The organism is Psychrobium sp. 1_MG-2023, assembly GCF_030689115.1.
Classification (GTDB): domain Bacteria; phylum Pseudomonadota; class Gammaproteobacteria; order Enterobacterales; family Psychrobiaceae; genus Psychrobium.
In genome coordinates this window covers 57,672-140,288 of sequence record NZ_JAUYVJ010000008.1, presented here as the reverse complement: position 1 = coordinate 140,288, position 82,617 = coordinate 57,672, and the positions used below count along the sequence as shown (strand labels likewise).

Sequence of the window (82,617 nt, the reverse complement as noted above, 5' to 3'; positions counted from 1 at the left end):
AAGTCTACCAAACCTGTAAGCCTTATAAAAGCTTTACTTTTCTTACTTTCGTAAGTTTTACCCCTATAAAGATGCTCTAACCAACTGAGCTAAGGGGCCATTTAGGTGTTTAGACAGAGCTGTCTAAGCGGCGATAAGTATAAGCATTTTTTTTCGGCTCGTCATCCTTATTAATCAAGTAATTTAGCTAAATGGTGATTAATTGTTCATTTTAGCCCAGTCGATGGGGGTTTTGTGTTGACCTTGAAGGGGAGAAACTAAGGTTTATTAAGGCGGTGGCGTTATATCTCTTGTATTGTAGAGGCACTGAAGTGCACGTTGCTTCTCTCCATTCCCGTAGAATGCATGTTTAAGTGTTGGCCTATTAAAAAATTAACCTCAAAGAGATACCAAAGCGCTATCATGTTACGTAAAATACCGTAAATAATTGACAGTGTTAGAGAAACATAAGGGATGGATGTTACGGCCATGAATACGATTGAAAGGCGTCAGCATATTGTTAAGAGTGTCGCCAGAAGTGGAAAGGTAGCGGTCAGTGATTTAGTGACGGAATATAATGTGTCTGCCGTTACTATCCGTTCAGATCTTAATTTTTTGCATCAACGGGGGTTGCTGATACGTACACGTGGCGGTGCCATTGCATGTAATCGTATTAGCCCTGAGTTATCCATTGATGATAAATATAATGAGCATGCTGAAATCAAAAAGAAAATAGCATTAGCTGCGAGCCAGTTAATTGAGGAAGATGATGCAATCATTTTAGACTCGGGAACAACAACGGCTGAGCTTGCATTATGTTTGGGCGAGTTTAAAAACCTCGTTGTGATGACCAATGGACTGAATGTTGCGCAGAACTTAACTAAATCTCTTGGTGTTCAGGTATTAATGACAGGTGGCACCTTACGTAAAAAGTCACTGTCTTTTTATGGTAGTCAAGCTGAAGAGAGCTTATCACGTTATCATTTTAACAAAGTAATTTTAGGTGTTGATGGCATTGATTTAGATGTCGGTATTACAACCCATTTCGAGGCGGAATGTGTGCTTAACCGCAAAATGTGTAGTGCAGCACGTGAGGTCATTGTTGTGACTGACTCATCGAAGTTCAATGCTGTGGGGGTACATAAAATATTAGACTTGCAGGATGTAAGCACCCTAGTAACCGATGATGGTATTCCTGATGATATTGTTCAAACCTTATTAAGCTATGGTATACGCATTATTATTGCAGAGTAATACCAGGGAGTGAGCAAGAGAAATTGCCACTGATTGAATATCAGTGGCCGGGTGTTTCTAAGCACGCCATTGCCGCATTTTATGGCCTTTTAACGCATAGAATAAAATGAACAAATAGCAGGGTAGGGCAACCCAATAAGCACTTTGCTCAGTTGTTATTTCAGCGAGTGCACCATATACCATCGGTAGCAAAGCTCCTCCTGAAATTCCCATGATCAGCAATGCTGAACCTTGAGCGGTGAAGCGGCCCAGCCCATCGAGTGCCAACGGCCAAATTGATGGCCAAACTAGTGCGTGGGCAAGCCCCATCAATGCGACAAAAAAGACCGGATTAGGAATGGTTGGGATGCTAGTGAATCCCCACAACAACTGGCTGATTGATGAAGAATCAACAGCACTAATCGCCGCGGAAATAGCACACAACGCCCCCGCAATCGCCGAGCTAATTAACGCATGCGTTTGGGATAAGTATCGAGGAATACACGTTGCACCTATGATATAACCCAATACCATAAATGCCATGGTATAAGAGGTAAGAATCGCAAAGTTATCCACGCCTAAGCTTGAACCAAACAGACCGATGGTGTCTCCAGCAATTACTTCAACGCCGACATAAGCAAATAAAGCAATCGCGCCTAAAATGACTTGAGGAAATTGTAAAATCCCTGATTTATTGTCGCTTTCTTGTTGCGGTTCGGGTGTAATTTCAGGCAACGGCGAAAACTTCACTAAGCCTATCAAAAACGTTAAGACTGCCGCCATATAGAGGTAAGGAATAATTAATCGTTCTGATAATGCTTGAAGTTCTTGTTCGTTTAATGCCAAAAGTGCTTGCTCTGAGGCATCACCAATGTCTGATAAGATCACTGCGCTAAAGACTAATGGAACAATAACACCAGCGCCTTTGTTGACAATTCCCATGATACTAATGCGCATCGCTGCACTTTCTTTGGGTCCTAAAATGACTAAATACGGATTTGCGGCCGTCTGCAATATGGTTAATCCAGTGCCTAAAATGAACAAGCCCGTTAGAAAAAATAGATAGTTGGCTTGATAAGCTGCGGGTAAAAATAACAGTGTGGCAACTACCATGATGGCTAAACCGACAGCCATGCCATTTTTATAACCGATTTTGGATAATAGCCAAGACGCAGGTAGTGCCATGACGGTATAGGCGATGTAAAAAACCAGTGTGACATATAGAGCTTGGAAGGTAGATAAGTCACAGATAATTTTTAAAAACGGGATTAGTGACCCGTTTAACCAAGTGACGAAGCCAAAAATAAAAAACAATATGCCAATGATTGTCATCGGCCAAACTGTTGATGTTTTTGAGTATTCAGGTGTTAACGTTGTTTCCATTGATAACCTCCTTGAGCTTTGGCAATAGCTTGCTGTTTGAGTGAATTTCTCATGTTGTCCTCTTATCGTTATTATGTTGAAGGAATATAGCTAAGCGATGTTGTTAAGGTGATCGGAAAGTGACTCCTGTGCTGCATTGTAGATACAGCGTCCCTGAATAATGGTGGCTTGGACCTTGCCGTGGGGATCGAGTATTGCAAGATCCGCTTGCTTGCCAAGCGCGATGCTACCGACAGTTTTATCAATCCCTAAGAATTGTGCTGGGGATAAACTGGCCATATGGATTGCATCACGTAGTTCAATTTCTGCCATGTTGGAGAGGTTAAATACAGCCTTTTCTAAGGTTAATGTGCTGCCTGCAAGAGAGCCTGATTGGGTACGGGCGACCCCGTCTTTAACTTCGATGGCCGTTTTTCCAAGTTGATAGTGGCCATCGCCTAAACCGCCAGCGTTACTACAATCACTGATTAGTGTAATTTGTTGCTGTTTTTTTAGCTGACAGATCATTTTTAAGATAGCTGGGTGTAAATGAATACCATCGGCGATGACTTCAACATTGGTGTTATGAACTAATACTGCACCAGTACAACCGGGTTCACGGTGGTGGATCCCTCGCATACCATTAAAAACATGTACCCCACCACATGCTCCAGCATTGATTGCATCAAGTGTTTCATCATAAGTAGCATCGGTATGCCCCAGCATTACTTTGATTTTTTTTTCATTTAAATATTCAATCATTTCACACGCGTTAGCTATCTCTGGCGCTAAAGCGAGCACCTTCAAGTGGTGATTTGAAGCGTTAATTAAATCGTCTATTCGCTGGTGGGTTAGCTCAAGAAAGTATTGCTCGTTATGGGCTCCTTTATGCTCATTAGTAAAAAATAACCCTTCGCTATAACCACCAAGAACCTGTGCTCCAGACATCGTTTGCTGGGAAGCTTGGCCAATATTTTTCATAGCATCCAGGGTTTCTTGCCACGAACTCGTCACGGTGGTTGCTAAAAAGCCAGTTACTCCATGGCTGGCTAGTGAGTTCGAAATGGTTGTCATCGACGTCATTGTCGCATCCATAACGTCACACCCTTGCCGCCCGTGAATATGTAAATCAATTAAGCCAGGAACAAGGGTTGTCTCACCTAGATCGATACAAGGGATCGCGGGATCGAGTGATGCTGTGATAGCGTTAATTACACCTGCTTTGATGACAAGATAATGGTCAGTGTAATTGTTATCTTCACCGACGATTGTGGCTGCTTTTAGCGCGTAGTGATTAGACTGCATGAAGTTGCCTCGCTAGTATCGCTGCGCCGCGGCCACCACTAGCATCGCCAAACTGTGCTTGAATGACCTGTGGGCTATTAAAGTTAGTGAACAAATGGGCTTCTATATGAGTGGGTAGGCGCTCAATGACTCGCTCTATCAACGAAATGCCTCCTCCCATCACAATGACGTCAGGGTCGTAGGCCATAACAATGGTTGAAAAGCTTGCACCCAAAATATCGAGAAAACATTCAAAGGTGATAGTAGCTAATGCATCGCCTTCATGCCAACGTTTCACTAATGTTGGTACATCGACAGCATCTCCCCCGAAATGTTGGTGCAAAAAGAGAATGCCCGGGCCTGAGATATAACCTTCAAAGCAATTAGGCAGACCACAGCCACAGGCTTTGATTGGCAGTTGATATTTCTGCTGTAACGAGGCTGGAAGTTGCATATGTCCATACTCACCAGCAATACCTTGGCGGCTGGTATACAGTTGTTGATTAATTGTAAAGCCGCCCGCAGCACCAGTGCCGATAATGGCGCCATAGACGTTGCTATAGTTTTTACCCGCACCATCCACGGCTTCAGATAATGCAAAGCAGCGGCAGTCATTTTCAATCGCTACTTTTCGGTCTAAGCGTTTACCCAAATCATGCGCAACATTCTTGTTGTTAACACAAGGAATATTTGCCGATAACGATAGCCCATTAGCATCAATAATACCGGGCATCCCAATGCCAATAATTCCCTTTACGCAGTATTTTTCATCAGCTTGAGTCACTAAGGTCACAAGTGCGTCGATAAATGCGCTATAGCTGATCTTTGGCGTAGGAATTCGGCGTCGCTCTTGAAGATCTAGCTGCTGATTAAAGATGGCGATTTCAATTTTTGTACCGCCAATGTCTAAACCATATATCATTGATTAATCCTTCAATGGGTGTATTACCACACCTTGTACTACTCGATTAACTTCACCGCTCGGACACGGGTTATCGGGCGTAATAGTTAACACTAATGACTTATAAAACGCCAATATTTGGCAATAAACGATGAATGGAAATGCCAACCACACATCTTCTAGCTGTTGATCACCTAGTAATTGTTGAGCAGTTAGGTAATAAAGGTGTTCTGTTTTCTTATCATTGTTTAATTCAATGGCCAGATCACTGTCATATCGTTGGCAGTATGGGTCATTGCTGCCTAATAAAATGACCATGGTGTGTGAATCGACTAATGACTTAGGGCCATGACGGAACCCCAGTGGTGATTCAGCATAACAATTAACTTGACCTGCGGTTAGCTCAAGCATTTTTAAGGCTGCTTCTGTTGCTATGCCTTTAAGGGCGCCACTGCCTAGAAAGGCGATTCGTTCAAATGGAATATGGGCTTGTTGCTTAATATTGTCTAGTTGATGCTCTAATAAGTAACGAGTCGCTGCGATAGTGTTGGCCAGTTGCTCTTTATTAGGAGCGAAGATGTAAAGTGTACTTAACATCATCGAGGTAAAACTACTGGTCATCGCAAAGCTTTTATCGAGTGTTTCTTCGGGCATTAATAGACAAAGCTGATTCTGTTTAATAGCCGATTGCTTAGCTAACGCCCCGTCTTCATTACACGTGATAATTAAGTGAAAGCAGTTGTCTACTAGTTGATCGGCAATACTCACGGCAGCAACGCTTTCAGGACTATTACCTGAACGTGCAAATGAAACGAGCAATGTTGGCGTATCTTTTAACAGATATTGGTGCGGGCTACCAACAAGATCTGTTGTGCTAATGGCTTCAACTTGTCTAGTCATTGACTGGGTTAATGCAGGGGCAATTGTTTCTCCAACATACGCTGATGTGCCAGCGCCTGTGAGGATAATACGTAACTTACTTTGAGCCAATAAAGGCTTAAGCCATGCATCAATGGTTGCTTGTTGCGTGTTAATAATATCGACGGCCTTTAGCCATGAGTCTGGCTGTTGTTGGATCTCTTTTGCTGTCCAAACGGCATTATTTTTGTCTAATTCGTTGATCGAATGGTTTAAATAAGTATTCATGTTTTATCCTAAGCGCTAAGCGCTTTGTTTCCAGCAGGCTTGAGCATAGCTTTGCGTGACCTGCTTAATTTTGGCCTTCACTAATGCTCGAGGTGAATTTGTAATAACGCCTGAACGTATTGCTTGATATTGCTCAGGCATGAATTGGCTGATTAAAGGTAGGGGAATTGTTACGTTTTCTAAATTAGTAAATAAGCGCTCAGTTGCCTGATTGATTTGTTTATTTGGCCAGTAATAACGAATTCGGTCACTATAACTAAATTGTCGATAGAGGGGTTGTAATGTACTATCTACTTGGTAAAAAGGTTGCCAATGTCCCGGCTGTTCGAGCATTTGCTTTTCACAAACTGCTTTGAGGTTAGACTGGAATGGTGCTTCGATAAGGTATGTTTCAATATTGCTTAATGCAAATAAGGCCTCGCGCAAGGCGAAGGTTAATTGAGGACCGACCTTCAGGATCGCAAAGTGATCTTGGATCAATTGCTGATAGCTTTCTGGTGTTTGATAGTCAGTAGAGTGAGCTTCAAATACGATGTTGTCTACTTGTGGGATAATCGCTTTAAGTGCTTGTGCTTTATGTGGTTGATAATCAATTATCGACGTATGATCAAACTCTACCCCTGGTTGAACAACTAACCCTATCACGCGTGACCAAGCGGAATATAACCTTCGTGCATGAAACGCATGTTGGTGCTCCAGCAGTGTTTGCTTTGCATCATCTGGACTGGTGACTTCAATGCTCTCTATTTGATGATCGGCACCACCGGGCGGCGGGACTTCAGTGCCAATAATGTACACAATATCACTCTGCCCGAAGACTTCTTGAGCCGTATGCTCTGCTACTGCACATAACTCGGCGGCGCGTTGTGCAATGGTTTCATTCGCGAGAGGGACGGTATCATCTGCACAAGGCATACTGCAGTCTAAATGAATTTTTTTAAAGCCAGCAGCAATATAGTGTTTAATGAGTTCTGCTGATTTTTCCATCGCGCTGCGAGCACTTTCATTTTTCCAACATACCGGGCCTAAATGGTCGCCACCTAAAAAGATATCCTGAGTGGGAAATTCGACAGACTTTGCAATATTAACAACATATTGATAGAAGTCCTGTGGGGTCATGCCCGTATAACCGCCAAATTGGTTGACTTGGTTAGCGGTTGCTTCAATGAGTATAGGTGTACTATCAGCTTTAGCTTGTTCTAAAGCTGCCTCTATAACTAAAGGGTGTGCTGAACAAATGGCATAGATTCCTGTTGGTTTACCTTGCCTATTGTGTTGCATCAGTTGTTGAAAGTGATTCATTAAAATACCTTATATAGTCGGGTTTATTACGCAATAATGAGCTTAACGCCTGACTTCTCGAGCGTTTGTGCGAATGCATCTGGAATCTTTGAGTCGGTAACGAATGTATCAATTTGATCAAAACCACAAATTTTGTGAATACCAGCACGATTAAATTTAGAGGAGTCAGTCACGACAATAACTTCTTTGGCTACGTCACACATGGTGCGATTTAATATAGCCTCATACTCGAAATGCGTTGTTATCCCTGAGTTAAAATCGATACCGTCAACGCCCAGAATCACTTTATCGAAGTAATAGCGTTCGATGCTATCTTCTGCTTGACGTCCATAAAATGACATTGATGTTTTTCTTAATGTACCTCCTGTCATCATGACCTCAAAGTCATCAGAATGGAGTAGATTTTGTGCGATATTTAATCCGTTGGTCATAACGACTAGTCGCCTAAAGCTAGCTAAACACTTTGCAACTTCTTCGGTTGTCGTTCCTGAATCCAGAATAATGGCATCGCCTTCATCAATCAGTTCACAAACGCTTTGTGCTAGCCTTCTCTTGATATGTACATTTTTGTGAAGCTTTTCATCAACAGACAACTCTTGGCTTATACGGTTAGACGCTATAGCTCCACCTCGCGCTCTAATCAATAACCCTTTTTTATGTAGATAGTTTAAGTCTGAGCGAATAGTGACTGCGGAATAGCCAAAGCGTGAGACAAGATCGTTGACGAATACCTTACCTTCACTAAGGGCTAACTGAACAATATCGTGTCGCCTTTTTATTGTATTCATGAAAAATCGCTCCCGTTAACCAAGTAAATAACATTATACGAAGCTTTCGTTTGCTTTCAATAGTGGCTTGTTGTTTATTTGTTAAACGTCTTTCGTTTTCAAGTTGTTGATTTTGTTTGTTTATTTTTGTTGTTGATGTTTTCGGTGTTTTCATTCGAAAGTTTGTGAAGGTTTCTTTGTTGATTTTGTCGTTTTCACTGGTTAATAATTAGCATCACTACTCAACTTGTTAACAACCTTTACTTACAACTAACAAGTGCTGACATGATTCATATCTTTTGGAGCGTATAGATGAAGCCACTAAACCGACGACAATTTATTCAATCTGCTATGGGCGTTGCCGCCGCTGGAATGGCCACAGCCTGTGTCACTGGCACCCCCATACTACAGGGGGGCGGTACTAAATCAGTGATGGGTTTAGAGGTAGATAAACTAGATGTTGTACGAGTGGGATTCATTGGGGTTGGAGAGCGCGGTGTTGGTGCTGTTAAGCATTTTTGTCATATTGATGGTGTAGAGATCAAAGCCATTTGTGATACCCATCAGAAGGTCTTGGATAGGGCTGTCAATATTGTTACAGAAAAAGGGCTTCCTAAGCCTGCGGCTTATGGTAAAGGCGATTATGCGTATCGCGATTTATTAGCACGCGATGATATTGACTTAGTTATCATCTCGACGCCGTGGATTTGGCACACGCCAATGGCCGTTGATGCGATGGTAAGCGGTAAACATGTGGGGGTTGAAGTTCCTGCTGCAACAACCGTCGAAGAGGCATGGCTGTTAGTTGATACCGCTGAGCGGACACAAAAGAACTGCATGATGCTGGAAAATGTGTGTTATGGCCGTGATGAGCTGATGGTATTAAACATGGTTCGACAAGGTATCTTTGGTGAGCTATTGCACGGTGAAGCGGCTTATATTCATGAGCTACGCTGGCAAATGAAAGAAATTGAGCACAAGACAGGGTCATGGCGTACAGGTTGGCATGCTAAACAAAATGGCAATCTTTACCCAACCCACGGCTTAGGTCCTGTATCGCAATATATGAACATTAACCGAGGTGATCGTTTTGATTATCTAACCTCAGTTAGCAGTCCTGCGCTAGGCCGCGCCGCGTATGCACGAAAAGAATTTCCCGCAGGGCATCAACGTAATCAACTCGATTACATCGCTGGTGATATGAATACCAGTATTATAAAAACAGTTCAAGGCCGCTCTATCATGGTACAGCATGATACGACTACGCCACGTCCTTACTCTCGTCATAACTTAATTCAAGGAACAAATGGCGTATTTGCAGGTTTCCCTAATCGTATTGCACTCGAAGAAGGAGGTAGTGGTAACTACCACCAATGGGATCACGATATGAGCAGTTGGTATGACAAATATGATCACCCATTATGGCGAAAAATGGGGGATGAAGCAGAGCGCAATGGTGGCCATGGCGGCATGGACTTTTTAATGTTTTGGCGCATGGTCTATTGTCTTCGCAATGGCGAAGCGCTTGATCAGGATGTGTATGACGCTGCTTCTTGGTCTGCTGTATTCCCACTTTCTGTTGATTCGGTTAACGATCGCAGTAATAGCAAAAACTTCCCTGATTTTACCCGAGGTGTGTGGAAAACCGCAAAGCCACTCGCCATTGTTAGCTAATTAGTACGTGTTATTAACTTGCATCAGCACAGTAATAATAGCCACGCTGTCGATGCTCTCTTTACAAGGATTATGTCGTGAAAATAAAAACAAATATCTCGCTGTTATGTCTTGCAGTTAGTGCCGCTTTAACGGGAACCGCTTATGCGGCTGACGTTGAAAAAGCTAAAGAAAAAGTATCATCACAGCAGCAAGAGAAAAGTGCTGAACAAGATAAAGATGCTGATAGTGTCGAGCGCATCAGTGTGACAGGGGTTCGCAGTAGTATTAAAGAGTCTCTATTTGTAAAACAAAATGCAATTAATGTGGTTGATGCAATTATTGCTGAAGATATCGGTAAATTCCCTGATCAAAATATCGCCGAAGCCTTGCAACGTATGACCGGTATTACCATTTCTCGAAATGGTGGTGAAGGGCAAAATGTTACGGTACGCGGCTTGGGTGGTGATTATAACGTGACCACTATCAATGGTCGCCGTATGGCATCGGAGCATAGTAGTCGAAACTTTAATTATGACTTAATTGCCTCTGAGTTATTGGGTTCAGTTGAAGTGTATAAGTCCCCTGTAAGTAAGAATGTTGAAGGGGGAATTGGCTCTGTTATTAATATTAAAACACGTCGCCCACTAGACTTAGACGGTTTTACATTATCTGGTTCTGCTAAAGCCATTTATGGTGATTTAACGGAAGACTATAACCCGTCTGCGTCGTTTTTAGTTAGTGATACTTTTAATGATGACACCTTTGGTGCTTTATTCACGGCGGTTTATTCAGAGCGTACTATCCGTTCTGATTCATATGAGGGGCAAGGGTTTTATGATGAAGATGAGGGGATTAACTTTGTAACTGTCCCTGTTGATAGCGATGGTAACGGAAAAATTGAGGGCGACGAGAAAAGCTACGAGTCAATGATACCGGGGTATGTTCGTTACTCTAACTGGCAGGATATTCGTACGCGCACAGGCGCTAGTCTAGCGTTGCAGTGGCGACCATCTGATGACTTAGAAGTTAACTTTGACAGTATTTATTCATCGTATGATACCGATGGTAGTCAGTATCAAATTTCATTTGTGACTTACGATGAATATTGGACGCCGGGTATACCGAGTATTGGTGATTTAAGTTTTGATGATGCTGGTCGTGTTAATTCGCTAGAGTTAATTGATGGGGCTATGGCTGAGCTATTAAATGTATCATCACCACGAAACACTGAAACGTTTCAAGTTGCACTCAATACTAGTTGGCAAGCGACTGATAATTTAAATCTAGCGTTGGATATTTCGCACTCGGAATCTGAGAATAAGAACGCGGGAGATAATCGCTATGTTGTAGCACGTGGCTTTGTCGACACCATTAAAATTGATCAGTCGGGCGATAACTTATTACCTGATGTAACAATGTCACCGGCTTTAAGCAGCGAGCAACCGTTTGGTGCACATTATAGTTATAACCATGGCCGAGCGGTTAAAGATGAGGTCAGTGAGGTAAGACTCGATGGCCTTTATGTTCTGGATGATTCAATCTTTTCACAGGTAGAGTTTGGTCTTAACTACGGTAAACAAACTAAAGGCCGTCAGCAGTATCGATCTGATGATCCATCAATGTTTAGTAATGGTGGTGCTTATTTTCAATATTTCCCGCAGTATGGTGACTATGACGACTCTTCTGTAGAAGAGCTGGGTGGTCTTAACTTATTTAGGTTACCGGGTGATGTACTAGTCCCTGCGAACTTCGATAATTTCATGGCGGGTGAACCCGGTGCTCACCCTGCACCTTGGGCAAGCTTTGATTACGATAAGTTGTATGCCTTCTACGAGAGTATTAATGCTGAAGCCGCAGCTGCAAAGATCAAACCAACGCTGCAAGAAAAAGATTCGTATGAACTGACTGAATCAACATTAGCTGCGTATATACAGACAAACCTAGAAGGGGAGTTTGGCGAGTTGCCTTACACATTAAATTTAGGTGTTAGGGCTGTGCAAACGACTGTTAAAACCTCTGGTTATGCCTTGGATATGGCGTCGATTGAGTTTGAGCCACACCCTACACTTGAGGGGGTTCAGCGAGTAAAAGGTGGGATTCAACAGCATTATGGTCAGCAGTCTTTTGAAGATGACTATACGAATATTTTACCGAGTATGAACTTCAAGCTTAACTTAACCGATCAAGTGGTTTATCGTTTGAGTGCGGCAAAAGTGTTAACCCGTCCTAACTTGGGTTACTTATCGCCATATAGCTCGTTAGACTTAACCAAGTTTGAGTACCATTCTTCAAACCCTGGATTAAAGCCACTTGAGGCCGATCAGGTGGATATGACGATGGAGTGGTATTTCTCTGAGTATGGTGCATTAACGGCTGCTATTTATTACAAAGGCATTGAGTCATTTATTGAGAATGGACCGCGTGGAAAAGTAGATATTTTAGGTCAGGAATTTGAGCATCACGGCCCTCGAAACGATAAATACGGTGCGACAATTAAAGGGGCTGAAATAGCGTATCAGCAATCGTTTGATGAGTTATTGCCTGAGCCTTTTGATGGTTTTGGTGTTCAGTTTAATTACACCTATGTTGATAGTAGCTATGACGATCCTGAGCGTGTTGAAGAAAAACTTCCATTCGCTGGTATGTCGAAAAACTCATATAATGCGGTTGTTTATTATGAGAAAAATGATGTTCAGGCTCGTATCGCTTATAACTGGCGTAGTAAGTATTTATTATACCCAGATGCTTGGGGCGGTCCGCAATGGCAGTCGGATTATGGCCAATATGACTTTAGCAGCTCTTATAACATCTCTGAGAAGGTCTCACTTAACTTTACCGTGAGTAATTTAACAAATGAACGTAGCTGGGGCTATATCAAGCGCCCAGAGCAAGTGAGTCATTTAGGCCGCTATGGTCGAACTGCGACCTTGGGTTTAACAGCGTCATTCTAGCTCGGTCTGCTATTTAGTTAACCTCTAAAGTGTATCCGTTTATCGGATACACTTTTTTTAGGATTAAAAAATGTTAAAAAAACAATTAAGTATTTTATTGGCCATTGGCCTTATGGGTTGTAGCGGTGCGGAAAACAATAAGCAGGCAAAGTCTAGCCAGCCGGCAGTTTCTGAGCAAACCACAACGGTTGTAGTACCCAATGAACTATCAGTTAACGTCGCTATCGCTGGTAATAGTTGGATAGTTAACTCTCCAGAAAAAACAGCTAATCTTATCGGGGATAAAGGGCTCACTAATTGGAGTGATAGTAACGATGAGATTGTAACCTATGTTTACTTTACCCAAGTTGGTGAGCTAGCTATTGGGTTGCAAGGTTTTGTTGAGTCAGGCCTCTCAGAGGTTGAAGTGACACTGGGTAGTGAGTCTAAGATTGTTGAGTTCAACAATACCACTAGCGAACAGATTTATGCGGGGAATTTTAATGTAGGCTCTGTCGGTTACCATGCTATTACGATTAAGGGGTTAAGCTCTGAAGCACAATCTTTTGCTAATATTAGCGATGTCCTTCTTGGCGGTAGTGCGGCAAAGGGTCAACTGTTTTATGTTAAAGAGGATTTTTATTGGGGACGTCGAGGTCCGTCAGTGCACCTTGGCTATCAGGTGGAGGATCCATCAAAAGATTACCAGTGGTTCTATAGTGAGTTAGAAGTGGCAAGTGGCCAAGATATTATCGGATCGTATTTTATGGCCAACGGCTTTGCTGAAGGGTATTTTGGTATTCAGGTTAACTCTGAGACCGAAAGGCGGGTGCTATTTTCTGTTTGGAGTCCACATGTAACGGACGACCCTAGTACTATTCCTGAAGACAAACGGATTAAGCTGTTGGATAAAGGAGAAGAAGTGTATAGCGGCAAGTTTGGTAATGAAGGGTCCGGCGGTCAGAGCTATTTAGTCTACGACTGGCTTGCGGACACTCGGTATCAATTTCTGTTGAAAGTGAGCCCGGTGAGCGGGACTAACACAGACTATACCGCATTCTTTAAAGCGGAAAGTGACCAAGCATGGCAATTGATCGCGAAGTTTAGACGACCTCAAACATCGACGTATATTAAACGCCCGCACTCTTTTTTAGAAAATTTCTTAACGGAGATGGGAAATCAAGAGCGTGCTGCTCAGTATACAAATCAGTGGTTAAGGGATACAGAGGGTCAGTGGCATGAATTGACAAAGGCTACTTTCACTTATGACGCGACAGCAAGAAAACGCTCTCGCTTAGATTATCAAGGTGGGGTTGTTGGTAACGAGTTCTTTTTACGCAATGGCGGATTTTTTACTGGCAATACTGAGCTAGGAACTCAACTCGAACGCCCTAGTAATAACGCGTTATCAATTACATTGCCACAAAGCCCCTGAGCGATTGCTTTAATAAATAAAAAGCCGTTATCTCAATGAGGTAACGGCTTTTTAACGTTATTAAGTAATAACAGCTTACTCGTCTAAGAAGCTCTTTAGTTGCTCAGAACGAGAAGGGTGACGTAGTTTACGTAATGCTTTCGCTTCGATTTGACGAATACGTTCACGGGTTACATCAAACTGCTTGCCTACCTCTTCTAGCGTGTGGTCAGTATTCATATCAATACCAAAACGCATACGCAGTACTTTAGCTTCACGAGCGGTTAAGCCTGCTAATACATCATTAGTCGCTAGTTTTAAGCCTTCAGAAGTTGCAGACTGTAATGGAAGCTCTAGTGTGGTATCTTCAATGAAATCACCTAGGTGTGAATCGTCATCATCACCGATTGGCGTTTCCATTGAGATTGGCTCTTTGGCAATCTTTAGTACTTTACGGATTTTGTCTTCTGGCATTTGCATGCGTTCAGCTAACTCTTCCGGCTGTGGCTCGCGCCCCATTTCTTGTAGCATTTGACGAGAAATACGGTTCAACTTATTGATTGTTTCAATCATGTGAACTGGGATACGAATTGTACGTGCTTGGTCAGCGATAGAACGAGTGATTGCCTGACGGATCCACCACGTTGCATAAGTTGAGAATTTGTAACCACGACGGTATTCAAATTTATCAACCGCTTTCATCAAACCAATGTTACCTTCTTGAATTAAATCAAGGAACTGTAAACCACGGTTGGTGTATTTTTTCGCAATCGAGATTACTAGACGTAAGTTTGCTTCAACCATTTCTTTCTTAGCACGACGTGCTTTGGCTTCACCAATCGACATACGACGGTTGATGTCTTTGATAGAAGCAATGGTTAGGTCTGTTTCTTTCTCGATATCTTTTAATTTGTTGACTGCACGTAAGATATCGTTTTCGTTATCTTCTAATACAGGAACATAAGGTTCGCCAGATTTTAGTGCGTCCATTAGCCAAGTTGTGTCTGTTTCATTACCAGGGAAAACCTTAGTAAATTCACGTTTTGGCATTTTAGAGCGTGTTACAGCAAACTTTAAAATAAGACGTTCTTGAACACGAATACGATCCATCACATCACGCATGTCTTTAACCATGCGATCAAACTGCTTAGGCACTAAGCGGAATTGACGGAATACTTCACCTAAATCTGATGTTGCTTGAATAGTTTCAGCGTGATCACGACCTTTGGAGTCAGCTAAGTTTTTAACTTTTTCGAAAGCAATACGAAGCTCGGTAAATTTCTCACGTGCTTCTTCAGGATCTGGACCTGTATCAACTTCTTCTTCGTCTTCATCGTCATCATCAGAGCTGTCATCATCATTATCGTCTTTTTGTTGCTCTTCTGTTAGAGCTGACCCTATATGAGAAGCAGTATTAGCCACAAACTCTTCTTCATTAGGATCGATGAAGTTAGTGATGATATCACTTAGACGCATTTCTTCAGCTTCATAACGATCGTATTGATCAAGTAATGAGCTAATCGCTGCTGGGTAATCAGATACCGCAACTTGTACTTGTTTGATACCTTCTTCGATACGCTTAGCGATAACGATTTCGCCTTCGCGGGTAAGAAGTTCTACCGTACCCATTTCACGCATATACATACGGACAGGGTCGGTGGTGCGACCGATTTCACCTTCAACGGTTGCAAGCACTTGAGCCGCAGCTTCTGCCGCGTCTTCATCAGTACTGTTTTCAGACATCATTAGGGTATCTTGATCCGGTGCTGATTCGAACACCTGAATACCCATATCATTGATCATCTGGATAATATCTTCAATCTGATCGGAATCGACCATGTCCGCTGGCAAGTGGTCATTTACTTCAGCATAGGTTAAATAACCTTGCTCTTTACCTTTCGCGACAAGAAGTTTGAGACGAGACTGTGAGGTTTGCTCCATAGATTTTATCCACTTAAATGCTGACAAAAAAATAATAGCAACAAAAAGTTGCAAGGGATTAATTATAACCGCTTTGTAGCAAAGCGGCTAGTCAAGTTATTGCTCATTTGCGATTAATTGTGCATATTCTTGACGCTCTTCACTGGTTAAGCCTTCGACACGAGACTTATGTGCTAACTGCTCGAGACGTAATTCAAGGTGCTTATTAATTATTTGCACAATAGTATCGACAAAATGTGATTGTAAGTTCTCATCGACGACATCGTGTTGCCAACTTGCAAGCTTAAGCAGTGCGTTATATTCATCTTTCCCACGCCAACGTTCTAGTAATTGAGCGGCGTTGATCGTTGGCTGTTGATGAACTTCATCAATGAGTTGTTGTAATAGTTCAGTGCCTTTGAGTTTTATCTGATCAAGACGTGGCATACCATCTAAGGTCATCGCCAAATTTGGGTGTTGCACTAAAATGCCGATAGCTTGTCGTACGATCGAGCCACGACTAGCTTTTTTTCGTTTTGTTTTAACTGGTGATTCGGGTTCCGCTTGAATAAAGCGCTCTAGTGAGCTCGCTTCCATACCTAAATACTTGGCTAATTTTTCTTTCATCATCTGCTGAAAAACGCCATCACTGATGCTGTTGACCATCGGCAGCGCAAGGTTAGCAAGCTTTGAGCGACCATCTTCTGAGTCCATTTCCACTTGACTGATAAGGTTATCAAATAAAAATTGTGACAGAGGCATCGCTTGATCGACTAAGGCGACAAACTCTTGCTCGCCAAGTTGGCGGATCATCGAATCTGGATCTTCACCATCAGGTAGAAACATAAACTTAATTTGGCGGCCATCCTTTAATTGTGGCAGGGAGTTTTGCAAGGTTCGCCATGCTGCATCTCGGCCCGCGCGGTCACCGTCATAACAACAAATGATTTCGCTTGTGTTACGAAACATCAGTTGAATTTGCTCACTGGTTGTTGACGTGCCAAGGGAGGCCACTGCCCAGCTGACACCATGTTGTGCTAGTGCCACTACATCCATATAACCTTCAACGACTAATAAGCGTTTAAGGTCGCGATTGGCTTGTTTGGCCTCAAAGAAACCATAAAGCTCAAAACCTTTATGGAAAATAGGGGTCTCAGGTGAGTTTAAATACTTAGGCGTTGAGTCGTCTATGACTCGGCCACCAAAACCAATCACACGACCACGGCGGTCGCGAATAGGAAATATCACTCGATGACGAAAACGATCGTAAATACGACCTTTTTCATTTTTTATTAAGACACCCGTATCGAGAAGTTGTGCTTGGCGTTGGGTATTTAAAATGCCATTTACTTTACAGAACTTATCTAATACAACTTGCCAATCATCTGGTGAATAACCAATACCAAAACGTTTAGCAATTTCGCCACTTAAACCACGGTTTTTTAAATATTCAACAACAGCTTCACTGTTCTTATTTGTTTTTAATTGTTGAATAAAAAACTGTGAGACTTGAGACATTAGCTCATAATAATCGAGTTTCTGTTGTTTCTCGATACTGTATTGCTGGGCTGTTTTCTGGTTATCGTTACTTTCTTCGCGTGGTACATCAAGGTTATATAATGAGGCGAGTTCTTCTATGGTGTCGACAAAATCGAGGCGATCATACTCCATTAAGAAGGAAATAACGTTGCCGCTAGCGCCACAACCGAAGCAATGATAAAACTGTTTGTCTTGGCTGACATGAAAAGAAGGGCTCTTTTCACCATGAAATGGACAGCAGGCGACATAGCTTTTTCCTGCTTTTTTTAACTTCACTCGTGAATCAATTAGATCAACGATATCGGTACGAGCGATTAAGTCATCAATAAATTGTCGAGGGATGAGTCCAGCCATGAACGGGTACCAAGTTAAATAATTTTATCCTAGAAACAAATAAGCCGTGCGGAGCACGGCTTATTCAGCATTAGCATGATACCGGAGCATCAAAGGTAAGTCGGGTTTAGCCAGCAAAAGCTGCTTTAATTAAACCACTGATTTTACCTAGGTCAGCGCGACCTTGAACCTGAGGTTTGAGGATAGCCATAACTTTCCCCATCTCTTGCATTGAAGTCGCACCAGTTTGTGCAATTGCATCTTTAATCAGAGCGTCGATTTCATCGCTCGTTAGTGGTTTTGGAAGAAACTCCTCAATCACTGTGATTTCTTGCAATTCAACATCGGCTAAATCTTGACGATTTGCTTCTTCATATTGTGCTGCTGCATCGCGGCGTTGTTTTACCATTTTAACAAGGATTGCTAATACTGCATCGTTGTCTAAAGTAATTTGCTCGTCGATTTCTCGTTGTTTAACGGCAGCAAGAGCCATACGGATAGTAGAAAGGCGTTGCTTTTCTTTAGCACGCATTGCTACTTTCATTTGCTCTTTTAGTTGCTCTAATAGGCTCATTGTCTAACTAATCCTAATTACTAGTGCTTAGTATAGACGTGTGCGACGAGCATTTTCACGGCTAAGTTTCTTAGCTAGACGCTTAGAAGCAGCTGCTTTAGCGCGTTTACGCTCAGTCGTTGGCTTTTCATAGTGCTCACGACGACGTACTTCAGATAAGATACCTGCTTTTTCACATGAGCGTTTGAAACGACGTAGTGCTACGTCAAATGGTTCGTTTTCTCTAACTTTAACTATTGGCATTTGCCTTTCACCTTCAAGGTTGTTTCATTAAGCCAATTGCAAATAATTTGCAGGGCTGTCAAATTTTGGTGCGCTATTTTAATCTGAACATGGCGCGCTTGTAAAGAAAGATCATAACAAGCTGCAAAATTATTTTGCTAAAGGTACAATTGACCTCACGTAAAATAGATCAAGCTCAGTAAATATGCGAATTTTAGGAATCGAAACCTCTTGTGATGAAACGGGAGTAGCCATTTATGATGATCAAGAAGGATTGCTGGCTCATCAACTATACAGTCAAGTTAAACTACATGCCGATTACGGCGGAGTTGTGCCAGAACTTGCTTCAAGAGATCACTCACGCAAGATAATTCCGTTAATTCGCGAAACGCTCAAACAAGCTAATTGTAGCAAAGATGACCTTGATGGCATAGCTTATACTGCTGGACCGGGACTGGTCGGGGCATTATTAGTCGGTGCATCAGTGGCACGTTCTTTGGCATACGCTTGGGATAAGCCAGCGGTGGCGGTTCATCACATGGAAGGCCACTTACTCGCGCCGATGCTCGAAGATGAAGTGCCAGAATTTCCATTTATCGCGTTATTAGTCTCTGGTGGCCACACGCAATTAGTGCGTGTCGATGGCATTGGTCAATATGAAGTGATGGGCGAGTCAATCGATGACGCCGCCGGTGAAGCGTTTGATAAAACGGCTAAATTGCTAGGTTTAGATTATCCGGGAGGTCCTCGTTTATCAAAACTTGCCGAACAAGGTGATAGCTCTCGCTTTACATTCCCACGCCCAATGACTAATAAACCAGGACTTGATTTTAGCTTTAGTGGGCTTAAAACCTTTGCGGCAAATACGATTGCTGCAGAAGGGGATGATGAGCAGACACATGCTGATATCGCTCGTGCCTTTGAAGATGCAGTGGTTGATACGTTAGCGATTAAGTGTAAGCGTGCTTTAAAAGAAACAGGGCTTAAACGTTTGGTGATTGCAGGCGGTGTTAGCGCTAATCGTCACTTGCGGGAGCAACTTGAAGTGTTAATGAAATCACGTGGCGGTGAAGTGTTCTATCCACGTCATGAGTTTTGTGCTGATAACGGAGCGATGATTGCCTATGCAGGATTACAACGCTTAAAAGCAAATCAAACTGTTGGTTTAGAAATCAGTGCAACACCACGCTGGCCGATGGACACCTTACCGAGCGTTTAATTATAAGCGAGTTCGTTTAACAAAATAAGCCACTATTAAGTGGCTTATTTTTTGTCTTCATCTTTGTCTTTGTTAAACTTTTTCCAAACCGTGGGCTCTTCACCTTTAAGTAGGCGCATGATGTTAGGGTGGTGCCTGATAATAATTAGCACGCACAGCATAGTTACCGGAAGGGTATAGTCAGGCTTTATTGCATAAGTAAAGAGAGGTGCGAGTATGGCGGCACAAATGGCAGCAAATGAGGAATAGCCTGTCACTATAAGTGCAACTAGCCACGATCCTAATAGCAATCCTGTTAAATCTAATCCGATGGGAAGAATAGAACCAAGCGCGGTAGCAACACCTTTACCCCCTTTAAACTCAAAGAATATTGGGAAAATATGCCCCAAGCAAGCGGCAATTGCGACTATTCCAAGGCTAACTGGCGGTAAATCGAGAAAATAAGAGCACCAAACTGGGATCGTGCCTTTTAACAAGTCACCCACTAATACTAAGACCGCGGGTATTGGACCGCCGATGCGTAATACATTGGTTGTGCCTGGATTACCAGAACCATGCAGGCGCGGATCAGGTAGCTTATAGACACGCGAGACGATGACCGCACTAGACAGTGAGCCGGACAAGTAGGCTAAGATCAGCATTAAAATGGTTAAAGGGATAATCATGCTAATAACTCTTGTTTAACATGCTAAAGGTTCTTACTCATTTGGTGGCTGTTTTCCTAATCAAAATACGCTATATTAGCGCCGCATTATCGTACGCGTTTATTATCATGCTGTAAAATTACTGCATTTATAAACTAATCATACGCTTTGGTGCTTTAAAAAGGTATCCGACCTTTATTAAGTATCTCGTTATTATTAAATCAATTAATACGTATTTCGTATGAACCTCGTATTAATAACAACAGAGAATTTTTATGGATTTAGTCTTTATCAAGCAATTAACCGTTGAAACCACCATTGGTGCTTACGATTGGGAAAAAACCATTAAGCAAACGTTGTTACTAGATATCGAGATGGCTTGGGATAATACAGCGCCTGCGGAACATGATGATTTAACCAAAGCGTTAGATTATGCCACGGTCTCTCAGCGTTTAACGACGTGGCTCAGTGAGCAGAAAATTGAACTTATTGAAACTGTTGCCGAACGTGTAGCGGCAATTTTACTTGATGAGTTTGCCATTACGTGGCTGCGTTTAACCGTACATAAACCCGATGCTGTATCCAATGCTGCTGGCGTTGGAGTGACCATTGAACGCGGAGTTAAGGTTTAATGTCGCAAATTTATATTAGTATCGGCAGTAACATTGAGCGGACACATCATGTCCGTCAGGGAATCGCCGCGATTAAAGCTATTTGTGATGAGTTTACCGTGTCAGCGGTTTATGAAAGTGAGTCTGTCGGTTTTGATGGCAGTAACTTTTATAACTTAGTTTGTGGCGGCATTACAGCGTTAAGTGTTGAGCAAGTCACCAGCTTATTGCGCCAGATTGAAGTTGATAATGGGCGCGATCGCACAGCCAAGAAGTTTAGTTCAAGAACACTCGACCTTGACCTGCTGATATACGATGACTTGATTATTGATGTGCCAGCGCAACTACCGCGTGATGAAATTGATAAAAATGCTTTTGTATTATGGCCATTAGCAGAAATTGCCCCAAACGCGGTTCACCCTGTGTTAAAACAAAGTTATGCACAATTATGGGCTAACTACGAAAAAGAACAACAATCGTTATGGACGATTGATTTTGATTGGAAAGGAATTATTTAATGTCGACTTTAGAAATCTGGGTATTATCGCTAATTCAGGGTTTTACTGAGTTTTTACCTATCTCGAGCTCTGCTCACCTTATTTTGCCATCTCAAATTTTAGGTTGGAATGATCAAGGATTAGCCTTTGATGTTGCTGTGCATTTAGGTACGCTGTTAGCGGTTATTATCTACTTCCGTAAAGAAGTGGGCACGTTACTAGTGGCTTGGTTTGGTTCGCTTGGCGGTACGCACAACGGTGAAAGCCGCTTAGCGTGGTGGATTATCGTTGGTACGATTCCAGCAGGTTTATTTGGCTTATTTGCTAAAGATTTAATTGAGCTGTATTTACGTAGCGCGTGGGTTATCGCTGGTACAACCATTGTTTTTGGTTTATTACTGTGGTGGGTTGATGTTAAAGCGAAACAAGTGAAAGACGAGTACCAGCTGACATTATCAAATGCTATTTTTATTGGTATGGCGCAAGCGTTGGCACTGATTCCAGGGACGTCGCGTTCAGGTATTACGATGACCGCGGGCTTAATGCTTGGTTTAACCCGTGAAAGTGCAGCACGTTTTTCATTCTTACTATCCATTCCTGTGATTATCATGAGTGGTGGTTATACCGCGTTAGGCTTCTTAGATGAAGGTGTAACGGTTAACTGGAGTGAACTGGGCTATGGGGCTGTATTATCATTCGTCGCGGCTTATATCTGTATTACCTTCTTCCTCAAAGTGATTAGTAAAATGGGCATGTTACCATTTGTTATCTATCGCTTATTATTAGGCGCTGGTTTGATTGCATTCTTGATGTGGTAATGCACTGCTGTTGTCAGTGAGCTATAGATTGAGCCCTCATTTATGAGGGCTTTTTTGTGTGATGTCGTTAATCATCGCTGCCTTGAGAGTGTTTTTATTCAGGACCTCGCTGTTGATGCTGAATGGACTGAGGTCCCGGTTAAAAGCGTGCCGAAGCGACGAGAAGAAAGTGTCGCCACTACTGATAGGCGTTTAGCTTATTGCTTCAACCCGTGCCTTAAACAATGCCTCTTTAATCGCTGGCCCTTTAATGCCAGAGGCTAGAATATCTTTAATCTCCACCTGACTGGCACGTTGATAATACTGCTGCATGGTATGACGCTGTGGATAGGGGCTGTCTTCAAAGTTTAAGCGACCTCTGGCATCGGCTTCACATGCAAGTAAAAACTGCTCAAAACGTTGTGGTTTACGCCATGCATCTAGCTTATCAAACAACTTAATGATGGTGTCTTTACGCATTTCATCACAGCGGTGAATTTTACAATGATGATCGCTCACTAACAGGCTTAAATCGCGATGTAGGTTGGGCACTCGCATGCGTTGACAAAACTGCTTGATTAGCGGCAAACCTTTCTGACCGTGACCATGGTGAGAGGGCCACAAGCTTGGGTTCGTCAGCCCCTTACCTAAGTCGTGAATTAACGCGGCAAAACGAATTTCGACATCGTCGGTTAATTTAGCCGCTTGCTCAACCACCATTAACGTGTGAATACCACTATCGATTTCAGGGTGCCATTTAGCCGGGTTTGGTACACCAAACAGCTTATCAAGTTCTGGAAATAATACGGCGAGTGCACCACAGTCACGTAACACGCTAAAGTAAACTTGTGGGGATGACGTTGCCAAAGCTAGTGCTGTTTCTTGCCACACACGCTCAGGGGTTAGGTGGTCTAACTCGCCTTGTTGGCTTAGTTCAGTCATTAAGGCCATGGTTTCTGGCGCTATGGAGAAGCCTAAATGAGCAAAGCGAGCGGCAAATCGTGCTACTCGCAATACCCGCAAGGGGTCTTCACTAAAAGCAGGGGATATATGGCGCAGGATTCGATCGTTTAGGTCTTGTTGACCATTGAATGGATCAAATAGCTCACCGTCATGGTTTTGTGCGATAGCATTGATGGTTAAATCACGACGAATGAGATCTTGTTCTAAGGTGACATCTGGTGCGCTGTAAACGTCAAAGCCCGTATAGCCATGCCCAGACTTTCGTTCTGTACGAGCTAGTGCGTGCTCTTCTTTGCTCTTAGGATGTAAAAATACCGGAAAGTCTTTGCCTACTTGTTGGTAGCCTAAGTCGAGCATTTGCGTGGGCGTTGCGCCAACCACAACCCAATCTCGGTCTTTAACATTAAGTTGTAATAATTGATCGCGAACGGCGCCACCGACAAGATAGATATCCACTATAAGCCCTATAAAGTTATTGTATAGCTAGTATATCAGTTGATGGTTGAGATTTGGATCTTTGACTTTTCAGTGCTGACTGATTATTTTAGTAGCGTTTTTAGCTCATGCTGTCATTTTTAAGGATATCTGCTCATGTATCAGGCTTTTTATGGCCTCAATGAGGCGCCATTTTCTATTGCGCCCAATCCAAAATATTTATTTTTAAGTCAGCAGCACCAACAAGCGATTAGTCATTTGCAGTATTGCCTTAATGAAGGCGGTGGCTTTGTGTTACTGACAGGGGAAGTGGGCACAGGTAAAACCACGTTAGCGCGTTCGTTGTTAGCATCATTACCTGAACAGACGGATATTGCGTCTATTTTAAACCCGACGTTAAGTGAACTGGAGCTTTTAGCAACCTTATGTGATGAGCTTAATATTGCTTATGACAATGAACCTACACTTAAGCAGCTAACTGATTTATTAAGTACGTTTTTATCTAAAAATCATCAAGCGGGTCGTAATACCTTGTTGGTGATTGATGAAGCGCAGCATTTAAAAAGTGAAGTGCTTGAGCAATTACGTTTATTAACTAACTTAGAAACCGATCATAAAAAGCTATTGCAAGTGGTGTTGATTGGCCAGCCTGAGTTGCAACAACAATTAAAACAGGCACACTTGCGTCAGTTAGCGCAGCGGATTACCGCAAGGTATCACTTAACGCCATTAACCAGTGATGATGTGAGTGCGTATATTGCACATCGTTTACGCATTGCTGGACGTGATAGCGCGTTATTTAATAAAAAAGCCTGTAACTATATTCATCAGCTTAGCAAAGGCATACCAAGAATTATAAATGTGATGTGCGATAAAGCACTATTGCAAGCTTACGGTGAACAACTAACGGACATTGGTAAAAAAACAATTGCTGACATTGCGAAAGATGTTATAGCGATTGATGAGGTTTCGCCACCAGTGTCTTCATGGCGTGTACCTGTCGCATTAAGCGGTGTCACATTTGCCGTAGGTTTTGCGCTTACCGCTTGGCTCTATGCTAGTTCGGTGACAGGGGATACAACGACATCATCATTGACCCATGGTGCCCCTACTGTGCAACATGAGAATGTGCCATCAGTTGAACAGAAGATAGCATTAGAGCAGCAGCTTTTACCGCTATTAACTGGAGCAACACTAAAACAAAATGCCTTTTCTGCACTCATGGGGGTATGGGGAACAGCTGAAGGGGCAGGTACTTCGCCTTGTCAGTCAGCACTAAACTATGGTTTACGTTGTCATTCAGGTTCTGGTTGGCGTGAACTTTTAGAATATAACCACCCAGCAAAGATTACGATTAACGTTAAAGGGAATGTATATCATGGTGTGGTGCTGTCGCTAGACGAGTCATCAGCACGGGTTCAGTTTAATCAAAACCAGTTCTCGATTCCTAAACAATGGCTTGTTGAGCATTTAGCTGGTGACTTTACTCTGTTATGGCAACCTGAAACGGCTTTTAATCAAAGTTTACGTCTCAACAGTCGCGGTGATGAAGTAGCGACGTTGTCACGACAGCTCAATCAGTACTATCAAGTGAATAACGCTGCATCAGCAGTATTTGATTATGCGCTAGAGTCTTTAGTAAAGCGTTTTCAACAAGAGCACCAATTGACCGTTGATGGCATTGCTGGTGCAAAGACCTTATTAAAATTACAGGTGGCGATGAAACAACAAAGCCACATGCTACAGGTGGTGCGATAATGAGCTCTCAAATAAACCCATGGTGGTCACTTCCGGTGATTACGCTTGTTGTTGGTTGTGTTAGTGGTTATGCATTTGTCGATTTGATGTTAATTGATGAAGCTAGGCAGCAAACGGCAGTGAGTGCTCCCCCGCAAGTCAAAGTCAGTTCATATAGCACTGTAGAATCCAATCAGGTGGAAAACTATGAGCTCGCTGTTGAGCAAGTGGCCTTGCCACCCCCACCTGTTTATCAGCCTCGTTTAACGGCGAAGGTGGTTAATCAACAAGTTGTTGTTAGCAATGATTCATCAAAATTAATGCCTGCGACAACGACAAAAAATTCTAAAGCTCCTGAGCAAGTAATCGATCCTTCGTCACAACTTGCGCAACGGTTCAGTAAAGTATTAGCTGAAATGGAGCAGGACTCACAACAGCCAAAAGCAAAGCTACATGCACAGCCATTGGCGCAATATCCACAGTGGTATCAAAACTTAGTCCCAGAGCTTGAGTTTAGCTCACACATTTATGCCAGTGATATCAATGAGCGTTGGGTTAGGGTGAATAACCAAGTGGTTAAACAGGGGGAGTTAATTAACGCCTCTATGCGCTTAATTGCTATTGAGCCACAACAGGTGGTGATTGAAATGCAACAGCGTCAATTTACCTTGCCTGCATTAAGCAGCTGGTAGTGCTTTATTAAGAATCATTCTTAGTAACCTTTTAATATTATAAATCGCTGCTATACTAACGTCGCATTTTTAATCAATTGATATAACAGGAATAACTATTATGGAAAATAGTGATGTTTCAACAGCATCGACCACAACAACCCCGGTCGTTTTTACAGGCAAGGCAGGTGAGTTTTTTGGTATTTGGCTAGTAAATATTTTACTCAGCATAGTAACGTTAGGTATTTATTCTGCGTGGGCTAAGGTTCGTACACTGCAATATTTTTATGGTAATACGTCGATTGATAACCATAATTTCTCTTACTTAGCGACACCAATGCAGATATTAAAAGGGCGCATTCTTGCTGTGATTTTATTTGCAGTCTATACGCTAACAACTCAATTTCTACCAATGGTCGGTTTAGCGGTGATTGTGGCGGTATTGTTTTTAATGCCGTGGTTAATTAACCAAAGCTTGCGCTTTAATAGTCGGATGACGAGTTATCGTAATGTTCGTTTTGCCTTTAAGGGGAGTTATGGGTATGCGCTGTTATACTTCATTATCTTACCTATCTTATCTGTATTCACCTTATATTTACTTTTGCCTTGGGCGCTTAAGAAAATGGATGAATATATTTACTCAAACTTAAGCTATGGTGACAAGCCGCTTAAAACGAATATTTCAGCGGTTGAGTATTATTCGACTTCATTGATTGTTCTTGGTGTGAGCATAATGTTTGGTGTTGCTGTTTCTATCGCCGTTGGTGCAGGCGCTGTTGCTGGTGGCATGAGTGATGGTTTGAACCTTGATTCATTGATGAGCTTCGCAGGCGTGATTATGCTGGTTGTTTACTTAATTTTAATTAGTGTGATCAGCGCTATTTACCGTGCTCGTATCCGTAATCACATTTTTAATAACACAGAAATCGAAGGATTAACGACTTTTACTTCTAAAGTAAGTGTTAGTGAATATGCAATGCTTTTATTTGTTAATACGTTAGCTATTGTCTTTACCTTAGGGCTTGCCTACCCATGGACCGCAATTCGTCAGTCTGCTTATTTAGCCTCTGTCACCGAGCTAGAGATTGTTGATGGCGCGCAAGCGGTATTAGATACAATGGAAGAGCAGCAGTCATCATTTGCTGAAGAAGCCGCTGAAGTCTTTGATGTTGATATCGCATTAACCTAATGACGATGATACAAGGGACTTATTATTACCCAGCAAGCAGTAAGGCTGAGCAAGCCGAACTGCTTGTCAAGGAAGGGGTTGCACAACTTTTTTTAGTTGAGAAGCAACTTGATTATTCTGCGTCTAGCTTAAAAATTTCGTCAAGCATTCCCGGTGTAGCACAAGAAGTTGTCTTTGAGGATGGCGGTAAATTTGTTGCCGCAGATTCCAAGGCGCGCATTTATGCTAAACCTTCGATGCTTGAACGTTTAGAGTCGCATAAACCGCTGATTGCTTTTTCGATTGTCGGTGTGCCTTTGCTGTTATGGTTTTGTTTCGCCGTTGTAATGCCTCGAATGGCGGCAGCGAGTGTGGTGTTAGTGCCAGACGCTGTGAGCGAGACCATGGGGGAGCAAGCCTTTGATATCATCGAAGAGTTAATGCTCAAGCCTAGTGAGTTAGCTCAAGAACGTCAGCAGCAAGTGAAGCAGCAATGGCAAAGTGCATTAACGAGCTTAAATTTATCACCTGAAAAGTTTGTACTGCATGTGTATCGCAGTGATTATTTTGGGGCGAATGCATTTGCTTTGCCTAATGGTACTGTGGTGATCACTGATGACTTATTAAATCGTTTAGAAGATAACCCCGATGCGGTATTGGCAATCTTACTTCATGAGATTGGTCATGTTCAGCAGCAACATAGCTTACGTTTGATTGCTCAATCGGTGAGTAATGCCATTGTACTAGCGATGATCTTTGGCGATATTGATGGTATTGGTGAAATAATCATTGGTTCAGGATCAACCCTTGTGCAAAACGCCTTCTCTAGAGATATGGAGCGAGAAGCAGATAACTATGCACTTGAGCAATTAGTGGCTCTGGGTAAACCGACGACTGCATTTGCTGATGCAATGAGCAGTTTTAGTGAGCTTAAAAAGCAATCAAATGCTGATGTATTGCAATACTTGTCTACTCACCCCGAGATACAAGAGCGTATTGATAATGCTCTTAAGTTTAATAAAGAGTAACCTAACCTGAGGTAAGGTTAATTTTATTGGCTTATTGAACTTTTCAATTATTTAGCCCCCTAACTTACCAAATATACTGTTTGTTAAGTTAGGGACTAAGATGAATAAACTAAAAAAAACCATTAAAGAGAATCGAGGTTTTCTTCTATTTATATTATTAATGAGTGTATTTAGAAGTGCTGTAGCGGATTATAACAGTGTCCCGACAGGTTCGATGTTGCCAACGATTATTCCAGGTGATCAAATTGTCATTGATAAACTCGCCTATGATGTCAAAGTCCCTTTCATAAATCATTCATTAGTGCGCCTAAATGAGCCCAAGCGTGGCGAGATTGTTGTATTTGAATCAGCGGCAGCTGAAAGCCGCATGGTGAAGCGAGTCATTGGTGAGCCCGGTGATAAGGTGGCGTTAATTAATAATCGGTTAATAATCAACGGTCAAGCTGTCAGCTACGGGGTTGTTGGTGAGGATGCTGATATATTGCAGTTAACAGAACAGCTACCTAACTTAGATCATGAGATACAGGTTTATAGCCAAGGTGTGACAGAGTTAGACTCTTTTGGTGAGGTCGTTGTACCACAGGATAAATATCTAGTGTTAGGTGATAATCGACAGGATAGTGCAGATTCACGTGTTTATGGCTTTGTACCTCGCGATGAGATTATCGGACGTGCAACCAAGGTTTTAATATCTTTTAATTATCAACAATATTACGCGCCTCGCAATGAGCGTTCATTAATGCCACTAATCTAATTGTCCGTGTGGGGTTACATCAATAAATTGTTAACTATTTGTGATTAGCTCTTGCTAGTCACTGATAGTTCACTATAATGGCTGAAATGATAATAGTTATTATTTAGAGAGAAGTATGAAATCAATCATCGCAATCATTGCTGGTGCAATGTCTTTAGCTACCTCGGTCGCCGCTAGTGCGGAGCAGGTTAATATTTATTCTTACCGTCAATCATTTCTAATCGACCCTGTCGTTGAGCAATTCACTAAAGATACAGGTATTAAAGTTAATGTCGTTTTTGCTAAAAAAGGCTTAGCTGAGCGTTTAGAGCGTGAAGGTAAGTATACCAAAGCCGATTTAGTGTTAACCACTGACATCAGCCGCCTCATGGAACTCGAAGATAAAGGTTTGGTACAACCGGTCAATAGCAGCGTTATCAATAAAAATATTCCTCAGCACCTTCGTGATGATGGCAATGAGTGGTTTGCTTTAACGACTCGAGTTCGTAACATTTTTGCCTCTAAAGCGCGTGTTGGAAATATTGCGATTAGTTACGAAGACTTAGCGGACAAAAAATTTAGTGGTAAAATCTGTACTCGCAGTGGCAAGCACCCGTATACTGTGGCATTAATTGCTTCGATGATTGAGCATCATGGTTATGAAGGTGCTAAAACATGGCTAACAGGTTTTAAAGGCAACTTAGCACGTAAACCACAAGCTAATGACCGTGGCCAAATTAAAGCGATTGACCAAGGTCAGTGTGACATTGCCTTAGGTAATAGTTACTATTTTGGTAAGATGGTTAGCGATCCAAAGCAAAAGCCTGCGGCCGATTCGGTACATATTTTATTTCCGAACCAACAAGATCGCGGTGCCCATATTAACGTGAGTGGCATGGCACTAACTAAATATAGCCGTAATAAAGACGCGACAATCCAGTTAATGGAATATTTAACAGGTGAGCAAGCTCAACACATTTACGCTGAAGTGAATATGGAATACCCGGTTAATACTGCGGTTAAACCATCGACATTAGTAGCGTCTTGGGGTGATTTTAGCGCCGATAAATTAGCGATGAATAAAATTGCTGAAAATCGTAAGCTAGCACTTAAGCTATTAGATCAAGTGAAATTTGATCTATAATATTTTTTATTTCACCATCATCTATGGTGGATGTTTGGTGAAAGTATTTCTATAAACAATGTTTATTCAGTTAAATAAAAAATGGCCAGCTTTTAGCTGGCTTTTGTCATTATTAATCTTCATGCCGTTAATGGCAATTGTCTGGCAATCGTTTGGTGATGACCAAGCGGTGTTTAGTCATTTGTGGCAAACGGTTTTGCCACAATATCTCATTAATACCTTTCTGGTTGTATTTGGTGTTGCTTTTCTTTCCATGCTGATTGGTGTGCCCTTGGCATGGTTAGTCGCGATGTGCCAATTCCCAATGCGCGGTGTGTTTGTGTGGGCGCTATTGTTACCGTTAGCGATGCCCTCGTATGTGGTTGCTTTTATTTATACCGATCTGTTGGAATACGCCGGGCCTATTCAAAGCAGTTTGCGTGAACTCTTTGGCTGGAAAAACGCTCAGGATTATTGGTTCTTTGATGTTCGCACCGTCAATGGTGCAATCGTTATGTTAACCCTCGTATTATTTCCGTATGTTTTTTTATTGGCTCGTACCTCGTTTTTAGAGCAATCTCAGTCCTTGTTACAGTCTGCCCGAATGCTCGGTTGTTCTGCATGGCAAAGCTTTTATCGAGTGTCGTTACCACTCGCTCGTCCTGCCATTGCTGTATCCGTAGCGTTGGTTGCTATGGAAACATTAGCCGATTTTGCGGTTGTGCATTATTTTGCTGTGCCGACGTTAACCACTGCCGTTTATGACACGTGGGTAGGCTATGGCAGTTTGGCTGCTGCCGCAAGATTATCAGCCCTGATGTTAGCCTGTTTGTTTGTCTTAATCTCGCTTGAGCGTTTTGGCCGAAGTCAACAGAAAAACTATCAACGAACAACCGGTCAGGAGCAGATTAATCGTTATCAGCTAACTGGCGTTAAAGCGTATGCTGCAACGGGCCTTTGTATCTCAATATTTATGTTAGCGTTTGGTTTGCCGTTTATATTGTTGATTGACATGGCTATTGATTATTTTGAGCAGTCGTGGAACGATGAGTTTATTCAATACAGCATCAATAGCTTTTCATTAGCGGTTATTGTTTCTTTTATCTGTGTTGCAATAGGCATTTTATTAAGCTTCTTTAAACGATTATCTCAACATAAGTCGAGCTCTGTGCCTTCTAAAATTGCCAGTTCTGGTTATGCATTACCGGGCACTGTCCTAGCAATTGGGGTGTTGATCCCACTAAGTCTTTTTGACCATGCTATTAATGATCTATGGGAATACTTTGGTAAAGAAGGTCCAGGCTTAATATTATCCGGTACTTTATTCGCCATTGTTGCAGGTTATGTGGTGCGCTTCTCAGCCATAGCCATAGGCTCAGTTGAATCGAGTTTAAATAAAGTCACGCCATCCATTGATATGGTGAGTGTTACCTTAGGTATGTCACCATTAAAGATGTTATTTAAAGTTCATTTACCTCTTGTGCGAAAAGGGTGCTTTGCAGCGGCATTATTGGTGTTTATTGAATCGATGAAAGAGTTGCCAGCGGCATTATTACTACGCCCATTTGATTATGAAACCCTCGCGACATACGTTTATCAATTTGTATCTGATGAGCAATTAGAGCATGGTGCCCTAGCCGCCATTGTTATCGTCTTAGTCGGCTTAATTCCGTTAATTTTCTTAAACCGCTCTTTGGAGAAAGCGCAATAATGACTCAGTTAACTATTAATAACTTGGCTTGTGATTATAACGATCAATCGGTGATCAGCGAGTTATCATTGGCATTAGACAAGAATGAAATATTAGCTTTGTTAGGACCAAGCGGTTGTGGAAAGACAACATTGTTACGTAGTATTGCTGGTCTGCAGGCGGTGAGTGCGGGAGAGATCTATTTAGGTGATAAGTTGGTTAGTTCATCTAAAGTGATGCTTCCTAGTGAACACCGTAATGTGGGAATGATTTTTCAAGATTATGCACTGTTTCCTCACTTAACTGTAGAAAAAAACATTGCCTTTGGTTTAGGAAAACTGTCTAAGCAGGAACAGCAACAGCGTATTTCATCGATGCTCAGTCTTGTGAAACTTACGGACTTTGCACAGCGCTATCCGCACCAATTATCCGGTGGGCAGCAGCAACGTGTGGCCATTGCTAGGGCGTTAGCTTATCAACCTGATTTAATGTTATTGGATGAGCCATTTTCTAATATCGATAGTCAGTCTCGTGGCGAGATAATGATTGAGATCCGTCAAATTTTAAAGCAGCAGCAAGTCCCAGCAGTGTTTGTTACTCATAGTAAAGACGAAGCTTTTGCTTTCGCTGATAAACTCGCTATTTTTAATCAAGGGAAAATTGAGCAGATTGGAACAGCACAAACGCTATATCAAAATCCTGCGTCTCCTTATGTAGCAAACTTTATGGGTAAGGCTAATTACATTAAAATTAATGGCGTCAATGGTGAGCGAGTGATGACACGCCTTGGTGATATTGTCATTGATGATAAAACTATGCGTGAGCACCATTGCACAGTGATGCTACGTCCTGAACAGCTAAAATTATCTCACCAACAAGGTGGCGATTTCAAAGTAGAACATTGTTTTTTTAGTGGAAGCCATTGGGTGTATCGAGTACGTGATGAAAAAGATACTGCGTTAGCATTAGAAGTACACAGCAATGAGGAATTTGTTGTGGGGCAATCACTTGATGTTGGTGTCGAAGAGCATGCATTAGTTACTTTTAATATGGCTGGGTAGATAAAATATTTAGCAGGACTTTTCCTATTCTTGCTTGATAAGATAGAATATTCGATTATTCAAACATAAGACGGGGCGTCACCATGGCAAGAGAGCAAGCGGGTATTTGTGCGGAAGGGAATTTACACGGACAATATTTGCTGTTTGATTGTGTAGAAGGTCAAGAGCATGCAATTCGTGCTCAGTTAAGTGAGGTTAGTCATTACCTTGATGAAATGACCGAACTTTATAGTGATGTTGCCTTTTCCGCTTTTATTGCTGTCGGTGCAAATTACTGGGATGCATTATACCCCGACTCTCGCCCTGCTTTACTCAGACCTTTTCCTTCGTTAACCCATGGCGATCGTCATGCACCTGCATGTCCGTTCGATCTGTTCATTCAAATTCGTTGTGACCGCCAAGATATTAACTATATGGTAAGTCATGAGATTTGCTTAATGTTTGAAGATTTGGCAAATTTGGTTGAAGAGCTTAAAAGCTTTCGCTATTTAGACAATCGTGATTTAACTGGTTTTGTTGATGGCACTGAAAACCCGAAAGGGCTACATCGGCAAGAAGTGGCGCTAGTGAGCGATGACGATAAAGAGTTCCGTGGCGGCAGTTATATCCATATTCAGCGTTATCAGCATGACCTAAAGAAGTGGAATAATCTAAAGGTGAAAAAGCAGGAGGATATTATTGGTCGAACCAAACAGGAGAACCATGAGTATTCATCGTTTAATAAACCTAAAACGTCACATATTAGACGCACCAGTCTCAAAGATAATCAGGGTAAATCGTTAGAGATATTACGTCAGTCGATGCCTTACGGAGATATGAAAGAGCAAGGGTTGTTTTTTATTTCTTGTTGCCATACGCCGCTTAATTTTGAGTTGATGCTTCGCAGTATGATCGTAGGTGACAATAATGGGCATTATGATCATTTGTTGAAATATACACAGGCTGTCACAGGGGCGGCTTTCTTTGCCCCTTCAATGAGTTTTTTAAATAAAAAAGCCCATCAATGACGGGCTGCTATCGTTGGGGAGTTACGTTAAAGACTGACGTTAAATAATTCTTTAATCGTGTTTAACGTTTTATCTATCTCACTGACTTGGGCTGGCGCGATAAAAATAGTATCATCACCGGCAATGGTGCCGAGGATACCTTCGGTCTTACCGATAGAGTCGAGTAAGCGAGCAATTAATTGCGCGGCACCTGGGCTAGTACGAATCACGATCAATGAGTTATTATGGTCAAGATCGATAACAAGGTTCTTAAGGGGACTACTTGTCGTAGGGACACCTAGCTCGGCAGGTAAACAATAAACCATTTCTTGTTTAGCGTTGCGAGTGCGAACTGCGCCGAATTTGCTTAGCATACGGGATACTTTTGATTGATTAATACTTTCGAAACCAATCTCTTGTAATGCAAGAACAATATCGCCTTGTGATCCAAAACGTTCTTCTTTTAATAGCGCTTTAAAGGCTTTGATTAATTGGTCTTGTTTTTGCGAACTTCTCATGCTGTTCCAGTTATTTTTATTATTAAAGATACTATTCACTATTTTGCATAAAAATCTAAAATTATTCAATATTTATTTATTTGTTTGCATAAAACATTTTAGCCTTTATACTCCTGCATAGTTAGTACCATAATACGGTTGAAAATCATTCTCATCTTGTGATTGTAAACCTCAAATAAGTCTGTCACTAAAACGTTTGTTTTATTGAGGTATGGCTTAGCGTCAAAATTAGGGTATACTTTGGCGGAATTTTTATGGGCTAGTTCACATTATGATGTGATGATTTCTACCTATTAATCTCGTCTTTAGTCTGATAGTCATCTGGCGTTTTTAAGATTAAAGTAAGAGGAATGGGAGCTATCCTAAATTTATTATTAATCTCTGAGGGAGAAAGTTATGAAAGTTGCAGTATTAGGCGCAGCTGGCGGTATCGGCCAAGCACTAGGTTTATTATTAAAAACTCAATTACCAGCGGGTTCTGAATTATCTTTATATGATATTGCTCCTGTAACTCCAGGTGTTGCTGCTGACCTTAGCCACATCCCAACAGATGTAAAAGTAACTGGTTTTGGCGGTGAAGATTCAGCACCAGCACTTGAAGGTGCTGACGTTGTTCTTATCTCTGCTGGTGTTGCTCGTAAGCCTGGTATGGACCGTTCAGATCTTTTCAACATCAATGCTGGTATCGTTAAGAACCTAGTTGCTGTATGTGCTGACACTTGTCCTAAAGCCCTAATCGGTATTATCACTAACCCAGTTAACACGACAGTTGCTATCGCTGCTGAAGTATTAAAAGAGAAAGGTGTTTACGATCCTGCGCGTCTATTCGGTGTTACTACACTAGACGTTATCCGTGCTAATACGTTCGTTGCTGAAGCTAAAGGTTTAAACCCAGCTGATGTTGAAGTGCCAGTAATCGGTGGTCACTCTGGTGTGACAATTCTTCCTCTATTATCTCAGTCTGGTTCTGAGTTCACAGCTGAAGAAACTGCAGCATTAACAACTCGTATCCAAAACGCTGGTACTGAAGTTGTTGAAGCTAAAGCGGGTGGCGGTTCTGCTACACTTTCTATGGGTCAAGCGGCTGCTCGCTTTGGTCTATCTCTTGTTCGTGCCCTTAACGGCGAAGAAGGTGTTGTTGAGTGTACTTACGTTGAAGGTCCTGGTGAGAAAGCTCGTTTCTTCGCACAGCCTGTACGTTTAGGTAAAAACGGCGTAGAAGAAGTATTAAGCTACGGTGACCTAACTGACTTTGAAGCTGACGCATTAAATGGTGCGCTTGATACACTTAAAGGTGATATCGAGCTAGGCGAAAAATTCGTTAACGCTTAATCGTTAATTGTTAATTTGAGAAAGTGTCACCTAGTTATCTAGGTGGCACTTTTTTTTGTCTGAATAAAGAGGTTTATTTGCAGGCTAACTCCTTGCTATGATGGTAATAATACTTGGCGAGACTGACTTTGTGTTGGTCTGATAATTCATCAGGGTGGAATCGTTAGCAATGAAACGACAATCGGCATTCTCTATCGTCGAGCTGATCTTAGTTATTCTAATCGTTGGAGTACTGTCAGTGAGTATTGTGCCGCGTTTTTTTACCCAATCTGAAGTCGCTCATTATGCGATACGTGACCAATTTTTAGCACAGCTTCGTTTATTACAACTTCAAGCGATGAACCAACGTGGTGTCTGTAAGCGTTTAGTCGTGACGACAGAATATTTTGGTATCGAGCCAAATACCGATGCCACTTGTGGCTCGTTACCAAGTAGTGAACGGCGAATTGCCTTAGGTGATGTGGTAATCAAACCCACCGTTGGTAGTGTGACTTACCCGTTTTATCTTCATTTTAGTTCCCAAGGGTTAGCAACGACCGATAATACAGGTCTGTGTAGTGGCTGTAGTGTTGATATAGTTGGAGATGAAACCTTAACCGTGACAATCGAGTCACAGGGGTTTGTTCATGCGCTATAACCAACAAATACTAAAAATTAACCGTGGTTTTACCTTAGTTGAACTAATTATTGGCATTGTTGCTTTTGCAATTGCGATGACGCTATTAACTGGGCTTATTTTTCCACAGGTGCAACGTAGTGTTGATCCTATCTTTGAAATTCGTGCTACTAAATTAGCGAATACCTTGCTTAATGAAATTAGGGGTAAAGCATTTGATGAAAATTCCAATCCGGGCTTAGGATTGACGCGTTGTGGTGAATCAGGTGTCTTGTGTACTGCATCTGGTGACTTAGGTAGTGATGGTGAGTCTCGTGATGCCTATAATGATGTTGATGATTATCATGATTTTAAAATTACAGGCACGATGCTTTCTTCTAGCCTTAAATATGATGATCTTTATGTTAACTACTCACTTAAAGTCGAAGTGTTCTACGATAATGATTATGACGGTGTTAAAGATGCTGCATCAGTCACGGCAACTAATGTAAAATTGATTATGATTGATGTCACCTTACCTAATGATGATGTACTTTCCTTTGCCAGTTATCGAGGTAATTTTTGATGACACAGTGTAAACAGCGGGGGTTTTCGTTAATTGAGCTTATCATCGTCATTATCGTGTTAGCGATTGTTGGTGTCGGTACTACTTCTTTTGTCCGTTTTGGTTTTGAGGTTTATCAAGATACCGCAGGGCGAGATCGTCAAATTAGTGATAGCCGTTTTTTGATTGAGCGGTTAACGCGAGAGTTACGTAGTGCATTACCTAATAGCGTCAGAGTATCAAATGATGGAAAATGTGTTGAGTTTATGCCGATTGTTGCCAGCTCGAGTTATGTCGATATTCCAGTTGCGCCAGAAGCTGCGTCTGATCAAGTGACAGTGGTGAATAGTCAAATAACCGCAACTTGGCCCAGCCCAAAAATAATCGTTTATCCACTTAGAGCGGCAGATATCTACAGTAGCTCTAGTGGTACCAGCGGTAAAATTTTTGATATTAAATCTATCCCAACAAGTACGGATAATGTCATCACGTTAACGTTGGAAAATTCAGTGCGTTTTTTAAAGGAGTCACCGACAGAGCGGTATTTCATTGTTGAGGAGCCTGTTTCTTATTGTCAGGTAAACAATGAAAGAGTGATGCGATATCAGGGGTACTCTCCGGCGGTGGCGCAACCTGTACCGCCATCAGTGACGGGAGTGTTAATGGCCAAAGGGCAATCGAATGTAACGCCATTTACCTTACTTGATGCCACACTGGTTCGTAATGCCGTGGTGCAATTAAACTTTGAATTTAGCTACGAAGATGAAGTGCTAGAGTTATATAATGAGGTGCATGTTGTTAATGTTCCCTAAAAGAAGTATTCAACATCACCCTCGCTTGCTTAAGCAGCAAGGGAGTATGCTAGTGATTGCACTATTTGTGATTATTGTTTTAGCGTTTTTAGGCTTAGCGATCGTTCAAATATCAAGTGATAGTAGCCGAAGTATGGTGTATGAAGTGTATGGTGCAAGAGCATTTAATGCCGCGAACAGTGGCGTTGAACGTGCACTCAATGAAGTGTTAGGCCCCGGTGTTACACCGAGTTGCAGTTTAGCAACCCCAAGTTACAACATGCCTGATATTACAGGGTTTAGTGGTTGCTCAATTAACTTAACCTGTAATGAGTTTTCTGTGGTCGAGACGGGGTATACCCATTTTCGAATTACCAGTGAAGCGAGCTGTAGTGCGGGAGAGTTTGTGGTGCAGCGAAGTGTGGCTGTTGATGCACGTCATAAGTAACTATAATTCATGAGTTATTCCTTCTTGCTAAGTAACAATATTCAAGGCTTTTTATGATAAAACTTAGTACCTATTTATTTTTAATTTTGATGTCCTTACTTCTATCGTTACCGGCTAAAGCTGTAACAAACGGATTAAAAGCAGAATATTGGAAGCGAAACAACGGGAACTATTCTCTATTTCCAAATAGAGCAGCAGATCTTGAACGAGTAGATGCAAAGGTAGACTTTAACTGGGCTGAGGGCGGACCTGCTAATTTATTAAGGAATAATGGTCAGGTAGTAACAAATAACTTTATTGTACGTTGGAGTGGTTTTGTTACGCCTAGTGTGTCGGGTGGTTATACGTTTAGAACAACAAGTGATGACGGCGTTAGGTTATGGGTAAATAATAATAGAGTTATCAATAACTGGACAAACCATGCAGCAAGAGATGATTTTAGTATCAATTCACCAATAACACTTGAGGCGGGTGTTAGCTATCCTATTGTTATGGAATACTATGAACGCACAGGTAACGCTGTTTCTCAACTAGCTTGGAAGCGTGGCTCAGGCAATTATAGCATTGTTGCCACTGAATACTTATCCCTCACCCCCCAAATTATTAATGAGTCAATAACCTTAAAATCAAAATGGCATTTTGATGAGGCTGCTTGGGGGGGGGGGGATTCGGTGATTGATACTATCGGTAGTAATCATGGTCAGTCATATAATGGTGTATCGCCTGCCTTTGCTAATCCTGTTAACAATGGGAATCCGGGGACCTGTGGTTATGGTTCATTTGATGGTGCAAATGACTTTATTGAAGTGGATAACACTATTGGTGACAGCTTTACTCTGGCTGCTTGGATCCGCCCAACGTCTGATTTTAATAGCACTGCTCTTCCTTATCTTGGTTCTCCAATTTTTTGGGCAGACTCTGCTTTAAGTTACAATGATTTTACCTTTTCAGGTGTTTTTATTAATGGTGGGAATCGGTTAGCGTTTATGACTGGGTCTGACACTGGGGATAAAATTATTACTAGCTTGCAAACTATTCCCTTAAACGTTTGGAGCCATGTGGCTATATCTAGGAGTAAGTTAACTGGACAAGTGTCTTTGTTCATTAATGGAGTCAAAGACAGCAGCTTAGTCATTGATAATAAAAACTCGTTAAATGCTAATAATAAAGTTTTGATTGGTGGTAATAAAATCAACAATAATTACTTTAAAGGAGAAATTGACGAAGTTAGGTTTTTTACTGGGGTGGCTACTGAGGCTGAAGTTGGTAGTGTGATGACCGAAATTCAACCTTGTTTATTACCTGAGGTATTACCACAGCCGTTGCTCGATATGCGCTTTGATGAAGAGTCGTGGAGTGGTCCTAATTCAGTGATTGATAGCAGTGGTAACAATTATCACGGTACACCTTTTGACACGCTTCCTGTTGCCAGCCCTTTTTGTCGTGCTGCTAATTTAACTGCAGGTGATATTGATGACTATATTTCAATTAACCATAACGCGGTTAATGGCTTAAAGGATTTCACTTTCATGGTGTGGGGGAAAACGACAATAAGGCATGACTTAACAATCTTATCTGTTGCCAAACAAGCAACAGGCTCAGAAAGTACTGGGTTAGCAGCAAATCAAGCGGTGTTTTTTCTTGATTATGATAGTGATGGCGAACATCAATTTTGGCCGACAATAAAAAATGCGAGTTTTCAATCATCGACACGACTTGATGAGGAGCTTGATGTTGCAGATGAACAATGGCACCAATTAGTGTGGACCAGGGATGAATCTGAAAAGAAAAGTTGCTTTTACCTCGATGGGCAATTGCAGGGTTGTGTCGATGATATTAATGGCGGAGAAATTAAAGCGTCACTTGGTGGTTTATTATTAGGGCAAGAAGCAGATACTCTAGGTGGTAGTTTTGATAAAAATCAAAGTTGGGTTGGCTTACTTGATGAGTTATTAATTTTTGATTATGTTTTGGAACAACCTACTATTGACCTTATCCGTATTAACACCCTTGAAGGAAAAACATGGGACGGTGAACCACGAAGTTGTGTGATATCACCGGTAGTCGATTTACGTTTTGATGAGCAACTTGAGGGCGGGAATGGCATCGTTGAGGATGCGACTGTGAATGGTTTTGATGCCAATGTGGTTAATGCGCCATCGGTTGAAGGCGTTTCTGGTCAGTGTTATGCAAGTGATTTAACAGCTAACGGCACTTCCGATTATATTGAATTGAATCATCAGGCACTTGATCGTACATCCGACTTTACTATTTCATGGTGGGGGAAAACGCAGAGTGATGTGGACGTTGCTCAAACATTTATTTCAGGCAGTGACTCAGGCAGTCAGCACAATGAAGTCCTTGCTTTTTTTAGTCAGCCCAACTATTTCGATCCGCATATAAAGAACATTTATAAACGACTTTGGGTTCCTAGCAACCCTCGTGATGGTCAATGGCATCACTATACATGGCGTAGGCGAGAGGGAGAGCATTGTTTATTTATTGATGGTGTTCTTGTGAGGTGTGACACTTTAACTAATTCTCCACTGTTATCGGTTGCAGACGGCGGGTTATTTATCGGTCAAGAAATAGATGATTATAAAGATGGTGATTCTAACCCTTTTGATTTTGTGGCAAGCCAAGACTGGGAAGGGTATGTTGATGAGCTAGTTATTTTTCGCGGCGCTTTGTCAGCTTCTCAAATAGAAAAAATTTATCGTCATAACAAAGAAGGTAACAACTGGGATGGCACGGAGAAGTCTTGTGCAAGTAAAGTATTAGAGCCAGTATTAGATATGCGTTTTGATCAAGCCGCATGGTTTGATCAGAGCTCAGTGATTGATAGTAGTGCCTATGGAAATCACGGTACAGCCCATGATGTATTTTCGGCGGTGGGCTATAAAGATAAATGTTATGCTGCTGATCTTAATGGTAACAATCACATTGAAATAGCCAATTCACCAGAGTTAGAGCTAGGGAAAAACAATGCTGATTACACTGTAAATTTTTGGGTGAAGCCAAGTTCTATAAACGGAACTGGAAAGTTCACCATCTTTTCGAAAGAGCGAAATAGTAGCTACTACCTTACGCCATCCATAATGTTAGAGAGACATAATAATGATAGCTTGAGGGTCTATAACCAAGTCTCTACTGCGGCAAACCATTTAGAACACTTTTATAGTACGCTCGACAGCTTAGTGCTTAATGATCAATGGTATCACTTGAGTATTGTAAAACAAGGCCACAATTTAGTCGTTTATGTGAATGGGGTTAAAGATAGTCCTTCACCTGAACATGTTTTGGAAGGTGATACTGAACATAGTGATATGGCAATATACCTAGGAGAAAATAGTTCGCACACTGGATTAAAGGGATTAGCAGGTTTATTAGATGAGCTTGTAGTATTTGATTTTGCCCTGTCGCAAGAGCAGATTCAAAAGATATATACTAACACGTTTGCGGGTAACAACTGGGATGGTAGTGCTAAAAGTTGTAGTGCGGCACTGGATCACTATCGCTTTGAGTTTGCTGCTCAAGGTTTAACTTGCCAAGCGAGTGATGTAACTCTCAAAGCCTGTGTTGACGCGAGCTGTAGCACGTTATTACCTTCTCAGGCATTAGACGTTACACTCGAACCTATCACTGGCTGGCGTGATGGTAAAGATATAAATTTCACCTCTTCAAAGCATCTTAAGCTGGCTAGAAATGCTCCCGGTATTGCCACTCTAGGACTGAGCGCTAAGTCCTTAGATGCCCCTGTGAAGTGCTACGCTGACAGCGCATTAAACCCAACCAGTTGTCAGATAAACTTTGTTGATACTGGTTTCGTGTTTGATCATATAAATACACAGATATCGGCAAAACCGTCGAATGAAGAATTTAATGCGCAGAACTTATCTGTCCAAGCGTTAACAAAAGGAGCTACGCCTGAAGCAGCTTGTGTCGGTGTGTTCGCTGAAAATCAGCAGGTGGAACTCGACTTTAAATACAATTGCGTGATTGAAGGGGGCGGTAACCCATCTTGTCCAGCAGCAAGTTCTGTCACCTTATCTGGTAATGATGGTTTAACCGTTGCGACGCAACATTTATCGACCTCGTATAATCAATTAAAATTAGAGTTTGATGCTGACTCGCGAGCCTACTTTAATATGCAATATCCCGACGCAGCAAAATTATCGCTTGCAGTGAAGAAAGTGCTCCCACTAGCTGACGGTTTGACCAAAACTTTAGAGACAACTTCAAATAGTTATGTGGTAAAACCATTTGGTTTGGAGGTCGTATTAAATGACCTTACTGATAGTTTTGCCAATGATCATAATGGCACGAAATACAAAAACGCAGGAGAGAGTTTCGGTGTAACAGTTACGCCGATTGGCTGGGTTGCAGGACAAGACACGAATGTTGATGGGCAGGCGGATATTGGTGTTAATGTAGCGAGTAACCCTAGTGTAGGTAACTTCAACATTGATCAGTTGGCATTGAGTCATCGGTTGCTTAAGCCTTCGGGTGCCAATGCTAACCTTGGCCGTTTAATAGCCACGCCTGCTGTGCCTGCGTTTTCTAGCTCTACGGCGACATCAAATCTAATTTTTGATGAAGTTGGAATTATTGGTCTGGATGTTCAGTTACAAGATCGTGATTATTTAGGGCAAGGAAATATCACTGGCCACCTTGAGAATATCGGACGATTCGTTCCGAGTCATTTTGAGATTACTGCAACAGACGGGCGCTTTACTTCACAGTGTTTTAGCTATAGTTATACTGGTGCACAGACCACAACGGGGGATGGCATTCTAACTTATGATAGCAGTGAGTCTCCTCATGTTATTGTTGCCGCTAAAAATACAGCAGGAAATCTAACGCAAAATTACAGAGGCGATTTCAATAAACTGACTACAGCTTCCTTTGACGTTGCTGTGCCGAGTCAAGACCGTACACAGCTTGGTGCAGATGGTGCCAATGAAGTGACTATTTCAGGTAATATTGCCACAGGAACGTTGAGTGAGTTAACGCTTAGTGGTGTGCCACAGTTTGGACAACACAAATATCAACTCTCAACGAATGACCATTTCACTTATGATAAAAACGCAAACGCAAAGGTCGCGCCATTTTCCGGCACTCTTGATTTAACGTTTACTCAGCTTATTGATAGTGATGGGGTAACAATTAATGGCACATTACCGACGTTATCGCCTGTCGTGCCAGAAATTCGCTTCGGGCGAGTCATGTTACGTAATGCCTTTGGGCCTGAAGATGCTGATATCTCGGTGCCTGTTGAGTATCAATACTGGGATGGCGATAAATTTGTAATCAATACCGATCATGATTGCGGGAGTTATCGTGAATCGGACTTTGATTTAACACCCAACAGTTTGGGTGACTTAGATGAGAGTTCATTTAGTAATACCTTGATTGGTATCATGGATGGGAAAACTAGTCTGACACTGCCTGCGAGTAATCAAGAAGGAGAAGTCAGTATTGAGTTTAATGTGCCAAGCTGGCTCCGATATAACTGGCAGGGCGGTAGCGCCTATGATAGAAACCCTCAGGCATTAATTACATTTGGTCGTTATCGAGGTAATGATAGGGTCATTTACTGGCGAGAAGTTCAATAAGTTAAGGCTGATATTAGTGTAAAAACTTCATTTTTTATGTCTTACATATTGTTTTTTACTAAAACTCGAATTTTTGTAACATTAATTGTAAAAACAGTGAGTAGATTGCTTGTTTAAACTTTGTGTGATTGGTACAGTTGTCGGGTTTTCTCATTCTCAAATTAAATCAGGCATGATCGATGTTTAAAAAGCTACGTGGGCTATTCTCAAATGATCTTTCAATAGATCTTGGTACTGCAAATACCCTTATTTACGTACGTGACCAAGGTATCGTATTAGATGAACCTTCGGTTGTGGCAATTCAAGAAGATCGTGGTAACGGAACACGCCGTGTTGCTGCGGTAGGTACAGACGCTAAACGTATGTTAGGTCGTACGCCAGGAAATATTAAAGCGATTCGCCCAATGAAAGATGGCGTTATTGCAGACTTCCATGTTACCGAAAAAATGCTGCAATATTTTATCAAGCAAGTACACAACAATAATGTATTGCGTCCAAGCCCTCGCGTATTAGTATGTGTGCCTTGTGGTTCTACCCAAGTCGAGCGTCGTGCAATTAAAGAGTCTGCTGAAGGCGCAGGTGCGCGCGATGTGTATTTAATTGACGAGCCTATGGCCGCAGCAATTGGTGCTGGTATGCCAGTATCAGAAGCTACAGGTTCAATGGTGATCGATATTGGTGGTGGTACAACCGAAGTTGCGATCATTTCATTAAATGGTGTTGTTTACTCAAGCTCAGTTCGTATCGGTGGTGATAAGTTTGACGATGCAATCATTAACTATGTACGCCGAAATTTTGGTAGCTTAATTGGTGAGGCGACTGCTGAACGTATTAAGCACGAGATTGGTTCTGCTTACCCTGGTGATGAGCTACGTGAAATTGAGGTTCGTGGTCGTAATTTAGCTGAGGGTGTACCTCGTAGCTTTAGTCTTAACAGCAATGAAATCCTTGAAGCGTTACAAGAGCCATTAACTGGGATTGTCAGTGCGGTCATGACAGCGCTTGAGCAATCACCTCCAGAACTAGCCTCTGATATTTCAGAGCGCGGGATGGTGTTAACCGGTGGTGGCGCATTATTACGCGATCTCGATCGTTTAATTATGGAAGAAACAGGTATTCCAGTCGTTGTTGCTGATGATCCATTAACCTGTGTTGCTCGTGGTGGCGGTAAGGCACTCGAAATGATTGATATGCATGGCGGTGACCTTTTTACTTATGAGTAAAAGCGTTACCCCAAGTGAATCTTGGCTTGGGGAGTTATCATGAAGACGATCTTTTCACGGCGCTTCCCAACCAGTATTAGATTACTTATCTTTATTATCATTTCTTCAGTACTTATCTTGAGTACTGAGCGAATGACCCCTTATCGTGTCTACTTAACGACATTGCTTAGCCCTCTTCAGTACCTTGCGAATGCTCCTATTGAAGCCCTTGATGTTGTTTCTTCTAATGTTAAATCACGCAGCACGCTAATTGCGGAAAATGAACAATTACGACGTCATGAATTACTAGTGGCGGATCGACTACTTAAATTAAAGCATTTAGAGCAAGAAAATAAGCGCTTACGAGCATTGTTAGGTTCGCCAGTACAACCTACACAACGCAAACTCATCGCTCGGGTGCAAGCAGTTGATACCGATCCATTTCGCCTTCATGTCATGATTAATAAAGGGTCTGTGGATGGTGTTTTTATTGGCCAGCCAGTGGTTGATGAAGATGGTGTGGTTGGTCAGGTGGTAGAAGTTAGCCAGTTTAATAGCCGTATCTTACTGATTGCGGATAATAGCCATGCTATCCCATTACGAAACCAGCGCAATGATGTACGCTTAATTGGCGAAGGGACGGGTGATTTACACCAGTTAGAGTTGCAGTTTGTTACTAAAAGTACTGATATAAAAATTGGTGACTTGCTAGTAACGTCGGGCCTTGGAGGGGTATTTCCTGAAGGTTATCCGGTTGCTCGAGTGTCCGGTATTGCTAATCGTGGTAGTGAGATTTACTCAACAATTCAAGTTGAGCCTATTGCACAGTTAGATCGTGTCCGTTATTTATTATTACTATGGCCAAACCAACCAACCGTTGAAGTTAGCAATGCAAGTGATGATGCTTCCGCTAGTCATACGATAAAGGAGCAGTAATGCGCTCTGGTTCAATGGGGTCATTGGTAGTTATTTGGTCTAGTGTCTTTTGTGCTGCTTTTTTACAAGTCATGCCTTTGCCACCATTTCTAGATGACTTCAGACCTAACTGGTTGCTATTAATTAGCTTTTATTGGTGCGTGGCACTGCCTCACCGATTTAATATTGGTAGTGCATGGCTAGCTGGACTAGTCTTAGATTTACTGTGGGGCGCTAACCTAGGGGTCAATGCTTTATCATTTGTTTTGGTCTGCGCAACGTTGACTCATAATTTTCAACGCGTTAGAAGCTTCTCTGTATGGCAACAGGCAATAATTATGGCGTTATTGTCATTGGTGTATCAATTCGTCAACTATCTCCTAACTTCTTGGTTTGTTGGGGCCGTTTCTCATGGTGGTTATTATTTATCGGTAATAACTTCATTGATTGTGTGGCCATGGATCTTTTTTATGTTGCGTAAAACGCGACGCCATTGGTCTGTAACTTAAGTGGAAAAAAAATTGAATAATGTACCGCACCTTTACCTAGCATCTAAATCTCCGAGACGGCGAGAATTACTTGGGCAGCTTGGCATTGAATTTGAGTTAATTGATAGTGAAGTTGATGAGACGCCCCAGCAAAATGAACAGGCCTTAGATTATGTTCGTCGTTTAGCGATTGAAAAAGCCCAAGCGGGTTTTCAACAGCTAGTTCAGCATAATGAACCATGTCCAGACAGTGCTGGAGTTTTAGGTGCCGATACCATTGTTGTTATCGATCAAGAAATCTTAGGTAAGCCTAAAAATCAGGCAGATGCAGTGAGAATGCTGTTATTATTATCTAATAGAACCCATCAAGTGATGACTGCAATTGCTATTGCCAAGGATGAACGATTGATCAGTGAGGTTGTCATAACTGACGTCTCTTTCAGGGAAATCAGTATTCAAGAAGCAAATGATTATTGGCTAACGGGTGAACCCGCTGATAAAGCTGGTGGCTATGGCATTCAGGGCATCGCAGGTCAGTTCATCGAGAATATTAATGGCAGCTATTTCGCCGTGGTTGGACTGCCTTTGATGGAAACACAGCGATTGGTTAATCGTGCTTTGGTTGCGAATCAAAGATAACAGTATAAGAGAGTAAACATGACTAATGTTACAAAGAATATTGCTGCTGAGTTATTGATCAATGTGACCCCGAGTGAAACACGGGTTGCGCTGGTGGAAGACGGAACGTTACAAGAAGTACACATTGAACGTTTAGATAAAAAAGGCATTGTTGGTAATATTTATAAAGGAAAAATTAGTCGGGTTTTACCTGGAATGCAGGCCGCATTTGTTGATATTGGCTTAGATAAAGCCGCGTTTTTACACGCATCTGATATTGTCGTTCGCCGTGAGGGCGAAGAAGAGACTAATCAAAAGGTGCCAGATATTACGACTTTAGCTAAACAAGGGCAGTTTCTGACTGTTCAAGTGATTAAAGATCCTATCAGCACAAAAGGGGCACGTTTAACCACCGATATTACTTTACCTTCTCGATACCTAGTCTTTATGCCAGGAGCAAAACACGTTGGAGTATCACAGCGAATTGAGAATGCAAAAGACCGTAATCGATTAAAAAATGTTGTCTCTAAATACACGCATGATCAAGGTAGCTATATTATTCGCACCGCTGCTGAAGGGATTGGTGAGCATGAACTTGAACAAGATGCTGCATTTTTAAAACGTCTGTGGGCAAAAATCATTGAACGACGTCAGCGTTCTAAAACAAGTGCATTATTGTATGAAGACTTGAGTCTATCATTACGCTTGTTACGTGATTTTGTTGGAACAAACCTTGAACGTATTCGTGTTGACTCTAAATTAACCTTTGAGCTACTCAATGAATTTACTCAAGAGTTTGTTCCTGAACTTTATGATAAGTTGGAATATTACCCTGGCGAGCGCCCAATTTTTGATTGCTATCAAGTCGAGAATGAAATACGTCGTGCATTAGAGCGTAAGGTTGAATTAAAGTCTGGCGGTTATTTAATCATCGATCAAACTGAAGCGATGACGACGATCGACATTAATACTGGGGCCTTTGTTGGTCATCGTAACCTAGAAGATACGATTTTTAGTACAAATTTAGAAGCGACTAAAGCTATCGCAAGACAGTTACGCCTACGTAATTTAGGCGGAATTATCATTATTGATTTTATTGATATGGAACAAGAAGAACATCGACGTCGTGTTCTAAGTAGCTTGGAAGCAGCGTTAGAAAAAGATCGTGTTCGCACTAACGTTAGCAAGTTTTCCAGCCTTGGCCTAGTTGAAATGACTCGCAAGCGAACTCGCGAAAGCTTGGAACATGTTTTATGTAAAGAGTGTCCAAGTTGTAAGGGGCGAGGTTCGCTGAAAACGACTGAAAGTATTTGTTATGAAATCTTCAGAGAGATTATCAGGGTTGATCGCGCTCATGCCGCCGATCGTTTTGTAGTTTATGCGTCAGAGCAAGTGTGCGACTCGTTACTTAATGAGGAAACACATCATCTGGCTGACTTAGAATTATTTATTGATAAAGAAGTGAAGATTCAGCCTGAACCTCAATATGGTCATGAGAAATATGACGTGGTGATGATGTAGTGAGTAAACTTTCTCGAATAGCGCAACACTGTATGGCTAAGCTGTGGATGCTTGGCCTTGCAGTTCTTGTACTTACGGCATTAGCAGTAAGTGCTATTCGTGGCTCATTACCTTATTTAAATCAATATCAACCTCAGATTTCAGCTTACCTTGAGCAGCACCATCAAATACACCTCGATATTGGTCAAGTCTCAGGACACTGGAAAGGTGGTGGCCCCAAACTTGTTTTAGAAGATGTTGGGTTCAATAATAAAGAACAATTAGGTTTTAACTTACAAGTAAAACAATTGACGCTTCACTTTGATTTAGTCGCCTCAATACGAGCTTTTTCACCACGATTTAGTGTCATTGAATTAGATAAACCACATTTATTATTAGGTACATTCCCACCCACAAATGAGCCTGAAGAGGGCGAAGAGGTTTTCGATCCCTTCCCTTTATTGATAGATCTTGTTCAAGAGTTAGCCATTTCTGAGGCGACGATCGCATTTGATTCAAGCTATGGTGTTTTACCGCCAATAGAGTTTGCTAAATTAACTTGGTTGAGTGTTGATGAGCAGCGTCAGTTACAGTTGTCGATGACGAGTGCATCAGGGCATAATGAAGTTGTAAATGCTATTGTTGACCTTCGAGGTAAAACACAAGAGCAACTCTACGGTAGGGTGTACATTAAAGCTAATCAATGGCAATGGTTAGATGATTTAAAAGTATTATTGCCCCAGTTAGATCATCAAGCACAAGCGCAAGCTAGCTTTGAGTTATGGGCAGACTTTTCTGCGAGCCAACTCGATTCTATGATATTACGACTAGGTGATAACGAGCTAGCTTGGTCTAGTAATGAGCTACCACAACGATTGAGTTTAGGCCAAGATCAAGTTCAATGGTTATCATACCGAGATGGTTGGATACTTGAGGCTGAAGCTCTCGAACTTACCTTAAACGGGCAAGCATTAAATCCTGTTGATTTATATTTAAATCAGCAACGAGGGTTAGTCAGTGGTCAACTGAGCCAAATTGATATTAGCCTGTTTGATAACCTCGTCGGATTACTCTCTGCAAGTGAGCTAGCACAGCAGCAACTAGCGATGGAGCTATCACCACAAGGAAAGATTACCGAGTTCAAATTCCAGCAGCAGAACAGTCAATGGTATTATCAAGGTCAAATAGCCAATTATTCGCAACAACTAGCCAAAGGTATTCCGCAAGTTAATGGGTTATATGGTCAATTTTCTGGTGTTGGATTAGAAGGGAAAGCGGACTTATCAATTAACGATAGTGCACTAAACTTCGGTGACGTTTTTAGTCAACCAATGTCTGTGAAAGATTTTAACACGACGCTATTTTGGGGCGGGGATACTGAACGTTTCTGGTTTGGTTCGGATCGACTAACATTCAATAATAATCATCTTACTTTAGAATCAGCATGGCAAGTGACCTTAGCCCCACAGAGTGGGCCAGTGTTATCCCTTTATGGGGAAGCGAGTGTACATAACTTAACATCGGTTCAGTATTATTTACCTCAACAGTTACTTGGAGAAGGGCTAACGTCTTATCTTGAAGAAGGCATTCAACGCGGTAAGGCAAAAGAAGTTAGCTTATTGTGGCAAGGTGAGCTGGGGCATTTCCCCTACCAGCATCATCGTGGAACCTTTGAAGTATTAGCCAAAGTTGAACAAGCCCAATTTCAATTCGCACCTGATTGGTCACCGGTCAGTCGGGCTAAACTTGATCTTCATTTTAAGAATGAAGCGATGCTGATTACAGGTCATAGCGGGCGTGTTAATAACCTTGCGTTTGACAAAGTAACGGTGGCCATCGATGACTTATTAAATGCTGCCTCAGTTAACGTCGGCGTTAATGTTAATCAGGGGCAATCTCGAATCAAAAAATTTGTCGCCCAATCTCCAATTGATGAAGTATTAAGTCCCGTGCTGTCGCACCTTGATGTGAGTGGTCGCATTCACACTAGGGTTGACATAGATGTTCCATTTGACGGCGGAGATCCTAGTGTTACGGGGCATGTGAAGCTTCGAAATAACAATCTAAATATCAAAGCTATGGACCTTGATGTACATAGACTTCGCGGTACTGTTGAGTTTAACGGTGGCGAAGTCGTTGCCAATACCATTACGGGGCAATTATTTGAGCAGCCTGTAAAACTTGACATAAAAACTAAGCCGCTTGGTAATGATTACGGTATTGCAATTGATTTGGCGGCTAAGTGGCACAGCGAAAAAGTCCCAGAACAATGGCGTCAGTATCTAGATAAATATATCGCAGGTGAACTTGATTGGCTTGGGCGCGTGACACTTAAGGTGACTGAGGGGGATGTACATTATCAGGCTAACTTTAAATCTCCAATGACAGGGTTAGAACTCAAGTTACCGAAACCCTTAGATAAGTATGTCTCGCAACAAGAGGACTTGTTAGTATCAACGACAGGTACCTTAAGCGGTGGCCAATTTAACATGGCTTTAGGTTCTCGTGCCGAGGTATTAGCGCAGTTTGAAATTGGTGAAAATGGCTTTGTATTACCTGATGTTAGTTTGCTCGTTGGCCGTGGTTTTCAAGTGAAAGATACCTTAAGGGAACAGGGGTTATCGATCAAAGTTGATCTAGATACCTTAGCTCTTGATGAATGGCTAACCTTCATTAGCAATATTGAGCAGGGCCAAAGCGATGGGGGGATTATTCCGCCCCTGCATCACATTTCAGCTCAAGTAAAAGAGCTTCAAGTGTTTGGGCAAACATTAGAGTCGGTTACTTTGTCTGGGGTGAAGGAGCTCGAACACTGGGCAATTGATGTAGTTAGTGAGCAAGCACAAGGTCAAATTAAACTATACGATGACTTTAAGCAGCGAGGTATTGAAGTTGATTTTGAGCGCCTAGCGCTTGCGGATTCGCAAGATAAGGAATCTAAGCAAGCTACGGTTGCATCTTTGCAAGCGCTACCGCCTCTGTTATTTAAATGTAAACAATGTAGTTTCACTGATTCAAATTTAGGGCAAGTGAGTTTTCGCACTCAACCTCACCCACAAGGGGTAGAAGTAAAAGACTTTCTGGTTAATGCCCAGCGAACGACACTCAAAGCAGATGCGATCTGGGGCTTTGATGAACAAGGTGAGTTTACTCGCGTCACAGGCTCGCTGGCTAGTGATAACCTTGAAGCCACATTAGGTATTTTTAATTATTCTTCGAGTATTAAAGACAGTGATGCCGTGGCCGATATTGATGTGACTTGGCGAGGGAATTTATATAGCCCGGATATCGCTTCACTTAATGGGGATTTCAAATGGCGCTTTGGCGAAGGCCATATTGCTGAGGTGAGTGATAAAGGGGCACGAATCTTCTCGTTGTTTAGTTTAGATTCGCTACGCCGTAAGTTGTTACTAGATTTTAGAGACGTTTTTGTCGAGGGAATTTTCTTTAATTATTTCGAAGGTAGCTTTCAGATTGAAGATGGCGTGGCTGTGACTAGAAACGCCTATATGGATGCCATTGCTGGTGATGTTGATGTTATTGGTTCGATAAATTTAGTGACGACTGATCTTGATTATTATATTACGTTTTCACCACGCCTTATTTCTAACATACCTGTTATTGCAGGGGTTGTAACCAGTACACCTCAAGTCTTTATTTTAGCTTTTGCACTCACTAAAGTATTGGAACCTATTGTCGACGTTGTATCTCAAGTTAATTTTAAGCTATCGGGTACGGTTGCTACACCAGAATTTATTGAAGTTAATCGTCAGCAAAAGAAATACCGTGTTCCTGAGCATATATTACCTAAACCCGCTGCCGCTGAAGAAGCGGAGCCGCCGCAAGGAGCACATAATCAACTTGCTCCTAGTCTAAAGGAAAAGTTAGATGTCAAACTCACAGGCGAGCTTGTTGGAAATACCCGACAATGATCAAGCGCTACTAGTTGCCATTCAGTTGACCTCTGGTGTCAAGGTTGATGAAAACCTTGCAATTATTGAGCAACAGTTTGAGGCGCTACGTAAGCAATACCCTGAAAAGGACATAGTTGTTGTTCTTCCCGAGTGCTGTTTAATGTTTGCTAAGCGTGATTCGGATGTGAAAGCAATCGCCGAAGAAGCAGGCATTGGACCAATGCAGCAAGCTCTTTGTCAATTGGCAGAAAAATTTAAGGTCTATTTGGTTGCTGGAACCATCGCGATTAAAGCGCCTGATGGTCGTCATTTTGCAGCGAGTTTATTGATTTCTCCTCAAGGGAAGATATTAGCTCAATATAATAAAATTCATTTGTTTGATGTTGATGTTGCCGATGGCTTTGGTAGCTATCGTGAGTCTGACAATACACATCCTGGTCGAGATATCTGTGTTGTTGAAACGCCAATTGGACGAATTGGCCTAGCAGTATGCTATGATCTACGCTTTAGTGCCTTATTCAAGGCAATGGCCGAGCAGCAGGCTGATATTATTGTATTACCCAGTGCATTTACCAAGCCGACAGGCCAAGCGCATTGGGAGTTACTAGTACGAGCTAGGGCCGTTGAAAATCAGTGTTTTATGATTGCTGCTAACCAAAGTGGTCTGCACCAAAATGGCCGTGAAACATGGGGACACTCGATGATTGTGAGCCCTTGGGGGGAGGTTTGTGATGAACTCGCCTCTGGCGTTGGCTTCATAGCGGCTCCTTTGAATCCCCAATTAATTCAAGAATGTCGTGCAAAGATGCCGATGGCACAGCAACAGCGATTTTCTAAAAGTGTATTAAGCGCTAAATAAGACTAATATTTTTATTAGCGATAACTATTTAACTATTGAGAAACCTATGAGCTTTGAAAAAGTCAGTGAGTCATTATTAGCCCCAACAGGGTTATCTACAGACCATTTACATCAATATCTAACTACTATTCATCAACATAAGATTGATTTCGCTGATTTATATTTCCAAGCATCTCATCATGAATCTTGGGTGCTAGAAGATGGCATCATCAAAGAGGGTAGCTTTAACATTGAGCGAGGTGTTGGTGTACGTGCAATCTCAGGTGAAAAGACTGGATTCGCTTATGCAGATGAAATTAATGATAAATCAATTTCGCAAAGTGTGCTCGCTGCCCGAGGTATTGCTCAAGCGGGTTATGATGGTAAAGTGAATGCTTGGCAACGTACAGAAAATATCGCCACCTATCAGGAGATTAACCCTCTATCATTGATGAGTGAGGTAGAAAAACTCGATATTTTACGTTCGATAGATCAACATGCTCGTGCTCAAGATCCTAAGGTTAGTCAAGTTGTAGCTAGTATTTCAGGTGTTTATGAAGAGATATTAGTTGCAGCAACAGACGGTACATTAGCAACGGATATTAGGCCGCTGGTTCGTTTAAACTGTAGTGTCATCGTTGAAGATAATGGTAAACGTGAAAGAGGATCGGCCGGGGGCGGTGGTCGTAGTGACTATAGCTTCTTTTTACAATCAGTTAATGGCAAAAAACGTCTAGAAACTTACGCTGAAGAAGCTGTTCGTCAGGCATTGGTTAATCTTTCTGCAATCGATGCTCCTGCGGGGATGATGCCCGTTGTTCTAGGTAATGGTTGGCCTGCAGTTTTATTACATGAAGCTGTCGGACATGGTTTAGAGGGCGACTTTAACCGTAAAGGTTCATCTGCGTTTAGCGGTAAAATTGGCCAGCAAGTGGCTTCACCTCTTTGTACCGTCATTGATGATGGAACAATGAGTGATCGCCGTGGCTCATTAAGCATTGATGATGAAGGTGTACCTGGTCAGCGAAATGTTCTGATTGAAGAAGGTATTCTAAAGGGCTACATGTTCGATAAGCATAATGCACGACTTATGGACACTGTTAGTACAGGTAACGGACGCCGTGAGTCTTATGCCTCTTTACCATTGCCACGAATGACCAATACTTTTATGTTAGCAGGGCAGAGTGATCCAAAAGATATTATCGCGAGTGTTGAAGACGGTATTTATGCCCCTAACTTTGGTGGCGGCCAGGTTGATATCACTTCTGGTAAATTTGTATTCTCAGCATCTGAGGCTTACATCATCAAAAATGGTGAAATTGGTGCAGCAATTAAGGGCGCTACACTTATTGGTAGTGGCTCTGAAGCGATGCAGCAAATCTCAATGTTAGGTAACGATCTTGAGTTAGATCCTGGCGTTGGAGTGTGTGGTAAAGATGGTCAAAGTGTTCCTGTAGGTGTTGGTCAACCAACATTAAAGCTGGATAAAATTACTGTGGGTGGCACTGAGTAACCAAGAACTTCGTATGGCCTTAAGCTTATTAAGTTTAGGGCTATATTATGCACCTTTCCCTTCAAGCTTAAGTTTAAGCGCAGTAAGCTCCATTAACTGGGAATGCATGGTTGCAAGTTGGTCCTGTAACAGCTTTAGTTGTTCTAATGAGGCTTCATCATCTTGACCTATCAATTGTTTTATTTTTTCTTCGACCTCTTCTATTTGCTGTTTGAGTTCCTCAATTAATTTATCAACGACACTTGCTTGTGGATCCACCTCTTCGGTTTTTTCTTGCTGTTCAGTTCTCTTGTCATATAGCGCTTTACCGTAATCAGAGCTTTTCTCTTGTTGCAGCTTCTCTTGTCCCTCTGCTGATATGGAAATCTTCTCAGCCGAATTGGAGGCAGTCTGATTATTCGCAGGTTGCGGGATTGACCACTTGCTTTGTTTATCGGTTGTTGAGTATGAGGAGTGTTGATTGGCGAAGCTTATATTGGCCCCGATTGAATTATTAACGCTCATGCCTTTTTATCCTTAATAAGGGAGTTATATAACTTATCGGCAGTTTGAACTTTAACTGAAGCTTAAAATAAAAAGCGCAGCTTCGAGGAAGCTGCGCTTTGATTGCAATGAGACTAAAAAAATAAAAGCTTAAACTTTAGTGACTTTAGTGATCATTTGGCTAATGTACGCATGATGTGCCTTCGTTGTTGCACCTTTAGTGAAACCCATCCCTGACACTTCATCTAAGATGTTGTTTAACTGGCCTAGAGCAGCTGCTTTAGCTAAGTTGTCGTAAGATGAAGAACGAGCTAAGCCACTGATAGCAATTAGTCGCTTAACATATTCAACTTGTAAATTTTGGCTCTGAGAGCTTTCTTTACTGTCGTCAAAAATTGCATCGGTTAGGTCACTCAACACGTTTGTAAGCGTGTAAGTGTTACCGTAAAGTGATGTATCAGAAACACGTTTTAATACACGAGGGTGTAATAATTGTGTTAATACTGACTTCTGCATGTTCAGTACCATGTCGTGAGCTCGTGGATCTTCGTTACGACCCATGTGGTTAAAACCACGACGTTGGTGTTGCATGTAGTTAAATAATGGATGCATCGCACTTAATGCGTCAGCAGCAAATACATTTTCAGCTAATGCTTGCATTGCTTCTTGTTGGATCGAAGCTGGCACTGGTGTGTATGGCTTAGTATCGCTATCTTTTGATACGAAATCACGCTCGATATAGACACCACCAATTTGGCGAGAAATAACTTCTGCTTGCTTCTTGTATTGACCGTAAAGCGAATTAGCAGTAATTAATAGCGGTTGGTGTGACCCACCTTCTTTTAATGTTTTTTGCTTTAATTCACCAAAGATATGATTGATTAGCCCCATACGATCTGTTGCGTAAGCGACAGGGTTTGATGACATATCACCAATCATAATACGAGGGTCAATGTGTCGGCCAGGGGCACGCATATCATCAGCATCATTACCAAAGGCATGACCTTTTTCATTTGAGCGGCTTAAGATAGCATCAAGGCGTTGCTTCTCATCATCTGCATTATCTAGGGCTGTTGAATAGCCATATTCAATGGCCCAGATGTCGTATGGCCCCGGTGCTGTTTGGAAGTAATCACCTTGCGCTACACCAATAGGCGCAACGTTCACTGGCGTGTAATCCATTACTGAACCGGTTAAAGCACCTTTTGTTAGCGCCTTATTATGAATGTCTTTCTCGTCCCATAAGATAGATGCTTTCATGTTATGGTTTAAACCTAGCGTATGACCAACTTCATGTAAAATCAGCATACGTAGACCTTCATCTAGTAACGCTTTCTTTTCAATCTCATTGCTATTAGCCATTGCGTGACCAAGCATTAAACCCTGCTGTAGTTCATGACCTGCACTACAGTTTAACGTTGTATTGCTTAGCGCTTCATTTTGATGGCTTAAGCTGCTTGCACCTTGAGAGTATAGGTTGTCAAAGATCCAGCGATTTTTCATGAAGACGAACTCTAACATGATGTCTGAACCAATCATTTCACCCGTTAGCGGATTAGCGAGTGATGGGCCATAGCCACCAAAGCGAGGGCGTGGTGATGCAGTCCAGCGTAATACGTTGTAGTTAATATCACCGGCGTCCCACGTTGCATCGTCTGGCTGAGTTTTAACTTGGATAGCGTTTTTAAAGCCTGCTTTTTCAAAGGCAATGTTCCAGCTTAGTGTCGCTTCTTCGATAGTTTTACGCCACTCATGTGGAGTGGTGTTTTCAATCCACCAAACGATAGGTTCAACTGGTTCTGACAGCTCTGCAGTAGGGTCTTTTTTAACTAAGTTCCAACGTTTGATAACATCTTGATACGGTGCCCATTTACTTGATGTCATTTCATCGTATTGATGAGTGAAGTACCCAATGCGAGCATCATCATAGCGTGGTTTGAAGCCTGTATTAGGTAGTTCAACAAATGAATGTTGTACTTTTACAGAAGTACTACGAGGGTCTGAAACAGCGCCTGAACCTCGAACAGAAGGGTTCGGGTTGTTAAATACATAATCAACAACAACATCAACGTTATTGTCATAAGCACGTTTATTTAGGATACGTGACTTTTTGCTGTTTAATTTGCCCACTTTAAAGCGCTTTTTAGCAAACTTATCGTTTGGGTTATTCCACGGAGAAACTTTGTGTAACGCTTCACTTAAGAATAATTTATCAACGTTAACGGCAATTTGGCCGTTTTCTTCTTTCTTAATTTTTAATGAAGCAAGCACTGCTTCACTGATATTAGCTTCGCTAGCACGGCTAATTGGGTTGCTCTCATCAAATTTATAACGTGGAGTTTTTGTGATGATGTCGATGCGGTTAAAGTAACGGCGTAATTCAATGATTTTATTTTCACGATAACCACCACGGAAGTGGCCTGCATCTGATAAACCGTCAACAGTGTGAGCAAAGTATAGGAATGGTGTGTCTAGCTGTTTTTCTTCAATAAGCATTAGTGTTTCACCAGTTTTTTTATCTTGATAAAAATCAAATAAACCAGTGGTTGCAGTTTTATCTTTGATCAGAGATGCGATCGTTTCTTCTTTTTTTTCTTTTTTCGACTTTTTGTCTTCTGTGGCAAATGCTGTATTACTTGCAGAGAATGCAAGCAATAGCGCCAATGAAACACTCGTGAATTTCATGAATAATTCCTTTAAGGCTAAATAATTAACCATCTATTTTATAATTGATTTGTATGGTGTGTAGCAATCTCGCTTAGTTAGACTAAAGGAGAGATTGGCTCAGTTTACGCAAAGTTGAAGTAAGACTAAACAACAAAACGTAACAATATGTAACAGTGAGTGACAATAGTTTACTCACTCACCGTTTAAGGTTAATACCAGTGTACGATTAGTAGCATAATTGCGATGCTCGCAGAGATATAGCCCTTGCCACAGGCCAAGTTGAAGTTGACCATTGGCGATTGGGATGCTTTGGCTAGCACCTAAGGTGCTTGCTTTAATATGCGCTGGCATATCGTCACTACCTTCATCCATATGTTGGTAGTAAGGGGCGTTTTCAGGAACACTACGGTTGAAGTGTTGCTCTAAATCATGTCGAACACTAGGATCTGCATTTTCATTAATGGTTAATGAAGCTGAAGTGTGTTGAATAAAAACATGAAGCACGCCAACCTTAAGCTGACGTATTTCAGGAAGGGCGTTGCTCACCTCATCAGTAATGAGGTGAAACCCTCGCGGCTTTGCTGCAATTGATAGTTGACGCGATAGCCACATGATTTAATCTTGTTCGTTAAATGACTTAATATATTTAAATAGCTCCTTGAAGCTTTTAGCAGGTTTTTCTGCTTTCACTTCTTTGGCGGCTTGGCGTGTCAGTTGACGTAACTTCTGACGATCGGCGCTTGGGTGCTGCTCTAAAAACTCATTTACAGCGCTGTCACCTTGCTTGATGATTCTATCACGTAGCTTTTCAAGCTTAACCGATTCTAAATCCGCACGTTTATCGCGATGCTTAAACTGTTCGATAGCCGTTCTGATCCCATCAACATCGCTATTGCGTAATACCTTGGCGACCAATTGCATTTGACGGCGAAAGCCTTCTTTGGTGTGGCGAATACGGTTGGCTAGCGTTACAGCAGCCTGTAGTTCATCACTCATAGGCAGGCTGGCTCGCTGACTATCTGATAATGCCATAATCGTCCGACCTAGACTGTGATAATCTTCTGCTTGACGTTTTAATTCACTACGGCTCACCCAATCGTCTAAATCTGAACCGACTTCAATGGTTGCTTTTTTCGCTTTGCTCATTGATTTTCTCAACTATAGTAATTACTGACGACATTGTAGCATTTTTTTTCTTAGAACAGATCGCTTGATGCTCAAGCATGCTAAGATATTGACATATATTATAGATAGGAATTGCCTTGTGGCTGTAGATAACGATATTTTTGATGAATTGGCTCGGGTGAAAGAGTCCGTAGCAAAAGCATTAGACTCGGCGAAACGTCATGGCGCTTCGAGTGCTGAAGTATCAATGAGCAAGCAAACAGGGTTATGTGTTTCTACACGTTTGCGTGAAGTTGAGACGGTTGAGTTTAACCATGATGGTGCACTGGGGATCAGTGTATATTGTGGCAATCGTAAGGGCAGTAGCTCGACATCGGATTTAAGTGAATCGGCAATCGAAAGTGCTGTGAAAGCTGCTATTAGTATTGCTAAACACACTTCAGAAGATCCTTATAATGGTTTGGCTGATGCCGATTTGATGGTCACTAACCCTCCAGATCTTGATTTATATCACCCTGGTAGCTTAGACCCGCAGTTTGCGATTGAGCAAGCCCTCGCTGCTGAGGATGCCGCGTTAAGCTACAGTGAAGAAATTACCAACTCTGATGGTGCGTCATATAACTCTCATCAAGGCCTTCGTGTTTACGGAAATAGTCACGGCTTATTAGAAGGCTACCCGAGCACGCGTCACAGCTTATCTTGTGTCACCATTGGCGAGCGTAATGGCGAGATGGAGCGAGACTATGATTATGCGGTTTCGCGTTATCCTAATAAATTAGGCTCTCCTAAATTAATTGGTGAGAAAGCGGCTCAACATACTATCGATCGCTTAGGGGCGAGAAAATTAGAGACAATGACTGTTCCTGTTGTCATTGATGCTTCATTATCAGCGGGTTTTATTGGTCACCTTGTTTCTGCTATTGGCGGTGGTAGCTTATACCGTAAAGCGAGCTTCTTGCTTGATCGTAAAGGCGAACAAATTTTCCCTTCATGGTTAAGTATTGAAGAAAAACCTCATTTAAAAGGTTACTTAGCTTCAACGCCTTTTGATCATGAAGGTTTAGCGACAAAGGATTTAACCGTCATTGATAACGGTGTGTTAGCGAGCTACTTAATTACCAGCTATGCTGGCCGTAAGTTGAATATGCAACCTACAGGGCACGCTGGTGGTACACACACATGGTTAGTAAATAACACTGTTGCTGAGCAAAGTGAATTATTAAAGCAGATGGGAACAGGCTTGTTGGTAACGGACTTAATGGGCTCATCGGTGAATATTATTACAGGTGATTATTCACGTGGTGCTGCTGGCTTTTGGGTGGAAAATGGCGTTATTCAATACCCTGTCCATGAAATCACCATTGCAGGCAACCTCAATGATATGTATAAAAATATCGTTGCAATATCTGGCGATGTTGATGAACGAAAGAGTACCTTATGTGGCTCAATCCTACTGGAAGAAATGAAGGTGGCTGGTAACTAAACCACCTTGAACCAGTGCGTTATATAGCCCGAGTTATCAATTGATAACTCGGGCTTTTTTGTTAACTACGGCGTATAAACTAAAGTCGCTGTACCGAGGAAGGCAAAAATACCCACGACGTCAGTAATCGTGGTTAACACGACCCCTCCAGCCAGCGCTGGGTCGATTTTAAGGCGCCTCATAACAAGTGGTATTAATACACCGGAAAGGCCAGCAGCAGTCATATTAGCTAACATTGCAAAGGCAATGACGAGGCCAAGTTTGATGTCTCCTTGCCATAATGCAACGACAACGGAGAGTATGAGTGCCCAAATAAGCCCATTGAGAGCACCGATCGCGAGCTCTTTGCCAATGAGCCATCGTTTATTACGATCACCAATGTGACCAAGTGCCATACCGCGAATAATTAAGGTCAATGTTTGATTTCCAGCGATACCACCCATACTTGGTACCAAGGTGTTCAATATAGCCAGAATTGCCATTTGCGCAAGAATAGGCTCAAACATATTACTAACAGCAACAGCAGCGAGTGCTGTTAGTAAGTTAATACCAAGCCACACTGAACGTTTTTGAGTACTTTTAATAACAGGAGCGAAGGTATCTTCTTCATCATCTAAACCCGCCATACTCATCATGGAATGCTCTGCGTCTTCACGAATGATGTCAACAACATCATCAATGGTGATCCGGCCCAGAAGTTTTCCTTCACCATCAATAACTGGTGCCGAAACCCAGTCATGTCGCTCAAATTGCTGTGCGACTTCAGTATCTTCCATTGTTGCAGGGATGGCTTCTAGGGTGCGATCCATGATTTGGGACACTGTCATTATCGGGTTAGATGTAATTAAGGTTGATAGCGTAACACCACCTAACAATGTATCTTCTTTATCAACAACGTAGAGCATGTCGGTCGCTTCAGGCAACTCACCTTTAAGACGAAGGTAACGTAAAACTACATCAAGATTTACATCAGGGCGCAAGGTGACTGTATCTGTGTTCATGATACTGCCGGCAGTATCTTCTTCGTAGGCCATTGCCGCCTCAACTCGGTGGCGGTCTTGCGCATCCATCGCTTCAAGTACTTGCTGGTAGATGCTATCAGGTAAAGTACGTAAAACTTCGGTTAAGTCATCGGTGTCCATAGTCTCGGCAGCTGCCGCAAGCTGGTGAGCTTGCATCTGCCGAACAATGCTTTTTTGTACATCCTCTGAAAGCTCTTCTAGGATGTCACCCTGATCATCATGGTCAACAAGTTGCCATAACACCTGACGAGTTTTATAAGGACTAGATTCAAGTAAAAGCGCAACGTCACAAGCGGGTAGATCCATCAATATTTGTCGCACATGAACAAACATACCACTGCTGAGGGCTTTTTCTACCTCATCGAAGCGTTGGTTTGAGAATTCTTGTTTAACAACTGTCTCTGGCATTGGCTTTCGCTTTTATTTCATATTGATTAAGGATAAATTGATTTTTATAAAATTAACGTTAACTCAGTTTTAATCGATTTTTGTTATGTCTTGGCTTTACGAAACATCTCACGGTGGTGAATCTGGATATTGTGCTTTTTGTGAGAAAAGTTTTTAGCTAATTGTTGCGCAATATAAACACTGCGATGTTGCCCGCCAGTACAGCCAATCGCTATTGTGAGGTAACTGCGATTATTTTTTTCTAAGTGAGGCAGCCAAGTATCAATAAAAGTAGTGAGTTGTTCTTCAAGTTGATTCACTAGAGGCTCCGCAGCTAAATACTGTTGTACTGGCGCATCAAGCCCTGTGAGTGGACGCAACTCTGGTTCCCAATGGGGGTTAGGTAAAAAGCGAACATCGAATACAAAATCGACATCTCGTGGCAGACCATATTTAAAACCAAATGATTCAAATACTAATACCAGCTCGCTATCGGTATTGCCAAGAATACGCTCTTTAATCAAGTCACTTAATTGATATATTGTTAACTCACCAGTATCAATCTTTAAGTCGGCTACTTCTGCAAGTTGACGTAATAATGATTTTTCTTCTTTAACCGCTTCAGATAGCGTCATGCACTGTTTGGTTAGCGGGTGCAGGCGTCTGGTCTCACTGTATCGTTTGATTAACGTGGTGCTGGGTGCATCAAGGAAAACTATCTCTAAATCACAGCTTGCTGATAATTGCTCGATTAATTGGCTCAGCTCTGATTGCGTACTAGGAATGTTTCGTACATCAAGACTCACCGCAACAGGTTGCTCCATCTCCTTCATGCTATCGATAAACGAATGCAGCAAGTTCATTGGTAAGTTATCAACGCAGTAATAGCCTAAATCTTCTAATACACGTAAAGCGACACTCTTTCCCGAGCCTGACGTTCCGCTAATGATAGTTAATTTCAATCGAGCATCCATGATGGTTATCTTGTTAATGTTCTTATTTTAGGGGGTTTGTATTTATTTGCAATGAGATAGCAAAGACTTAGCAACAAAAAAGCCTAGCAATGCTAGGCTTTAGAGTGACACTTTAGACTAAAGAATCTAGTGTCGTTGTAATTTTTCTTTGTGTTTGATCACTTGTCGATCAAGTTTATTGATCATTGAGTCGATCGCGGCATACATGTCTTCGTGAGTGGAGGTAGCAAATACTTCCCCGCCGTTTAGGTGAAGTGTTGCTTCTGCAATTTGTTGGAGTTTTTCTACGTTTAAAACAACATGTACGTTATTAATATGTTCGAAGTGGCGCTCTAATTTACTAAATTTTGTGTGCACATAGTCGTGAAGTGATTCTGTAATAGCTACGTGGTGTCCAGTTAAATTAATTTGCATAAAATGCATCCTCCATTTGGTGAGCTTAAATTAAGCTCTTTCTTTGATTGGAAGGTGGGATTGATAACGCATCACGATATTTTGCAATGGTTCTTCTTGCTACTTTAATCCCTTGTTCCGCTAACAAATCTACAATTTTACTATCGCTTAATGGTTTCTTTGGGCTCTCAGCCGCCACTAGTTTTTTGATAATGGCACGAATCGCAGTTGATGAACATTCACCGCCATTCTCAGTGCTAACGTGGCTTGAAAAAAAGTATTTTAATTCAAAAATACCACGTGGCGTATGCATATACTTTTGTGTGGTTACACGAGAGATAGTTGATTCGTGCATTTCCACTGCTTCAGCGACATCATTTAAAACCAATGGTTTCATCGCTTCTTCGCCGTATTCAAAAAAACCTCTCTGTTGCATTACAATACAATTTGCTACCTTTAGCAAGGTGTCATTTCGGCTTTCTAAACTTTTAATAAACCACTTGGCCTCTTGTAAGTGACCTCGAATAAACTGGGTATCTCCACTGCTCTTACTGGTTTTACTCAGCGCCGCATACTCAGCATTGACCTGAATTTTTGGCATGCAATCTGGGTTTAACTCAACAATCCAGCGTCCTTTTACCTTTTTAACCGATACATCTGGAATAACATATTCATCTTTTTCTTTGATGATAGTACTACCAGGGTGCGGGTTTAGAGTTTGAATCAATCGGATAGCTTCAGCGAGTTGTGCTTCTTTTAATTTGGTTTTTTTAGCAAGCGTGCGGTAATCCCGAGTTGCTAATAACTCCATATAACCTTCAACTAAAAGAATGGCTTCATCTCGCCATGGCGTATCTTCTGCAAGGCGCTTTAATTGAATGGCTAAGCATTCACTTGGGCTGCGTGCTGCTACGCCAATTGGATCAAAGTGTTGGATACGTTTTAATACTGCTTCAACTTCATCTAATTCAATTTCAGGATCGGCCATAGCTGTCAGAATATCTTCACAGTCTTGTGATAGGTATCCAGACTCTTCAACAGCATCAATAATGGCCGTTGCAATTGCTCGATCATTATCGCTAAAAGGCGTTAAATTAGCTTGCCACAACAGGTGATCTTGTAAATTCTCAGTGGTTTCCCCTTGATAAACGAAATCACTTTCAGGTCCTGCTGTCGATGACGCTACCGGTGCCGCTGGGCCAGCAGAGATGTAGTCATCCCAAGTTGTGTCTGTTGGCAGATCGTCGCTGATACTTTGCTTGTCCAGAGCTTCAGAAGTATCAATGGTACTAGAGTCATTGCTGTCAAAGTCATTACTGTCGTTATTGGCTTCTAGCGTACTTGATGAGTCATATTCATGCCCTGCGCCATTATCGTCAGCTTTTGTGTTGGCTTCATTTCCCTCGAAGTTCTCTTCGACCTCGAGTAAAGGATTGCTATCCAACGCTTCTTGGATCTCATTTTGAAGATCGAGAGTTGAAAGTTGCAGCAGCCTAATCGCTTGTTGCAACTGTGGGGTCATTGTAAGCGATTGGCCTAATTTTAACTGTAATGAAGCTTTCATTTAAATCCGTTATCTTGAATGTGCTAAAAGGAAGAGAGCACAAAATTATTTTTATCGTATAGTCTAACTATAGTCTGAATTGCTCTCCGAGATAAACATCTCTGACCGTTTGATTTGATAATATGTCATCTGGTTGGCCTTGTGCAATCATTTCACCATGACTAACAATATAAGCAAATTCACAAACATCTAACGTTTCTCGTACGTTATGGTCAGTGATCAGCACTCCTAAGCCACGTTGCTTTAATTGTTCAATGATTTGTTTTATATCAATCACTGAGATAGGGTCAACGCCAGCAAAGGGTTCATCTAATAAAATGAATTCAGGGTCAGCAGCAAGCGCTCGAGCGATCTCTACACGACGTCTTTCTCCACCAGAGAGGGCCATTCCTAAACTGTTTCTAATGTGCTGGATATGGAATTCTTCTAACAAACTCTCTAGCTTCTCAACTCGTTGAGCTTTATTAAGATCTTTACGAGTTTGTAGGATCGCCATGATGTTATCGTAAACGGATAGCTTTCTGAAAATTGATGACTCTTGTGGCAAATAGCCAATGCCTTGTCGTGCACGCTGGTGCATTGGCATTAATGTAATGTCGTTACCGCCAATAGTCACCTGGCCACTATCGCTTGGCACTAGACCAACTACCATATAGAAAGTTGTTGTTTTACCGGCACCGTTTGGGCCTAATAATCCGACGATTTGCCCTTTAGCGACTTCTAATGACACGTCCTTAACGACTTGGCGTCCAGAGTAGTTCTTTGCTAAATGCTGTGCTCTCAATGTACTCATGGTTTAATTTTTACTTTCATTTGGCTGGAGGATTGTGGTTACTTGGTCTTTTTTGTTTGCATTGCGATCAGCGTTTAAAAGCTGTCTGACCATATCGTAACTAATCGTATCGCCTTTAACGACATTTTTGCCCCAAGTTAATTGAGCGCTACGGTTGAGTTTAATGATATTAGTACCGCGCTCAAATCGGATCTCTTTGGCTTGGGCAGAAATATTATTCCCATCGCCGACTCGTTGTGAGAAGCGTGCTGGCCTACCAATTAATACCATAAGCTCAACACCATGCTCTCCATGATTGTATACTTCTAAGCGATCGGCAGTAATTTCAATTGACCCTTGCTTAATGGTGACATTACCTTTGTACACCGCAATATTTTTTGCTAAATCAATATACTGGTTATCGGCGTTGATTGATGCTTGTTGTTTAAAGTCATCAGATAATGCCGTGGCGGTGTTACTAGTCAGTAGTGCTAATAGAAAAAAAGCACTAGCTTTGAGTGTTTTCATAGATTGCCTGTATATTTTTAATAATTTCAAATTGTTGTTCATTAAAGCTGGCACGTAAGCCTAAGCCTTCAATTTTGTATTTATGACCGATTATCTCTATCGCACTGTCACTCTCAATTAACATATTGTTCAAGTTGAGATTCAGCCGTGCTGCTTTGATTTGCTGAACTTTTTCTTCGGGATTAATCGCGCTAATAATAACATCTTTTTCTAACACAACGCGGTCCTGCTGGTTAAATGTGCCTCGAGAGGCATTTATTTTCCAACGCGCGCCACCGTTTTTGGGGTAAATTATGTAGCTGGGGTTAATTAAGACGGTTACATCCTGCTCATAATGCTTCATTTCATCAGCATGTACTAACGATGATAAGTAACCTTGCCCATTAAATTGACGTAATGTCATATCTGTTGCTGTAAAGTCAGGTAAGTATTGACTAGCGACTTCAGCTTGCTTGGGCTTGGTGACCGACCAGAATGGATTCCAAAAGAATAAAATACATGAAATAAAGAATAGGCCAATTAATATCGTGGCTCGATTCATACACTCATCCCTTTAGCTTGAGCTAAGATCCCTTGACTGGCTAAAATTAAATCACTCACTTCACGCACAGCGCCAAAGCCCCCTTTAGTGAAAGTGACATAGTCACAATTTTGCAATAACGCTGGGTGAGCATCGTTTACCGCAACGCCCAATCCACAATCGTCCATCACAGGCTTATCAACCATATCATCACCTATATAAGCCACTTGATTTGGAGCGAGCGAAAATTGCTTTAACAACGCTTGGTAAGCAACATATTTATCTGCTTGTCCTTGATAAATATGCTTAACACCTAAGCTCGTCATTCTATTCTCAACGATGGTTGATTTACGTCCGGTGATAATAGCGACATCAATACCAGCGTTTATCAGAGACTTGACTCCAAAACCATCTTTGGTGTGAAAAGCTTTAAGCTCTTCACCGTCATTACCAAGGTAAATTCTACCATCAGAGAAGACGCCATCTACATCACAAATCAATAGTTTAATTTCGGCAGCCTGAATCCAAGCTGACTCAGCTATTTCACCATAGAGAGTAGGTACTGTTTTCATTTAAACGACTCCAGCTTTTAGCATGTCTAACATATTTAGCGCACCGATAGGCTTACCATCTTCAAGGATAAATAGGCCATTAATATTACGCTCTTCCATCAATTTTAGTGCACTTGCTGCAAGCAAGTTACCATCTAGTGTGACGGGGTCATTGGTCATCACTTGGCTTATCGGCGTATGGTGGAAATCTAATTTATGATCTAGCGTACGGCGCAAGTCACCATCGGTAAATAGTCCGATCAATTCCCCATCATCATTTACAACGCCAGTCATGCCCAAGCCTTTATTAGATACTTCTAGCAGCGCATGACTTATTGTTGTGTCTGGTGTGACCAACGGTAGCTGCTTGCCTGTATGGGCAACATCTAAAACGCGTAAGAGTAATTTCCGTCCTAATGCGCCACCTGGGTGAGATAATGCGAAGTCGTCAGCAGTAAAGCCTTTTGCTTGTAAGAGCGCAACCGCTAATGCATCGCCCATTGCTAAGGTGGCTGTCGTACTCGATGTTGGCGCTAACCCTAAAGGGCAGGCTTCTTTTGACACTGCAATACACAAGTGCACTTGAGATAGCTTTGCCATTGAAGAGGTTGGATTTCCAGTCATTGAAATCACAGGAACGCCAATACGTTCCATAACAGGGTAGAGAGTTAAAATTTCACTGGACGCCCCTGAGTTTGAGATCGACAAGACAACATCGTCGGCGGTGATCATACCTAGATCGCCATGACTCGCTTCACCTGGGTGGACAAAAAAGGCCGGTGTACCAGTACTGGCTAATGTTGCCGCAATTTTTCGCGCAATATGCCCTGACTTACCCATGCCCATAACAACAACCTTGCCAGTGCAGTTAATAATTAATTGGCATGCATTCGCAAAATCATCATTAATATATTGCGTTAATTCTTGTAATGCTTCGATTTCAGTTTTAACAACTTGCTGGCCCCAAAGGCAAAAATCTTGATTTACAGGCATAACTGATGTCCTTTATGACAATTAGCTAAATAATAAAAATTGGTAGCCGACGAAGATGGCACATAGAAGAGCCCCTTCGATACGAGTAATATTGCGTTTGCCCAAAATCTGCCAACACATTGCGAATAAAAGAACAGTTAAGCCAAGCATAATATACATATCGCGACCGGCCGCGTCAGCATCAAAGGTACCAGGAGCGATTAATGCTGGTACAGCTAGTACTGCTAAAATGTTGAAAATGTTTGAACCTACGATATTACCTAATGCTAAATCGTGTTCATTGTTTTTGATACTAGCAATACAAGCGGCAAGTTCTGGCAAACTGGTGCCAATAGCAATAATCGTTAAGCCAATCACTAGATCTGATAGCCCAAAGTAACGAGCAATATCACTAGCACCATCAACTACGAAGTGTGAAGAAATTGGCAAAAGCACCATACCGAATACTATCCAGAATACAGCTAGTTTTGATGGGACTCCTTCAGGTACTTCGTCCTGAGCCTCTTCAATTAATGGGTCGTCAGACTTTTTATCGCGTAAAGTTAACCAGCATAAGCCACCAATAGTAATAAAAAATAGTGAAATAAGGACTAACCCTTCAGTGAAGGTTAAGACTTGGTCATACAAGATGTATCCCGCAATACCTGAGACAAGTAATAAAATGGGTAGTTCACGGTTCAGTAACTGAGAGTGTACTAATAATGGTTTCAGTAGGACAGTGACACCGAGTACAAGGGCGATATTGGTAATATTGGAACCTAACGCGTTACCAATTGCGGTATTACCTGTGCCATCAAGTGACGCCGTTATTGCAACCATTATCTCTGGGGCCGATGAACCCATAGCAACAATTGTCAGACCAATAATTAATGGGGGTAAGCCGAAGTTACGGGCAATAGCTGCGGAGCCAAAAACGAATTTATCTGCGCTCCAGATTAATCCTACAAGGCCTGCGATTAGAGTGGCAATACTTAATATCATCAGTAAAAAACTATGGTTTGTTGTAATGAGTAGATTGTCGCTATTTCATTGGCAAAAATAAAGCATAAATGTTGCTATTGTTGTGTTAACGACAATATAAATTACTTTAGTTGCAACTTTTGTCGAGAATGTCGGGTCAATTAGTGCAGCTGTATTAAAAATCATAAGTGTTTTATTGAAACGCAGGAACGACGATGATTAAGAGAGTCATTACAAAAAGTTACATTAATAGTGCTTACTTGAGTATTAAATAAGCTTGAAACAATAAAATAAAGGTGAATAATCATTAATTTGATTGTGTCGCGCAATCTAGATCGATTAGAATTTAGCACAATAACTATCATGCCGATTGTGAAAAGCAAGGGAATAGGTTAACCATTGAACTCTTCTGATAATATTATTGAAATATCGAACTTGAACTTTAGCCGTGAAGAGCGAGTGATTTACGATAATATCAATTTAAAAGTCCCACGAGGCAAAGTAACTGCCATTATGGGGCCAAGTGGCATCGGTAAAACAACATTGCTACGTTTAATCGGTGGTCAGCTAAAACCGTCTCAAGGTCAAATTAAGTTTGACGGTGAAGATCTCGTCCAATCCTCTCGTAAAGAGTTATATCAAATTCGCCGAAAAATGGGGATGTTATTTCAATCAGGTGCGTTATTCACCGAAATGAATGTATTTGATAATGTCGCATTTCCGATTAGAGAGCATACTCAGCTACCTGAATCGTTAATTAGAAAAGTCGTATTAATGAAACTAGAAGCTGTTGGCTTACGCGGTGCTGCCCAATTATTTCCTTCTGAGCTTTCCGGCGGTATGGCTCGGCGAGCTGCCTTAGCACGTTCAATTGCATTGGACCCTGAGCTGATCATGTATGACGAACCATTTGCGGGGCAAGATCCCATTTCAATGGGCGTTATTGTTCGTTTAATTCGAGAGTTAAATGATGCCTTAGGGCTTTCTTCTATTGTTGTTTCTCACGATGTTGAAGAGGTGCTCAGCATCGCTGATTATGTTTATATCGTTGCAAATAAGACAGTGATAGCCCACGGTACACCAGAGCAATTACGACAAGAAAAATCAGAGCAAATCGTCCAGTTTATGCAAGGGCGTCCTGATGGTCCGGTACCATTTCATTTCCCAAGTGAAGATTATCAAAAGGAACTATTTAATCATGCTGATTAAGTCGGTGGCCAATTTAGGCCGTAGCGGATTGTCATATATTGCTGGTGCGGGGCGTGCTGGTTCTTTATTGTTTGGCGCATTAAAACCTGCTGGGCGAGGTTTAAAATTATTGCCTCTGTTAATTAAGCAGCTTTACATTGTCGGTGTGCAATCGTTAATTATTATTGTGGTATCAGGCCTATTTATTGGTATGGTGCTGTCATTGCAAGGCTATACCATCCTAGTGGGTTATGGTGCTGAACAAAGTTTAGGTCAAATGGTTGCCTTGTCATTACTACGTGAACTTGGCCCCGTCGTATCTGCGTTGCTGTTCGCTGGACGAGCAGGCTCAGCTTTAACGGCTGAAATTGGCTTGATGAAGGCAACGGAGCAATTAAGTTCATTAGAGATGATGGCCATCGACCCATTACATCAAATTGTCGCTCCACGGTTTTGGGCTGGCGTGATTAGTCTTCCTTTATTAGCGGCTATCTTCTCTGCTGTAGGTATTATGGGTGGTCACCTGGTAGGGGTTGATTGGTTGGGGGTTGATACCGGAGCGTTTTGGTCGGTGATGCAAGCCTCTGTTGAGTGGCAAGAAGACGTAGTGAACGGCGCAATCAAGAGTGTTATTTTTGCTATCGTAGTGACATGGATAGCATTACATAAAGGTTATGATGCTGTGCCAACATCTGAAGGTATTAGCAAAGCGACAACTTCGACGGTCGTTCAGTCGAGCCTAGCCATTTTAGGGCTAGATTTTGTATTAACTGCACTTATGTTTGGTTAATCTTATTTTCTTTATAACGTCAGATTTAATTCATTCGATATTAAGTTTTGATACATTAAATTAGTGAATTCATGTGAAAAGCATGAGGGTAAATAAATGAATAGTAAAAAAATAGAGTTATTAGTTGGTTCATTCTTATTAGCAGGGATTGCAGCTATTCTTATGCTTGGTTTGAAAGTGGCCGATAGTCAAATGGGTGGTAATAGCCAGAGCTATGAGTTAACCGCTAAATTTGATAATGTTGGTGGCTTGAAAGTACGCTCTGCAATTAAAGTCGGTGGTGTCGTTGTCGGCAGGGTATCTAGTATCAGCTTAGACAGTGATTTTAGTCCAAAAGTCACAATGGAGATTGACAGTAACTTTAATCAATTCCCTGACTCTAGCTCTGTGGCTATCTTAACTTCTGGCTTGCTAGGTGAGCAGTTTATTGGCTTAACTCCAGGCTTTGTTGATGAAGAAACCGAGATTCTAACTGACGGTGGCGTTATTGAAGACACCCGTTCAGCAATGGTTTTAGAAGACTTAATAGGTCAGTTTTTATATGGCAACAGTGACGATTAATAAAGGGGCTCCATATCATGTTTAGATTGTTTAGCGTTGTATCTCTAGTTTTAATGGCCGTGTTTAGTTCAGTCGCTGTGTCAGCTGAAACTAACCGTGAACCTATCAGTATGAAGGACCCTCAACAATTAATAGAGCAGGCCAGTGAACGAACTTTTGCTCGTTTTCGTCAGGACCGCCAATTAATCGAAAAAGATATTAATCACCTAAAAGTAATCGTTGAAGAAGAATTGATGCCTTATGTTAATCATTCTTACGCTGCAGCGAAAGTGTTAGGCCGTAACTATGCTAAGTTAAAAACGAAAGAGCAAAAGGCGGCTTTTTTTGAAGTATTCCGTCGTTACCTAATTGTTACTTATGCCAATGTGTTTACGTTATACGATGACCAGAAGGTGACCTATGCCCCAGCAAAAGATGTTGGCAGTAGCCGAACAGCACAGGTAAAGGTTACTATTATCGATGCTAATCGTCCGCCAATTAAAATTGACTTTAAATTAAGGAAAGGTAAAAAGTCAGGCAACTGGCGTGCATTTGACATGGTTGCTGAAGGGATCAGCATGGTGTCGAGTAAGCGAACAGAGTTTAATAGCATTATCCGTAAGCATGGTATTGATTATTTGATGACTAAACTTGATGAAAAAGCACAACAGTCCGTTGAAGCAAAGGTTAAGTCATAATGCTAATATGGAATACTCAAACACCAAATAGTGTTCAAATCCAAGGGGTACTTAATCAAGAGACTTTATTAACTTTATTACCTTTAAAAGAACAAATTAAAGGGCTAGAGGGTAAAGTCGATGTCGATGTATCAGCATTAGAACAGGTGGACAGTGCTGGGTTAGCACTTTTGCTTGAGTTAAAAGAGCAAGCACAACAAAAAAATATTGAATTATCTTATGTCGGGACGACTGAGGCATTAGAAAAATTAAAGTTACTTTATAATGTGGACCAGCTCATTAAATAGATGAGTTTCCACATAGATTCGACGATTAAAGAGGTTTTGATGGAAATCGAAGAGATTAAAGCATTATTAAATGATGCAATTACATTAGACGAATTACATGTTTCTGGTGAGAACGGTCACTATCAAATTATCGCAGTATCACCTATGTTTGGTGAAATGAGTCGAGTAAAACAACAGCAAGCAATCTATGCTCCATTAAATGAAGTTATCGCTTCAGGGGCAGTTCATGCAGTGTCTATTAAGGCGTTCACTCCAGAGAAATGGCAACGTGAGCAACTGCTCAATCCAATCGGTTAAGGCGTTTTTGTGCAAAAGTTAAAAATTACTGCAGTTGATAAATTGCAGGGAGATGTCACCATTTCTGGTGCAAAAAATGCGGCTTTACCTATATTGATGGCAACTATTTTAGCGAAAGGTGACACGGTAATTACTAATGTCCCTGAGCTAAATGATATTAATACCACTGCCAAGGTTTTAACTAGCTTGGGTGCTCAAGTTCAGTTTGAGAATAACCAGTTTAAAGTGAATGCTTGTACAATTAATGAGTTTTGTGCACCTTATGATTTGGTTAAAACCATGCGTGCGTCGATCCTTGTCTTAGGGCCGTTACTTGCCCGTTTTGGTCAAGCTGATGTGTCTTTACCTGGCGGTTGTGCGATTGGTGCCCGCCCGGTCAATCTACATATTCAAGGCTTAAAGCAAATGGGAGCCGAAATTTCTGTCGATGGCGGCTACATTAAGGCACGTGTTGATGGTCGCCTAAAAGGTGCGACTATCTTCATGGATATGGTGAGTGTTGGCGCAACTGAAAACCTCATGATGGCTGCGGCAATCGCTGAGGGTACGACTGTATTAGAAAATGCAGCTCGTGAGCCAGAGATTGTGGACTTAGCGAACTACCTTAACTCGATGGGAGCTAAAGTTGTTGGTGCTGGCTCTGATACGATTCGTATCGAAGGTGTTGAATCATTAAAGGCCAGTTCTTATCGTGTGATGCCTGACCGCATTGAAACAGGCACTTTCCTAGTTGCCGCTGCAATTACTCGAGGAAATATTCGCTGTTTATCTGCAGATGCATCAGCGTTAGAGCCTGTGATTGCAAAGCTTGAAGAAGCTGGCGCAACGATTGAGACCGGTGATGACTGGATATCGTTAGATATGAAGGGGCAGCAACCAAAAGCTGTTAATATTAAGACTGCACCACACCCTGCATTTCCAACGGATATGCAAGCACAGTTTTGTGTACTTAATGCTTTAGCTCAAGGCAGCGCGAATGTGATTGAAACGATCTTTGAGAATCGCTTTATGCACATCCCAGAGTTGCAACGTATGGGCGCTACTATTGACTTAGAAGGTAATACAGCTATTTGTCATGGGATTGAACGCTTAAATGGTGCACAAGTGATGGCGACGGATTTACGAGCTTCTGCAAGCTTAGTGATTGCTGGTCTAGTTGCTGATGGTGAAACGGTGGTTGACCGTATTTATCACATAGATCGCGGCTATGAGCATATTGAGTTAAAGCTTAATGCGCTTGGTGCAAATATCGAAAGGTTAAATAGCTAGACTAGTTCTGGTCGATATCATAACCCTGTTTTAGAGTGAGTTAACTAACCCTTAACTCACTCGTCACCATATCCAATACCATTCGCTTACCCTGTCTGATAATAGTGATGCTAATTTTATTACCCGGTTTGGTTCCTGCAATATGATTACGTAGCTCTTCGACTGACCCAAAACTTTTCTTATTCACTTCAATGATAACATCATCAATTTGTAAGCCTGCTTGCTTTGCTGCACCTTGTGGTGATACAGCTGAAACTAACACTGCACCGCTGTTTATATTTAATGACATCGTCGCCATACGGTTAAGAGCTTCACCATTAAAGCCCAGCGAACCACGTGATACATGCCCTTCAACGATTATTTCTTTCATGATGGTGTAGGCTAAATTAATTGGAATGGCAAAGCTAATACCATTAATGCCACCGTTATCGAGAGCATTAAAGCTTGCCGCATTAATACCGATTAAATCACCGCGCGAATTAATTAACGCTCCGCCAGAGTTACCGTCATTAATTGCGGCATCGGTTTGGATTAAGTCAAGAAAATTTGATGAGCTTAGGCCCGCTTTCCGCCCCGTTGCACTAACGATTCCTTGAGTGATAGTTTGCCCGAGGTTGTATGGGTTGCCTATAGCAAGGACTAAATCACCGACTTGAGTGCTTCGCTTAAGGTTCATGGGGATAACTGGGAGGTCAGGTAGAGTAATATGTAATACAGCTAAATCTGTTAGCGGGTCGGTGCCGACAACACTGGCAATTTGGAAGCGACCATCTTGCAAAGCAACATAGATGATGTCAGCCCCTTTAATGACGTGCAAGTTCGTCATAATAAAGCCACTTTTAGACATGATAACTCCGGAGCCAAGCCCTTTATCACGGCGTTCTATTTGGTTAAGTGGGTTGAGGTGTTGTGTCACCGAGTAAATATTAACAACAGCAGGTGCTGAGCGCTGGATAGCATTAGCAAACGAAACTTGTGCATTATGTGTTAAAAACCAATCTTTGATGCTCACAGAAAACTGAGGACGTAGACTTGGAATTAGCACGATAATCAGTCCACCAATGATCAGGCCTGAAATAATGGCTTTGATTGTTGCTTTAACGAATTTGAACACAAATAACTGACTCATTTCCTAAGTTGTCCTAAAGGGTAACGTAATTATTGAATTTTTCAAACTAGGATTGTGTTTCAGGGTGTTAATATCATGACGCCGAGAAACTCAAGGTGAGTTTCTCGGCGCAAATTTACCAAAGTCGTGCGGAAATGTTAATTAAGGATTAAATACAATACACTGTCTTCACGTTTAATACGTAGCGCTGACATTCCTTCATTCTCTTTTAGATAAGCACGTAGCTCCTTAAGTGATTTAACGCGTGTGCGGTCAACGCCGATGATTACATCACCATCTTCAAGGCCAACTTGCATCGCTGGGGAGCGTCGCTCGATATCGCTAACGGACACCCCTTTCACTTTGCCACTATTATCTTTTAGCTTAGCACCGGATAACGCCGGATGAATGACACGTGCCAAGACACTTTCACTACTTTTGTCTTTGAGCTTGACTTTAAACTTCTTGGTACGGCCATCACGGATAACTTCCAATTTAACGTTGGTTCCTGCGCCCATTGTTGCGATTTTAGCGCGTAAATCGGAGAACGTTTTTATAGCTCGCCCGTCAACCTTAACAATGATATCGCCAGCTTCAAGGCCCGCTGCTTCGGCTGCTGAATCTGGCATAACTTGATTGACAAAGGCACCATGCTTGGTATCTAGGCCAAACTTCTTGGCTAGCTCAGGTGTCAGCGGTAGACCTTGAATACCTAACACCCCACGGCGTACTTCACCAAACTCTAATATTTGGTTGACTAAGCTATCCGCCATATTGATTGGGATGGCAAACCCAATACCAACATTGCCCCCATTAGGCCCGATAATCGCCGTGTTAATGCCAATTAATTCACCCTTAAGGTTTACTAGAGCTCCTCCAGAGTTGCCACTGTTGATCGCCGCATCAGTTTGGATGAAGTTTTCATAATTATCGGTGTTTAAGCCTGTTCTGCCAAGTGCGGATACGATCCCTGATGTGACTGTCTGACCTAGGCCGAATGGGTTACCGATGGCAACGGTGAAATCACCAACACGTAACTCGTCTGAGTCAGCCTTTTTTACCTCGGTTAAGTTATCAGCTTCTACTTGCAGCAAGGCAACGTCAGATTCAGGATCTGAGCCAATCATCTTAGCGGTGAACTGGCGGCCATCGCTTAACGATATTTTTATCTCATCTGCGTTATTAACCACGTGGTGGTTAGTCAGGATATACCCTTCTTCAGCGTCGATGATAACGCCCGAGCCTAGCCCTTTAAACGGTTGCTCTCTTACCTGGTCACCACGGCCAATAAACGGGCGGAACATCTCTGGAACTTGGCGGCGCTGAAGGCGCTGAGTGTGAGTTCCTTCAACAGAGATTGATACAACGCCTGGGGCGACTTTCTCTAGCATTGGAGCTAAGCTAGGTAATTGTTGGCCACTAACGCTTTGCGGCCAAGCGGCCTGAGAAGTACTTGGGTAAAAGCCAATAGAAAGCGCGAAAAGTGAAGCTGAGATTAAAGATAATTTTTTTGTCATCATACAATGGTCTCCTGAAACTAATCTGAAAAATGATACGTATTAAGGACTACGTAAAATTATAATAGTTCCTAAAATATTGAAACCAAGAGTAAGATTGAAAGAAAAATGTAAGATTTTATAAAGACGGTCGGTGGTGTTTTAGCAAGAATATGGCTCATCATTCATCACGAAAACGAGATAATGAGCCAGCGTAAAGGTGCTTATGCGCTTTGTTTTACTTCAGTTTCTGGTTTAGCCGTTGCTTCGTCAGCATTAATGATTCCGTGTGAGCCATCGACGTAATCGTTAGGCTGTTCTGATTCATTATTTACTTGTGAACTTTCTGTTTTAGCTTGAACTTCAAGTTCTACCTCTTCGATTGCATCTTGTACAACTGATGTTTCCTTGGCGTCATTAAATGGAATTTTAATGGTCAGTTCGCTATCTGGTAGTAAGCTTTGCTGCGCTTGCGCCATGTGTTGGTAAACTTTACTATATTCTTGTGCCATATTACCTAGTAAATCTGCACTTGCAGCAAAGTGTTGCTCGACATCTTGTTTATATTGCGACAACTCAGCTTCTAACTGTTGGTTTTTAGCCTCGAGACTTGAGTCAGTTGAGCTACTGGTGGTTATCTTTGCAATAACAAAACCTGAAATACCACCTAAAAATAAAAGAAATAAAACCATAGATAAATCCATAATACCCCCCGAAGTATTATATAGTGCCGATCTAGTAGCTTGTGCTAATATTATCGGCTTTTAAAATACGTTATAAATGTTGTTGTTTTGAGTTTTTCTAAGGGATGTAGCTTTTTACTATTACTGTAATTTGCTAGAGCCTATTGTAAAAAAGCATTATAAATAAAGCCCTTTTGATAAGCTCTAAAATAACCCGATAGAACAAACAAAATAACTTGGTTAATCTAATTTTAGCGTGCAAGTTATAGATCAGCCACTAAAAACTTAAGTGAAGGAAACTAGCGACCGATGTCTCAGCTTACCCCGTTACAAAAATATCAACAAGACTTAACTCGTGACGATTTTAGTTATGATGCAGCACAAGAGAATGCGGTAAAGCAATTGCAACGTCTATATGACGAATTGCTAACAGCGCCTGTGGTTGAAAAGAAAACGGGTTTAGGAAATAAATTCAAAACGCTGTTTGGAGCGAAACCCCAGCAGCAGGCTGCATCGATTAAAGGACTTTATTTTTGGGGCGGTGTGGGGCGTGGTAAAACCTATCTTGTTGATACATTTTTTGAGGCGCTGCCGTTTGAGCAAAAGATGCGGGTGCATTTCCATCGTTTTATGCATCGAGTTCATCAAGAGTTAACACTGCTGCAAGGGCAAAGTGATCCACTTAAAGTGATTGCTAAAAAGTTCGCTGATGAAGCGCGAATTATTTGTTTCGATGAGTTTTTTGTTTCTGATATTACTGATGCAATGATTTTAGGTGGTTTATTCGAAGAGCTATTTGGTTATGGGGTTATCCTTGTTGCAACATCAAATATCATTCCTGATGATCTATATCGAAATGGGTTGCAGCGTGCACGTTTCTTGCCTGCAATAGCGCTTATTAATGAGCATACGGAGGTGGTTAACGTTGATTCTGGTGTTGACTATCGTTTACGAGCGCTAGAGCAAGCTGAAATCTATCACTATCCATTAGATGCTACCGCTGATAGCAATTTACTCACTTATTTTGAGCAACTTGCTCCTGAGCCTGGGCATGAGGTCGGTAGCATTGAGGTAGAAGGGCGCTCTATTACAGTGCGTTTAGATGCTGATGGTGTTTTGCTGGTTGACTTTAGGGCGTTATGTGATGGCCCACGTAGCCAAGTTGATTACATGGAACTGGCACGTTGCTACCACTCTGTCTTGCTCAGTAATGTTGAGCAGATGGGGCAGGGGGTCGATGATATCGCGCGTCGTTTTATCGCCATGGTGGATGAGTTCTATGAGCGTCGCGTTAAATTGATTATCTCAGCACAAGTGGCGATGGATGAACTGTATACTCATGGCCAATTAGAGTTTGAATTTAAACGCTGTTTAAGCCGTTTACAAGAAATGCAATCACATGACTATTTAGCGGAAGCGCACAAGCCATAATCGACGTTGTAGTAACTTATCGAGGGTGTGTGAGATTTGTTAGCTTTTTCTGTAATTAGTAGATGATTTTTCATTCGCCTTCTAGTATAATCCTGCGCCTGCCCAAGTAAGTTGTATTGTTCTTTTTCCCAAGAGAATACAGCGATCGCTTTCGAAGATTACTCGAAGGGGTAAAATTCAAGCACACTGGACATTGTTTTTAGCTTGCTTTGATTTATACGCGGCAGGTAAAAACATAAAATAGAAATTTTAAATGGGTTTTATATAATGAAAACTTTTAGCGCAAAGCCAGAAAGCGTAAAACGCGACTGGTACGTTGTAGATGCTGACGGTAAAACGTTAGGTCGTTTGGCTACTGAAATTGCTTCACGTTTACGTGGTAAGCACAAGCCTGAGTACACTCCACACGTTGACACTGGTGATTACATCATCGTTATTAACTGTGAAAAAATTGCCGTAACTGGTGCTAAGCGTACTGATAAAACATACTACCACCACACTGGTTTCATCGGTGGTATCAAGTCTATCACTTTCGACAAGCTACTTGATAAAGCTCCTGAGCAAATCATCGAGAAAGCAGTTAAAGGTATGTTGCCAAAAGGTCCTTTAGGCCGCGCAATGTTCCGTAAATTGAAAGTATACGCGGGTAACGAGCATCAACATGCTGCTCAACAGCCTCAAGTTTTAGACATCTAATACGGAATATAAGCAAATGGCAGATAATCAATACTACGGCACAGGTCGTCGCAAAAGCTCAGTAGCTCGTGTTTTCTTAAAAGCAGGTAGCGGTACAATCACTATCAACAACCGTCCTCTTGACGAGTTCTTCGGTCGTCCAACTTCTTGTATGGTTGTTCGTCAACCATTAGAGTTAGTTGAAATGACTGAAAAGTTCGATATCAATGTGACAGTTACTGGTGGTGGTACTACTGGTCAAGCGGGCGCAATCCGTCACGGTATCACTCGTGCACTAATGCAGTTTGATGAGTCTCTTCGTTCTGATCTACGTGTTGCTGGTTTCGTTACCCGTGATGCACGTAAAGTTGAGCGTAAGAAAGTTGGTCTACGTAAAGCACGTAAGAAGCCACAATTCTCAAAACGTTAATATCCTTTTTGTTTGGTTCTGTTTGCTGTATTGCAAACAGAATTTCAAATCGGTTCAAAAACCCAGCTTCGGCTGGGTTTTTTATTTTTTAAGCACAAAAAAATATTTATTAGACTAAATATCTACAGCGAGATCCATTTCAGGTGTAAGTGGTAAATCTAAGCAACGTCCAATTTCTTCTTTCCCTTATAAATCACTAGCTAACGACTTTTGTCCATAATTTAAAAGTGGTTATTTGTTGCGCTTTGTGTAGATATTTTGTTCACGCCCTTCTGGAAATTGATTTAAATTAGCAACTATTGAAGAATTAATCAGTTTTAACGACTAATTAGCTATGATTTTTACGTTCAAAACGCTTATAATTTGCTAAATTTCTGCTAAATAAGCAGAGGCATGTTTTATGTCAGACTGGAGCGTGGTTTTTAACCAGTTTTAGCTTGGCAGAATGTGTGAGTCGTGTATTAAAAATATAACCGTAAATTTGAGTGATGTTCCGTTTTTTAGGTCATCAAAACAGGAGATATGTGGATGAGTAGTGCGCCAGAAAATAATGGCCGTCGCCGCTTCCTAACCCTTGCGACAGCAGTGGTTGGTGGTGTTGGTGCTGCCGGTGTTGCTGTACCTTTTATCAAGTCATGGAATCCTAGTGAAAAGGCTAAAGCTGCGGGTGCTCCAGTGGAGTACGATGCAAGCAAAATGATGCCTGGTCAACTAGTTAGGGTTCAATGGCGTGGTAAGCCGGTATATGTAGTTCGCCGTACCAAAGAAGTGTTAGCTGAGTTAGAGAATGGGCATAATGATCAATTACGTGACCCAGGTTCTAAAGAGCCTCAACAACCAGACTATGCAGTTAATAGCCATCGCTCGGTAGAGCCTGAGTTCTTAGTTGCTTTAGGTGTGTGTACTCACCTTGGTTGTGCTCCTACTTACCATGCTGGTGATTTTGGTGAAGTGGTTGAGGGTGTGAAGAATGGTTTCTTCTGTCCTTGTCACGGTTCGAAGTTTGATATGGCTGGTCGTGTATTCCAAAACGTACCTGCACCATTAAACTTAGAAATTCCGCCTCACATGTTCAAAGATGGCACAACGTTGCTAATCGGCCTTGATGAAGGAGATGCATAATGTTGACAAATCTTGTTAATTGGATCGACAAACGAATTCCAATGACCGATACATGGAATAAGCATATTGCTCAATATCCAGCACCGGTTAACTTCAACTTTTGGTACTTTTTTGGCTCTCTAGCCATGCTAGTACTAGTTAACCAAATCCTTACAGGTGTTTGGCTAACGATGAACTACGTACCTTCTGGTGAAGGTGCATTTGCTTCTGTTGAATACATCATGCGTGATGTTGAATACGGTTGGTTACTACGTTATATGCATTCAACGGGTGCTTCTGCATTCTTCGTTGTTGTTTATCTGCATATGTTGCGCGGTATGATGTATGGCTCTTACCAAAAACCACGTGAATTACTGTGGTTATTCGGTATGTTCATCTTCTTGATCCTAATGGCTGAAGCATTCATGGGTTACTTATTACCATGGGGTAATATGTCATTCTGGGGTGCACAGGTAATCATCTCTCTATTTGGTGCGATTCCAGTGATTGGTGAAGACCTAACTACTTGGATCCGTGGTGACTATGTTATCTCTGGTGCAACGTTAAACCGTTTCTTCGCATTACACGTTATTGCATTACCATTAGTGTTAGTTATCTTAGTATTCTTACACATTGTTGCATTACATGAAGTAGGTTCAAACAACCCTGACGGTGTTGAGATTAAGCGTCCTAAGGGAAGTGTACCTGAAGATCAAAAGTCTAAGTTCAAGTTCCACAAACAGTTCTCTGATAAATACGACATCGTTGATGCAGTACCGTTCCACCCATACTACTCAGTAAAAGATATCATGGGCGTGGTCGGCTTCTTAATCGTATTTAGCTATGTAATGTTCTATGCACCTGAAGGTGGCGGTTACTTCCTAGAGAAGCCTAACTTTGAGCCGGCTAATGCACTGAAAACACCTGAGCATATCGCTCCAGTATGGTACTTCGGTCCGTTCTACACTATCTTACGTGTTGTTCCTGATAAGTTATTCGGTGCCGTAGCGATGTTTGGTGCGATCGTGATGTTATTCCTACTGCCTTGGTTAGATCGCTGTAACGTTAAATCAATTCGTTACCGTAGTTTAGCTCATAAGATTAACTTAGCTCAATTCTGTGTGTGTTTCGTTATCTTAGGTAAATTAGGTACTATGCCTGCAACTGATTTAGCTAACTTAGTTGGTGTTATCACTAGTATCGGTTACTTCGGTTTCTTCATCGCGCTGTTTGTTTACAGTAAAAATGAAAAAACTAAACCACTTCCAGAGAGGCTTGCACACTAATGAAAAAATTTATCATTGCTTTAGTTACTCTGTTGCCAACGCTTGCGTTAGCAGCAGGTGGCGGTGCTCCAACACTGAGTGCACCAATTGATCCTACGGATAAAGCTTCATTACAAAATGGCGCTAAGTTATTCATGAA

The 82,617-nt window shown here is 41.8% G+C and carries 75 protein-coding genes (1 of these 75 cut by a window edge); 45 read left to right on the top strand and 30 right to left on the bottom strand.

The window, feature by feature from the left end:
- Positions 1-468: 468 nt before the first annotated feature.
- The gene (gene agaR / locus Q8W26_RS06300; protein WP_305472759.1) at positions 469-1,233 is read left to right on the top strand and encodes a transcriptional repressor AgaR; all 765 of its coding nucleotides are present in this window, start codon (positions 469-471) and stop codon (positions 1,231-1,233) included.
- Between the two features lie 57 nt (positions 1,234-1,290).
- Here agaR (Q8W26_RS06300) and Q8W26_RS06295 read toward each other — a convergent pair whose 3' ends face one another.
- The 6 genes from Q8W26_RS06295 to agaR (Q8W26_RS06270) form a co-directional block, all read right to left on the bottom strand.
- Positions 1,291-2,595 carry a sugar MFS transporter gene (locus Q8W26_RS06295; RefSeq protein ID WP_305472757.1) on the bottom strand — a complete coding sequence of 435 codons (1,305 nt, stop codon included), beginning with the start codon at positions 2,593-2,595 and terminating at the stop codon, positions 1,291-1,293.
- Between the two features lie 90 nt (positions 2,596-2,685).
- Positions 2,686-3,879, bottom strand: coding sequence for an N-acetylglucosamine-6-phosphate deacetylase (nagA, locus tag Q8W26_RS06290; RefSeq protein ID WP_305472755.1), 1,194 nt, complete (start codon positions 3,877-3,879; stop codon positions 2,686-2,688).
- Positions 3,869-4,780, bottom strand: a complete 912-nt coding sequence (locus Q8W26_RS06285; protein ID WP_305472753.1) for an ROK family protein — start codon at positions 4,778-4,780, stop codon at positions 3,869-3,871. The genes nagA and Q8W26_RS06285 overlap by 11 nt, the downstream gene beginning before the upstream one ends.
- 3 nt (positions 4,781-4,783) lie before the next feature.
- The gene (locus Q8W26_RS06280; protein ID WP_305472751.1) at positions 4,784-5,905 is read right to left on the bottom strand and encodes an SIS domain-containing protein; all 1,122 of its coding nucleotides are present in this window, start codon (positions 5,903-5,905) and stop codon (positions 4,784-4,786) included.
- Positions 5,906-5,920: 15 nt separating this feature from the next.
- A complete protein-coding gene (locus Q8W26_RS06275) occupies positions 5,921-7,207 on the bottom strand; it encodes a D-tagatose-bisphosphate aldolase, class II, non-catalytic subunit (RefSeq protein WP_305472749.1) in 1,287 nt (428 codons plus the stop codon).
- A 26-nt stretch (positions 7,208-7,233) separates the two neighbouring features.
- On the bottom strand, positions 7,234-7,995 hold the full coding sequence (agaR, locus tag Q8W26_RS06270) for a transcriptional repressor AgaR (protein WP_101214344.1): 762 nt from the start codon (positions 7,993-7,995) through the stop codon (positions 7,234-7,236).
- Positions 7,996-8,286: 291 nt separating this feature from the next.
- Here agaR (Q8W26_RS06270) and Q8W26_RS06265 point away from each other — a divergent pair, with 291 nt between their 5' ends.
- The 3 genes from Q8W26_RS06265 (at position 8,287) to Q8W26_RS06255 (ending at position 13,995) form a co-directional block, all read left to right on the top strand.
- The gene (locus tag Q8W26_RS06265) at positions 8,287-9,648 is read left to right on the top strand and encodes a Gfo/Idh/MocA family protein (RefSeq protein ID WP_101214343.1); all 1,362 of its coding nucleotides are present in this window, start codon (positions 8,287-8,289) and stop codon (positions 9,646-9,648) included.
- A gap of 77 nt (positions 9,649-9,725) precedes the next feature.
- Positions 9,726-12,581: a TonB-dependent receptor gene (locus Q8W26_RS06260; RefSeq protein ID WP_101214342.1), complete on the top strand. Its 2,856-nt coding sequence runs from the start codon at positions 9,726-9,728 to the stop codon at positions 12,579-12,581.
- A gap of 70 nt (positions 12,582-12,651) precedes the next feature.
- Complete coding sequence (locus tag Q8W26_RS06255) at positions 12,652-13,995, top strand: DUF3472 domain-containing protein (protein ID WP_305472747.1); 1,344 nt, start codon at positions 12,652-12,654, stop codon at positions 13,993-13,995.
- Between the two features lie 75 nt (positions 13,996-14,070).
- Here Q8W26_RS06255 and rpoD read toward each other — a convergent pair whose 3' ends face one another.
- The 4 genes from rpoD to rpsU all read right to left on the bottom strand — a co-directional run bounded on the left by rpoD (position 14,071) and on the right by rpsU (position 18,583).
- Entirely contained in the window at positions 14,071-15,915 is a 1,845-nt protein-coding gene (rpoD, locus tag Q8W26_RS06250; protein WP_101214340.1) for an RNA polymerase sigma factor RpoD, read from the bottom strand.
- 96 nt (positions 15,916-16,011) lie between these two features.
- Positions 16,012-17,787: a DNA primase gene (dnaG, locus tag Q8W26_RS06245; protein ID WP_305472745.1), complete on the bottom strand. Its 1,776-nt coding sequence runs from the start codon at positions 17,785-17,787 to the stop codon at positions 16,012-16,014.
- A gap of 106 nt (positions 17,788-17,893) precedes the next feature.
- Positions 17,894-18,340, bottom strand: coding sequence for a GatB/YqeY domain-containing protein (locus Q8W26_RS06240; RefSeq protein WP_101214338.1), 447 nt, complete (start codon positions 18,338-18,340; stop codon positions 17,894-17,896).
- A gap of 27 nt (positions 18,341-18,367) precedes the next feature.
- Positions 18,368-18,583, bottom strand: a complete 216-nt coding sequence (rpsU, locus tag Q8W26_RS06235; protein ID WP_101214337.1) for a 30S ribosomal protein S21 — start codon at positions 18,581-18,583, stop codon at positions 18,368-18,370.
- A 184-nt stretch (positions 18,584-18,767) separates the two neighbouring features.
- On the opposite strand from rpsU, the gene tsaD reads away from it, so the two are divergent.
- Positions 18,768-19,781 carry a tRNA (adenosine(37)-N6)-threonylcarbamoyltransferase complex transferase subunit TsaD gene (gene tsaD / locus Q8W26_RS06230; protein ID WP_101214336.1) on the top strand — a complete coding sequence of 338 codons (1,014 nt, stop codon included), beginning with the start codon at positions 18,768-18,770 and terminating at the stop codon, positions 19,779-19,781.
- Positions 19,782-19,825: 44 nt separating this feature from the next.
- Here the strand turns inward: tsaD and plsY are convergent, their stop codons facing one another.
- Positions 19,826-20,446 carry a glycerol-3-phosphate 1-O-acyltransferase PlsY gene (gene plsY, locus Q8W26_RS06225; RefSeq protein WP_101214335.1) on the bottom strand — a complete coding sequence of 207 codons (621 nt, stop codon included), beginning with the start codon at positions 20,444-20,446 and terminating at the stop codon, positions 19,826-19,828.
- 254 nt (positions 20,447-20,700) lie between these two features.
- Between plsY and folB the strand changes: the two genes are divergently transcribed.
- Genes folB through Q8W26_RS06210 form a run of 3 tightly spaced genes read left to right on the top strand, consistent with a single transcriptional unit; the run spans position 20,701 to position 22,351 of the window.
- Positions 20,701-21,057 carry a dihydroneopterin aldolase gene (gene folB, locus Q8W26_RS06220; protein WP_305472743.1) on the top strand — a complete coding sequence of 119 codons (357 nt, stop codon included), beginning with the start codon at positions 20,701-20,703 and terminating at the stop codon, positions 21,055-21,057.
- Entirely contained in the window at positions 21,057-21,554 is a 498-nt protein-coding gene (gene folK / locus Q8W26_RS06215) for a 2-amino-4-hydroxy-6-hydroxymethyldihydropteridine diphosphokinase (RefSeq protein WP_101214333.1), read from the top strand. The genes folB and folK overlap by 1 nt, the downstream gene beginning before the upstream one ends.
- Entirely contained in the window at positions 21,554-22,351 is a 798-nt protein-coding gene (locus Q8W26_RS06210) for an undecaprenyl-diphosphate phosphatase (RefSeq protein WP_305472741.1), read from the top strand. The genes folK and Q8W26_RS06210 overlap by 1 nt, the downstream gene beginning before the upstream one ends.
- A 192-nt stretch (positions 22,352-22,543) precedes the next feature.
- Here the strand turns inward: Q8W26_RS06210 and Q8W26_RS06205 are convergent, their stop codons facing one another.
- The gene (locus tag Q8W26_RS06205; protein WP_305472739.1) at positions 22,544-23,749 is read right to left on the bottom strand and encodes a multifunctional CCA addition/repair protein; all 1,206 of its coding nucleotides are present in this window, start codon (positions 23,747-23,749) and stop codon (positions 22,544-22,546) included.
- A gap of 135 nt (positions 23,750-23,884) precedes the next feature.
- Between Q8W26_RS06205 and Q8W26_RS06200 the strand changes: the two genes are divergently transcribed.
- The 9 genes from Q8W26_RS06200 (at position 23,885) to Q8W26_RS06160 (ending at position 33,946) form a co-directional block, all read left to right on the top strand.
- Positions 23,885-25,486 (top strand): ExeA family protein, encoded by a 1,602-nt coding sequence (locus Q8W26_RS06200; RefSeq protein ID WP_101214329.1) that lies wholly within the window; start codon positions 23,885-23,887, stop codon positions 25,484-25,486.
- The gene (locus Q8W26_RS06195; protein WP_305472736.1) at positions 25,486-26,157 is read left to right on the top strand and encodes a general secretion pathway protein GspB; all 672 of its coding nucleotides are present in this window, start codon (positions 25,486-25,488) and stop codon (positions 26,155-26,157) included. The genes Q8W26_RS06200 and Q8W26_RS06195 overlap by 1 nt, the downstream gene beginning before the upstream one ends.
- Positions 26,158-26,257: 100 nt before the next feature.
- Positions 26,258-27,325 (top strand): YjgN family protein, encoded by a 1,068-nt coding sequence (locus Q8W26_RS06190; protein WP_101214327.1) that lies wholly within the window; start codon positions 26,258-26,260, stop codon positions 27,323-27,325.
- Positions 27,325-28,332, top strand: a complete 1,008-nt coding sequence (locus Q8W26_RS06185; RefSeq protein WP_305472734.1) for a M48 family metallopeptidase — start codon at positions 27,325-27,327, stop codon at positions 28,330-28,332. The genes Q8W26_RS06190 and Q8W26_RS06185 overlap by 1 nt, the downstream gene beginning before the upstream one ends.
- A 100-nt stretch (positions 28,333-28,432) precedes the next feature.
- Positions 28,433-29,086, top strand: coding sequence for a signal peptidase I (lepB, locus tag Q8W26_RS06180; protein ID WP_305472733.1), 654 nt, complete (start codon positions 28,433-28,435; stop codon positions 29,084-29,086).
- Positions 29,087-29,201: 115 nt separating this feature from the next.
- Positions 29,202-30,209 (top strand): extracellular solute-binding protein, encoded by a 1,008-nt coding sequence (locus Q8W26_RS06175; RefSeq protein ID WP_101214324.1) that lies wholly within the window; start codon positions 29,202-29,204, stop codon positions 30,207-30,209.
- A gap of 58 nt (positions 30,210-30,267) precedes the next feature.
- Entirely contained in the window at positions 30,268-31,899 is a 1,632-nt protein-coding gene (locus tag Q8W26_RS06170; protein ID WP_305472731.1) for an iron ABC transporter permease, read from the top strand.
- Positions 31,896-32,939, top strand: a complete 1,044-nt coding sequence (locus Q8W26_RS06165) for an ABC transporter ATP-binding protein (protein ID WP_370694267.1) — start codon at positions 31,896-31,898, stop codon at positions 32,937-32,939. The genes Q8W26_RS06170 and Q8W26_RS06165 overlap by 4 nt, the downstream gene beginning before the upstream one ends.
- An 83-nt stretch (positions 32,940-33,022) precedes the next feature.
- The gene (locus tag Q8W26_RS06160) at positions 33,023-33,946 is read left to right on the top strand and encodes a Dyp-type peroxidase (protein WP_101214321.1); all 924 of its coding nucleotides are present in this window, start codon (positions 33,023-33,025) and stop codon (positions 33,944-33,946) included.
- A gap of 26 nt (positions 33,947-33,972) precedes the next feature.
- Here Q8W26_RS06160 and argR read toward each other — a convergent pair whose 3' ends face one another.
- Positions 33,973-34,443 (bottom strand): transcriptional regulator ArgR, encoded by a 471-nt coding sequence (gene argR / locus Q8W26_RS06155; protein WP_101214320.1) that lies wholly within the window; start codon positions 34,441-34,443, stop codon positions 33,973-33,975.
- Between the two features lie 396 nt (positions 34,444-34,839).
- Here argR and mdh point away from each other — a divergent pair, with 396 nt between their 5' ends.
- The 14 genes from mdh to tldD all read left to right on the top strand — a co-directional run bounded on the left by mdh (position 34,840) and on the right by tldD (position 54,777).
- Positions 34,840-35,775 carry a malate dehydrogenase gene (gene mdh / locus Q8W26_RS06150; RefSeq protein WP_101214319.1) on the top strand — a complete coding sequence of 312 codons (936 nt, stop codon included), beginning with the start codon at positions 34,840-34,842 and terminating at the stop codon, positions 35,773-35,775.
- 169 nt (positions 35,776-35,944) lie between these two features.
- The gene (locus Q8W26_RS06145; RefSeq protein WP_101214318.1) at positions 35,945-36,412 is read left to right on the top strand and encodes a type II secretion system protein; all 468 of its coding nucleotides are present in this window, start codon (positions 35,945-35,947) and stop codon (positions 36,410-36,412) included.
- Entirely contained in the window at positions 36,402-36,956 is a 555-nt protein-coding gene (locus tag Q8W26_RS06140) for a prepilin-type N-terminal cleavage/methylation domain-containing protein (protein WP_101214317.1), read from the top strand. The genes Q8W26_RS06145 and Q8W26_RS06140 overlap by 11 nt, the downstream gene beginning before the upstream one ends.
- Complete coding sequence (locus Q8W26_RS06135; RefSeq protein WP_101214316.1) at positions 36,956-37,747, top strand: prepilin-type N-terminal cleavage/methylation domain-containing protein; 792 nt, start codon at positions 36,956-36,958, stop codon at positions 37,745-37,747. The genes Q8W26_RS06140 and Q8W26_RS06135 overlap by 1 nt, the downstream gene beginning before the upstream one ends.
- Positions 37,737-38,174: a type II secretory pathway protein gene (locus tag Q8W26_RS06130; RefSeq protein ID WP_153071493.1), complete on the top strand. Its 438-nt coding sequence runs from the start codon at positions 37,737-37,739 to the stop codon at positions 38,172-38,174. The genes Q8W26_RS06135 and Q8W26_RS06130 overlap by 11 nt, the downstream gene beginning before the upstream one ends.
- Positions 38,175-38,227: 53 nt before the next feature.
- Positions 38,228-43,789 (top strand): DUF6701 domain-containing protein, encoded by a 5,562-nt coding sequence (locus tag Q8W26_RS06125; RefSeq protein WP_101214314.1) that lies wholly within the window; start codon positions 38,228-38,230, stop codon positions 43,787-43,789.
- Positions 43,790-43,968: 179 nt separating this feature from the next.
- On the top strand, positions 43,969-45,012 hold the full coding sequence (locus Q8W26_RS06120; protein WP_101214313.1) for a rod shape-determining protein: 1,044 nt from the start codon (positions 43,969-43,971) through the stop codon (positions 45,010-45,012).
- 39 nt (positions 45,013-45,051) lie between these two features.
- Entirely contained in the window at positions 45,052-45,927 is an 876-nt protein-coding gene (gene mreC, locus Q8W26_RS06115; RefSeq protein ID WP_101214312.1) for a rod shape-determining protein MreC, read from the top strand.
- A complete protein-coding gene (gene mreD / locus Q8W26_RS06110; RefSeq protein ID WP_101214311.1) occupies positions 45,927-46,415 on the top strand; it encodes a rod shape-determining protein MreD in 489 nt (162 codons plus the stop codon). Before mreC ends, mreD begins: the two co-directional genes overlap by 1 nt.
- 12 nt (positions 46,416-46,427) lie before the next feature.
- Entirely contained in the window at positions 46,428-47,033 is a 606-nt protein-coding gene (locus Q8W26_RS06105) for a nucleoside triphosphate pyrophosphatase (protein ID WP_101214448.1), read from the top strand.
- 39 nt (positions 47,034-47,072) lie between these two features.
- On the top strand, positions 47,073-48,533 hold the full coding sequence (rng, locus tag Q8W26_RS06100) for a ribonuclease G (RefSeq protein ID WP_101214447.1): 1,461 nt from the start codon (positions 47,073-47,075) through the stop codon (positions 48,531-48,533).
- Positions 48,533-52,444 (top strand): YhdP family protein, encoded by a 3,912-nt coding sequence (locus tag Q8W26_RS06095; RefSeq protein ID WP_153071492.1) that lies wholly within the window; start codon positions 48,533-48,535, stop codon positions 52,442-52,444. The genes rng and Q8W26_RS06095 overlap by 1 nt, the downstream gene beginning before the upstream one ends.
- Positions 52,401-53,285: a carbon-nitrogen hydrolase family protein gene (locus Q8W26_RS06090; RefSeq protein WP_101214309.1), complete on the top strand. Its 885-nt coding sequence runs from the start codon at positions 52,401-52,403 to the stop codon at positions 53,283-53,285. Before Q8W26_RS06095 ends, Q8W26_RS06090 begins: the two co-directional genes overlap by 44 nt.
- A gap of 46 nt (positions 53,286-53,331) precedes the next feature.
- Positions 53,332-54,777: a metalloprotease TldD gene (gene tldD, locus Q8W26_RS06085; RefSeq protein ID WP_101214308.1), complete on the top strand. Its 1,446-nt coding sequence runs from the start codon at positions 53,332-53,334 to the stop codon at positions 54,775-54,777.
- Between the two features lie 45 nt (positions 54,778-54,822).
- On the opposite strand, the gene Q8W26_RS06080 is transcribed toward tldD, so the two are convergent.
- The 4 genes from Q8W26_RS06080 to yjgA all read right to left on the bottom strand — a co-directional run bounded on the left by Q8W26_RS06080 (position 54,823) and on the right by yjgA (position 59,073).
- The gene (locus tag Q8W26_RS06080) at positions 54,823-55,281 is read right to left on the bottom strand and encodes a hypothetical protein (RefSeq protein ID WP_101214307.1); all 459 of its coding nucleotides are present in this window, start codon (positions 55,279-55,281) and stop codon (positions 54,823-54,825) included.
- Between the two features lie 129 nt (positions 55,282-55,410).
- Positions 55,411-57,945, bottom strand: coding sequence for a zinc-dependent metalloprotease (locus Q8W26_RS06075; RefSeq protein ID WP_101214306.1), 2,535 nt, complete (start codon positions 57,943-57,945; stop codon positions 55,411-55,413).
- 174 nt (positions 57,946-58,119) lie between these two features.
- On the bottom strand, positions 58,120-58,539 hold the full coding sequence (locus tag Q8W26_RS06070; RefSeq protein WP_101214305.1) for a secondary thiamine-phosphate synthase enzyme YjbQ: 420 nt from the start codon (positions 58,537-58,539) through the stop codon (positions 58,120-58,122).
- A gap of 3 nt (positions 58,540-58,542) precedes the next feature.
- Positions 58,543-59,073, bottom strand: coding sequence for a ribosome biogenesis factor YjgA (yjgA, locus tag Q8W26_RS06065; RefSeq protein WP_101214304.1), 531 nt, complete (start codon positions 59,071-59,073; stop codon positions 58,543-58,545).
- Positions 59,074-59,209: 136 nt separating this feature from the next.
- On the opposite strand from yjgA, the gene pmbA reads away from it, so the two are divergent.
- Positions 59,210-60,535 carry a metalloprotease PmbA gene (gene pmbA, locus Q8W26_RS06060; RefSeq protein WP_370694266.1) on the top strand — a complete coding sequence of 442 codons (1,326 nt, stop codon included), beginning with the start codon at positions 59,210-59,212 and terminating at the stop codon, positions 60,533-60,535.
- Positions 60,536-60,600: 65 nt separating this feature from the next.
- On the opposite strand, the gene mgtE is transcribed toward pmbA, so the two are convergent.
- The 10 genes from mgtE to Q8W26_RS06010 form a co-directional block, all read right to left on the bottom strand.
- A complete protein-coding gene (gene mgtE, locus Q8W26_RS06055; protein WP_101214302.1) occupies positions 60,601-61,965 on the bottom strand; it encodes a magnesium transporter in 1,365 nt (454 codons plus the stop codon).
- Positions 61,966-62,048: 83 nt separating this feature from the next.
- The gene (gene rapZ / locus Q8W26_RS06050; protein WP_101214446.1) at positions 62,049-62,906 is read right to left on the bottom strand and encodes an RNase adapter RapZ; all 858 of its coding nucleotides are present in this window, start codon (positions 62,904-62,906) and stop codon (positions 62,049-62,051) included.
- A gap of 138 nt (positions 62,907-63,044) precedes the next feature.
- Positions 63,045-63,332, bottom strand: a complete 288-nt coding sequence (gene hpf / locus Q8W26_RS06045; protein ID WP_101214301.1) for a ribosome hibernation promoting factor — start codon at positions 63,330-63,332, stop codon at positions 63,045-63,047.
- A 25-nt stretch (positions 63,333-63,357) separates the two neighbouring features.
- Positions 63,358-64,875, bottom strand: coding sequence for an RNA polymerase factor sigma-54 (locus Q8W26_RS06040; protein WP_101214300.1), 1,518 nt, complete (start codon positions 64,873-64,875; stop codon positions 63,358-63,360).
- 67 nt (positions 64,876-64,942) lie between these two features.
- Positions 64,943-65,668, bottom strand: coding sequence for an LPS export ABC transporter ATP-binding protein (lptB, locus tag Q8W26_RS06035; protein WP_101214299.1), 726 nt, complete (start codon positions 65,666-65,668; stop codon positions 64,943-64,945).
- Between the two features lie 3 nt (positions 65,669-65,671).
- A complete protein-coding gene (lptA, locus tag Q8W26_RS06030) occupies positions 65,672-66,175 on the bottom strand; it encodes a lipopolysaccharide transport periplasmic protein LptA (protein WP_305472719.1) in 504 nt (167 codons plus the stop codon).
- Positions 66,156-66,716, bottom strand: coding sequence for an LPS export ABC transporter periplasmic protein LptC (gene lptC / locus Q8W26_RS06025; RefSeq protein WP_101214297.1), 561 nt, complete (start codon positions 66,714-66,716; stop codon positions 66,156-66,158). Before lptC ends, lptA begins: the two co-directional genes overlap by 20 nt.
- Complete coding sequence (gene kdsC / locus Q8W26_RS06020; RefSeq protein WP_101214296.1) at positions 66,713-67,267, bottom strand: 3-deoxy-manno-octulosonate-8-phosphatase KdsC; 555 nt, start codon at positions 67,265-67,267, stop codon at positions 66,713-66,715. The genes lptC and kdsC overlap by 4 nt, the downstream gene beginning before the upstream one ends.
- A complete protein-coding gene (locus Q8W26_RS06015) occupies positions 67,268-68,239 on the bottom strand; it encodes a KpsF/GutQ family sugar-phosphate isomerase (protein WP_101214295.1) in 972 nt (323 codons plus the stop codon).
- A 21-nt stretch (positions 68,240-68,260) separates the two neighbouring features.
- Positions 68,261-69,220, bottom strand: coding sequence for a calcium/sodium antiporter (locus Q8W26_RS06010; protein ID WP_101214294.1), 960 nt, complete (start codon positions 69,218-69,220; stop codon positions 68,261-68,263).
- Between the two features lie 378 nt (positions 69,221-69,598).
- On the opposite strand from Q8W26_RS06010, the gene mlaF reads away from it, so the two are divergent.
- The 7 genes from mlaF to murA all read left to right on the top strand — a co-directional run bounded on the left by mlaF (position 69,599) and on the right by murA (position 74,268).
- Positions 69,599-70,408, top strand: coding sequence for a phospholipid ABC transporter ATP-binding protein MlaF (gene mlaF / locus Q8W26_RS06005; RefSeq protein ID WP_101214293.1), 810 nt, complete (start codon positions 69,599-69,601; stop codon positions 70,406-70,408).
- Positions 70,398-71,177, top strand: a complete 780-nt coding sequence (gene mlaE, locus Q8W26_RS06000; RefSeq protein WP_101214292.1) for a lipid asymmetry maintenance ABC transporter permease subunit MlaE — start codon at positions 70,398-70,400, stop codon at positions 71,175-71,177. Before mlaF ends, mlaE begins: the two co-directional genes overlap by 11 nt.
- Positions 71,178-71,273: 96 nt before the next feature.
- Positions 71,274-71,738 carry an outer membrane lipid asymmetry maintenance protein MlaD gene (mlaD, locus tag Q8W26_RS05995; protein WP_101214291.1) on the top strand — a complete coding sequence of 155 codons (465 nt, stop codon included), beginning with the start codon at positions 71,274-71,276 and terminating at the stop codon, positions 71,736-71,738.
- A gap of 17 nt (positions 71,739-71,755) precedes the next feature.
- A complete protein-coding gene (locus tag Q8W26_RS05990) occupies positions 71,756-72,415 on the top strand; it encodes a phospholipid-binding protein MlaC (RefSeq protein ID WP_101214290.1) in 660 nt (219 codons plus the stop codon).
- On the top strand, positions 72,415-72,702 hold the full coding sequence (locus Q8W26_RS05985) for a lipid asymmetry maintenance protein MlaB (RefSeq protein ID WP_101214289.1): 288 nt from the start codon (positions 72,415-72,417) through the stop codon (positions 72,700-72,702). Before Q8W26_RS05990 ends, Q8W26_RS05985 begins: the two co-directional genes overlap by 1 nt.
- Before the next feature lie 39 nt (positions 72,703-72,741).
- The gene (locus Q8W26_RS05980) at positions 72,742-72,999 is read left to right on the top strand and encodes a BolA family protein (RefSeq protein ID WP_101214288.1); all 258 of its coding nucleotides are present in this window, start codon (positions 72,742-72,744) and stop codon (positions 72,997-72,999) included.
- Between the two features lie 9 nt (positions 73,000-73,008).
- Complete coding sequence (gene murA / locus Q8W26_RS05975; RefSeq protein WP_101214287.1) at positions 73,009-74,268, top strand: UDP-N-acetylglucosamine 1-carboxyvinyltransferase; 1,260 nt, start codon at positions 73,009-73,011, stop codon at positions 74,266-74,268.
- A 40-nt stretch (positions 74,269-74,308) separates the two neighbouring features.
- On the opposite strand, the gene Q8W26_RS05970 is transcribed toward murA, so the two are convergent.
- From Q8W26_RS05970 to Q8W26_RS05960, 3 genes are all read right to left on the bottom strand, one after another.
- A complete protein-coding gene (locus Q8W26_RS05970) occupies positions 74,309-75,397 on the bottom strand; it encodes a trypsin-like peptidase domain-containing protein (RefSeq protein ID WP_101214286.1) in 1,089 nt (362 codons plus the stop codon).
- 137 nt (positions 75,398-75,534) lie between these two features.
- On the bottom strand, positions 75,535-76,893 hold the full coding sequence (locus tag Q8W26_RS05965) for a Do family serine endopeptidase (RefSeq protein ID WP_101214445.1): 1,359 nt from the start codon (positions 76,891-76,893) through the stop codon (positions 75,535-75,537).
- 203 nt (positions 76,894-77,096) lie between these two features.
- Entirely contained in the window at positions 77,097-77,564 is a 468-nt protein-coding gene (locus Q8W26_RS05960; RefSeq protein ID WP_305472713.1) for a YhcB family protein, read from the bottom strand.
- A gap of 300 nt (positions 77,565-77,864) precedes the next feature.
- Between Q8W26_RS05960 and zapE the strand changes: the two genes are divergently transcribed.
- The 6 genes from zapE to Q8W26_RS05930 form a co-directional block, all read left to right on the top strand.
- Positions 77,865-78,986 (top strand): cell division protein ZapE, encoded by a 1,122-nt coding sequence (gene zapE, locus Q8W26_RS05955; protein WP_101214284.1) that lies wholly within the window; start codon positions 77,865-77,867, stop codon positions 78,984-78,986.
- 267 nt (positions 78,987-79,253) lie between these two features.
- Positions 79,254-79,682 (top strand): 50S ribosomal protein L13, encoded by a 429-nt coding sequence (rplM, locus tag Q8W26_RS05950; RefSeq protein WP_101214283.1) that lies wholly within the window; start codon positions 79,254-79,256, stop codon positions 79,680-79,682.
- A gap of 16 nt (positions 79,683-79,698) precedes the next feature.
- A complete protein-coding gene (gene rpsI / locus Q8W26_RS05945; RefSeq protein WP_101214282.1) occupies positions 79,699-80,091 on the top strand; it encodes a 30S ribosomal protein S9 in 393 nt (130 codons plus the stop codon).
- A 528-nt stretch (positions 80,092-80,619) separates the two neighbouring features.
- Positions 80,620-81,213: a ubiquinol-cytochrome c reductase iron-sulfur subunit gene (gene petA / locus Q8W26_RS05940; RefSeq protein ID WP_101214281.1), complete on the top strand. Its 594-nt coding sequence runs from the start codon at positions 80,620-80,622 to the stop codon at positions 81,211-81,213.
- Positions 81,213-82,478, top strand: a complete 1,266-nt coding sequence (locus tag Q8W26_RS05935; protein ID WP_101214280.1) for a cytochrome bc complex cytochrome b subunit — start codon at positions 81,213-81,215, stop codon at positions 82,476-82,478. Before petA ends, Q8W26_RS05935 begins: the two co-directional genes overlap by 1 nt.
- On the top strand, positions 82,478-82,617 hold the start of the coding sequence (locus Q8W26_RS05930) for a cytochrome c1 (RefSeq protein ID WP_101214279.1). It continues 607 nt past the right edge of the window; the window shows 140 of its 747 coding nt (coding positions 1-140); the start codon lies at positions 82,478-82,480; its stop codon lies off the right edge, out of view. Before Q8W26_RS05935 ends, Q8W26_RS05930 begins: the two co-directional genes overlap by 1 nt.

Excerpts from the sequence above, each read along its gene's own strand:
- Q8W26_RS05980 (WP_101214288.1), top strand. The coding sequence starts at position 72,742 with ATGGAAATCGAAGAGATTAAAGCATTATTAAATGATGCAATTACATTA.
- mreC (WP_101214312.1), top strand. The coding sequence starts at position 45,052 with ATGAAGACGATCTTTTCACGGCGCTTCCCAACCAGTATTAGATTACTT.
- rpsU (WP_101214337.1), bottom strand. The coding sequence starts at position 18,583 with ATGCCAATAGTTAAAGTTAGAGAAAACGAACCATTTGACGTAGCACTA.
- Q8W26_RS06275 (WP_305472749.1), bottom strand. The coding sequence starts at position 7,207 with ATGAATCACTTTCAACAACTGATGCAACACAATAGGCAAGGTAAACCA.
- mreD (WP_101214311.1), top strand. The coding sequence starts at position 45,927 with ATGCGCTCTGGTTCAATGGGGTCATTGGTAGTTATTTGGTCTAGTGTC.
- Q8W26_RS06125 (WP_101214314.1), top strand. The coding sequence starts at position 38,228 with ATGATAAAACTTAGTACCTATTTATTTTTAATTTTGATGTCCTTACTT.
- Q8W26_RS06295 (WP_305472757.1), bottom strand. The coding sequence starts at position 2,595 with ATGGAAACAACGTTAACACCTGAATACTCAAAAACATCAACAGTTTGG.
- Q8W26_RS06190 (WP_101214327.1), top strand. The coding sequence starts at position 26,258 with ATGGAAAATAGTGATGTTTCAACAGCATCGACCACAACAACCCCGGTC.
- Q8W26_RS06130 (WP_153071493.1), top strand. The coding sequence starts at position 37,737 with ATGTTCCCTAAAAGAAGTATTCAACATCACCCTCGCTTGCTTAAGCAG.
- agaR (WP_101214344.1), bottom strand. The coding sequence starts at position 7,995 with ATGAATACAATAAAAAGGCGACACGATATTGTTCAGTTAGCCCTTAGT.
- Q8W26_RS05985 (WP_101214289.1), top strand. The coding sequence starts at position 72,415 with ATGCTAATATGGAATACTCAAACACCAAATAGTGTTCAAATCCAAGGG.
- dnaG (WP_305472745.1), bottom strand. The coding sequence starts at position 17,787 with ATGGCTGGACTCATCCCTCGACAATTTATTGATGACTTAATCGCTCGT.
- rplM (WP_101214283.1), top strand. The coding sequence starts at position 79,254 with ATGAAAACTTTTAGCGCAAAGCCAGAAAGCGTAAAACGCGACTGGTAC.
- Q8W26_RS05965 (WP_101214445.1), bottom strand. The coding sequence starts at position 76,893 with ATGACAAAAAAATTATCTTTAATCTCAGCTTCACTTTTCGCGCTTTCT.
- folB (WP_305472743.1), top strand. The coding sequence starts at position 20,701 with ATGGATTTAGTCTTTATCAAGCAATTAACCGTTGAAACCACCATTGGT.
- Q8W26_RS06145 (WP_101214318.1), top strand. The coding sequence starts at position 35,945 with ATGAAACGACAATCGGCATTCTCTATCGTCGAGCTGATCTTAGTTATT.
- Q8W26_RS06040 (WP_101214300.1), bottom strand. The coding sequence starts at position 64,875 with ATGAAAGCTTCATTACAGTTAAAATTAGGCCAATCGCTTACAATGACC.
- Q8W26_RS06255 (WP_305472747.1), top strand. The coding sequence starts at position 12,652 with ATGTTAAAAAAACAATTAAGTATTTTATTGGCCATTGGCCTTATGGGT.
- Q8W26_RS06175 (WP_101214324.1), top strand. The coding sequence starts at position 29,202 with ATGAAATCAATCATCGCAATCATTGCTGGTGCAATGTCTTTAGCTACC.
- lptA (WP_305472719.1), bottom strand. The coding sequence starts at position 66,175 with ATGAAAACACTCAAAGCTAGTGCTTTTTTTCTATTAGCACTACTGACT.
- mdh (WP_101214319.1), top strand. The coding sequence starts at position 34,840 with ATGAAAGTTGCAGTATTAGGCGCAGCTGGCGGTATCGGCCAAGCACTA.
- mgtE (WP_101214302.1), bottom strand. The coding sequence starts at position 61,965 with ATGCCAGAGACAGTTGTTAAACAAGAATTCTCAAACCAACGCTTCGAT.
- Q8W26_RS06140 (WP_101214317.1), top strand. The coding sequence starts at position 36,402 with ATGCGCTATAACCAACAAATACTAAAAATTAACCGTGGTTTTACCTTA.
- hpf (WP_101214301.1), bottom strand. The coding sequence starts at position 63,332 with ATGCAAATTAATTTAACTGGACACCACGTAGCTATTACAGAATCACTT.
- Q8W26_RS06200 (WP_101214329.1), top strand. The coding sequence starts at position 23,885 with ATGTATCAGGCTTTTTATGGCCTCAATGAGGCGCCATTTTCTATTGCG.
- Q8W26_RS06075 (WP_101214306.1), bottom strand. The coding sequence starts at position 57,945 with ATGAAATTCACGAGTGTTTCATTGGCGCTATTGCTTGCATTCTCTGCA.
- Q8W26_RS06265 (WP_101214343.1), top strand. The coding sequence starts at position 8,287 with ATGAAGCCACTAAACCGACGACAATTTATTCAATCTGCTATGGGCGTT.
- plsY (WP_101214335.1), bottom strand. The coding sequence starts at position 20,446 with ATGATTATCCCTTTAACCATTTTAATGCTGATCTTAGCCTACTTGTCC.
- tldD (WP_101214308.1), top strand. The coding sequence starts at position 53,332 with ATGAGCTTTGAAAAAGTCAGTGAGTCATTATTAGCCCCAACAGGGTTA.
- kdsC (WP_101214296.1), bottom strand. The coding sequence starts at position 67,267 with ATGAAAACAGTACCTACTCTCTATGGTGAAATAGCTGAGTCAGCTTGG.
- Q8W26_RS06080 (WP_101214307.1), bottom strand. The coding sequence starts at position 55,281 with ATGAGCGTTAATAATTCAATCGGGGCCAATATAAGCTTCGCCAATCAA.
- nagA (WP_305472755.1), bottom strand. The coding sequence starts at position 3,879 with ATGCAGTCTAATCACTACGCGCTAAAAGCAGCCACAATCGTCGGTGAA.
- argR (WP_101214320.1), bottom strand. The coding sequence starts at position 34,443 with ATGAGAAGTTCGCAAAAACAAGACCAATTAATCAAAGCCTTTAAAGCG.
- Q8W26_RS06170 (WP_305472731.1), top strand. The coding sequence starts at position 30,268 with ATGTTTATTCAGTTAAATAAAAAATGGCCAGCTTTTAGCTGGCTTTTG.
- rpoD (WP_101214340.1), bottom strand. The coding sequence starts at position 15,915 with ATGGAGCAAACCTCACAGTCTCGTCTCAAACTTCTTGTCGCGAAAGGT.
- petA (WP_101214281.1), top strand. The coding sequence starts at position 80,620 with ATGAGTAGTGCGCCAGAAAATAATGGCCGTCGCCGCTTCCTAACCCTT.
- Q8W26_RS05970 (WP_101214286.1), bottom strand. The coding sequence starts at position 75,397 with ATGAGTCAGTTATTTGTGTTCAAATTCGTTAAAGCAACAATCAAAGCC.
- Q8W26_RS05990 (WP_101214290.1), top strand. The coding sequence starts at position 71,756 with ATGTTTAGATTGTTTAGCGTTGTATCTCTAGTTTTAATGGCCGTGTTT.
- mlaE (WP_101214292.1), top strand. The coding sequence starts at position 70,398 with ATGCTGATTAAGTCGGTGGCCAATTTAGGCCGTAGCGGATTGTCATAT.
- Q8W26_RS05960 (WP_305472713.1), bottom strand. The coding sequence starts at position 77,564 with ATGGTTTTATTTCTTTTATTTTTAGGTGGTATTTCAGGTTTTGTTATT.
- zapE (WP_101214284.1), top strand. The coding sequence starts at position 77,865 with ATGTCTCAGCTTACCCCGTTACAAAAATATCAACAAGACTTAACTCGT.
- mlaD (WP_101214291.1), top strand. The coding sequence starts at position 71,274 with ATGAATAGTAAAAAAATAGAGTTATTAGTTGGTTCATTCTTATTAGCA.
- Q8W26_RS06280 (WP_305472751.1), bottom strand. The coding sequence starts at position 5,905 with ATGAATACTTATTTAAACCATTCGATCAACGAATTAGACAAAAATAAT.
- tsaD (WP_101214336.1), top strand. The coding sequence starts at position 18,768 with ATGCGAATTTTAGGAATCGAAACCTCTTGTGATGAAACGGGAGTAGCC.
- Q8W26_RS06185 (WP_305472734.1), top strand. The coding sequence starts at position 27,325 with ATGACGATGATACAAGGGACTTATTATTACCCAGCAAGCAGTAAGGCT.
- Q8W26_RS05935 (WP_101214280.1), top strand. The coding sequence starts at position 81,213 with ATGTTGACAAATCTTGTTAATTGGATCGACAAACGAATTCCAATGACC.
- Q8W26_RS06160 (WP_101214321.1), top strand. The coding sequence starts at position 33,023 with ATGGCAAGAGAGCAAGCGGGTATTTGTGCGGAAGGGAATTTACACGGA.
- Q8W26_RS06010 (WP_101214294.1), bottom strand. The coding sequence starts at position 69,220 with ATGATATTAAGTATTGCCACTCTAATCGCAGGCCTTGTAGGATTAATC.
- rpsI (WP_101214282.1), top strand. The coding sequence starts at position 79,699 with ATGGCAGATAATCAATACTACGGCACAGGTCGTCGCAAAAGCTCAGTA.
- Q8W26_RS06195 (WP_305472736.1), top strand. The coding sequence starts at position 25,486 with ATGAGCTCTCAAATAAACCCATGGTGGTCACTTCCGGTGATTACGCTT.
- Q8W26_RS06240 (WP_101214338.1), bottom strand. The coding sequence starts at position 18,340 with ATGAGCCTATTAGAGCAACTAAAAGAGCAAATGAAAGTAGCAATGCGT.
- folK (WP_101214333.1), top strand. The coding sequence starts at position 21,057 with ATGTCGCAAATTTATATTAGTATCGGCAGTAACATTGAGCGGACACAT.
- Q8W26_RS06210 (WP_305472741.1), top strand. The coding sequence starts at position 21,554 with ATGTCGACTTTAGAAATCTGGGTATTATCGCTAATTCAGGGTTTTACT.
- Q8W26_RS06070 (WP_101214305.1), bottom strand. The coding sequence starts at position 58,539 with ATGTGGCTATCGCGTCAACTATCAATTGCAGCAAAGCCGCGAGGGTTT.
- Q8W26_RS06285 (WP_305472753.1), bottom strand. The coding sequence starts at position 4,780 with ATGATATATGGTTTAGACATTGGCGGTACAAAAATTGAAATCGCCATC.
- lepB (WP_305472733.1), top strand. The coding sequence starts at position 28,433 with ATGAATAAACTAAAAAAAACCATTAAAGAGAATCGAGGTTTTCTTCTA.
- lptC (WP_101214297.1), bottom strand. The coding sequence starts at position 66,716 with ATGAATCGAGCCACGATATTAATTGGCCTATTCTTTATTTCATGTATT.
- agaR (WP_305472759.1), top strand. The coding sequence starts at position 469 with ATGAATACGATTGAAAGGCGTCAGCATATTGTTAAGAGTGTCGCCAGA.
- lptB (WP_101214299.1), bottom strand. The coding sequence starts at position 65,668 with ATGAGTACATTGAGAGCACAGCATTTAGCAAAGAACTACTCTGGACGC.
- Q8W26_RS06135 (WP_101214316.1), top strand. The coding sequence starts at position 36,956 with ATGACACAGTGTAAACAGCGGGGGTTTTCGTTAATTGAGCTTATCATC.
- yjgA (WP_101214304.1), bottom strand. The coding sequence starts at position 59,073 with ATGAGCAAAGCGAAAAAAGCAACCATTGAAGTCGGTTCAGATTTAGAC.
- Q8W26_RS06015 (WP_101214295.1), bottom strand. The coding sequence starts at position 68,239 with ATGCCTGTAAATCAAGATTTTTGCCTTTGGGGCCAGCAAGTTGTTAAA.
- Q8W26_RS06090 (WP_101214309.1), top strand. The coding sequence starts at position 52,401 with ATGTCAAACTCACAGGCGAGCTTGTTGGAAATACCCGACAATGATCAA.
- Q8W26_RS06120 (WP_101214313.1), top strand. The coding sequence starts at position 43,969 with ATGTTTAAAAAGCTACGTGGGCTATTCTCAAATGATCTTTCAATAGAT.